The sequence below is a fragment of the Janthinobacterium sp. C22 genome (assembly GCF_057919405.1).
The window spans coordinates 3,440,718-3,553,173 of the sequence record NZ_CP193659.1; the positions used below are offsets into that span (position 1 = coordinate 3,440,718).

Genomic DNA, 112,456 nt, shown 5'->3' on the forward strand with positions numbered 1-112,456 from the left:
AGCCTCGCCGTCGAGCACTTCGGCCAGACGATAGCTGTCGAGTTCTGCGGCGACGTCAAGATAGTGCACACCTTGGCGAATACAGGCTTGCATCAGAACATTGGCAGTCCTTGCGAACGGACCTGCGCAATTGAGGAGGACACCGACATCGCCGAGTGATGATTCAACCAGTGCGGTGTCTTCGAGTGCGAAAACGCGGTACTCCAGGCCGAGCATCGCGGACATTGAAACGAGCGTCGCCTCATTACGTCCAGCAAGGATAAGCGGCGTTTCTGCCGCTACGGCGTACTGCGCCGCCATGCGGCCGGTGTAGCCGGTCGCGCCATAAATCATTAATTTCTTCATATCAGTGCTGCCATTCCTTGTAGACGAATTCCAGGCTATAGCCATCCGGGTCGCGCACCTGCGCGGCGTAATAGCGTGGGTCATAGTGCAACTGCGGTCCGGGCGGATGGATTTCGGTGGCGCCGGCGGCCATCGCCGCGGAAAAGGCCGCGTCGACCATGCGCTGGCTATCGGCGACGAAGCCCACATGGGCGGCGCGGCCGTCCACCGTACCTTCGCGCAGCCAGAAGAACACGCGGCCGTTGGCGCCGAAACCCTTCAGGTCCGGGTGACCTGCCGGGCCTTGGCGGCCGTTGTAGTCAAGTGCATGGGCAATGCCCAGCGGCGCCAGTGCTTTTTCGTAAAAGGCAATCGAGCAAGCGATATCGCTGACGCAGATAAAAACGTGATCGAGCATGATGCGTTCTCCTTGATTCAGATGATGTAGCCACCCGCGACTTCGATGTTCTGAGCATTGATCCAGAGGTTCTCATGGGACAGCAAGCTGGCGATAACACCGCCGACTTCTTCCGGCTCACCGACCCGGCCGAGCGCCGTTTGGTCCGCCAGCATAGCCTCGAATTCCGGTGTCAGTCCACCGCCCAGCTCAGTACGGATCGCACCCGGCGCGATCGAGTTGGCCCGAATGCGGCGCGCGCCAAATTCCTTGGCCATGTAGCGCGTAAGTACCTCCAGACCACCCTTGAAAGCGGCATACGGCGCCACGCCAGCCGTAGCTACCCGGCTCGTTGCGCTGGTGATGTTGACCAGGTGGCCGCCGTCCTCGATGAGCGGCAGCAGCGCCTGAGTCAGGAAAAACGGCCCCTTGAGGTGGATGTTGAACAGACCGTCGAACTGCGCCTCGGTGACCTCAGCGATCGGCGCATACAGCCCGTGGCCGGCGTTGTTGACAAGGAAGTCGAAGCTGTTTCGGCCCCAGACGGCGGCCAGCTGGCCAGACAACGCCTGGCGGAAATCGGCGAACGATGGGCTGTTGCCAACGTCCAGCTTCAGCGCAACCGCCTTTCCGCCCATCCCGGTAATGGCTTGCACGACCGCTTCCGCTTTTTCCGGATTGCTGTTGTAAGTGACGACCACGCCCATGCCGCGCTTGGCGCATTCCAGTGCAGTGCTGGCGCCGATACCACGGCTGCTGCCTGTCACGATGACAATCTTCATTCGATTCCTCCAGTAGATTAGTGAGATCCATGGTAAGACTGCCGCCAGCAACGGACTCACCCGATCCTCCTCAATACTTGCCTATTTCTGCTTTCCCATTGCATCCGGGGATGGCCCCTGTTAGGGTTTCAACATGGAACAGCAAATGCAAGAATTGAGAGCGCTGGCCGCAGGGGCCGAGAATCGCCGCACCGAAACCGGCATCCCACGTGTCGCCATGGTGCAGGGCGAGATTCCGGAGCATCTGCTTGCTGCCGTCTACGATCCAATGGTCAACTTGATACTGACGGGATCGAAAACGATGACGATTGGCGACCGTACTTTTCATTATGATCCGGCCACCTACTTTGTGATGTCAGTGGATCTCCCTGCAGTGGGTGCTGTACATCCTGCCGCGACAGGCGAACCGTATCTGGCTGTTAGCTTGACGCTTGATCCCGCTATCGTCGCTGCGCTTATCCGTGACTTGCCGGTGCGGGTATGTAGTACGCTGTTTGGTTCAGGATTCTCGGTTGCGCCGGTCAATGGTGAGCTGCTCGACGCGTGGATCCGTATGCTGCGACTAATGGAACGGCCGGACGAGATAGCAGTGCTCGCTCCTGCTTATGAGCGTGAGATATTGTTTCGTGTGCTTCAGGGGCCTCTTGGTTGGATGCTACGAGACATTGCATCGCCTGACACGGCACTTTCACGTATTAGTGTGGCAATCAACTGGATACGTCGTAACTTTACCGAACAGATAAAGGTGGAGGCACTCGCTGAGATGGCGGCGTTCAGCGTTTCTGCATTCCATCGCCATTTTAAAGCGGTGACGGCATTGAGCCCCTTACAATATCAAAAACGTCTACGTTTGTTACATGCGCGCTCACAACTCATCTCCGGACAAGGCAGCGCAACTTCGATTGCGTTCAGTGTTGGCTACGAGAGCCCTAATCAGTTCAGCCGGGAATATGCTCGCTTGTTCGGCCTGCCACCTTCTAGAGATCTTGTGAAAGCCACCCGAGAACTGCGGGGGAATAGTAATCGCGCCGACAACCCTGGATGTCTGGCAGGCTTGGTCTTGGTCTTGGTCTATCAGCTGGTGATTTAAAATTGCTCTCACCAGGCGGTTAGTCGGTCACCAGCCATTTGAAGGTCGGATCAATACGCTGCTGGGCTTACGCTTTTGCTTAAGCGGCCATGGCAAGCTTCTGTTTTGGCGTGACACCGTCTGGTGCCATGTCGCGCCGGCCATGAGCGCAACTCCACCGCGAATGCCCAAAGTCCCCCTCTGGCCGCGCGCACGAAGCAGATGACGGGCTAGTTTATCGTAGCCAACCGTGCTGCTATAGCGCGCAAAAGCAAGCGCTCTGCTGCTGCCTCGTTCGGATAAACCATCCTGCGCCGGCAGTTATGGCTAGGGAAGGCCAGCTTTTGCTAGCGCGCGGTTGAAGTCTCTGCAGGGCAGGGGAAATAGACAGGCCAGACCCGATCTAGTCGGGGGGACGGGGCGGCGAAGAAGAAAATGGCGGGACAGGAGCAAGCCGGGGCCACCGGCACGCTCAAGACGCTGGAGCATCTTTACAAGAGCAAGCACGGCGCCAAGCGGGCGGCGAATCTGGCGTGGGAGCACATCAAGGAAGTGCGCGAGATCATTCGGGAGAACAGCGAAGAAGCAGGGAAGACGGTGGAAACGGCTTCCAAAGCGTAGACCTGATGAATTACAGGAGGATCACCGTTGACAGGGGATTTGTGTAGTAGTCAGACGCTCACCAACACTCCTATCCAGTATCCTCACTACTGCTGAACAGTCACCTAGTTTAGGAGTAATCCTATTTGCCGGATGAGAGTCCCGCCATACGATTAGATCGTGGATGAAATATTTCTATTCAGTAGATTTTATTAAATTTCTTATTGAGGAAATTATGATTCAACTTGGTGATTTTGAAATTGACGCTGTATCCGGCGGCATGGGCGGCAGGGCTCCAGACCGTTCGAAAGTTGTAACGGATCCGCGACATGACGCGATCATGGGCGGAATGATCGGTGGCGGGATCGCAGGTTCGCGCGGCGGAGCATTTGGCATAGTATTTGGTGCAATTGGCGGTGCAATTGCCGGTGCGATAGCAACTCCTCGCCCACCCGTTATGCAAAAATAATATGAATTACTTAAAGTCACTTTCCTTTGGTACTGCTGGCGGCATGGTTGCATGGGCAATGACCTCTCCGCCAAACTTTAATGGCTTAAATTTTTTGTCAACTTTAATATTTTTTAATATTATTGCATTCGCAACTTCTTTTAATTCAACACGACGAAAAAATGCCAATTTGAAATAGGTTTAGTGAAAGTACAGCCCGTACACGAATGCCGTTCACCTAAAAATGAACGGCATTTATCAGGCGAAGTTTCCAGTGTTAAGTAAGCGCAGATTAATTCGGATTCCTTCCTGAAACCACGCGTAAGTATTTGATTTTTAAAGAGGTAAATTCCGAGAAGTTGGATTAATCAGTGCTTCCCTAGCGAGGTCAATCCGTGTCTGGGCTTACTATCCGAAAAAACTATTTTGCGTGATCAATCCAACGCTACTGCATCAAGCCGCAGCCCGCCCATGCACGCGCTGTTCCGCCAGCAATCCATTGAGCATCTAGGCAACAAGCAGTACGGTACGGTATTGCTGGTGCGGCCCGTCAGCCGCCGGTTCCTGACCTGGCTGTTCCTGGGTATCGCGCTGGCCATCGTCGCCTTCTTCATCTTCTTCAGCACCACGCGCAAGGCGCAATCACAGGGCGTACTGTTGCCGACCAGCGGCGTGATCCGCATCATGCCGGGCCAGGCGGGCGTCATCGCCGGGGTGCGCGTCAAGGAAGGGCGGCCGTGCGCGCCGTCGGTACCGCGCCAGCGTGCCGTTCGCCGGGCGCGTTCCATGGTAGCCTTGTGCCCTGCGGCCATAGTCTGTTGGCTGCCGGAGATGTGCCATGCCACTGCGTCAAGAGGAAGCGACCGGTTGGACCAGCGCCGAGGCGGCGTCGCGCCTCGCCGCCGATGGCCCGAACGAATTGCCCGCTGCGCTGCCGCTGGGCCGCTGGCGTTTGCTGGCCGAGATCGTCGGCGAGCCGATGCTGCTCTTGCTGGTCGCGTGCGGCATGGTGTATCTGCTGCTGGGCGACCGCCAGGAGGCGCTCATGCTGCTGGCCTTCGTGCTGCTCGTCATCGGCATCAGCTATGTCCAGCGCGCGCGCACGGAGCGCTCGCTGGCGGCCTTGCGGGACTTGTCCAGTCCGCGCGCGCTGGTCATCCGCGACGGCCGCCAGGCGCGCATCGCCGGCCGCGAATTGGTGCGCGGCGACCTGGTCCTGCTGGCCGAAGGCGACAGGGTGCCGGCCGACGTGACCTTGCTCACAGCTTCCAACCTGATGGTCGACGAATCGATGCTGACGGGCGAAGCGGCGCCGGTCATGAAGCAGCCGGCGCCACGCAACCACCCCGGTCCGGGGCCCGACGGCTGCGTGTACGCGGGCACGCTGATCACGCAGGGCACGGCCAGCGGCACCGTGAGCGCCACCGGCACGCACAGCGCGCTGGGGCGCATCGGCGCCTCGCTGGCCACGCTGGGGGAGAACTGACGCCAGTGCAGCAGGAAACGCGTCGCGTCGTGCGTTCGGTGGCCATCGGCGCGCTGGGCCTGGCGGCGGCGCTGGGCGTGGCCTACTGGTGGCTGCGCGGCGACGCCCTGCGCGGCCTGCTGGCCGGGTTGACCCTGGCCATGGCGCTGCTGCCGGAGGAACTGCCGGTGATCCTGACCCTGTTCCTGGGACTGGGGGCCTGGCGGCTGGCGCGCGCGCACGTGCTGGCGCGCAGCATCCCGGCCATCGAACTGCTGGGCGCCACGACGGTGTTGTGCGTCGACAAGACAGGAACCCTGACCTGCAACCGCATGCAGCTGTGCCAGCTGTGGTCGGCGCAGGCGCGCCATGCGTGCGGCCCGGCGCCTGAACCAGCCTTGCCCGAAGAGTTGCACCGGCTGCTCGAATATGCGCTGCTGGCCAGCCACCGCCAGGCTTTCGATCCCATGGAAGCGGCCATCGGCGCGGCTGGCGCGCGCTTGCTGGCCGGCACCGAACACCTGCATGGCGACTGGACCCTGGTCGACGACTATCCCCTATCGCGGCGCATGCTGGCCATGTCGCGCGTGTGGCGCTCGCCGGGGCGGCAAGATTACGTGATTGCCGCGAAGGGCGCCCCGGAAGCCATCATGGACCTGTGCCACCTGGACACTGCGCAGTGTGCGGCCATCGCGGCGCAGGTAGCCGTCATGGCCGGTCTAGGCCTGCGCGTGATCGGCGTGGCGGGTGCCGCCTTCGCCGCGCCGCCGCTGCCATCGGACCAGCACGACTTTGATTTCGCTTTCCTTGGCCTGCTGGCGCTGGAAGATCCCGTGCGTCCCGAAGTGCCGGCGGCGGTGGCGCAATGCCGCGACGCCGGCATGCGCGTGGTGATGATTACGGGCGACCATCCCGCCACCGCCTTGTCGGTGGCGCGCCAGGCCGGCATTGCCACGGACGGGGAAGCGCTGACGGGCGGCGAGCTCGACGCCCTGGATGACGCCGCGTTGCGGTTGCGCCTGGCGCAGGTGCGGGTATGCTGCCGCATCGCGCCGCAGCAGAAGCTGCGCCTGGTGCAAGCCTTGCGCGCGCGCGGTGACATCGTCGCCATGACGGGCGACGGGGTCAACGATGCGCCCGCGCTCAAGGCCGCGCATATCGGCGTGGCGATGGGCGCGCGCGGCACCGACGTGGCGCGCGAGGCCGCCGCGCTGGTCTTGCTGCAGGACGATTTTGCATCGCTGCTGACGGCCGTGCGCCATGGCCGGCGCCTGTTCGCGAATCTACGCAAGGCCATCGTCTTCATCGTCGCCATCCACGTACCCATCGCGGGGCTGTCGATACTGCCTGTGCTGCTGGGCTGGCCCTTGCTGCTGCTGCCCGTGCATATACTTTTTCTGCAATTGATCATCGACCCTGCTTGTTCCATCGTCTTCGAGGCCGAGCCCATCGACGACGACGCCATGCGCCGGCCGCCACGGCAACCGGGCCAGCCGCTGTTTTGCCGCGACATCCTGCTGCGCGGTGTGCTGCAGGGCGCCGGCTTGCTGGCCATGCTGCTGTGCCTGGGCGCATACATGCGGGTATCGGGCCAGTCCGACGATGCGGGGCGCGCCGCCGTCTTCCTTGCCCTGGCGCTGTCGAATCTGGCGCTGATCCACGTCAACCGTGGCGCCGCGCCCCTGTGCCGGGCGCCAGGCGCAGCCGCGAATCCTTATTTTGCCTGGATCAGCGGCGCCTGCGTGCTGCTGTTGCTGCTGGTGCTGGGCGTGTCGCCACTGCGGCAGCTGTTCGCCTTTGCCGTGCCGGACATGGCGGCGCTGGCGCTCTGTTGCCTGGTGCCCCTGCTGGCGCTGGCATGGTGCCAGCTGCTCAAACGCCATATGCCACCTTCCTCCGGTGCGGCCGCATGATGACGCGGCGCCGCTGCCAGGCCAGCGCCGCCAAGTCCAGGCGCGATGCGCGCTATCGTTGCGGGCTCGTCCACTTGCGGTATCGGCACGGGAATCGGCTCCAGCGCGACGGGAATCCGGTTGCCGGCCGCATCGCCCAGCAGCATGTCGTCGGCGAACAGGAAGGTATGGGCCGGCACAGCAGCACCTGGAACGCCAGCGTGGCGAGCCGGAACACCTCGTCCAGATGCAGCAGGCCCGGCGCGGTCTGGCAGCCGCCGCGCGGCAGCGGGGGCTGGTCCGCTGATGGCGGGTGCCGCCACCAGATTGCCCAGCATGCCGATCCCGCTTGCCGTCCATGTGCCAGCTGCGTTCCGGCCAGCCGCACTTGATGCGTATCAAGCTCACTCGGTGCAGGAGTGTATAGACTTGATCGCATCCGTTGTGGCACGACGCCATCGGACATGTGACCGGCGGCATGTTCCGGCGGCATCACCCGGCGTCCTGCATGACGAGCCTATTCCCATGCCCATGCCCACACCTATTTCCCTGCCTTTTTCTCTTGCCGGCAAGCGCGGCCTGATCGTCGGGGTCGCCAATGAGCGCAGTATCGCCGCCGGCTGTGCGCGTGTCATGGCGGTGTCGGGCGCGCGTCTGGTGCTCAGCTGCCTCGACGACAGGGCCTTGCCCTACGCGGCACCGGTGGCCGAGGCGCTGTGCGTGCCTATGCTGATGTGCGATGTGGAACAGCCCGGTGCGCTTGAACACCTGGTGCAGGCAGCGGCGGCCGCGCATGGCGGCCTCGATTTCGCCGTTCACTCCATTGCCTGGGCGCCTCTGACTGATTTGCAAGGGCGTGTGCTGGACAGTACCAGCGCCGGCTTTCTGCGTGCGATGGATATTTCCTGCCATTCATTTGCGCGCCTCGCCCGGCTCTGTGTACCGCATATGGGACCGCATGGCAGCCTGATAACGATGAGCTACCTGGGGGCTGATGAAGCCGTGGCACACTACGGCATCATGGGGCCGGTCAAGGCGGCGCTGGAATCCCTGGTCCGCTACCTTGCCGCCGAACTTGGTCCGCAGGGCGTGCGCGTGCATGCCGTCTCGCCGGGGCCGGTTCCAACCCGTGCGGCCTCCGGGCTGCCCGAGTTCGAAGCACTGATGGCACGCGCATGCGCGAGCGCCCCGTTGCGGCGCCTGGTCACGCCGGAGGAAATCGGCCAACTGGCCGCGTTTCTTGCGAGCGATGCGGCCAGCGGCATGACGGGGCAGACTCTGTATGTCGATGGCGGTTACCACGTCGTCAACTGAACCACCATCGGTCCGCGCACCTGGGCCGGCGCCCCGGGCCAATGCCAGGCGCCGGCTCTCACGCAGGGGAATGTCATGGATAAGCCGATCGACAACAGCTTGCCCGAGATAGAAAACTACACCTACGACGAGTTGGAAATCGGGCAGAGCGCGCGCCAGAGCCGTACGCTGAGTGCCGGCGACATTGCCGCTTTCGCCGCCGTCTCGGGCGACGTCAATCCGGCGCATCTCGACCCGGCTTACGCCGAACACACGTTGTTCCACGGCGTGATCGCCCATGGCATGTGGAGCGCGGCGCTCATTTCGACGCTGCTAGGCACGTGTCTGCCAGGCGCTGGCACAATTTATATCGGGCAGACACTGTACTTTCTGAAACCCGTGCGCATCGGCGACACCTTGCGCATCACGGCGACGGTGTCAAGCAAGGAGGCGGCGACAAAACGCGTGACGCTGGACTGCGAAATCAAGAACCAGAACGGGGTTCTGGTGTTGTCGGGCGTGGCGACCGTGATCGCGCCCAGCGAGAAGGTGCGCCGGCCGCGTGCGCCGCGGCCGGTGCTGCTGCTGGTCGATCCCGGCGCCCGCTTCGCCAGCCTGCTGGCGCACGTGGCGCTGCTGGCGCCGCTGCGCTGCGCCGTGGTGCATCCGTGTGATGCGGAATCGTTGCGTGGCGCGCTGCATGCCGCCGCGCATGGATTGATGCTGCCGGTGCTGATTGCGCCGACGGCGAAGTTGCGGGCCCTCGCTGCCAGCCTCGATCTTGACCTTGGGCAAGCCGAGCTGCGCGAGGCCGCGCACAGCCACGACGCCGCCGCCATCGGCGCCGCCATGGCGAGTGCCGGCAGCGTCGATATGTTGATGATGGGCAGCCTGCACGCGGATGAAATGATGGCGGCCATACTGGCGCAGCCGGCGCTGCGCACCGGGCGGCGCCTGTCGCACGTCTACCGGATGGAAGTGCCGCTGTATGAAAAAGTGCTGCTGATTTCCGATGCCGCGCTGAATATCGCGCCATCGTTGCCAGACAAGGCCGATATCGTGCAGAACGCGATCGGCGTGGCGCATGCCCTCGGTATCGGGCAGCCGAAGGTGGCTATCCTGGCGGCCGTTGAAACGGTCAGCGCCAGGATGCCTGCCACGGTCGATGCGGCCGCGTTGTGCAAGATGGCTGCCCGCGGGCAGATCACTGGCGCGGTGCTGGACGGCCCCCTTGCTTTCGATATTGCCATTTCTCCACTTGCCGCGCGCATCCAGGGCATCGTCTCGCCGGTGGCTGGCCATGCGGATATCCTGATCGTGCCGGACCTTGAAGCAGGCAACATGCTTGCCAGACAACTTGAGTACCTGGCCAGCGCCGCAAGCTGCGGCGTGGTCCTGGGCGCCACGGTGCCCATTGCCATGGGCAGTCGGGCAGATGATGCTGCCAGCCGTATGGCCTCGTGCGCGCTGGCGCTGCTGATGGCACACCACGGCCGGCAGGTGCGGGCCTAGACGCCTGGATGTCCTCAAGGCGAAAATATTCGCCTTCCTTCTCTTCCAGCGCCGCACGATCCCCGGTCATGTCATATGTCGGCTTCCTTGCAGGCTGAAGACAGCAGCGGGTCGCGCGACCTGTGCCCGATGTATGGCAGCAAGCTGATGAATCCAAGCACTGCCAGCGCGACGCCGACCCACAGCGGGGAGCGCAGGCCGTAGCCGGCAGCAATGCCGAGGCCGCCGAGCCACGAGCCGGCACCCAGGCCGATGTTGATGACGGAGGTATGGACGGTGTTGACCAGCGGCCCGGGGTGGGCGGTTTTCATCACGCGGGCGATGATGGCGGGATTCATCGACATGCCCACCAGGCCTGTGACGACCAGCAAGGCGACGCTGATGGTTTTGTCGTGCGCAAAGACGGCGAACAGCGCCAGGCTGATGCTCAGGATGACCATGCCCCAGGCCATGATGGGGGTGGTGTAGCGGTCCGCATAACGGCCGACCACGCCATTGCCCACCACGTTGGCGACGCCGTAGACGCCCAACAGCCAGGGTATCGAGGACGTTGGAAAGCCCGTCACCTCGGTCAGGATGGCCGCGAAATAGCTGAACGCCGCGAAAATCGCACCGATGATGAGGCCGCTGCTGGCATACGCTGCCCACAGGTGGCGGTTGCGGAATTCCCCAGTTCCTCGCCGAGGCTGACGACTTCGGACGGCTTGGCGCGCGGCACCAGCATGGTGATCAGCAGCAGGCACAAGAGCGCCAGCAGCACCACCAGCCAGAAGCTGGCGCGCCATCCCAGGTGCTGGTCGATGAGCGTGGCGACCGGCACGCCGATCACCGAAGCGAGCATGAGGCCGCCGATCACGACGGCGGCGGCCCGTCCGCGCGCGTCGGGAGCGACGATTTCTGCGCAGATCGCCAGAGACAGGCCAAAGCAGGTGGCGGCCGCCACGCCCGTGACCACCCGCGCGATGGCCAGGATGTCATAGCTGGTGGCCGACGCGGCGACGGATTGGGCAACGATATAAAAGCCCAGCAGCCACAGCAGTCCCTGCTTGTTCGGTACGCGCAGCTTGAGCAGGGCGATGGTGCTCAGCGGCCCGCCGATGACCATGCCCATGGCGTAGAGCGAGATCAGGTAGCCGATCCGCGTGACCGGCTCGTCCATGGCCTGGGCCAGCGACGGCATCATGCCCGCCACCATGAATTCGGATGTGGTTAACGAAAAGATCGTCAACCCCAGAATGTAAACAACCAGCGGCATAACAATATCCTTCGAGATTAATAACGAAAACACGGGCCAGGCGTGGCGCGCGCCAGAGCCGCATGCGGCCCTGGCGCGCGCCACATCCTGGTCAGGTGTTGCAAGACGTAAAGACGCTGTCCGGAATGTCGCCGACAAACAGGTTGGGAAAGTCGCGTACAGAAAGGTGCTGCGCGTCGTTGCCGGTGACCATGCGCAACAGGCGGTTGCCGCCGGCCTCCAGGTAAAAGACCGAGGGCGGCTTGCCCGCCCGCTCGACTAACCAGGCGTCCGCCTCCTGGCCCAGCACGGAGTGGCGGCCGTCGTGACGCGCGCCGCCGTCCAGCAGCACCGCCTGCGGCAGGAACAGGGCGTGGAACGGCGTCACCTCGTCGGCCAGCGCCGTGCCCTGCAGCTGTTCGCCAGTGGCCTGCGCCTGCCTCGCGTAGGCCACTTTCTGCTTGCGGCTTTGTTCGCGCCTGGCATCGCCGATTTCCGACATCCACAGCAGGTGTCCATGTTCCTTTTCCGGCCAGGGATTGAACAGGCCATCGATGCGGCAGATGTTGCGCGCATAGTCGAACCAGCAATAGCCGGACGTGACCTGGTCGTCCTCCTGCATTGGTGTCCAGTAGGAAATATAGGCGCTGCTCCATTGCATCGGCAGCAGCGGCGGGGCGACGTGTGCTGGCATGGCGGCTCCCTAGCGGCCCAGCGCGTAGCCAAGGCTGGCCATCAGCGCTTCCTGCAGCGACGGCAAGTCCTTGCGGCGCGCGTCGAAGCTGGCGGTCAGCTCTTCATTGCTCAGTCCGATACGCTCGCCCACGCTTTCAAACCACAGGCGGCTGCTGTTGGCGTGGTCCTTGAACAATTGCATCAGGGGCACGGCGCGGGCATTGAAGCTGTCCAGGGCGGCGGCCGCGCCGGCTTCGGTATTGAGGATCTTGACCAGCAGCAGGGCAGCCACCACCGCCATGGTGGTGCCATGGCCGATGGAAAAATGCCCCGATTGCAGCGCATCGCCGAGCAGGACGAACTTGCCGTCGCAGGCCCGGTCGTGGCTGAGGGTCATGAAGTTGCGCCAGCCCTGGCCCGGTTGGCTGAGGAGGCCGTGCTCACCGAGTTCGGCTTTGAACGTCCTGGCGATATACGCGGCGGCGTCGCGCTCGGAAAGCGCCTCCAGCCCCGCCTTGGCGTACGTCTCCTCGCTGCATTCGACGATGAAGGTGCTCATCGTGTCGGAGTATTTATAGGCATGGCCGATGAAAATCCCTTGGTCATTGCTGCGGAACACCAGGTTCATCTGGTCGAACAGCTGGGTGGTGCCGTACCAGATGTATTTGTTGCGCCCGAAGTCGATGTGCGGCGCCAGCGCGGGCGGCAAGTCCAGCGCCTTGTAATTGACGCCATTCGACACCACTACCAGGTCGTACTCGGCTTCCAGCTGCGCCTTGTCCGCCGGCGGCGTTTCATAGCGGATGGCGATGCCGGCCGCCACGCACTTGGCGCGCAGGGCCTGCACCAGGGCCTGGCGTCCGACGCCGCACAGGGTGACGCCGGTGCTCATCAGGTTGGGCTGGTCGTGATGCACGAGCTTGAATTCTTCCAGGAACTGCGGATTGAGCCGTTCCGGCTGATCCAGATAGGAGAGCGGGTTGGCGGGATGGCGCGGCGGCCGTCCCGGCAGCACCACGCCCCAGCCCAGCACTTCTTCCGGGGTATTTTTTTCCGTAACGCTGATCTTCCAGCCGGGTTGAGCCTGTTTCATCTGACTGGCAAAGATCAGTCCTGCGGGTCCTGCGCCGATGACGAGAATGTTCATTAGTTTACCCTTCCAAGTTTGTACCAAACGTTTTGTTTCTTCTGGATTTGCTGCAGTTCATCGTAGGGAACCGATGTGAAGTACAGTTTCTCCGCCATGTCGGGCGGATAAACACGGGGAATTTCTTGTGCATGTAGCGCGTGTAGCGCGTCTGCAGGAAGAAAATCAGATTCGGATTGCTCAGCGCTTCATAGTTGGCGATCGCCATGTCCTGCATGGCGTCCGCCTGCACCTTGCGCTGCTGCGTGAATTCGGACAGGGCGGGGCCCAGGGCATTGCCGTGCTTTTCCAGCAGGGAAACGAAGACGTGGACGTCTTCCAGCGCCATGTTCATGCCTTGTCCGAGGAAGGGGGCGGTGGCATGCGCCGCATCGCCGATCAGCAGGATATTCGCCTTGTAATGGAAGGTGCTGGAGCGGACATTGATGAGGTCGTTGCTGGGCAGCGCCATGAACTGGTCCAGCATCTCCTGGCGGCGGTCCGGCGGCAGGGTGCCGAAGTAGCGGCTGAAGAAATCGGCCATGGCTTCGCGGTTCAGCGTGCCCAGGCTGGGCGTGCCGGTGTAGGGCAGGCACAGGGCGAAGCTGATGCTGCCGTCCGGAATGGTGGCCGCGCGGCCGGCAAACAGTCCCTTGGAATCCATGCCGAAGAAGTACAGCAGATCCTTCCTGAAACCCAGGTCCGCCGCGTTCGGCAACACCAGCGTCTTGTAGCCATGGCGGAAGTAACTCTGCCTGAACTCGAAGCGGCGCACGCCGCTTTGCATGGCGCGCCGCACGGCCGAGTGGGCGCCGTCGGCGCCAATGATCAGGTCGCCATACAACTGCTGCACGGCGCCGTCCGGGCCCTGGATCTGCACGATCTTTCTTTCCAGGTCGACATCCAGGCATTTATGCTCAAAGTAATACTTCACCTCGTGCTTGACGGCATGCCGGTTCAGCAGGCGCTGGAAGGCCGTGCGGTCCAGCGACAGGGGAAACAGCCCTTCGAGCGGGGTCAGTTCGCGTATCCGGTGCCGGCCGCCCACGCTGAATGCCATGCCGACGATGGGTTCGCCGCACTGGTCGAGCTCCTGTTTGCTGATGCCGGCACCGAGGACGGCCTTGATGCCGCGCACCGTCATGCTCACGCCGATGGCGCGCGAGTTGACCGGGTCGGCGTTTGCTGCATTCTCCAGCAGCGGATCGCCGCGTTTTTCGATGACGTGGACATCGTGTCCCCGTTGCGCCAGATAAATGGCGCTGAGGCTACCTGCCAAGCCTCCGCCGACGATAATGATTTTATGCATTTCAGGCCTCTCTTGACATCTTTCCCCGAGATAAATCGGTAAGTTGCTGATTAAAAAACTCCAACATTTCGATCGGCGCCATGCCGATGACATCGCTCTCAAGGCCGCGCGCGTACTGCGCCAGCGCCAGGCATTTCTGCGCCAGCATGTCGCAGCCCTGGCTGTAGTCGCTGCTGACCCGGCTGCCGACGGGCTCGGGCACGGGCGGTCCCGCATGGCGGCCGGGCACGCCGGACGGCATGTTCATCAGGGCGGCCGACAGGGGGCGCAACAGGCCGGTCATGATGTCGATCGAGGCGTTCATCAGGCGCGAACGGCGCAGGCTGCCCAGCGGCTGCTGCGCGAAATGGTGCGCCATCAGCAGGAAGGTCAGTTCGTAGCAGCCCTGATACAGGCGCATCAGTCCGCGCGCCTGCTGGTCGGTCACCACGCTGCAGTCCGCGCGCGCTTCGAGCACGGGATTCTTCAGCGCCGGCAGGGCCGGCTCGAACGGCTTGTCGCAGGCTGAAAACCTGCCGGCGACGGCACGCAGGCGCTGGAAGTGCGAGGAAGCGAAATGCGGCGAATCGACGGCCACGCCTTCCCCCTGCTCGGTGACGAAGTCGATGGCGAACAGCGCGCTGTCGCGGTCGGACACTTCCAGCTGGTAGCCGGGATAGGCGCGGTTGGTCAGTTCTTTGAGGAACAGGTGGTGTTCGCCGCCGCGCTTGCCGCCGCCGCTCTCGAACAGGCCGGGCAGGTCGGCCAGGGCCTGGCGGATCGCGATATAGAAGGTGGCAATCGATTTGCCCGGCGTGGGAATATAGTCGGGCCATTCGAAACGCACGAAGCGGGCCAGCACGTGTTCGGAAAAAGGCTCGAATGCGAATTCCGTGTCCAGACCGAAGCGCTGGCGCGCCTGCTGGCCCAGCACCGGGGTGCCGCCATAAAACGGTTCGCCCAGCGCCATCAGCACATTGTTGACTAATAAGTAGTGAATCATTTCTTCATGGGCGATCTCCAGCAACATGCCGCGCGTACCGCTGTTGCGGCGCCGGTCCTCGCCGCCGCAGGCCAGTTGCAGCTCGGCCGGCAGCCAGCGGCCGGCCCGCACCAGCGCCGCCCCCTGCGCATAATTGGGAATCGAATACGCGGCGTACAGGTATTGCAGCATGAGCGACAATTCCAGGTCGATGGCCTTCTTCAGTTCCTCGATCAGCTCCGCCTTGCAGCCGATGACAGGCGGCGCCGCCGGTTCCGGCACTGCGGCCCTGGCCTTTGCCTCGACCTGCGTCAGGTATTTCAGGAACAGGCGCGACTTTGGCAGCGACAGTTCGCGGGTGCTGGGCATGTAGTAGCTCTTGTCGCGGTTCCGCGGATCGCACATCTGCCACATCAGGCGCGAATACGTTTCGCACTTGCACTGGTCCGCCAGGCTGAAGACCTTGTCCGACATGAAGGGATACACGAGCTCGTAGTAGCTCATCACATGCCGGTAGAGGAAGGCGTAGTCGACCTGTTCGGCGGGTACCTCGTCGAGGTCCCAGTCGTCGGGCAGCACACGCACGCCGAGGTACTGTGCCTCCTTGCCGGTGCCCAGCACGATCCTGGTCGCGCCCGGCTGGCGGCCCGTCAGGGTCAGCGCCGTGTAGCCGGTCCCAAGCGGCGAGGGCTGCCGTTCCACATCCAGCAGCGCGCCGTCCTCGGCCCGCGCCGGCAGGGACGCAGGCGCCGCCAGCTCGCCGCGGAAGCGGCTTTGCACGGTGATGCCATGCGGAAATGTTTCATGCTTTTTCCCGTTCGGTGCTTCCAGGTACAGCTGGTTGCTGTCCGATTGCAGTACCCAGTCGGCTTCTTCCCACTGCGCCTGCGCGCTGCCCAGGCTGAGCGAACCGGAGGCGGGGGCTGTTGCAGCGGCACGTCGAAGACGCCGTGATGGCGCCAGTGGTCGCGGTACAGCTGCTCGGGAATCCGGGCCAGCAAGGTGCCGGCGCCGTCATGCAGCAGCAGGTCGCCCAGCGCCTGCTTGCCGCCCAGGGCATGCGTCGGATGCTGTTCGGAAACAGCATCCGTGCCGCGCGTGGTAAAAGGAATGGCGCTCGGCATGTTGAACGCGACGCGGTCCGCGTGCACTTTCACCAGCACCGGCCCCAGGCTGCCTTGGCGCGGCTGCAGCAGGCGGCCGGCCGGATAGGTGGCCAGCTCGTCGCGCCGCCACAGGCCGATGCTGCCGGCCAGGTCGTAGAACACGGGCGAGTCGGGTTTTTGCGGCGTCGACATATTGAACAGGCAATACTGGACCGTCAGGCCCAGCACCTCGTCGTCGGCCAATGCTTGCTGCAAGGCATGCATGCTGGGCGGCAGCGCGAGGTCCGCGTTGAACAGGAAATGCGGGTCTTGCTTGGACACGGAAAACTGGAACAGCCTGGAGCGGCCGAATTCCTCGTCCAGGAAATGCCCGCTGCGTTCCGTGATATGGCCGCTGCCGAGCCAGCGCACCGAGTGCGCCTGCGCGATGTCGGCAGTGAACAAGGTGGGCGTGTTGGGCGTGGCTTGCTTGTCGCTCAAGGTGAACTGGCCGGCGTAGATCAGCGTCGTGTCCGGCTGGGCCGGGTTGTTGTCGACCCACCTGGCGCGGTTGAACGTGGTGCGCAGGTACTCGTTGTAGTGGCCCCACAGGGCCAGCTTGGCGCCCACCAGCGCATCCTGCGTATCGACCTCGCCATCGCGCAGCTGGACGCCCGTGATCCGCGCGTTTTCCCACGAAAAATGATTGTTGCCGCAAAAATTGTAGCCTGCCGCCTGGCTGAAGATGCCGTCCGGATCGGGCTTGCCCGCCGCATTGAAGCGGGGGCAAGCTGTTTCAGGTGCGTATGGAATTCGGCCGGCGGCCGGCTCAGATCGACAGCGTCGCCCGCCATCGATACCGTATTCGTGGCGATATCGATGTTGCCGTGCGTATTGCGATTCCCCGTCGGCACATTGGCGCGGGCAAAACCCCGAAAATGCAGGCGGGGGAAGTCAAGTAGGCTCATGCGCGCTCGGTCGAGGAAGTGATGAATGTATCGTTGGCGGCATCCTCCAGTTGCTCCAGCCGTTGCAGCAACAGGCCGCTGGCTTGCTTGGCGCTGATCAGGCTGCCTTCCATCCAGCCGCAATGCGCGGTATAGGCATCCGAGCAGGAAATGATGCCGTCCCGGTGCAGCAGGACGGCCGGGTGCTCGGCTTCCGGCTCCACGCAAAACTCGACGCCATGCGGCCAGAACTTGTGGAAGTGCGCCTTGATCTGCGGCAGCGGCTGGCCATCGAGCGGCAGAACTTCTTCCAGATGGCTGCGGACACGCTCCAGGTACACGTCTTCACCGAGCTCCAGGCTGTCCCGCCAGTAGGTGGCGCTTTTGCTGTCGGTATAGAACAGCACATACTTGTCGCTCTTGAAGTAGATCTTGCGCAGGGGATTTGCCGCCATCAGCACCTTGTCGGTCAGCCCGAGCGCGTCCCACCAGGCCGTGTCGAACGTGAAGAAACCCTTGAACAGGGGCAGCGAGTCGTACTGGAACGGACTCCAGGCGTGCGGGAAATCCAGGTTCAGGCGCGGCATGGCGGACGGCGGGATGGCCATCACCAGATGGCGCGTGCGGTGCATCTGCGTGTCGCCCTGGTGGCTGAAGGCGAGCACGTGGTCGGCGCCGGATTTTTCTACGGACAGCAAACGGTGTTCGAGCCGGAATTCCACCCCGGCGGCCTGGGCCTGGTGCTGCAACTGGCACAGCAGCGCGTGGTAGCCGTCGATGGCATAGCGCCACTGGTTGGCGGCGTTTTCCGTAAAGTGCTGCGTTTCCGGGTGCTTCTTGATGATGTCGTAGGCCATGGCCGCCGACACCATCGGCAGCAGCAAGGCGTCATAGCCGGTCGCCTTGATGATGTGGGTGGCCTTGGCGGTGCCCAGATAGTGGCTGACGAACTCGAGGAAGGAGTCGTTCGGATGCTCTTTCAGCATCGGGCTCAGGCCATCGAGCGTTGCCTTCAGCTCGTCCAGCACGCTATCGTGGGAGATGACTTCGGTGAACGGGTAGAGCGCATGCGGCAATCCGCTGCCCTGCATGAGTTGCTGGAAATGCGGATGCAGCTGCGGCGAGTAGCGGGCGGCGCCGAGCTCGGCGATTTCCTCGCCGTCTATTTTCCGTGACTGGATGCGGCCGCCCACCGTGGCGTTCAGGTCGAATACCCGGATGCGCAGCTTCCTTTTGGCGGCGGCGTCGATCAGGCGGTTGGCGCAAGTCAAGCCTCCTATGCCGGCGCCTACGATGCAAATGTCAGAATACGTGCTCATACGAAATTCCTTTTTAACGTTCATTAATCGAAAAGCTGCAAAATCGTTAGCAAAAGTGTCCCCAGCACGTGTAGGCAAGGGAGGGGGCGCTGCGTGTTACCGCACTTGGCAAGCGTTATCGGCTGGGGAATGAAGAGCCTGGCGAGAACTGGCGTTGTGTCTGGAATGGTCGATTCTTGGCAGCAGAGTTTCTGTCTCAGATCAAAGATGGCACCGACAATAGCCCGGGTATCGGGCTGTCAGTTTGATAAATATCAATGTAGTTGTCGTTTGTGCGGCGCCGTTTTGGGGCGTGGCGACGCCCGCGAACGGGCTGCGCCAGCGGGGCGGCAGTGATGACGCGGAATTAATGTTGCAAAAAGACAAATTGCGCGCGCCAGGCTCTCAATGCGCAGCATTGCCATGGCATTTGCCGCATATCGTGCCGCCAGGCGCGCGCCGCTTTGCGGGCTTCTGGGTTTTCCTGTTCAGCAACGCGCTGCGGGTCTGCCGGGGCTGGCAAGACGGGGCCTGGGCCTTGATCGTGCTGAACCTTTGCCTGGCCCTGACGAACGTGCGCGGCATCGTCAAGAACGAGCGGCTGTGACGTCGCTTCCACTTGAATATTGTCAATATTGAACGTTTCTGCAGGGCGGCATACATGCCGTGCCGCCGCCTTGCGTCCATTTCACGGCGGAAAATGGCCATCCGGGCCTGGCAGTTCCAGATATTTGCTGTCTTATATAAGATTCGTCGCCATCGGATACACAAACAGCGGCTGGACAGTCTAAAATACGTGGTGGGCAAGCACGGCGTCACCGCCGGCACACTAGCCGTCCAAAGCAAGGCTAACCGTCCTGTGTTTGGAATGAAGAAAGTTAACCACCAGGCATCACCGCATACAAGGGAATGAACATGGCAACACAAAAATCCAAAATCATCTACACGCTGACTGACGAGGCGCCGCTGCTCGCGACGTATTCCCTGCTGCCGATTATCAAAAAATTCACCGCGCCGGCCGGCGTGGACGTCGTCTCCAGCGATATTTCGGTGGCGGCACGTGTACTGGCTGAATTTCCCGAATTCCTGACGGACGCGCAAAAAGTCCCGAATACCCTGGCTGAACTGGGCAAATTGACCCAGAGTCCAGACACCAACATCATCAAGCTGCCGAACATCAGCGCCTCGCAAGGCCAGCTCATCGCTTGCGTGCGCGAACTGCAAGGCCGTGGCTACAAGTTGCCGGACTATCCGGAAGATGCGAAGACGGAAGAAGAAAAAGCCTTGAAGGCCCGCTACGGCAAGTGCATCGGCAGCTCGGTCAATCCGGTCCTGCGTGAAGGCAATTCCGACCGCCGCGCACCGAAGGCCGTCAAAGAGTACGCACGCAAGCACCCGCATTCGATGGGCGAGTGGAGCCAGTCGTCGCAAACCCACGTCTCGCACATGCACCATGGCGACTTCTACCACGGCGAAAAATCGCTGACCCTGGAAAAAGCGCGCGATGTCAAGATGGAGCTGGTCACGGCCTCGGGCAAGACCATCGTGCTGAAACCGAAGGTTTCCCTGCAAGCGGGCGAAATCATCGACAGCATGTTCATGAGCAAGAAAGCGCTGCTGGAGTTCTACGAGAAGGAAATCGACGACGCCTTCAAGACGGGCGTGATGTTCTCGCTGCACGTCAAGGCCACCATGATGAAAGTGTCGCACCCGATCGTCTTCGGCCACTGCGTGCGCATTTTCTACAAGGACGCGTTCGCCAAGCATGCGGAACTGTTCGACAAGCTGGGCGTGAATGTCAACAATGGCATGAGCAACCTGTACGACAAGATCGAAACCCTGCCGGCGTCGCAAAAAGATGAAGTGCTGAAAGACTTGCACGCCTGCCACGCGAATCGTCCGGAACTGGCCATGGTCGATTCGGCCAAGGGCATCACCAACTTCCATTCGCCGAACGACATCATCGTCGACGCGTCGATGCCCGCCATGATCCGTATCGGCGGCAAGATGTGGGGCGCCGATGGCCGTCCGAAAGACGTCAAGGCAGTCATGCCGGAATCGACTTTCGCGCGCATCTACCAGGAAATGATCGGCTTCTGCAAATGGCATGGCAACTTCGATCCGAAGACCATGGGCACCGTGCCGAACGTGGGCCTGATGGCGCAGCAAGCGGAAGAATACGGTTCGCACGACAAGACGTTTGAAGTGCCGGAAGGCGGCATCGCCAACATCACCGACCTGGAAACGGGCGAAGTGCTGCTGACGCAAACGGTGGAAGAGGGCGATATCTGGCGCATGTGCCAGGTCAAGGACGCACCGATCCGCGACTGGGTCAAGCTGGCCGTCACGCGCGCGCGCAACTCGGGCATGCCTGCCGTGTTCTGGCTCGATTCCTACCGTCCGCACGAGAACGAAGTCATCAAGAAGGTACAGGTGTATCTGAAGGATCATGACACCAGCGGCCTGGACATCCAGATCATGTCGCAGACGCGCGCCATGCGCTACACCCTGGAGCGCGCCTTCCGCGGCCTGGACACCATTTCCGTGACCGGCAACATCCTGCGCGACTACCTGACCGATCTGTTCCCGATCCTGGAACTGGGCACCTCCGCCAAGATGCTGTCGATCGTGCCGCTGATGGCCGGTGGCGGCATGTACGAAACGGGCGCCGGCGGTTCGGCACCGAAACACGTCAAGCAGCTGGTGGAAGAAAACCATCTGCGCTGGGATTCGCTGGGCGAGTTCCTGGCGCTGGCCGTGTCGCTGGAAGACATGGGCATCAAGACGGGCAACGCGAAGGCCAAGATTCTCGCGAAAACCCTCGATGAAGCCACCGGCAAGCTGCTGGACAACAACAAGTCGCCATCGCCACGCACCGGCGAGCTGGACAATCGCGGCAGCCATTTCTACCTGGCCATGTACTGGGCGCAAGCCCTGGCGGCGCAGAAGGACGATGCGGAACTGGCAGCGCATTTTGCGCCAGTGGCCAAGGCCCTGGCCGACAACGAAGAGAAGATCGTTGCCGAGCTGAAAGAAGTGCAGGGCAAGGAAACGGATATCGGCGGCTACTACCTGCCCGATCCGGCGAAGACGGAAGCGGTCATGCGTCCGAGCGCCAGCCTGAATGCAGTACTCGACAGCATCTGATGCCGTCGTGACAGGCAGTAAGTCCTTGACTGCCTGACAAAAAAACGCCGCCGGAAGCGATTCCGGCGGCGTTTTTCATTTCCCCTGCATCTTACTGATTACTGATAGTGCTTATAGACCGCGGTGCTGCCATTGTTTTTGACCAGCAAGACATCGTACGCATCCTTGCGCGGTCCTTCCATGCCTGGCGAGCCCATCGGCATTGCCGGCACGGCCAGGCCCTTCGCCTTGGGTTTCTCGCGCAGCAGCTGCTTGATCTCGCTGGCCGGCACATGGCCTTCGATGGCGTAGCCGTTGACGAGGCCCGTGTGGCAGGAGCCGAGCGCGTCGGGAATGCCGGCCAGCTTGCGGTATTGCGCCGGCATCTCGACGTTTTTCGCGCGCACCGTGAAACCGTTCGCTTCCAGGTGCTTGATCCATGCGGAACAGCAGCCGCACGAGGCGCTCTTGTAGACTTCAATGACGGGCAGGGCCGCCATGGCGAACGTGGGCAAGCCCAGCATGGCGGCGAAGGCGCCGCGCAGTATGTAATGTTTGATCATGTGCTGCTTTCAGACGAATAAAGTCAATCGTGGCCACCTCGGTGGCTTGTTTGGGACGAGCTTGGAATCTATGCGGAAAGCGGCCGCGGGGGCCGGCGCGGGCCGTCGGGAATGAATCCCGTCAGCAAGGCGGCTGTCGCGGTGGTGACGCGTTGCGCGCCGGCGCAGGCGGCGGCAGGCAGGGCGAGGCAGGGCGGCATCAGCGCGCCCAGGCAAAAGCTGGCACAGGCGCCGCACGCGGGGTGCTTGGCAGGAGCCTGGCTTCCCTCCTGCGTGCCGGCGCTGTCCGTGATGGTGGATGACTGCGCGGCGTGATGCTGGCAAGCTGCCGCCATCGCGGCGGCAGGCGGGGCGAACGGCGCGCACAGCCGCATGGCGCCCGCGGCGGCGGCCTGCAGCGGCAGCGCCGCGATCAGCAGCAGGATCAGCCATGTTTTGAAGAGTCTTAGCATCGCCGGAAAGTATAGCATGGGGGAGCGTCGCCAGGAGCCGGCGCCCCTTAGCGCGAGGCGGCGGCAAGCACCTTCGATGCGTACATGGCCCGGTCCGCATGGCGCAGCAGCAGCTGCATGGTATCGCCGTCTTCCGGATAGTGGGCCACGCCGATGCTGACGGTGATCCGCAATTGCTGCCCGTTGCCCAGGTACAGCGGCGCGGCCAGGGCCGCATGGATCTTTTGCTCGATCTGGCTGACGTCCGCCGGCGTGGCATTGCTTTCCAGAAGCACGACGAACTCATCGCCGCCCATCCTGGCCAAGGTGTCGGTTTCGCGCATGCAATCGCGCAGGCGGCTCGCCACCGTTTGCAGCAGCAGGTCGCCGCAGGCATGGCCGTGGTCATCGTTGACGCGCTTGAAGTTGTTCAAGTCCAGGAACAGCAGCGAGAGCCGGCCTTCCTGGCGGTGTGCGCGCGCGAACGCCGTATGCAGGCGGTCGTGGAACAGGCGGCGGTTCGGCAAACGGGTCAGCTCGTCGTGCATGGCCATGAACTGCATTTGCGTCTGCAACTGCCGGCGCTCGACGGCGGTGGCGAGTTGTTTGGCAATAAATTGCAGCAAATCCTGGTCTTGCGCCGTGCCGATGACGGCATCCTGCTCACCTTGCAGGGCCAGCGCGCCGATACTGCCCATGGAGGAGTACAAGGGGACGGCCAGCCAGCACGACGACAGGGCGCCGGCCGCCATCTGCAGCGCCGCCGGCAGACCGGCCAGCTGTCCCGCCTGCAGCAGCAGGGGCGGCCGCTGCGCAGGACCTCGTCGCACAGCAGGCTGGCCAGCGGCGACGTCGGCTGCGGCGCGCCGTCGTCGGCATGGCAGGTGATGGGCGCCTGGGCGCCATGTTCGTCCTGCAGCAGCAGGGTCAGGCTACGCGCCGGCAAGTGTTCGCCGATGATGTGCTGGATACGGTGCAGCAAGGCGGGCAAGTCCTGCGTCGCCTGCATGGCTTCGGAAATGGCGTACAGCGCAGCCTGTTTTGCCTGCGCCTGTTTCAGCAAGGTGACGTCGCGCGCCACCGCCACGCGCAGCTGGTCGGCGGCGGACCAGCGGGCCGACCACATGATGTGGGCCAGGCTGCCATCCTTGCGCAGGTAGCGGTTTTCAAAGTGCGTCTGCGCATGGCCGTCCATGATGGCGCGCGCGGCGGCCAGGGTACGGGCGCGGTCGGCGGGGGCGACCATGTCGAGCATGAGCTTGCCGATCATTTCCTGCTGCGTGTAGCCGAAGATGCGCTCGCAAGCCGCGCTGACGAAGACGAAGCGTCCCTCCACATCGACCATGCACACGGCGTCGAGCAACAAGTCGGTAAAGCTGGCCAGCGGGGCGTGCAGAATCTTGTGTTCCATGAAGGCATTCTAATGGACATTCCCGGCAGCGATTCAACTTGTTGAGTCAGGCAAGGCGGGCGGCATGAAAATGTTTCATTTACCCGACGCTCATGCTTTTCTGTTTCTTGCCGTTAATGCAGTATTGCCATGCAGTACTTGCCACCACGCCAGATAACGTGACGCAAGGTTTGCCTGGCGCCAGGTGATTGCAAAAAAACTAACCATATCGATATTTTATGATGCCTATTCCCGCCACTTGCAAGGTTACAGCGCCATGACCTCCATTTCTCCACTTTCAAGCTGGAATAGCGCCCCGCCGCGGGCCTCCGCCGCCACCTCGAACCGCGCGGATGCGGCGCCGTCGTCCGCATCCGCGCCGTCCACCATCGTCGCTCTCAGCCCGGAGAGCGTGAAAGGCAGCGGCGCCGCGGGCGCGCTCGTGAAGCCGCCGCTGGTGTGGGAAAGCGCGACGCGCGACAAGGTGAGCGAGGCGATGACGAAGAGTTTCTCGTCATATACGTTTGGCGGCCGCTTCAGCGGCCTGGGCGCGGCCATGCTGGGACAGGTCAAGCTGGGAAACTACAATTTCTCGCAGGCGATGCGGCAGCCGCCGCCGAGCACCACGCCGAATGTCTATGCGGCGTCCGGCATCGCGCCGGGCAGCCTGCATGGCAATGGCGAAGACAGGGTTGCCCTCAGCATCACCACCAGGAGCGGCGTGGAAGTCAAGCTGTCGCTCGACAGCCAGGGCGACGGCCTGGCCGTGAACATGACGGCCAGCGGCGACCTCAGCGACGCTGAAGCCAGCGCCCTGGGCGACCTGGCGAAAGGTTTTCAGGCGGCCATCGACGGCCTGGGACAGAGCACGCCGAAAATCAAGCTGGAAGGCTTGATGCAGTTCGACCAGCAGGTGCTGGCGTCGGTGAAGCTGCATGCGGAAGTCAAGGTGCGCGGCGAGATGGAAAGCGTGCAGACCCTGGATTTCCAGGCCGATGGCGCGCAGCGCCAGGTCAGCTTCAGCGGCGAGGCCGGCAGCCTGGACTTGAAGGTCGACGCCAGCCAACTCAATACCCTGGGCAGCAAGGAGCGGCAAGCCAAGGCGCTGGACAGCTACATGAAGCAGTTCGACCAGGCGGCGTCGCGCGGCCATGGCGACGCGGGCCTGGTGGCCATGCTCAAGGATAGCTTTACGGCCTTGCACAGCAATGCCGCCGCGCCGCAAGCGGCCACGGACACGCCCGCGGCGGGCAAGTGGCGCCTGGCGGCCGAGGACAAGTCCATCCTGACGGGGTTGGCCGATTTCAGCGCCTCCGTGTCGCAGGCCGTGAAATTCAGCAATCCCATGCGCAGTTCGGAAAAGGATGGCTTCCATTACGAAGTGTCGCAAAAGACGGAGCAGGCCGGCCCCAGCCAGGACGAGCGTTCAATCAGGCAGCGGCAGCAATCGAAGCTCAGCGCCAGCTTCCATCAGTCGCTGGTCGCCGGCGTGCCGCTGCGCCTGACGGACAATACGGAATCGCAGAACTATACTTATCACCAGATCGAGGATACGGCCAGCAGCGATGCGCAGGTGGCTTACAAGGATGGCAAGATGGTGAAGGCGAGCTTGCGGCAGGAGGACAATCAGTCCGAGCATGTCATGAAGTATTTCCTGGGCAAGTTGGAGTCGGACAAGACCACGCCGGGCAATTTTTCCGTGCTGCGCGACTTGCTGCCCGCGCTGGGACCGTACCGGACCGACGAGCTGGGCATGACGCCCGAGAAAAAGGCGGAGCAGCGCCAGCAGGCGATGCAGGCCTTGAGCGACGACGTGCTGCTGCAATCGTATGCGGGCCAGACCATCAGCCTGTGGCAAGCCGACGTGCTGCCGGAAGAGGGCGGGGCCGCCACCGCGTAGACACGGCCGCGCCGAATGCAAAAAGCCCGTCTGCGAAGACGGGTTTTTTGTTTGCTTGTCGCTTGATCTGGCGCAAACAGCCTATGCTTTGGCCTTGTTTTGCTTGATCCAGTAGCCGACGCCCAGTGCGGCCAGCCACACGGGAATCAGGTAGACGGAGATGCGCAGGCCCGGCGTCAGGTACATGATCACCAGGATGCCTGCCAGGAACACCAGGCACAGGTAGTTGGTGAACGGGTAGCCCAGGCTCTGGAACGAGGTCGTCTTGCCCTCGGCTTTCTTCTGCGCGCGGAAGCGCAGGTGGATCCAGCTGATCATGGCCCAGTTGATGATCAGCGCCGAGACCACCAGGCCCATCAGCACTTCGAACGCTTCGCCCGGCATGAAGTAATTGACCACCACGCAGGCGCCCGTGGCCAGCGCGGACACGCCCAGCGCCACCAGCGGCACGCCGCGGCGGTTCAGGTGCAGCAGCGCGCGCGGCGCATTGCCCTGCTTGGCCAGGCCGAACAGCATGCGCGTGTTGCAGTACACGCCGCTGTTGTAGACGGACAGGGCGGCTGTCAGCACCACCACGTTCAGGGCCGTGGCCACCAGGTTGCTGTCGAGCGCATGGAAGATCAGCACGAACGGGCTGCCGCCGGTGACGACGTTTTGCCACGGGTACAGCGACAGCAGGATGCCGAGCGCGCCGATGTAAAAGATCAGGATGCGGTAGATGGCCTGGTTGGTGGCGCGCGGTATCGTCGTGCTCGGATCATCCGCCTCGGCCGCCGTGATGCCCACCAGTTCCAGGCCGCCGAACGAGAACATGATGACGGCCATGGCCATCACCAGCCCCTGCCAGCCATTCGGGAAGAAGCCGCCGTGCTGCCACAGGTTGGCGATGGAGGCTTGTGGTCCCGCGTCGCCGGAAGCGAGCAGATACGCGCCGAAGACGATCATGCCGATGATGGCGACCACCTTGATGATGGCGAACCAGAATTCCATTTCGCCAAACGCCTTGACATTCAGCAAACTGATGGCGTTGATGGCGCAAAAGAAGATCAGCGCCGAGACCCAGGTGGGCACGCCCGGCCACCAGTACTGCACGTAGATGCCGACGGCCGTCAGCTCGGCCATGCTGACGAGCACATACAGCACCCAGTAATTCCAGCCCGACAGGAAGCCGGGCAGGTGGCCGCAGTATTTGTCGGCGAAATAGCTGAAGGAGCCGGCGACGGGTTCGTCGACCACCATCTCGCCCAGCTGGCGCATGATCAAAAAGGCGATGACGCCGGCGATGCCATAGCCGAGCAGCACGGAAGGGCCGGCCATCTTGATGGTTTGCGCGATGCCCAGAAACAGGCCGGTGCCGATGGCGCCGCCCAGGGCGATGAGCTGGATGTGGCGGCTTTTCAGGCCGCGCTTGAGCTCTTGTGGTTCGGTGTTCCCGACTGCCGTCATATGTTTTATCCTGTTTTTACGGGGCTGAGGTCGCTGATTCTAAAGCATGCACGGGCAAAGCAGGAGCGAAATGCATGTTGCACTGCGGAGGCGCAAGAAAAGCCCCGCATCTTCGCCGAACGGCGCGCAAAACGGCGGCGCCCGGGCGTCCCCTTTACGCGGCGGCCGCGACGATGGCCGGTTCGTACACGGCCAGGAACTCGGGCGGCAGGCGGCGCGCGCGGCCGCTGCTCAATTCGATGCAGATCAAATCCCAGCGTGCGCGCACGACGGTGGCGCCGTCGCTGTCGCGCACCAGCTGGAAGCGCCGTTCCATGCTGGAGCGCCCGTCGCTGGCGCACAGCCAGGTGGCCAGGGTCAGCGCTTCGCCGGCCCGCGTCGGCAGCAGGTAGTCGTATTCGCCGCGGCGTATCGCCATGGCCCGGTCCAGGCGCCGGTAATCGTCCAGGTCCAGCCCCAGGGTGGCCGAGTGGTGCCAGGCGATATGCTCGCACCAGCGCACGTAGACGGCGTTGTTGGTGTGCTGCAGTCCGTCGATGTCGGCCGCTTCCGGCGTGACGGGCAGGGTGTGGGCGTGCGGATAATCCCAGTTCAAGTGCGCTCCTTTCGATACGGTGGCGGCTGATTGTACGGTCTTGCGCGGCTTCCTGTCTGCGGCGCACGCCTGGAAAAACACTGTTTTTCGTGTTGATGTATGATGCATCATAATTTGACACAGTTGAAAAACACCTATGAACCATTCCCTGGACAGCCTGTTGCACGTCAACCTGGGCAAGTCCGTGTATGCGATGCTGCGCGAGGCGCTGGCGGCCGGGCGTTACCAGCCGAACGACCGGCTGCGCATCCGCGAGCTGGCGCTGCAGCTCGGTACCAGCGTCACGCCCGTGCGCGACGCCATGCTGCAGCTGGTGCAGGAAGAGGCGCTGGTGCTGCGCTCGCCGCGCGACTTCCGCGTGCCCGTGCTCAGCGTGGCGCGCTACCTGGAAATCCGCGCGCTGCGCCTGGAACTGGAAGGGCTGGGCGCGTTCGAGGCGGCGCAGCGCATCGACGCGGCCAGCCTGGCCGACCTGGAACGCCTGCTGCAGGCGAACGAAGAGGCGATTGCGCGGCACGACCTGCCGGCGGCCCTGCAATGCAACCAGGCGTTTCACCTGGGCCTGGCGCAGGCGGCCGGCATGCCGACGTTAAAACGCTTCGTCGACCACCTGTGGATGCAGACGGCGCCCCTGATCGCCGCCGGCTACGCCAGCTTTTCACCCGACATGCGGGTCGGCCACCACCACGCCATCATGGCCGCGCTGCGCCAGCGCGACGGGGCGGCCGCGCGGCGCGCCATGGAACAGGACATTCTCGACGGCGGCACGCAGATGCTGGCGTATGTGATGCGCCAGGAGCGCATGCATGCCGGCGCAACAGAACAAGGAAAAGTACAGAACGAGGAAGCACATGACGCAGAACACGCATAATACTGAGCAGAAAACCGCCATCGTCACGGGCGCCAGCCGCGGCATCGGCCACGCCGTGGCCGAGCGCTTCCGCAGCCTGGGCTGGCGCGTGATCACCGTCTCGCGCAGCCCGATACCGGGCGGCTGTCCGCGCAGCCAGGAGCACAACACGCATGTGTGCATGGATCTGTCGGACCTGAGCCAGATCGGGCAGATGGTCGACACCCTGCGCCCCATGCTGGGCGACTCGAAATTGCACGCCCTGGTGAACAACGCGGGCGTGTCGCCGAAGGGGCCGGGCGGCTCGCGCGTCAATTCGCTGACCACCGACATGCAGACCTGGCAGGAAATGTACAACACGAATTTCTTTGCGCCGCTGGCGCTCACGCGCGGCTTTGCGCAGGAACTGTCGAACGCGCACGGCGCCGTCGTGAACCTGTGCTCGATCGCCGGCTACCGCGTGCACCCGTTTGCAGGTTCCGCCTACGCCAGCTCGAAGGCGGCGCTGGCCTCGCTGACGCGCGAGATGGCCAACGACATGGCGCCGCTGAACGTGCGCGTGAATGCGATTGCGCCGGGCGAAATCGATACGGCGATCCTGTCGCCCGGCACTTCGCACATCGTCGACACGCAAATCCCCTTGCGCCGCCTGGGCACGACGGCCGAAGTGGCGGATCTGGTGGAGTTCCTGTGCAGCGAGCGCGCCTCGTACATCACGGGCGCCGAAATTCCCATCGACGGCGGCCAGCGCATCTGATCTACATCAATACACTACACTGGGAGACATCAACATGACCCAACATATCGGCATCGTCGGCTGTTCCGCCGAAGGCGCGGCCCTGTGCTACCGCACCATCTGCGAAGAGGGCGCGCATGCGCTGGGAGCGTATGAACACCCGGAAGTGACGCTGCATACGCCGCCGCTGGCGCGCTATGTGGAATGCCTGAACGGGGGCGACCTGGCCGGCGTGGCCGAACTGATGCTGGCGTCGGCGCACAAGCTGGCGGCGGCCGGCGCCGATTTCCTGATCTGCCCCGACAACACCATCCACCAGGCATTCGAGCTGGTGGCGCCCCGTTCGCCGCTGCCCTGGCTGCATATCGCCGACGTCGTGGCCAGCGAGGCGGGGGCGCGCGGCTACCAGCGCGTGGGCTTGACGGGCACGCGCTGGCTGGTCGACAGCGCCGTGTATCCGGACCGGCTGGCCGCGCGCGGCATCGCCTGCGTGCGGCCCGGCGAGGACGAGCGCAGCGAAATCAACCGCATCATCATGGAGGAACTGGTGCCTGGCGTGGTCAAGCCAGGCAGCGTGGCGCGCTTCCAGGCCATTATCGCCGGCTTGCGCGGGCAGGGCTGCGATGCCGTCATCCTCGGCTGCACGGAAATCCCGCTGATCATTAGCGACGCCAATTCGCCGCTGCCGACCTTGGACTCCACGCGCTTGCTGGCGCGCGCCGCCTTGCGCCGGGCGCTGGACGCCTGACTATGTATTGAGCTGCGCGTCCAGCTGCGCCTGCAGGGCCGCCACCACCAGCGCGTGGTCGTCCGCCTGCGCCAGGCCGGACACGGTGACCGTGCCGACCAGTCCCACGCCGCGTATCAGCAGGGGAAACGCGCCGCCGTGGCCCGCGTACTCGATATCGTCGAGGTATTTCACGTCTTCGAAGGTGCTGCCGCGGCTTTTATACGAAATGCCCATGTAATAGGAACTGCGGCAAAAGCGCTGCACCGTGTTGTTCTTGCGGCGTATCCAGTCCGCCTGGTCCGCCGTGGCGCCCGTCATGGCGTGGTGGAACAGGACCTGGCCGTTGCGCGTGATGTCGACGGTGACGGCCTTGCCCCGCTTGCGCACTTCTTCGACGATCCACAGGCCCACGGCCAGCGCGGCGTCGTTGTCGAAGCGTTCGAATTGCAGGGATTCTTCCTGCTGCGCCAGGGTGTGCAGCAAATCGGCGTAATGATCCATCGTGGAGGAGGGCGGTAGTGGCTGGAAGCGCTACTGTAACGCACCACGGGCGGTTTTTGTGTGGCGCGGCTAAAATAGCCGGCATGAACCTGTCCCTGTTTGCCGATGAAGAGCAGGCCCCGGCCGGCCCGGCGCCGCTGGTGCCCGGCTCGCGCGCGTCGGTCCTGCTGCGCGGTTTTTCGCTGCCGTATCTGCCCGAGCTGATGCCGGCGCTGGACGCCATCGTGCTGGCGGCGCCCCTGCGCCACATGGCCACGCCGGGCGGCTTGCGCATGTCCGTTGCCATGAGCAACTGCGGCCCCCTGGGCTGGGTCACGGATGGGCGCGGCTACCGCTATGCGCGCCTCGATCCGGCCAGCGGTTTGCCCTGGCCGCCGATGCCGCCCGTGTTCCTGCGCCTGGCGCGGGAGGCGGCGCTGGCGGCCGGCTATCCGGGCTTTGTTCCCGACGCCTGCCTGATCAACCGCTATGCGCCCGGCGCGCGCATGGCCCTGCACCAGGACCGCGACGAATGCGATTTCAGCGCGCCCATCGTTTCCGTCTCGCTGGGTTTGCCCGCCACCTTTTTGTTCGGCGGCGCCGAGCGCAGCGACAAGGCGGCGCGCATCGCGCTGCTGCACGGCGACGTGGTGGCGTGGGGCGGCGCCGACCGCCTGCGCTTCCACGGCGTGGCGCCCCTGAAGGAGGGCGAACACGCGCTGCTGGGCGCGCAACGCATCAATTTGACGTTTCGCAAGGCTGCCTGAGCTGGCGCCACGGCGTGGCCGGCTTGAGGATGTAGTGCGCATGCACATGGCGCCACGGAATGGCCAGGTAGACCAGCACCACGAACGCGCATTCAAACGCGGTTGCCGCGGTGGCGTGATCGATCTGGCCGTTCAGCCATTGCGGCAGCGGCACGAGCAGCAGCCAGATGGTCTTCCACAGCGCCTCCCACAGCAGCAGGGGCAGCATCTGCAGCGGATAGCGCAAGCCCAGCAGACATAGCAGCGAAAACGCGGCCAGCATGCAGTTGACGGTGCCCCGCGCCAGTTCCCACGGCGCGTGCGGCGTGACGATGCCGGGCCACAGCACGCTGCCCAGTCCCAGGACAACCAGCAGATACATGGCGCGCAGCGCATACAGACGGGCGGTCGATACGGTATTCATGGTGCGATCTCCTGGTCGTGGTGGGCGATGAAACGGTTTACTCGACTTCTTTGAGTATCGTCTCCAGTCTGCCCAGGCGCGCCTGGATCTGCGCCACGGAAGCGTTCAGCGCGGCCAGCGAAACTGCCGTTTCCGCCTGCGTGGCGGCCATGGACCTGGCCAGTTCCTGGTAGGCGCCGTCCTGCGCCAGCCGGGCGCGCGCCTGCACGATGCCGGACGTATATTTGAGGGCGAAGATGATGACGGCGGCCGTGCAGGGGAAGAAGAAGGCGGCGAAAAAGATATTTTCAGACATGATGACCTCTACAGTTCAGGATTGATCCGGGTTGGGGGTGAGCGTGGACGCCGCCGCGGCGATGCTGGCCGGCGTCAGCAGCAATTCAAATGGACTGGCTTCAAAGTAATTGAGGGCCTTGCCGTCATGCGACAGTTCCAGCTGGCTGGTGACGAGGCCCGCGTGTTCCAGCTTTTGCAGGTGCAAATGCAGCAGAGGCCGGCTGATGCCCAGGTCGCGCGCCAGCTGGCTGATGTAGTTGCGCCCGCCGCTGGCCAGCGCCGCGATGATGCGCAGCCGGTGCGGATTGTCGAGCGCCGCCAGCATCGCCAGCAAGCGGTCGCCGGTGGGGTTGGGAGTATTTGTATCTGTCATGTGTCAACATTATCTGACATGTGTTAGCGAGTCAAGTTAAATTATTGCGTCGCTTTAATGCAAGATACTTGCAAATGCGGCGCTTTTTCTCCATGATATGCAACTTGTTTGCATATGGAGCCTTGGCCATGAAGCGCGATTCTCTTTCCACACCCCTGCCCGATGTGGCGGCCGGTCCCCATCTGGGTCACCCCTTGCCATTGGAATGGGTCGGCATGCAGGGCATCGCCTTGCCGCTGTGGCTGGAAGAGGGCGGGCAGGCGCAGCAAGTGCATGCGTGGGCCGACGTGCAAGTCGATCTGCCCGATCCGGCAGTCAAGGGCATCCACATGTCGCGCCTGTATCTGCTGCTCGATGCCTTTGCCGCCGCGCAGCCGCTCGATGCGGGCGCGCTGGCCGCCGTGCTGCGGCGCATGGTCGGCAGTCACGCCGATTGCGGCAGCACGCAGGCGCGCATCGCGCTGGCGTTTCCCCTGCTGCGGCGCCAGCCGGCGCTGCTGACGGCGGGGCTGTCGGGCTGGAAATCGTATCCCGTGCGCCTGCAAGCCAGTGTTGCTCCGCAGGGCTTTGCCCTGTCCCTGACGGTGGAGATCGGCTATTCGTCGACTTGTCCGTGTTCGGCGGCGCTGGCGCGGCAATTGCTGGCCGACGCCTTCGCGGCGCAGTTCGGCGCGGGCGGCATCGACGGCGCGGCCGCCCGCGACTGGCTGCGGGAACACGCGAGCCTGGCCACGCCGCACAGCCAGCGCAGCATGGCCACGGTCACCGTGCAGGTGGCGCAGGACGCCGAACTGGACCTGTTTCCCCTGATCGACCGGGTGGAAGCGGCGCTGGCGACGCCCTTGCAGACGGCCGTGAAACGGGCCGACGAGCAGGCGTTTGCACGCTTGAATGGTGCTAACCTGATGTATGTGGAAGACGCGGCCCGCCGCGTGCAGGCGGCGCTGGCGTCGCATTATGCGCAGGCGCGTGTTACCGTACGGCATATGGAAAGCCTGCATCCGCACGATGCCGTGGCGCAGGCGGGCCAGCTTGCCTGAGCTTTTCACTCAACCACCGTGGAGGAAGACCGCATGCCGGAGAACATCACGCAGGAGCCGGGCGAAGACAGCCTGGAAGAGGAACTGGAGCGCGAGCGGCGCGAGCATGCGCTGATCGACGAGGAAAAGCTGGGCATGGACGAGCTGGAAGAGGAACATTTGAAGCGGGAACGCCAGCCGGGCGCGCCGGCGGGGCGCTAATGCGCATGCGCTGCATCAGCGCTGGCATCGCGCCGCGCCGCCCGGTACAATTTCGCTTTGTCATTCTCCCTCAGCCCCGGAGGCCCATGAAATACCGTGCATTCTTCCAGTTCATCCTCGGCCTGACAGGCGCCGTCCTGGCCGCCTCGCAAGCCCACGCCGCCACCATCTGCACCGCCATGGCCGACGCCAAAACGGGTGCCGTCCTGCTGCAGGAGGGTAATTGTATCGACCGCGTCACCCCCGCCTCCACGTTCAAGATCGCGCTCAGCCTGATGGGCTATGACGCCGGTTTCCTCAAGGACGAGCACAAGCCCAGCTTGCCATTCCGCCAGGGCTATGTGGACTGGGGCGGCGAAGCGTGGCGCCAGGATACGGACCCGTCGCGCTGGATGCAGTATTCCGTCGTCTGGTATTCGCAGCAGATCACGCAGGCGCTGGGCGCCGAGCGTTTCCAGAAATATGCCAAGGCTTTGCGCTATGGCAATGCGGACGTCTCGGGCGACCCCGGCAAGGACAATAGCCTGGAACGCTCGTGGATCAGCTCTTCGCTGAAGATCTCGCCTTTGGAACAGCTGGGCTTCCTGCGCAAGCTGGTCAACGATCAATTGCCCGTCACGAAACAGGCGATGGAACAGACGCGGCGTCTGACGCGCCTGGCCGATGTGGACGGCTGGCAAGTGCATGGCAAGACGGGCGCCGCTTTCCCGCGCAAGGCGGACGGCAGCTTTGACGAAGCGCATGGCTACGGCTGGTTCGTGGGCTGGGCCAGCAAGGGCGGGCGCAGCATCGTCTTCGCGCGCCTGGTGCAGGACGAGCAGAAGGGGCAGCAGTCCGCGGGCTTGCGCACGCGCGAGGCCATGCTGAAGGAATTGCCGGCCCTGCTGGAGCAGGCGCAGAAGTGACGGCCAGCATCGTCGCCGCCACTTTCATCGCGACCGAGGGCGAGTACCTGGAAGCCGTCATCGAGGTGGGCGGCCAGCGCCTGCACGTGATGGACGAGTTCGGTGGCGGGCAACTGGCCGCCGGCACGCAAGTCCAGCTCGAACTGTGGCCCATGGCCAGCGAGATCGACGACTGGGACGCGATTTTCAGCGCCAATCCCGGCCGGGAAAAACGCCTGCTGCGCCTCGATGGCTGGCGCTACCTGGCGCTCGGCGTCGTCACCCAGGTCGGCCCCGTCGTCTGCGATTGCGGCCTGCTGCAACTGGAAAACCCGTTTACGACGCATGACGGGCGCTGCGTGGGCGCGTATGTCGGCGTCACCCTGGCGCGCCTCGATGCTTGCCTGGCGTAAATTCCGGCCCGCTTTGTTGCCCGCCCTATATACTTGCTGAAACGGATAATCCGGCATCAGACAAGGTTACAAGCATGGCATCAGGCATGGAGCAGTTTCAGGAAAAAGCACGGCAGGCGTTCATGCGGGCGCGCGCACAGACGGTGCGCGTGGCGGGAGTGGCATGGGTCAAGGCGGTGGCGCTGTACCGGCGCGGCCATGCGCACCTGATGACCTTGCCGCCCGTGCGGCGCGCGCTGGTGCTGGCCTTGTGGTCGTTCCTGGCCCTGCTGGCGCTGACGATCGCCTACATGCTGCTGCTGATCCCCCTGACGCCGAGCATCCACGACTTGCGCCAGGCGCGCGCGGCCGCGCCCAGCACCATGGTCAGCGCCGATGGCAAGGAACTGGCCCGCTTCGACCAGGGCTTGCAGGAACGGGTCACGTTAAAGCAGATTTCGCCGAACGTGATCAGCGCGCTGATCTCCACGGAAGACCACCGTTTCTACGCACACCACGGCATCGACTTCACCCGCACGGCCGGCGCCATCCTGCATACGGCAGGGGGCAACCCCCAGGGCGGTTCCACCATCACGCAGCAGCTGGCGCGCAATATGTTCCCCGAGGAAATTGGCCGCTCGCGCAACCTGAACCGCAAGCTGAAGGAATTGATCACGGCCCTGAAGATCGAGGCGACCTACAGCAAGACGGAAATCCTCGAAGCCTACCTGAACACGGTGCCCTTTCTGTACAACACCTACGGCATCGAAATGGCGGCCCGCACGTATTTCGACAAGCCCGCTGCGCGCCTCGATATCCTGGAAAGCGCCACCCTGGTCGGCATGCTGAAGGGCACGAATTACTACAATCCCGTCGGCAATCCCGAACGTTCCCTGCAGCGGCGCAATGTGGTCCTGGGCCAGATGCGCAAGCATGAGGTCATCGACGAGGCGCGCTACAAGCAGTTGATCAAGCGACCCCTGCGCCTGCATTTCGAGCGCCAGAGCGAGCGGGCGCAGTCGGACAGCCATTTCACGGCCTATGTGCGCAAGTGGCTGATCAACTGGGCCGACGAGAACGACTACAACCTGGAACTGGACGCCCTGGTGGTGCACACCACGCTGGACTACGACTTGCAGCAGGCGGCCGAGCGCGCCGTCGAGCGCCAGGCGAATGCCTTGCAGGCGATTGCCGACGTGGAATGGAGCCGCGCGGGCGTGCCGTCCTCCACCTCGACGGGCATGTACGCGGGCATGCAGGGCGGCAGCGTGCCGTTCGATTATTTCTGGAAATCGCATCCGGCCCTGCTCGACGCCTTCGTGCGCGAGTCCGCCGACTACCGCAAGCTGACGGCGGCCGGCGGCACGCCGGACGAGGCGCTGGCGCAACTGAAGGGCGACCGCGCCTTCATGGCGGCCCTGCGCAAGACGAAGACGCGGCTGGAAGCGGGCTTTGCGGCCATGGACCCGGCCACGGGCGCCGTGCGCGCCTGGGTGGGCAGCCGCGACTTTGCGCGTGAACAGTTCGACCACGTGTCGCAGGCGGCGCGCCAGCCCGGTTCCACCTTCAAGCCCATCGTGTATGGCGCCGCGCTGGAAAAGGGCCTCAGCCCGGAACACGTCTACCGCGATGAAGTCATGGATATCAAGGCGGCAGACGGCACGAAATGGCGCCCGACGGACATGAGCGGCACGACGGGGCGCGACATGACCATGCGCGACGGCCTCGTGTACTCGAAAAACACCATCACGGCGCAGGTGATGCAGGACGTGGGCTTGCCGCCGATCATCAAGCTGGCGCGCGCGCTCGGTATCCGCGACAGCAAGCTGGAAAAAGTGCCGTCCTTGGCGCTGGGTACCAGTCCCGTCACCTTATTGGAAATGGTCAACGCCTACGCCAGCATCGCGGCCCAGGGCGAGGCCCGTTTGCCCTTCGTCGTCACGCACATCACCGACCGCGAAGGCAAGGTCATCGCCCGTTTCGGTGAAGACAAGCCCAAGCGCGCCATGCAGGCGGCATCGGCCGCCACCCTGACGGACATGCTGCGCGGCGTGATCGACCGCGGCACGGGTACGGCCATCCGCAGCCGCTTCGGCATCCGCTCCGACGTGGCCGGCAAGAGCGGCACGACGCAAAACAATGCGGACGGCTGGTTCATCCTGATGCACCCGGAACTCGTCGGCGGCGCCTGGGTGGGTTTCAACGATGCGCGCGTCACCATGCGCAGCAATTACTGGGGCCAGGGCGGCCACAACGCCGTGCTGGTGGTGGGCGACTTCTTCAAGACGGCGCTCGACACGGGAAAACTGTCGCGCGACGCCATCTTCCCCGGCGGCAAGCCGCCACCGCCGCTGCGCCATGTGGAGGCGGTCGAGGAACCGCAGGACGAACCGGTGGAAGAGCCGGGCGATCTGCTGCAGGAAGGCGCGCCGCCGGCCCGCTGGCCGTGCCGGCGGAAGAGGGCGGGCAGGAAGCGCATGGCAAGGCCGTGCCGGAGCCCGTTCCGGCCCCGTTGCCGCAGCCCGCGCCTGTTCCGCAAGGCTAAGCGGCCGTCTACAGGACGACGATTGTGACCATCGCATTCAGACATGGCGCCACGCTTGGCGACATCGGCTACGAGGTGCTGCTGCATTCGCTGCTGTCCACCGTGGCCGTGCGCCTGGAAGGGGGCGAGTGGGGTTCGCGCTTTCCCTGCATCATGCTCAAGTTGTGCCGGGGGCGGCTGGACGCCGCCGATGCCGCTGCGGCCTGCGCCGAATGGCGTGACCTGCAGGCCGGCCTGGCAGCCTTGCCGCCAGGGCAGGCGGTGTGGGATTTCAATGATCTTGCCAGCCGGCCGCCGTGGGGCGAGGCCGCCGGCCCGCGGGTTACTTCCATGGCGGACTACCACGTGACGACCGCCGGCCTGCTCCTGCTCGACGTCATGGGCGATCGCCTTGCCGCCTTGAGCGCCTCGGGCGGCACGCTGGAGATCATTCCTTTCGACGGGCTGGCGCCGTTTTACTATGTCAACTGACGGATTTCTGCTACGGCAATGGGTGAAACATGCGGGTATTGAAAAGAAGCACGAAAGTATCATTTTCGATGAGTCTTTTTCTTGCTCTCTATCTTCTCGCTTGTTGCTGTGATTCTCATGCGCAAGAACTGATAGCAGTCGGCTCGAAAACGGGCCATATTGCGCTAAGTCAAGTAGTCAAAAGCGCATCTTTGGTGGCGAAGGTGACGGTCGTGTCCGTGACGGCAGTGCCGCGGGAGGAGGCGGATGATGGGAAACCCTGTGGATTTGTTTACCGGGCAAAAGTCGTGCAAGCATTGAAGGGCGGCAAGGATGTTGATGTGCAGTTTTTCATGCCTCTGGGAATTTATCCTCTCCATCCAGGTCTCAAATACCTGGTGTTCCTGGAGCATAGAAGCGAGCAGGATGTGAAAGACCTCTTTCTTTCCTTGAACGCTGCGTTGACTGATGCGGAAAGCGACAGCTTGAAGTGTAAATTTCAAAAGGGATATTACGTTCCAATTCAGGCGGACCCCCTGCCATTTGATGCCGATGCCGGGAGACAATTTGGTGGTGAGTGGCTGGGCCTTGCAAGGGGCGGGGTGCCATCGAGCCTCCTTCTTTGCGCAGTCCAGGGATTCAGTACCAGTAGCAGTGAGGTGGATAGCCAGCATCATAGAAGAAAAAATCCGGCGGCGCCGTGGTCAGCTGGGTTGAAATGGCCCGGCTGATAAAAAAGTCCCAGGGCGCATTCAGCTTTTTGAACCGGTGGCTCGATGCGTGCGACCAGTAAGCAATACTGGCGCATCCGCGGTGCCGTTACGGCAGTCTGCTCAGGCATAGCCAGACGCCGGCTCCTGCCTGTGTTTTACGGCGTATTGCGCCGCAAGCCCGCTTCCCGCACGAACACTTGCAGCGCGGGCATGGTCTGCTGGTGCAGCGCTTCCAGTTCCGTGCGCAACGTGGGTGTGATGGTCAGGCTGCCGTCCGCCTGGTGGTGCAGGGGCAGGCCCAGCGCTTGCGCCATTTCCACGGGGTAATTCGTAAAATTGCCGTAGGGCCGCTTGCCGTCGACGGACGGGGTAGGCCAATAACCCTCGGCCAGGTAATCCCCGGGCGCGCCCATGCCCAGCATCTCCAGCGATAGCCACGACTGCTGGCGCAGCAGTTGCAGGTGGCGCGTGGTAAACGTGAACGACGCCTTGCCGTTGGCATAGCTGCCCGGTTTCAGATTCGCCATTTGCACGAAATGCGGCAGCAGCTGCGCCGCTTCCATCAGCCGCTGCGCGGCCAGCGCCGCATCCTGGCTGGCAATGGCCTGCATGGCCAGTTCCAGGGTGTCGCCCTTGCCCAGCGGGTAGGCCGGATTGAGCATGGGGGCGCCGTTTTCCACGGGCGACCAGCCGATGCTGAAACGTCGTAGCAACGCCAGATGGTGCACATTGAGCACGGTGGGCAGCGGTGCGTCGAGGGTGGCCAGGATGCGCTGGCGCACGGCGCGGGGCAGGCCGCTGTCGGCCGCGCGCGCCAGCACGGGCGAGCACAGCAGGGCGCCGGCGAGGCGCAGCAGCTGGCGCCGCAGGGGCTGGAGCAGGCGCTCCATCACGGTGCCGTCAAGTCCTGGCGCTGGAATTCGATGCGGTTTTCCTGGTAGGTCCACTTGGTGTAGGGTCCGAACACGCGCCGGTTTTCCTTGCTGTCGGCATTCGACTGTTCGCGCTTCATGCGCCGCACGAGGGCGCTATCGACCAGCGGCTCGGTCGTCGTGCCGAACACTTCATGGCGCACGCTTTGCTTGGCGTCGGCGCCGCGCGAAATGATGGTGAGCTTGCGCGTGGCGGGATCGAAGTACAGGCGCATGGCGAACGTGTTCATGTCCTGCAGGTACAGGCCATCGTCGCGCCACTGGGCATAGAAATAGTCGCCGCAGACGGCCTTCGGCTCGCGTTTCCACTCGCAGGCGAGCAGGATCAGCAAGTGATGGTCGTCGAGTTGTTTGATTGAAACACGGGCCTTGGAATAGCCCCAGTTGCTGGGCGGCACGGTCTTCGACGAGAGCAGGTTGTATTCGCCCACGAGATTGGGCATGGGCGCTTGCGCCAAGGCGCTGCTGCACAGGATCAAGGCGGCTGCGGCCGCTGCGCCGCGTAGTGTGGAAAGTGGTGTCATGATGGCCATAAAGAAAAGTTGCCATATTATAGATGGCAACTTGCCAAGATGGCCGCGCGCTTGCGCAGCGCGCCGTTTGTTACTTCAGCTTGCTCAATTCCGCCACGTCGATCTTGACGACCTTGTCGCCCACGGCGTCCACCAGGGTCTTGAAGTGGGGCGTCGCTTCATGCGCCGTGTGGGCTGCCTTGTCCGTCCATTCTTCCAGCATGATGAAGCGCGTGGGAATCTTGTTGTCGAGGTGCAGTTCATAGCGCAGGCAGTCGCTTTCCGCGCGGCTGGGCGGCACGACGGCTTCCAGGGCGGCGCGCACGGCGTCGATATGTTGGGCTTGGGCATCGATGGTGGCGACGACGGTCAGGGTCATGGTGTTCCTTGTAAAGTGGTGGGGCGGATGCAGCTTAGCGCAGTTTGCCCTTTCTTGTCCGCCATGCCCAGCCTGGCTGCGCTGAAACAGTTTCCGCCGCCGCCAGATAATCAAGCTGAACCTACGCCGCCTGCAGCGCGCCGATCTGCTCGAAAGCCGCCGTCAAGGCCTGCGCCCTGGCGGCGTCGCTGACCTTGACGCCTTCGGCGCGCACGATCTCGAGTTGCGTGATGCCGAGGAAGCCGAGGAAGGCGCGCAGATGGCTTTCCTGGTGTTCCAGGGCGGCCATCGGCGTGTCGGCGCCATAGTAGCCGCCGCGCGTCGAGGCGATGATCACGCGCTTGGCTCCCAGCAAGCCTTCCGGGCCATTGGCGCCGTACTGGAAGGTCTTGCCGGGCACGGCCAGCGCGTCGAGCCACGATTTGAGCTGGCTGGGGATGGCGAAGTTGTACATGGGCGCGCCGATGACGATGACGTCGGCGGCCAGCACTTGCTCCAGCGCGGCGGCAAGGATTTCTCCTCGGCGGCGCCGGGGGCGGCCGTAAATTGCGGCAAGGGCTGGGCGGCCAGGTCGCGGTAGCGGACGGTGGCGCCGGGCGCGGCCGCTTGCAGGCGGGCCACGATGGCGGCGCTCAGTTGGCGGCTGACGGAATGCTCGCCAAGGACGCTGGAATCGATATGCAGGATGTTCATATAGGCCTTCTTGGATGGTATGATCGGGTGGTATGTTTTTGTAACCGGGTTAAATATAGTGACTATCAAATGAACGCACAAGAAGGCACTTTTTCCACACTGGGGCACACGGATGTGACCATGGACGCCGTGGCCGCGCGCGGGGCCGAGCTGGAAAAGCGCATGCGCGACCACGGCGGCCATGCGGGCGTGGCGGGCTCGTGCCGCCCGATCACGGACATCCTGACCCGCGTGGGCGACAAATGGAGCGTGATGGTGGTGATGTTGCTGGGCAATGGCACCAAGCGCTTCAACGAGATGCGCCGCCTGATCGGCGGCATCTCGCAGCGCATGCTGACCTTGACCCTGCGCGGCCTGGAGCGCGACGGTCTCGTCACGCGCACCGTGTTTCCCACCGTGCCGCCGCGCGTCGACTATGCGCTGACGGACCTCGGGCGTTCGCTATTGATCCCCATCAGCGCGCTGGGCGCCTGGGCCTACGGCCACCGCGACGCCATCGATGCGGCGCGGCTGGCGTTCGATGCCAGGGCCGATGCGGGCGCGGCGCCAGGCAGCTAGCTTAGTTCGATCACGGCCAGCATGTCATTGCCATCCGCGTCCATGCCTTTTTCCACGAAACCCATGCTGGCATAGAACTGTTTCGCGTTGGCATTACCGGGCTTGTAGCAGATTTCGATGCTGCGCGCATCCGGGCGGGCGCGGATTTCCGCCAGCGCCAGGGCGAGGGCGGCGCGGCCATGGCCCTGCCCCTGGCGCCGGTGGTCGATCATGAAGCGCCAGATCTGGTAGTGCCCGGGCGGGTCGTCGGCGTCGGGCGAGACGAACATCAGAAAGCCGATCACCTCCTCGTCGCCATACACGGCGCGCGTATGCAGGATGCCGGGATTGAAACTCGCTTGCGCGATGGAATAGTCGTTGCTGGCCAGATAGTCGCGTTGCTGCGGCAACAGGGGCAGTTCGCTGATAAGGTCGAAATTGTCGACGGTGACGGGGCGCAGGCTGATAAGCATAGTGGACGGCAATGAAAGGCAAGGCCTGGCAGTATGGGGAAAAATTACTCAATTGGCAATACTGTTCCACCACCCGCATCAAACGGCGGTGGAACACCGAGGGCACGGCGGCCGTGGCTCGGGCCGCCCTCACATTTACCTGGCGGCGACCGCCGCGGCCCCGGCCTGCGGCGCCTGCCAGCCGCCGCCCAGCGCCCGGTAGGCGGCGACTGCCGCGCGCGCTGACGCCGTTTGCGCCTGTGCGCGCGCGTCCCTTGCACGCAGCAGCCTTGTATCGGCCTGCAGTACATCAAGCCGGCTGGCAGCGCCTTTCTCGTAGGCTGCCAGCGAAGCGGCGCGGGCGCGCTCAAGCGCCTCTACGCCATGCGCCAGTAAAGTGGCCTGTTCTTCATGGCGCAGCAGGGCCGAGCAGGCGTTTTCCACGTCTTCGGCAGCATGCAGCGCGGCCAGCCGGTAGGCCGCCAGCAGTTCGGCTTCCTGGCCACGCGAAGCCTCGATCTGCGCATCGATGCGGCCGAAATCGAACAGGCGCCAGCGCAGGCCCAGCATGCCGGCGGCCTGGCCGGAGCCGCTGCCGAACAGGGTACCGCCGGCCGTGGCGCTGCCAAACAAGGCGCCAAAATTGAATTTTGGGTAGTACTCGGCAACGGCCGCGCCGGTGCGCGCGCTCGCCGCGGCCAGGCGCCGCTCGGCCACGATCAGGTCGGGCCGGCGCCGCAGCAGGTCGCCCGGCGAGCCGCCGGCCCTGATGCGTGGCGCGACCGCGATGATGCCGCTGGCGGGCAGTTCCTGGCCATGGGTGCCGGGCGCCGCGCCCAGCATCACGTCGAGCGCATGCAGCGCCACCTCGCGCGCCGTGACCAGGCCGGGCACGACGGCGCGCGCCTGCGCCAGCGATGCTTCGGCCTGCCGCAGCGCCGGCTCGTTCGCCAATCCCTTGTCATATAACAGGGTGGCGAGTTCCAGCAGCGCCGCGTCGGTGTCGACCTGCAGGCGCGCCAGGTCGAGCCGCGCCTGCAGGCCCTGGATGGACAAGTAGAGGTCCGCCGTTTGCGCCGCCACGGCCAGCCGCGTTGCGGCCCATCCAGCCTCGCTGGCTTCGTAATCGGCGCGCGCCGCTTCACGTTCGCGGCGCAGGCCGCCGAACAGGTCGAGTTCCCACGACGCTTGCAGGTTCAATTCGCGCGCGCTGCCGGCGCGCTCATAGCCTGGCGTGGCGTTCAGGACCTGGCCCAGCGGCGTTTGCACCGACTGGTAGGCGCGCGCCGCCTGGCCGCCAATGCTGGCCGACGGCAGCAGCGCGGCGTCGGCCGCACCGGTGGCGGCGCGCGCCTGCCTGACCCTGGCCTGCGCCTGTTTCAGGTCGAGGTTTTGCGCCAGCGCCACCGTTACCAGATGGGTCAGGCGCGGATCGCCGAAGGCCGTCCACCACTGCAGCAGTTCGGCAGCGTCAGCATCCTGGCGCGCGCCGAGCGCCGCCTGGTGCAGATACTGCGCCGCTTGCGGCAGTTCGGGCCGGCGGTAGTCCAGGCCAGCAGTGCAGCCGGTGGCGGCCAGGCCGGCGGCGATCAGCAGAAAGGGGAGGCGCAGGCGTGGCAGTGGCATGGTGGTCTTCCAGTTCAAAAGAGAATAATGAGTGACTATAATACATATTGGTCACTTATTGTGCATTCCGTCGCGGCGCGTTAAGCTGTCGCCATGAATTCCACCACACCCGACATACCAAGCCCTGCGCGCGGCCCGGCCGGCCACGACGTGCGCGACCAGATCGTTGCCGCCGCCACCGATTACTTCAGCCGCTACGGCTATGAAAAGACGACTGTCTCCGACCTGGCCAGGGCGATCGGCTTTTCCAAGGCCTATATCTATAAATTCTTCGAATCCAAGCAAGCCATCGGCGAGCATATCTGCGCCAGCTGCCTGCGCCAGATTGAAACCGAGGTGAAAGACGCAGTGGCGGCGGCCGGCCAGCCGCCTGAGCAGCTGCGGCGAATGTTCCGGACCAGCGTCGCGGCCAGCTTGCGGCTGTTTTTCCAGGACCGCAAGCTGTACGACATCGCCGCCTCGGCCGCCACCGGGCGCTGGCCTGCCGTGCAGGCCTACGAGCTGGCGATGGGCGCCTTGCTGCAGGATATCTTGCAGCAGGGGCGCAAGACGGGCGATTTCGAGCGCAAGACGCCGCTCGACGAGACGGCCAGCGCGATCTACCTGGTGATGCGTCCCTACGTCAATCCCTTGCTGCTGCAACACAGCGTCGACAGCAGCGAAACGGCGGTGCTGCAACTGTCCAGCCTGGTGTTGCGCAGCTTGTCGCCATAGCTTTGCATTAATTTGTGACTGTTGACTTATTTGGTCACTGGTACCAGAATGAGAATCCTGATCACTCATTCATGGGATTCTTATGCGCTGGCGCCGCCTCGCTTCATCTGTAGTCATCTCCACTTTGCCCCTGGCCATGAGTGCCTGCGCCGACAAGGCGCAGGCCGATCCGCGCACCGCCGTGCCGCTGGTGCGCGCCATCCCGGTGCAGGGGGCCGAAGCGGGCACGCGCAGCTTCACGGGCGTGGTCGCGCCGCGCGTGCAAAGCGACCTCGGTTTTCGCGTGGCCGGCAAGGTGCGCGAACGGCTGGTCGACGCCGGCCAGGCCGTGCGCCGTGGCCAGCCATTGATGCGCCTCGACGCCGACGACCTGCAACTGCTGGCGCAGGCGCGGCAGGAGTCCGTCACGGCCGACCGCGCCCGCGCGCGCCAGGCGGCGGACGAGGAAGCGCGCTACCGTGACTTGCGCGGCACCGGCGCCATCTCGGCATCCAATTACGACCAGGTGAAGGCGGCGGCTGACGCGGCCGGCGCCCAATTGAAAGCGTCCGAAGCCCTGGCCGGGGTGGCGCGCAATGCGCTGCAGTACGCGCTGCTGCTGGCCGACGCAGACGGCGTCGTGATGGACACCCTGGCCGAACCGGGCCAGGTGGTCGCGGCCGGGCAGGTGGTGGTGCGCCTGGCCCATGACGGCCGGCGCGAAGCGGCGATCCAGCTGCCGGAAACCGTGCGTCCCGCGCTCGGCTCCACGGGCCAGGCCATCCTGTTCGGCAGGCCGGGCGCCAGCGTGCCGGCCACCTTGCGCCAGCTGGCGCAGACGGCGGACCGGCAAACGCGTACCTTCGAGGCGCGCTATGTGCTCGACGCGGCGCTCTCAAACGCGCCGCTGGGCGCCACCGTCACCCTGCGCCTGCCCGGCGCGCTTGCCGCCAGCGGCACCGTGCAAGTGCCGCTGGCGGCCCTGCACGATGCGGGCAAGGGGCCGGGCGTGTGGGTGATCGCCGGTGCGCCGGCGCAAGTGGCCTGGCGGCCCGTGAAGGTGCAGGGGCTGCACGACGACGGCGCCGACGTCAGCGGTCTGAAGGCGGGTGAACGCATCGTCGCGCTGGGCGCCCATCTGCTGCACCAGGGAGAGCGGGTCAGGGTCGAACCGGCACCAGCGGCCGCCGGCACGGGAGCGCATCCATGAGCGCGGCGGGCTTCAACCTGTCGGCGCTGGCCGTGCGCGAGCGTTCCGTCACCCTGTTCCTGATCTGTCTCATTTCGCTGGCCGGCCTGCTGTCGTTCTTCAAGCTGGGGCGCGCCGAAGACCCGGCCTTCACGGTCAAGGTGATGACCATCGTCACCGCCTGGCCTGGCGCCAGCGCGCGCGAAATGCAGGATCAGGTGGCCGACAAGATCGAAAAGCGCCTGCAGGAGCTGCGCTGGTACGAGCGCGCCGAGACCTATACCACGCCCGGCCTGGCGTTGACCACCCTGACCCTGCTCGACAGCACGCCGCCCGACCAGGTGCAGGCCGAGTTCTACCAGGCGCGCAAGAAGGCCGGCGACGAGGCGGCCAATCTGCCGGCCGGCGTGATCGGTCCCATGATCAATGACGAATACGCCGACGTCACCTTTGCCCTGTATGCGCTGAAAGCCAAAGGCGAGCCGCAGCGCCTGCTGGTGCGCGAGGCGGAAACCTTGCGCCAGCGGCTGCTGCACGTGCCGGGCGTCAAAAAGGTCAATATCATCGGCGAGCAGGCCGAACGCATCTACGTGGAGTTGTCGCAGGAACGTCTGGCTACCCTGGGCGTGCGGGCGCAGGACGTGTTCGCGGCGCTGCACGGCCAGAATGTCCTCACGCCGGCCGGCTCGGTCGAAACGCGCGGGCCGCAGGTGTCCATCCGACTCGACGGTGCGCTCGACGCGCTGCAAAAGATCCGCGATACGCCTGTGGTGGCGCAGGGGCGCACCTTGCTCCTGTCCGATATCGCCACCGTACGCCGTGGCCAGGTAGACCCGGCCAGCTTCATGGTGCGCAACGGCGGCGAGCCGGCGCTGCTGCTGGGCGTGGTCATGCGCGACGGCTGGAACGGGCTGGACCTGGGCAAGGCGCTGGACGGGGAGGTGACGGCCATCGGTGCCGCCATGCCGCTGGGCATGAGCCTGGCCAAGGTCACCGACCAGTCCGTCAATATCAGCGCGGCCGTCGACGAATTCATGCTCAAGTTTCTCGCCGCGCTGCTGGTGGTGATGCTGGTGTGCTTTATCAGCATGGGCTGGCGCGTCGGCATCGTGGTGGCCGCCGCCGTGCCGCTGACCCTGGCCGTGGTATTCATCGTGATGGCGGCGACGGGCAAGAACTTCGACCGCATCACCCTCGGCTCCCTGATCCTGGGCCTCGGCCTGCTGGTGGACGACGCCATCATCGCCATCGAAATGATGGTCGTGAAAATGGAGGAGGGCTACAGCCGTATCGCCGCCTCCGCCTATGCCTGGAGCCATACGGCCGCGCCCATGCTGGCCGGCACCCTGGTGACGGCCGTCGGCTTCATGCCCAACGGCTTTGCCCGCTCCAGCGCCGGCGAATACACGAGCAATATGTTCTGGATCGTCGGCATCGCGCTGATCGCGTCGTGGGTGGTGGCGGTGGTGTTTACGCCCTACCTGGGCGTCCAGCTGCTGCCCGAGCTGAAAAAGGTCGCCGGCGGCCATGACGCGCTGTACGGCACGCCGCGCTACCACCGCTTTCGCCGCCTGCTGGGGCGCGTGATCGCCCGCAAATGGCTGGTGTTCTGCACCGTGATCGGCCTGTTCGTGCTGGCCGTGCTGGGCATGGCAGTCGTCAAGAAGCAGTTCTTCCCGATCTCGGACCGCCCTGAAGTGCTGATCGAGGTGCAGCTGCCCTACGGCAGCGCGATTGGACAGACCAGCGGCGCGGCGGCGAAAGTGGAAGCCTGGCTGGCGCGCCAGCCCGAAGCGAAGATCGTCACGGCCTATGTGGGCCAGGGCGCGCCGCGCTTTTATCTGGCGATGGGGCCGGAATTGCCCGATCCTTCGTTTGCCAAGATCGTCGTGCGCACCGACAGCCAGCAGGCGCGCGACAGCCTCAAGCGGCGCTTGCGCGCGGCCGTTGCCGCCGGCCTGGCGCCGGAGGCGCGCGTGCGCGTCACGCAACTGGTGTTCGGCCCGTATTCGCCGTTTCCCGTCGCCTACCGGGTCAGCGGCCCCGATCCCGAGGTGCTGCGCGGCATCGCCGGCGAGGTGCGGCGCGTGATGCAGGCCAGTCCGATGATGCGTACCGTCAATACCGACTGGGGCACGCGCACGCCCACCCTGCATTTCAGCCTGCAGCAGGAGCGCTTGCAGGGGATGGGCCTGACGTCGGCCGCCGTGGCGCAGCAGCTGCAGTTCCTGCTCAGCGGCGTGCCCGTCACCGCCGTGCGCGAAGATATCCGCACGGTGCAGGTAGTGGCGCGCGCGGCTGGCGACGTGCGGCTGGACCCGGCGCGCATCGCCGACCTGACGCTGGCCGGCGCGAACGGCGAACGCATCGCGCTGTCGCAGGTGGGCAGCGTCGAGGTGCGCTGGGAAGAACCCGTGATGCGCCGGCGCGACCGCCAGCCGACGATCACCGTGCGCGGCGACATCGCCGACGGCATGCAGCCGCCCGACGTGTCGGGCGCCATCACGGCGCAGCTGCGGCCCATCATCGACAGGCTGCCGGCCGGCTACCGCATCGAGCAGGCCGGCTCCATCGAGGAATCGGCCAAGGCAACGCAAGCCATGCTGCCATTGTTCCCCATCATGCTGGCATTGACCCTGCTGATGATCATCCTGCAGGTGCGCTCGATCTCGGCGATGGTGATGGTGTTCCTGACCAGCCCGTTGGGCCTGATCGGCGTGGTGCCCACCTTGCTGCTGTTCCAGCAGCCGTTCGGCATCAATGCGCTGGTCGGCCTGATCGCGCTGTCGGGCATTCTGATGCGCAATACCCTGATCCTGATCGGCCAGATCCACCAGAACGAGGCGGCCGGCCTGGCGCCGTTCGACGCCGTGGTCGAAGCGACCGTGCAGCGCGCGCGTCCCGTGATCCTCACGGCGCTGGCGGCCATCCTGGCCTTTATTCCGCTGACCCATTCGGTCTTCTGGGGCACCTTGGCCTATACCCTGATCGGCGGCACGTTTGCCGGCACGGTGCTGACCTTGGTGTTCCTGCCTGCCATGTATGCGATCTGGTTCAGAATACGGCCGCAGGCAAGGGTGGTGAAGATTGAAAACAGCGGGCCGGAGACGCGGGCCTGAGAAAATGCCGATGGCGGCGTTGCGGCTTCCTTGCCGTACTTGCGTACTGTCTGCGTCGCCGCGCCTTGCCCTCGGCATTTTTCAGGTCCGCTTGGCCCGGGGAGCCTGTCTTTCTGACTTGGGCCGTTTCGTGGTTTGGCGGTTTGCTTGTTACTTGTTACTTGTCTCTTTCTCTAGGCGCCGGCGGCATCCTGCCGGTAGCGCGCCGGCGGCAGCGCGAACTGGGTCTTGAAGAAGCGGGTGAACGCGCTTTGCGAGGAAAAGCCCAGGCGCTCGCCGATTTCCACCACGCTCAGGCTCGTTTCGCGCAGCAGGCGGCGCGATTCGCGGCTCTTCGCGCGCAGTTCCAGCGCGCGGAACGAGGTCTGCTCCTGCTGCAGCTGGCGCTGCAAGGTCCAGCGGTTCATCGCCAGGCCGTCGCACAGGGCCGGCAGCAGCGCGCCGCCGTCGGCATCCCCGGCGCCTTGCCGGCCCAGCAAATCGATGATGGCCTGCTCCACGCGGGCCGAAAACAGCTGCGCCCCCTGCAGCTGCTGCAACTGTCCCTGCGCGTGCCGCAGCGCGTGCGGCGCCAGCATGGCGTTGAACTGGGTGAAGGGACGGTCCAGCGCCGGCGCGTCGAAGGTCAGGGTATTGCGCGCCTGGCCGAAGGTGACGGCGGCGCCGAAGCACTCGGCAATGGCCGGCGCGAACCACGGCGCCTTGCCCTGGAAACCGGCATGGAAGGCGGTGGCCGCGCCATCGTCATAGGCGCGCGCCACCAGCGACAGCATGCGGAAATTGGCCAACGCCTGCATGGCGCCGCCCGCCGGGCAGAACTCGGACAGGTATTCGATCTCGATGCGCGTGCCGTTTTCGCTCATCAGCATGAAGTCGAATTCGCCGATCAGGCCCCGCAAGTGCAGCAGCTCGTGCAGCGCGCTGCGCAGGGTGGGGCGGTTGAAGCAGACGTGGGCGATGCCCGAGTAATGCGCGAACCAGTGCGTCACGTCGAGGTCGAGTATGGCCCGGTGCTGCGGCAGCTGCTGGGCGTAGGCCGTCATGCGGCGGTGCCGCTCGGCGTTGATGCGCCCGCCCGGCTCGTCCAGCTGCGCCGGCGTGATGCCCGTCTGGCGGAAAAAGTCGGCGGGGTCGTGGCCGTCGGCCTGCATGGCGCGCGCGCATTGCTGCGCGATGCGGTTCGAAACCGTGCGCGTGTCGGGTTTGTGCAAGGCTGTCTCCTGCTTATCTTGCTTGTTGTAGTAATTTTTCACAAATATTAGCACTTTGTAGGAGATTGTTGGTTGTTGTGCCATCTAACCAAAAATTGTTCTCGCGGGTATAAAACGCGTGCTGCGCGGTCAAGAAACTCACGCATTCTCACGCTATATTGTTTTCGGCCGGTCTTGCTGCCGCGCCTTGATACCTACAAAAACAGTCTTGGAGATAATGATGAATTGCACTTTGAAACCGATGGCCCGCGTGGTCGCCGGCTGCGTCGCCACGCTTGCCCTGGCCGCCTGCGGCAACAGCGATACCGGCAGCGAGGGATACACGCAGCCCGTGTTCGGCGCCACCAGCTACACCCAGTTGAATGTCGACGGCTATACCTTCAAGGACATGAACCGCAACGGCAAGATCGACCCGTACGAAGACTGGCGCCTGCCGGCCGAGGCGCGCGCCGACGACCTGCTGTCGCGCATGAGCCTCGATGAAAAGGCGGGCCTGATGATGCACGGCACGGCGCCCACCGTATCCGACCCTTCCGGCATCGGCCTGGGTGGCGCATATGACCTGGCGGCCTTGCAAGACCTGATCGTCAAGCAATACGTCAACACCTTCATTACCCGCATGGCGGGCGACACGGCCAATATGGCGGCCCAGTACAACAAGGTGCAGGCCTTGAGCGAAACGTCGCGCCACGGCATTCCCGTCTCCATCAGCACGGACCCGCGCCACCATTTCCAGTACACGGTGGGCGCCAGCGCCGGTACCAAGGGTTTCTCGCAGTGGCCGGAAACCCTGGGCCTGGCCGCCATCGGCGACGATGCGCTGGTGCGCCGCTTCGGCGACATCGCGCGCCAGGAATACCTGGCCGTCGGCATCACGCAGGCGCTGTCGCCGCAGGCGGACCTGGCCACCGAGCCGCGCTGGTCGCGCATCAACGGCACTTTCGGCGAAGACGCGGACCTGGCCAAGCGCATGGTGCAGCACTATATCGAAGGTTTCCAGGACGGCAATACGGGCTTGCATGACGGCAGCGTCGTGGCCGTCGTCAAGCACTGGGTCGGCTACGGCGCCACGAAGGAGGGCTTCGACGGCCACAATTACTATGGCCGCTACATGACCTACCCGGGCAACAATTTTGCCTACCACGTCAAGCCGTTCGAAGGGGCGTTCACGGCCAAGGCGGCTTCCGTCATGCCGACCTACGCTCTGCCGGACGGCAATATCACCATCGACGGCATCACCCTGGAGCAAGTGGCGGCCGGCTTCAGCAAGACCATGCTGACGGATCTGCTGCGCGGCAAATACGGCTTCGAGGGAGTGATCCTGTCCGACTGGGGCATCACGTCGGACTGCGACGCCAATTGCCGCAACGGCACGGCGCCTGGCGTGGCGCCTTCCTTCATCGGTTTCGGCACCCCGTGGGGCATGGAAGACGCCACCAAGGCCGAGCGTTACGTGAAGGCCGTGACGGCGGGGATGGACCAGTTTGGGGGCGTGACGGAAGCGCCGTATCTGACGCAAGCCGTGCAGCGGGGCCAGTTGACGGAGGCGCGCATCAACGCCTCGGCGCGGCGCATCCTGATCCAGAAATTCAAGCAGGGCCTGTTCGAGCATCCGTTCGTCGATGCGGCCAAGGCGGCCAGCACGGTGGGCAAGGCGGAATTCGTCGAGGCGGGCCTGGAGGCCCAGCGCCGCTCGCTGGTCCTGTTGGAAAACAAGGACAAGGTTCTGCCGCTGGCCGCCACCGTCAAGAAGGTCTACCTGTACGGCATCGATGCGGCCGTGGCGAAACAGTATGGCTACACGGTGGTCGCCACGCCGCAGGAAGCGGACGTGGCCCTGCTGCGCGTGGCCGCACCGTATGAAACCCTGCACCCGAACTACATCTTCGGCAGCATGCAGCACGAGGGCCGCCTCGATTACGTCGATGGCAATGCCGACTACGAGGCGATCAAGAACGCGGCGAAATACGCGCCGAAGACGGTGGTCACCGTGTACCTGGACCGTCCGGCCATCCTCGGCAACGTGCAGGACAAGGCCAGCGCCATCCTCGCCAACTTCGGCGTCAGCGACGGCGCGCTGTTCGATGTCCTGACGGGCAAGGCCAAGCCGCAAGGCAAGCTGCCGTTCGAGCTGCCGTCGTCGATGGCCGAAGTGCAGGTGCAGAAATCGGACGTGCCGTATGACACGGCCCATCCGCTGTACAAGTTCGGTTACGGCCTGGCTTACTAACAACGCCTAACAAAACCGTAGCGAGCGGAAGTGAGTTGCGGTCGAGAAGCGCAACTGTACGAAGGTACAGTGAGCATCGGAGGCCGTAAATCACGACGCGCAGTAGGTTTTGATAGGTGTTCAGCGCAGGGTAATCCAGCTGCGCTCTTGCACGGAGCGCAGCGCGGCATCGATCAGCCGGTCCACCTCGTAGCCGTCGCGGAAGGTGGGCCAGACCGGCTGGCCGCTGGCGATGGCCTGCAGAAAATCGCGCGCTTCGATGACGATCTGCTCGTTGTACCCCGTGCCGTGCCCCGCGCCCTGGCTGAACGCCAGGTAGTCGGGGTGGGCTGGCCCCATCAGCAGGCGCTGGAAACCCTGGCGCTGCGCCGGGCGGCCGGCATCGTACAGCCACAGCGCATTCTGGTCTTCCTGGTCGAAGGCGATCGCGCCTTTGGTCCCCGTGATGCGGTAGGTGTAACCCATCTTGCGCCCGGCCGCCACGCGGCTGAAGGTGAGGGCGCCGAGCGCGCCGCTGGCAAAGCGCAGCATCACATTCCCCTGGTCGTCGTTTTCCACCGCTTCCATGCCGTGCGGGCCTTGCCGCTGCGCGTGCACGGTGTTCATGTCGGCCACCAGCGCGTCGACGGGACCGCCCAGGCGCAGGGCCAGGTTGAGCAGGTGCGAGCCCACGTCGGCCAGCGCACCGGCGCGCGTCGCCGTCGCCTCGCGCGTGCGCCACGAAGCGCGCGCGCGCGGGTCGTGCAGGTAGTCTTCCACGTGTTCGGCGGCGACATGGATGATTTCGCCGATTTCACCCGATGCGATGATCTGCCGCGCCAGCTGGCTGGCGGGCGTGCGGATGTAGTTATAGCCGACCATGTTGGCCACGCCCGCGCTTTCCGCCGCCTGCGCCAGCATCAGGGATTCGGCGGCCGTCATGCCCAGCGGCTTTTCGCAGAATACGGGTTTGCCCAGGGCCAGCGCCGCCAGCACGATGTCCTTGTGCGTGGCCGGCGGCGTGGCGACGATGACGGCGTCGATGGCGGGATCGTTGATCAGCGCGCGCCAGTCGCCCGTGGAACGCTGCCAGCCCAGCTCCTGCGCGCTGCGGGCGGCGCCTTCTTCGCTGCTGGTGGCGATGCAGGCGCACACGGGGTTCAGCGCCGTGTGAAAAATGCTGCGCACGGCCTTGTAGGCGATGGTGTGGGCCTTGCCCATGTAGCCGGCGCCGATCAGGCCGATGTGGATGTCTTGCATACGGAGTCTCCGAGTGTATCGCGGTAAGGGGTCAGGCTTGCTGGCGCCAGGCGTGGCTGTCCAGCGCGTCGAGGAAGCGGGCAGCGGGCCAGTCCTGCGCCAGCGCTGCGTGCATGATCTGCTGCTGCGTGGGCGGCGCCATCCCGGCGATGGGCTGGTCGCGGTCGAGGTTGCTGGGGAAGGCATAGCCTTCGGCGCAGGCAGCCACCGCGTGGCGCACGCCAGCATCATCCAGGGCGCCCCGGGCACGCAGCGCCTGCAGGGCCGGATACAGCGCGGCGCTCATGGCGCGGCGGTCCAGCGCTTCCATGGCGCGCCCGAACGGCGACGACACTTGCAGCAGGTTGGCCATGCGGCGGATGTCGGGCGAGCGGTTATGCCCGGCCGCATGGAACAGGGCGGGGTTGAAGAACACGGCATCGCCTTTGGACAGGGGCAGCTGCACGCAATGCCGGGCGAAATAGTCGCGGAACGGCCGCTGCTGCCAGGCGAGAAAACCGGCGCGGTAGCGCTGCGACCCGGGCAGGTACAGGGTGGGACCGGAGGCCAGCGGCATGTCGCAATGGGCGACGGCGCCCTGCAGTGTCAGCAGGGTGGACATCTGGTGCACGGGCGCGGGATAGGCGGCGCAGCTGGCCGCGCTCTGGAAGCCCAGGTGGTAGTCGCGGTGCGGCGCCTGGGCCGCTCCGCCCGGGTTGACGACGTTCACTTGCGCCGTCATCTGGTAGGCGGGACCGAGCCAGGCCTCGGCTATCCACGCGAAGACGGGGTTGGCGTAATAGCGCGCGAACGCTTCCGGCGCGCGCAGACACAGCTTTTGCTGGGCATTCCAGATGCGGTCATTCGCACCGGCCTTGGCAAAATGGTCGCCAGCCGCCTGGCCGCTCGCGTGCTGTTCGGCGATCAGCGCCTGAAACACGCGGTTCACCTGTTCCAGGCATTCCATGTCGGCGACGGCGCGTTGCAGCACGATGACGCCGGGACCGTCCATCAGCGCCTGGCCCCATTCGGCCTGCAGCGCGCGCAACGCCACCGGCTTGCCGGCCAGCGCGCGCACCCGGTCGCAGTCGTAGACGAGAATGTTTTCTTCCACCGCGGCGGCGTGGGGATAGTCGGCCGGCGCCGTGCGTTGGCTGACGGTGGCGATGAAGTCTTGCAGATCGCAGTTTTCTGATGCCAGCCAGAAGGGGCTGGGCGGCGCTGCGCCGGCGTCTGTGGTGGGCATGCGGTGTCTCCGTTGTTTAAGTTGTAGAATCAGTATAGGGATGAAAATCCGCATTTTTCATCAAGAAATCCATCAAAAAACCATCAATCTGGATTGGATATCGCATGACGCATCCTTTTCCCGTCAAGGTCGTGGCGCTGCAGGCCGGCGTCAGCGTGGCCACGGTCGACCGCGTGATCAAGCAGCGTGGGGGCGTCCACGCCAATACCGTGTGCCGCGTGATGCAGGCGCTCGACGAACTGGCGCGGCAAAGCACGCAGGTGGGCCTGGCCGGCAGAAAATTCATGCTCGACGTGCTGATGGTGGCGCCGCGCCGCTTCACGGACGCCGTGCGCGCCGCGCTGGAGGCGGAGCTGCCGTCCTTGCATCCGGCTGTGCTGCGTTCGCGCTTTCACCTGCATGAAACCCTGGACGTGGACGGCATCGTCGAACTGCTCGAACGCATCCGCAAGAACGGCAGCCACGGCGTGCTGCTGAAAGCGCCGGACTTGCCGCCGGTGGCCGAGGCGGTGGACCGGCTGGCGGCGGCCGGCATTCCCGTCGTGACCCTGGTGACGGACTTGCCAGGCTCCGCGCGCCGCGGCTACGTGGGCATGGATAACCGCGCGGCGGGGGAGACGGCCGCCTGCCTGGTCGGCCAATGGCTGGGCAGCCGGAAAAAGCAGCAGGTGCTGGTGACCCTGAGCAGCAACCGCTTTCATGGCGAGGAAGAGCGCGAGATCGGCTTTCGCCGCGCGCTGCGCGAACGGCACCGCCACTTGTCCATCGTCGAAGTGAGCGAGGGCCACGGCATCGACGGCGCCACGGGGGCGCTGGTGCGTCAAGCCCTGGCAGATCATCCGGCCATCGCCGCCGTGTATTCCATCGGCGGCGGCAATGCCGCCATCGTGCAGGCGTTCGCCCAGGCGGGCCGGCGCTGCCAGGTCTTCATTGGCCACGACCTCGATGCGGACAATGTGGCGCTGCTCAAGTCGGGCGCCATCCAGGCCGTGCTGCACCACGACCTGGGGCAGGACATGCGCCGTGCGTGCCAGGAAATCCTGCGGGCACAGGGCGCGCTGCCGGCCCTGGCGCAATCGCCGTCACTGTCCGCCATCCAGATCGTCACGCCGTGGAACCTGCCCGCCCTGAACGGCTGAATTGACAGGCATGCGAGGCTGGCCGATACTCGCCGCTTCGCTCATCGTTCACCTCAGGAAGGAATCCCCCGATGTCCGTCACTCCGCAATTGTGCAAGACCGTGCTGGTAGCCGCACTCTCCATCGCGTTTACCATGCCCGCCATGGCCGCCGTCCCTGCAACTGCCGGCGCTTCATCGGCCTGGGTTGAAGCCAGCAACCGCAACGCGGCCATCGTGCTGGCGGCGCAGGCGCAGTTCTCGCCCGAAGACGCTTCCGACAGGGGCCTGGCCCAGTACGACGGCCTGGCCGCCGACCTGGGGCCGGACATCACCGGGCGCCAGGTGGCGGCCAGGCGGAAGGCGCGCGCGCAATTGCAGCAAAAGCTGGAACTGGAACGCGACGAACGCATACGCCAGGACCTGGAAATCCTGATCGGCGCCGTCGACCAGGAAATTGCCGGCACCGAGCTGGAAGCCAGGTACGCCTTGCCGTGGATCGACGTGCCGCAGATGGTCTTTGGCAGCATGCAAAGCCTGCTGCAGGAACAGCGTCCGGCCGCGCGCCGTGCCAAGGCGCTGGAGCGCCTGCAGCGCTATGTAGGCCAGTTTCCGGGCAGCACGCCGATCACGCAGCAGGCGAAGGCGCGCTTCACGGAAAAGATCGGCACGCCCGGCCTGGCCGGTCCCGTGCGCCTGCAGGTGGAGCAGTCGCTGGAAAACGTGCCGACGTATATCGCCGGCATCCGCAAGCTGTTCGCCGACATGAAGATCGCAGGCGCCGAACCCGCGCTGGCCGCCATGGAGCAGCAGCTGAACGAATATGCGGCGTGGGAAAAGCAGGTGGTGCTGCCCCTGTCGCGCACGGATTTCCGCATGGCGCCCGAGCTGTACGCGTTTCGCCTGAAACAGGTAGGCATCGACATCGAGCCGCGCGCGCTGGTCGAGCGGGCGCAGGTGGCCTACCTGGAAACGCGCGCCGCCATGCAGGCGCTGGCGCCCGTGGTGGCAGCCAGGCTGGCCTTGAAGGGCGTCGACGGCACGGACTACCGCCAGGTGATGCGCGCGCTGAAGAGCGATTCCATCCCGAACGCGCAGCTCGAAGCGCACTACAAGGGCGTCAATACCCAGCTGGAAGAACGCATCCGCGCGCAGCGCGTCGTCGACGTGCCGCAGCGCGCCATGACCATGCGCCTGGCATCGGATGCCGAATCGGCGGCCCAGCCGGCGCCGCATATGCGTCCGCCTCCGCTGATCGGCAATACGGGAGAGCACGGCCAGTTCGTCCTGCCCGTCAGTAATCCGGCCGCCAGCGGCAAGGGCGAGGCGTATGACGATTTCAACTTCGCGGGCGCGGCCTGGACCCTGAGCGCGCACGAGGGCCGCCCCGGCCACGAACTGCAGTTCAGCGCCATGGTGGAGCGGGGCGTGTCGCAGGCGCGCAGCCTGTATGCGTTCAACAGCGTCAACGTGGAAGGCTGGGCGCTGTACGCGGAAGCGGAGATGATCCCGTACGAGCCGGCCGAGGGCCAGTTCATCGCGCTGCAGTTCCGCATGCTGCGCGCGGCGCGCGCCATGCTCGACCCGATGCTGAACCTGGGACAAGTCACGCGCGAAGAGGCGGGCCGCATCCTGACGGATGAAGTGATGCTGTCGAAACCGATGGCGCGCCAGGAGCTGGACCGCTACACCTTCAACATGCCGGGCCAGGCGGGCAGCTATTTCTACGGCTATACGCGCATCCTGCAGCTGCGCGCGGAAACGGAGCTGGCGCTGGGAGACCGATTCGACCGCCTGGCCTTCAACAACTTCCTGCTGGGACAGGGCTTGCTGCCGCCGGACTTGCTGGCCAAGGCCGTGCGCGAACACTTCATCCCCGGGCAGAGAAAAGCCAGGGGCTGACGGCGGGCGACTCCGCGCCGCATACCCTATACTGGCGTCCTCGAGTGATGACGCGGGTGTGGCTGCATGTGGCGTGGGATCGTATCTGGTTTGCTGGCCGGCGCCTTCTGGGGCGCCGTTTTCATTGTGCCCGTCTTGCTGCCGGATTTTTCTCCGGCCGAGCTGATGGTGGGCCGCTACATTTGCTATGGCGCGCTGGCGGCCGGCCTGATGCTGCCGCGCCTCCTGCCCCTGCTGCGCCGGCTGCGGCGCGGCGACTGGCTGGCCATGCTGCGCCAGGCGCTGGCGGGCAACGTCGTGTATTACCTGCTGCTGGCGTATGGCGTCAAACTGGCCGGCGTGGCGCCCACCTCGCTGATCATTGGTTTGTTGCCCCTGAGCGTGACGCTGTTCGGCCACAAGGACCACGGCGCGCCGCCCTTGCGCCGCCTGGCCCTGCCGCTGCTGGTGGTGGCCGCGGGCATCGCCTGCATCAATGTCGATATCTTCAGCCATGCAGGCGGCGCGGGCGCGGACGGCGCAAGCCTGGCGCACAAGCTGGCCGGCGTGCTGTGCGCCATCGGCGCGCTCGCGTGCTGGACCTGGTATGCGCTCGACAATGCCCGCTTCCTCAAGCGGCATGCGCATGTCAGCGCCGCGGAGTGGGCCATGCTGTATGGCCTGGCCAGCGGCGTCATCGCGCTGATCGTGGGCGCCGTGATGCTGGCGCTGCAGCCGGCGGGCGGCGTCGATGGCAGTCCTGCGCGCGACTGGCCCCGCTTCTGGTTTGTGTGCCTGCTGCTGGCGCTGGGCGCTTCCGTGATCGGCAACTACCTGTGGAACCTGGCGTCGCGCCGGGTGCCCGTCACCTTGTCGGGCCAGCTGATCCTGTCGGAGACCCTGTTCGCGCTGCTGTACGGCTTCGTCTACGCGCAGCGCATGCCGCGCCCGCTGGAGTGGAGCGCGATGGTCTTGCTGACAGCGGGCGTGCTGTGGTCCGTGCAGCGGCATGCGCACGAGGAGGCAGAGGGGCGGGGAGACGGGCGGGGAGACGGGCGGGGAGATGGGCGTGGGGCAGGGCGGACGTAGCGAAAAATACATCGTTGCCAGTCCGCCGTTGGCCCTGGGCCGGCCGTATAATGACGCTCATTTGCCGGCCACCCAGGGAGTTCCGCTTGCAGCTACCGATCCGTTATCCGAACATGCCGCAACTGCTGCTGAAGGCGCGCGACAGCCTGCTCCAGCATTTTCGCCCCATCCTCAATCACTTCGGCGTGACGGAGCAGCAGTGGCGCATCATGCGCGCGCTGAACGAAAGCCCCACCCTGGAACCGCGCGAACTGTGCGAGATCTGCCAGATTTCCAGTCCCAGCATGAGCGGCATCCTGGCGCGCATGGAAGAGATCGGCCTGATCGGACGCAGCAAGTTCGAAGGCGACCAGCGCCGCCGCAAGGTGCACCTGTCGGAAGCGGGCGCCAGCCTGCTGCTGCAGATGGGCAAGCTGATCGACCTGCAATATGCCCACCTGGAAGAAGCGTACGGCAAGCAGGTGTTCGAAGACATGCGCCGCGCGCTGGAAGCCTTCATTGCCCTCGAAACCCTGCCGGTGGCGCCCGCCATCCTGCGCTGAACCCCAAACTTCTCCTTGCCTGAGCATCCATCGGGCGCGTGTTTTTCGACACGCGCCGCCGCTGCTTTTGCCATGCCCGTTCCACGCATTGCCGCATCCTGCCGGGCTTGTGCCCGCGCCGCTGTCAGTTTTGCTATAAGACTACGCCTTACAGTCAATCACTTACATGTTAGTAAATAGGCGTATAATTTGCCTCACTTGATCCAAATCAAGAAGAACAGCGGATGCCCTTCTCAATGGAGGGGCTGCAGCGCGGCGCCACGCCCGTATTTCGCCAGATAAAACAGGAAAGTCAGGAAAAAAATGAACACACCATGCATGCGCGCCGCGGCGCTGGCCGTCTCCACGCTCATCGGCGCAAACGTTTGCGCCCAAAGCAATGTCACCATCTACGGCGTGGTCGACGCGGCCACCGCGTACGCGAGCAACCAGGGCGGCAAGTCGAACACCTACATGCGCAGCGGTAACTTGTCCGCCAGCAAAATCGGTTTCCAGGGCGTGGAAGACCTGGGCGGCGACCTGAAGGCGCTGTTTCTGCTGGAAAACGGCTTTGAAAGCGATACGGGCGCGCAAAGTTCGGCCAGCGCCCTGTTCAACCGCCAGGCTTACGTGGGCTTGCAATCACACGCCTACGGCAGCCTGACGGCCGGGCGCCAGTACACGCCGTACTACCTGCTCGTGGGTTCGCTGGCCTCGAGCAACGTCTTGACGGGCGCCACCGGCGCACACCCGGGCGATATCGACGGCCTCGATACGACCGTGCGCATCAGCAATTCCCTGACCTACAGCATGCCCGCGTGGCGCGGCCTGCAAGCGAGCGCGCAATACGGCTTCGGCGAAGCGGCCGACGGCAATGCCGCGGGCAGCAGCTTCAGCGCCGCCGTCAAGTACAGCACCTCGCCGGCGGAATTCGCGCTCGGCTACCTGAAACTGAAGAATGGCCAAAACGGTACTGGCTGGAGCGACAAGGCTTCGGCCAGCTTCGGCATCTCGGCCATCAACCAGGGCTACGCCTCGGCCGACAGCATCGAATTCATCGCCGCCAGCGCCCGCTACACCATGGGCAAGTGGATGGTGGGCGCCAACGCCAGCAACGTGCAATACCAGGCGGGCAGCCATTCCACGTTCCGCGACACGGCCATCTTCAACACGGCCGGCCTGATCGCCAGCTACCAGTGGACGCCGCAGTGGTTCCTGAGCGCCGGCTACAGCGACACCTACGCCAGCCGCGCCAACGGCATGTCGGACCGCGCGCGCTACCGCCAGCTGTCGTTCGAACAGAATTATGCGCTGTCCAAGCGCACGGCGATCTACCTGATCGAAGCGCGCCAGCTGGCGCGCGGCCAGACCCTGGGCCAGAACGGCGCCATCGTCGACGCCGTCGCCTCGGTCGGCGATTCGCAAAACGGCACGCCGTCGTCGAACGGCGGCCAGACGGTGGTGATGGTCGGTCTCAAGCATTCTTTCTGAACGGTTGCTGAACTCACGGGAGCTTCAATTGGACGCTACACACAACAAGGAGGGCCGCGGCCCCTGAATCCCGGCCGCCGCATGGTGCTGGCCGGCTTGCTGTCGGCTTCGGCCGCGGCGCTGATTCCCTGGGCGCTGGCCGAACCGGTCGCCAGTGCGGAGCAGGGCGCCTTCCTGGGCGTGTCGGCCATGCTGGTCGGGCGCCAGGTGCTCGACCCCGTGCTGGCCCGGCGCCTGTATGACGCGCTGGTGGCGCAGGACGCCGCCTTCCCCGCGAATGTGCGCGCGCTGCTGGCCCTGATCAATGCGCAGGGCTTGCAGGCGGCCGGCCTGCAGGAAGCGCTCGATGCGCTGGCTCCCGCTCAGTCGCCGCTGGCGGCCCTGCCGCGCCAGATCGCCAGCGCCTGGTACCTGGGCATCGTCGGCACGGGCGAGGCGGCCGTCTGCGTCGCCTACGAGCAGGCGTTGAACGCGGCCGTCGTGGCCGACGTCCTCAAGCCTCCCACGTATTCCTACGGCGCCTACGGCAGCTGGGCCAGAAAACCAATTTAAGGAGCCATCATGGCTGAAGCACTCTCCGCCGATTACCTCGTCATCGGCTCCGGCATCATCGGCTCTTTGGCCGCGCGCAAGCTGGCGCTGGCGGGCGCCTCGGTGCTGATCCTGGAAGCGGGTCCGCGCGTCTCGCGCGGCGAAATCGTCGCCCGTTTCCGCAACACGACGCGCCGCAGCGACTGGATGTCGCCGTATCCGTCCGTGGCCACGGCGCCGCACCCGATCTACCAGCCGAAGGATAACGGCTACCTGGTGCAGGCGGGGCCGTATCCGTATCCGGCCGAATACATCCGCCAGTTTGGCGGCACCTCGTGGCATTGGGCCGCGCAGGCGTGGCGCAACGTGCCGAACGATTTCCGCATCCACACCTTGTATGGCGTGGGCGTCGACTGGCCCATCAGCTATGAAGACCTGGAGCCGTTCTACCAGGAAGCGGAAGAGATCATGGGCGTCTCGGGTGCGGAGAACACGGGTTCGCCGCGCAGGGAGCCATTCCCGATGGACTCCGTGACGGAGCCGTACGCCATGCGCCGCATCCGCGAGCGCCTCGACCCGTCATTCAAGGTGGTCGGCAATACGGTGGCGCGCAACAGCGTCAGCTACGATGGCCGTCCGGCCTGCTGCGGCAACAACAGCTGCCAGCCGATCTGCCCCATCGACGCGCAATACCACGGCGGCATCGCCGCGCAGCAGGCGGAAGACGCGGGCGTCAGGATCGTCTGCAACGCCAATGTCTACAAGCTGGAACACGACGTGCAGGGCCGCATCACGGCCGCCCTGTACTACGACGTGGATAAAAAAGTCACCGGGTCACGGCCAGGACCTTCATTCTGGCCGCCAACGGCATCGAAAGCCCCCGTTTGCTGCTCGTTTCCGCCACGGACAAGTACCCGAACGGCCTGGCCAACAGCAGCGACATGGTGGGCCGCAACCTGATGGACCACCCGAGCACCTCGATCACCTTCGACGCCGATGAAGACCTGTGGCTGGGCCGGGGTCCGCAAAGTCCCAATTCCATCAACACCATGCGCGACGGCGACTTCCGCAGCGAACACTCGCCATACCGCCTGGATTTCACGAACATCTCGCGCGTCGATGGCGCGACCAGGGAGTTGATCGGCAAGGGCGTGTTTGGCGCCGAATTCGAACAGCAGCTGCGTTTCCGCTCGGCGCGCGAAATGAGCCTGAAAAACGTGCTGGAAGTGCTGCCGAACCCGGAAAACCGCATTGCCCTCAGCAGCGAGAAGGATGCCATGGGCATCCCCAAGCCGCAGGCGCATTATGCGATCGACGAGTACACGAAACGGGGCCACGAGCGCTCGAAGCAGGATTTCGAGCAGATCGCCAGGCTGATGGGCGGCACCAATCTGCGCCACAGCAAGGAAGGCGTGTTCGCCAACAACCAGCACATCTGCGGCACCCTGTCGATGGGTTCCGATCCGGCCAAGGCCGTGTGCGACCAGTGGGGCCGCACTTTTGATCACGCCAACCTGTTCCTGTGCAGCACCGGCGTGCTGCCCACGTCCGGCACCTGCAATTCGACGGAAAACGGCCTGGCCGTGGCGCTGCGCACCGTCAAGCATATCCTCGACGAACAGCAGGGAGGAACGGCATGATGGCGACCTTCAGAATGGCGGCCGGCGCCGCCTTGCTGGCACTGGCCTTGCCCGTGCTGGCGGCGAACGCCCTGGCGCCGACGTGCAGGCCATCGAACGTGGCCGCTACCTGGCGACGGCGGGCGACTGCATCGCTTGCCACAGCGTCCCTGGCGGCAAGCCGATGGCGGGCGGCCTGTCCCTGGCCACGCCGCTGGGGGCCATTGTCGCCACCAACATCACGCCGTCGACAACGCACGGCATCGGCAACTACACGCTCAGGCAGTTTTCCGACGCCATGCGCCATGGCGTGCGGGCCGACGGCGCGCACCTGTACCCGGCCATGCCCTACACGGCCTACGCCAAGGTGACGGATGACGACACGGCCGCCCTGTACGCCTACTTCATGCATGGCGTGGCGGCGGTGGACACGGCGCCGGCAAAGCAGACGGACTTGCCGTTCCCGTTCAACATCCGCCTGGCGATGGCGGGCTGGAATTGGCTCTTCCTCGACAAGAAGCCGTTCGTGGCCGATGCGGCCAAGAGCATGGAGTGGAACCGCGGCGCCTACCTGGCGCAAGGGCTGGCCCACTGCAGCACCTGCCACACGCCGCGCAACGCGCTGATGGCCGAGCAGCTGTCGAAACAGCTGGGCGGCTTTGATCTGGGTACCTGGTTTGCGCCGAACATCACCTCGGACGCCAACAGCGGCATCGGCAGCTGGAGCCAGCAAGACCTGGTCGATTACCTGCGCACGGGCCGCGCCGCGCACCGGGGGCAGGCTGCCGGACCGATGGCCGAAGCCATCGACCATAGCCTGAGGCACCTGAGCGACGCGGATTTGGACGCCATCGCGCACTACATCAAGAGCGTGCCCGCCATCCGCGACAAGGCGGATACGAAACCGGTGACGCAATGGGGCCAGGCGGGCGATGAGCTCAATGCGATCCGCGGCGTGCCGCTGCCGCAAAACCTGAACAGGATGTCGGGCGCGCAGCTGTACGATGCGCAGTGCGCCAGCTGCCACCAGGCCAGGGGCGAGGGCAGTTTCGACGGCAGCCTGCCGCCGCTGTTCCACAACTCGGTGACGGGCCGCAGCAACAGCAACAACCTGGTGATGGCGATCCTCGATGGGGTGGAGCGGCAGGATGGCAAGGGTAATCATACTGCGGGACACCTGATGCCCGCCTTCCGCCAGACCCTGTCGGACGAGCAGATCGTCACCCTCGGCAATTACGTGCAGAAGATGTACGGCAATCCTGACGTCAAGGTGACGGCGCAGCAGGTGACGACCCTGCGCAACGGCGGCGCACCGTCGAACCTGATCGGCCTGGCCCGCGCCGGCATCATCGTCGGCGTGCTGGTGCTGCTGGCCTTGCTGCTGTGGTGGCGGGGACGGCGTCGCAAGGCGGCGTAAGCGTCCAACCGCAGCAAGGCCGGGGCCAGACTGGAAAGTCTGGCCCTTTTTTTGCCCCTCAATTGCAACTCGTTTGCATATGCGGAAATTATGTACTATCATGAGTTACATGAGACGCGACAGCAAACTATCATCGATCCTCCATGTGCTGCTGCACATGGCCCACGCGGGACGCCCGATGACGTCCGGGGAACTCGCCGGCTGCCTGGACACCAACCCCGTGCTGGTGCGGCGCGTGATGGCCGGCTTGCGCGAACGCGGCTACGTGGCCTCGGTCAAGGGCCATGGCGGCGGCTGGCGCATCGTCTGCGATCTGCACCGCGTGACCCTGCAAGACATCTACGTGGCCGTCGGTTCGCCCACCATCTTCGCCATGGGCAACCGCGTCGACCAACCGGGCTGCCTGGTGGAGCAGGTGGTCAACCAGTCGCTGGCCGGCGCCTTCGATGAAGCCGAGGCGCTGCTGATCCGGCGCTTCGGCGCCGTCACCCTGGCCGACCTGGCCGACCGTTTCAGCCAAGAATACGCCATACATCGAGGAGCACTGCATGCCCATTCCTGAATCGCCCGGCGCCGCATTCGACGCCATCATCGTCGGCGGCAGTTACGCCGGCCTGTCCGCCGCCACGCAACTGGCGCGCGCCCGCCGCCGCGTGCTGGTGATCGACGGCGGCCAGCGCCGCAACCGCTACGCCAGCCATTCCCACGGTTTCCTGACCCAGGACGGCAGCGGGACGGCCGCCATCGCCGCCGAGGGCAAGGCGCAGCTGCTGGCGTATGCCACCGTCACCTGGCTGGACGGCACGGCCGTGCAGGCGGCAGCCAGCCCCGATGGCGATGGCTTCGACGCGACCCTGGCGGACGGCAGCGTTGTTCACGGCCGCCGCCTGGTGCTGGCCACCGGCGTGATCGATGAACTGCCGCCCGTCGATGGCTTGTCCCAGCGCTGGGGCGGAAGCGTCTTTCACTGCCCCTATTGCCACGGCTATGAACTGCAGCAGGGCGCCATCGGCGTGCTGGCCACCGGTCCCCTGTCGATGCACCATGCGCTGATGCTGCCCGACTGGGGCACGGTCACCTTCTTCCTGAATGGCGCGTTCGAGCCCGATGCGGCGCAGCTGGCGCAACTGGATGCGCGCGGCGTGACGGTGCTGCGCACGCCCGTGGCGCGGATCGACGGCGTGGCCGACGTGATCATGGCCGACGGCAGCCGCCATGCGATGGCCGGCCTGTTCGTGGTCACCCGCACCCGCCTGGCCAGCGCCCTGGCTGTGGAGCTGGGCTGCGCGCTGGAAGAGGGTGCCATGGGCCCGTTCGTGCGCACCGACGAGCAAAAAGCCAGCAGCGTGCCCGGCGTCTTTTGCTGCGGCGACGCGGGACGGATGGCCGGCAGCGTGGCGTTCGCGGTGGCCGACGGCGCCATGGCGGGCGTGGCGGCGCACCGCTCGCTGATGTTCGGGCTGGATCAGGCGGCAAAACCGCCGTCGATCTTCAGTCCCGCGCCCGTGACGAACGCCGCTTCGTCGCTGGCCAGGTAAGCCACCATGCCGGCGATTTCATCGGCCGTGCCGTGGCGGGGCAGTGCCATCAGGCCGTGCATCAGGTCGGCGAAGTCGCCCGTGGGCGGGTTCATGTCGGTGGCGACGGGGCCAGGTTCCACGTTGTTGATGGTGATGCCGCGCGGGCCCAGATCGCGCGACAGGCCTTGCGTCAGGCCGCTCAGCGCCGATTTGCTCATCGCGTAGGCGGCCGCGCCGCCGAACGGCATGCGGTGCGCATTCGTGCTGCCGATGTTGATGATGCGCCCGCCCGTTGGCATGTGCGCCACGGCCGCCTTGATGGCCACGAACACGGCGCGCACGTTGACGGCAATCGTCTTGTCGAAGTCCGCCAGCGAAAAATCATCGATGGCGCCGGGCAGGAACACGCCCGCGTTGTTGACGAGGATATCGACACGGCCAAACTGCGCCGCCACCTTGGCGATGGCCGCCGTCAGGGCCGCGGCGTCGGCCGCATCGGCCTGCACGCCCAGCGCCTTGCCGCCGGCCGCTTCCACCTTGGCCGCCAGCGCCTGCGCTTCGGCGGCCGAACTTTGATAGGTGAAGACGACATTGGCGCCCTGGCTGGCCAGGCGGCGCACGATGGCCGCGCCGATGCCGCGCGAGCCGCCCGTCACAAAGGCGATCTTGTTCTGCAGTGACTGGGTATGGTTGCTTTGGGTTTGCATGATGGGCTTTCTGTGTGAGGAGTCGAGGAATTCAGTATCTATGTTTCATTCCTGCCGCGCTAGCCATGAATCGCTACAATCACTTTCAACCAAAGCGATCAAATGAGCGGGTAGAATAGGCGCATGGACGCCCTCAATCATTTGCAATCGTTTGTGCTGTCCGCCGAACTGGGCAGCTTTTCGGCGGCCGCGCGCCGCCTGGGGCTGACGCCGGCGGCCGTCAGCAAGAACGTGGCGCGGCTGGAAGCGAGCCTGGGATTGCGGCTGTTCCAGCGCAGCACGCGCCGCCTGACCCTGACGGAAGGGGGCGAGCGCTTCCTGCAGCAGATAGCCGGCGCCCTGTCCACCTTGCGCGAGGCGATCGCCGGCGTGGCGGAAGAGGGCGGCCAGCCGGCCGGTATACTGAAAATCAGCATGGCGCCGTCGTTCGGGCGCAGCTACGTGGTGCCCTTGCTGGGCGAGTTCATCGCGCGCTATCCGGGCGTCATCCCCGACTGCCATTTCGACAACCGGCAAGTGGACTTGATCGGCGAGGGCTTTGATGTGGCCATCGGCGGCGGCATCGAGCTGACGCCCGGCGTGGTGGCCCGTGAACTGGGCCACGCCCTCGTCGTCGCCACGGCGTCGCCCGCCTTCATGCGAGGGAAACGCATGCCCGCCCATCCTTCGGACCTGGCGCAACTCGACGGCGTGGCGCGCCGCTCGGCCGGCAGCGGCAGATTGCGCAGCTGGATACTGCGCGACGGCTCGGGCGGCGAAGGCGTGGCCGAATGCCGGCCGCGCGCCATCTTCGACGACCCGGACGCGATGGCGCAGGCAGCCATCATGGGCGTCGGCGTGGCGCTGCTGCCCATGCCGCACGCGCTGCCCCACTTGCGCAGCGGCGCGTTGATCCGCCTGCTGCCCGGCTGGCATGCCGATTCCGGCCCCCTGTCCGTGTACTATGCGAGCAAGAAGCTGCTGCCCGCAAAGACGCGCGTCTTCGTCGATTTCTTGCTGGAGCAGTTCCGCCAGCGCGATTTCGCCGCGCAGATGCGGCCCGATTAAACAAAGAAAAATTCTCATGCCTGATAACTACAGTCTGTTTTACACCTTTGACGGCGATCAGCCGGCCCGCTTCCAGGAAGCGCGCGTATTCGGCTCGACCGTCTGGACGGCCAGCGGCGCGGCCATGACCTGGGGCGCGGAGACGCGCACGCACTACGCCAGCGAAGCCGAGGCGCATGCCGCGTACGCCGCTCGGTGCCAGGCAGCGCTGGCCGATGGCTACGCGCTGGCGCGCACGAGCCTCATCGATCCGGCCGTATTCGATTTCGCGCAGCTGCAAACCCTGGTGGCGCACGCCGCGCGCCTGGCTGTCGATGCCGTGCGCCGTGCGCATCCCGAGCAGCACATCGACGCCTTCGCGCTGGTGAGCGACGACAGCGCCATGACCATCGGCCCCATGGCGAACAGCCGCGAAGCGCTGGCCGCCTCGGAATACGGCGAAGAGATGCTGTGGAACCCGGCCGAATGGGCGTTTGAGGAAGGCGGCGCGTATTTCGACAGCGCCTACCGCTTGCTGCTGCAGGCGCACCGCGACTTGCCGTTCGACGTCGCATTCGCCACCTTCCGCAGCGGCGTGTTCGATGCCTGCATCGCGGCGCTGGCGCAGCTCGACGCCGAAGGCTGTTTCGGCACGGGCGCGCAGCGCGATCAAGCCGTGCTGCTGTTCGAGGTCAGCGACAGCGAGCCGGTGGAAGGCGCGCTGGCGAGTTTGAATCCGCCGGTGGTGGTGGCGCGTTACGAGGCGTGGATGGCCAGCTGGGCCGATTAGCGGCTAGGCCGCCACCAGCCTGAGTCTTGTAATCTCCGCCGGCGCGCCGATGCGCTTGGGCGGCCCCCAGTAGCCCGTGCCGCGGCTGACGTAAATCCACAGGCGGCCGCGCCGGTGCAGGCCCGCCACGTAAGGCTGCTGCAGCGGCACGAACAGATTCCATGGCCAGAACTGGCCCCCGTGCGTGTGGCCCGACAATTGCAGGTCGTAGCCGGCCGCTTCCGCCTCGGGCGCGCTGCGCGGCTGGTGCGCCAGCAGGATGCGGGGGATATCGGCCGGCGCGCCGGCGATGGCGCCCTGCGGGTCGCTGCGTTGATCCGGATCGAAGGCGGCCGCATTGAAGTCGGTGACGCCGGCCAGCGCCAGGCGCGCGCCGTCGTGTTCGAGCACCGCATGTTCGTTCATCAGCACGCGCAAGCCCAGGCGGCGGAATTCCGCCACCCACGGCGCGGCGCCCGAATAGTATTCGTGGTTGCCCGTGACGAGGAAGACGCCGTGGCGCGCGCGCAGCCCGCCCAGCGGCGCCGTATGGCTGCCCAGTTGCGCCACCGTGCCGTCGACCACGTCGCCCGTGATGGCGATGAGGTCCGCCTGCAGGCCGTTGGCGCGCGCGACGATGGCGTCCACGTAGGCGCGCTTGATGGTGGCACCCACGTGGATGTCGCTCAATTGCACGATGCTGTAACCCTGCAGGGCGGCCGGCAGGCCGGTAATCGGCACCGTCACTTCGCGCACGCGCGCCACACGGCGGGCGTTGACGAAGCCAAGGACGGTGGCCAGCAGCGCCAGGGCGAGCGCCGCCACGGCCGAGGCCTGCGCATGCGGGCGGGCGGCGGGAACCAGCATCAGCAGTTCGCGCAGCACGGTGAGCACGAACAGCGAGGAAAAAAGCCCATGCACAGCGAGCCGGCCCAGCTCAAACGGTCGGCCAGGCGCGCATCGTTGGTGACGGCGCGGGCGAAGATGGTCATCGGCATGAGCATGGTCGACGCCAGCAGGAGCAGCCCGCCCAGCAGCCAGCCGGCCAGGCCGACGGGCAGCGCTGGCAGCAGCAGCCAGCCCAGCAGGGCATGCAGGGCGCCCAGTATCATGGTGATGCGCAGCAGCGGCGTGCGGGTTTTCATGTGATGGTTCCAATGGTGGGGTGCCCGGCGCGGCGGATGCGATGCGGCGCCATCGCCGGCCGCCGATTATAGCCGACGCCTCGGCAACAGGCAGCCGGCCACCCCGCTCATGGCGTGATATGCAGCCCCAGCATGGCCAGCTTGCCGAAATCGACAGGCTTGGCGAAGTGCTCGTTGAACCCGGCCTGCAGGGCCGCCTGGCGGTCGTGTTCCTGGCCATAGCCGGTCAGCGCCACGAGCTGGAATTGCTGCGGTATCGGCAGCTGACGCAGTTTGCCGGCCACGTCGTAGCCGCTCATGTCGGGCAGGCCGATGTCGAGAAAGACGATGTCGGGCTTGAATTCCAGCGTGCGCTCGGTCGCTTGCGCGCCCGTGTAGGCCGTGCGCACCGTGTGGCCGTACATTTCCAGCAGCTCGGCCAGGGTGTCGGCCGCATCGCAGTTGTCGTCGACGACGAGGATGCGCTGGCTGCCGCCGCTGGCCGCCTCGGGTGCCGGCGCGGCGGCCGGCACTGGCACGTTGGCGTCGAGGGGCAGGATCACTTCGAAGGTGCTGCCCAGCCCCACGCCGGGGCTGTGCACGCTGACCTGGCCGCCGTGCAAGGTCACCAGGGTGCGCACCAGCGACAGGCCGATGCCCAGGCCATCCTGGACCCGGTCGGGCGAATGGCCGCTCTGCTCGAACAGGCCGAAGATGCTGTCGATGCTGGCGGCGGCGATGCCGATGCCGTTGTCGCTCAGGCGGATGCGGACATTGTCGCCTTCGCGCGCGGCGGAAATCGCGATGCGTCCGCCCGGCGCCGTGAACTTGGCCGCGTTGAGCAGCAGGTTGGCGACGATCTGCGACAGGCGCACGGCGTCGCCGCAGACCCACAGTTCTTCCTTGGGCAGATGCACGTCGAGCGCATGGCCGCGCGCCTCGATGCTGTGCGAACTCGTTTCCAGCGCGCTGCGGATGACGCTGGGCAGGCTCACGCTTTCCCACTGCAGCGAGATCTTGCCCTGCGAAATGCGCGACACGTCGAGCAGGTCGTCCACCAGGCGCACCAGGTGGTCCGTGTGGCGGCCGATGGTGCGGCGCGCATTGTCCTGCACGGCCGGCACGACGGGATCGAGCTTGCACAACAGGGCCAGCGCCGTGCGGATGGGGCCCAGCGGATTGCGCAATTCGTGGGCCAGGGTGGCCAGGAATTCATCCTTGCGGCGGTCCACGTCGCGCAGCGCGCGCTCGACCCGGCCCAGGCGCAGCAGCGCCTTGACGTTGGCGATCAGTTCATCGGCCTCGATCGGCTCGACCAGGTAATTGTCGGCGCCGCCATCGAGTGCGCGGATCTTGTCGGCCGTGCCGATGCACGATGCCGACGTCTGCAGCACCAGAATGGTGTTCGTCTCGGCGCCGCCCTTCAGTTGGCGGCACACTTCCAGGCCGTTGATGTCGGGCAGCTTGACGTCGAGCAGGATCAGGTTCGGGCGGTCCTGGCGGGCGCGCAGCAGCGCGTCGCCGCCGTTCGAGGCTTCGATGACCTTGAAGCCGGCGCGTTTGAGGATGCGCGACTTGGCGTAGCGTGCGCCATCGCTGTCATCGACGTTCAGGATCAGAGCATCGCTGTTGTTATCCGGTAGCATGCGCATTGTCCCAGGTGGTTGTGCCTTGCGGCGGAACCGGCTCTTGCCGGTGGTGTTGGTTGCCGATCAGCGCGCGCAGGGTCGCCAGCAATTGCTGGCGCGACAGCGGCTTGACGTAATAGGCGTCGGCGCCCAGGGCCAGGCCCTTGCGCACGTCGTCGATCTCGGTGGCGACGATGACGGGCACCTGGCGCCGCAGCGGGTCGTTTTTCAGCTCGGCCAGCCAGTGCCAGGCCGTTCGCCGTGCAGCAGGATGTCGAGGATGACGGCGGCGGGGCGCTGCTGTTCCCAGCGTTCCTGCGCCTCGCGCACGCTGCGCGCGGGGACGACGCGAAATTCGCTGCCGGCCAAGAATTTTTCATACAGCAGGCGCACGGGCGGATTGTCTTCCACCACCAGCACGCCGATGCGCTGGTCGTTGCCATTGTCGTTGGCGGGCGCGCTCGGCGGCAGGCTGCCCTCGGGCGCATGGTAGCTGGCGGGCAGGACGACGGAAAACAGCGAACCGTGGCCTGGCGTGCTTTCCACGGACACCGTGCCATTGAGCAGGGTGGCCAGGTTGCGGCACAGGGGCAGGCCCAGGCCCGTGCCCTTGACCTTGCGCTGCATGTGGTTTTCCACCTGGCTGAATTCCTCGAAGATCAGCTGCACGTCTTCGGCATCGATGCCCAGGCCCGTGTCGGAGACGGAAAAGCGGATGGCGTCCTGCTCCGGCAAGGGCGTGGCGCTGACGACGATGGCGCCCGCTTCCGTGAACTTGAGGGCGTTGGAGATGAAGTTGCGCAGGATTTGCGACAGCTTGCCTTCATCCGTATGGATCTGCAGCGCCGGATCGGGGTCGATGAAGGTGAGCGTGAGCGTATCGGACACCAGCAGCGGGCGCAGCATGCCGCGCAGGGCGCTGAACAGGTCGGCCACCTGGAAGCTGTTGGCGTGCACGTCGACCTTGCCCGCCTCGATCTTGGCCAGGTCCAGCAGATCGTTCACCAGGTCGCTCAGGCTGACGGCGCTTTGCAGGATGAACAGCACCTGCTTTTCCTGTTCCTCCGACAGTTCGCCGTCGATGCGGTCGAGCAGCAGCTTGGACAGGGCGCGGATGGAGCTGAGCGGCGTGCGGAATTCATGGCTCATGTTCGACAGGAAGCGCGACTTCATCTGGTCGGCGCGGCGCAGGTGGTCGGCTTTTTCATCGAGTTCCGCGAACAGCGCCACCACGCCCCGGTTGGTGTCTTCCAGTTCGCGCGTCAGCTGCAGCAGGTCTTCCTGGCGCGTCTTCAGTTCGGCCAGGGTGCTCATGAGTTCGCGGTTCTGCTGCTGCACTTCGGCCAGCGTGATATCCGATGGCAGCGCCTGCAGGCTGCCGGACAGCGTGCCGATGCTTTGCCCGTCGAGCAGGGGCGCGTCGCGCGGGAACAGCTTGTGCAGCGTGATCTGCGTGCCGTCGCCGGGCGCGCTGTGGATATGGCAGCGGTCCATCAGGCGCTGCGCGCCCAGGATGCCCAGGCCCATGCCCGTGGGCGAGCGGTAGGTGCCGGCCAGTATCCGGTCGAGCTGCGCGATGCCGGGGCCCTGGTCCTCAATGCGGATGCTGAGCACCTGCGGCGCCGTCTGGCCATCGATGGCGAAATGCACCTTGCCGCTGCCCGCGTAGTTGTAGACGTTGCGCGCCAGCTCAGACACGGCCGTGGCGATGCGCACCTGGTCCTGCACGCCGAAGCCGCACAGGGCGGCGATCTGCCGCGCGCGCTGGCGCGCCCCCACCACATCGAGTTCGCTGCCGATATGGGCCGTCAATATGCGTTGTGTCATGCCGCACCTGTCCCTTCTGCCGTTACAGCTTGATGTTCCTCATGTTCGCGCAGCACCACCACCGTGACGTCGTCGCGCCCGCGCGAAAAATCGCGGTACAGCACGGCGGCGATGAGGCTGGGGTGACATTGCGCCAGGCCAGGATACTGTTCCAGGTCCCAGCGCGTGTGCAGGCCGTCCGAGTGCATGATCAGGGTCGTGCCCAGCTGCCACGGATAGCAGAATTCCTGCACCTTGCGCAGATTGCTGCCGACGATGCCGTTATGCGACAGCAGATGCCGGCGCTGCTGCGCGTCGAAGGCGCAGGCGGCGATGTTGCCCACGCCGGCATAGCGCAGTTCGCGGCGCGCGCTGTCGATGTGCGCCACCGCCAGCGCCGCGCCGCGCGTGGTGCGCAGCGCGCCGTGGGCCAGTTCGATGAAGGGGGCGGGCAGGGGCGGCAAACCGGGCGTGTCGTGTTCCAGCAGGGCGCTGGCGCGTTCCGACGCGCGCGCCGCCAGCGGGCCGTGGCCCAGGCCATCGGCCACCATCAGGCTCAGTTCATGGCCTTCGCACACGACGTTCCAGGCGTCGCCGCACACCTGTTCCGAGGCCAGCGGCAGGCACACGGCGCCGATGCGCCAGTTCGGGTGGGCGGGAATGGCGCTGCTGGCGTGCTGGCCCCAGACCACCACCATCAGCACCGTGCCCTTGCCGGGCGCCGTGTACAGGTCGAATTCCTGGCCCAGGCGGCGTATCGCGCCCAGTCCCACGCCGTAGGTGCCCGTGGTGGAATGGCCGTCCTGCATGTGCTGGCGCACGTTGGACATGCCGGGACCGTTGTCGATGGCCAGCACCTCGATGCCGCTGGTGCCGCCGCGCAGCACCTTGCGCAGCAGGATCTCACCGCGCTGCGCATGCTTGACGATGTTGGTGGCTGCTTCGCTGATGATGATGGCCAGCTGGCCCGTGCGCACGTCGTCGAAGCCGATGCGGCGCGCCAGTTCGTTGCCGGCGCGGCGGGCCGCGGCGATCTCGCTCGGTTCGCCGATGGGAAAACTTCTTTGCCTGAGAATGTCAGGCTGTGGTTCCTGGTGGTTCAAAACAGCTTCCATTTCGCGATGGTGACGGTGGTGCCCGCACCGGGCGCCGTGTCGATGTGAAATGCGTCGGCCAGGCGCTTGGCGCCGCCCAGCCCCAGTCCCAGCCCGCCGCCGCTGGTGTAGCCATCGGTCAGCGCCAGGGGTATATCGTCGATGCCCGGTCCCGCGTCGACAAAGCGCAGTTCCAGTCCCTGGCGCGCGCCATCGCAGACGCGCGCGATGCGCGCTTCGCCGCCGCCGCCGTAGCGCAGGGTGTTGCGCGCCAGTTCGCTGGCCGCCGTGATGATCTTGGTCTGTTCGATCAGGCCAAAACCCATGGCGACCATGCTGTCGCGCACCTGCTTGCGCAAGCGCACGACGTCTTCGTCGCTGTGCAGGGGCAGGATCTGCTGCACACCGGCCTGCGCCCGCTCCTGTGCCTGCGCGCCTAGCACGGCACCCCCGTCATGCGCCGCTCCGTTCCAGCAGCTTGATGCCCCGCTCCACGTTGAGCGCCGTGCTTACGCCTTCCAGGGTCAGCCCCAGTTCCACCAATGTGATGGCGACGGCCGGCTGCATGCCGACGACGACGGTGCGGGCGTCGAGGATTTTCGCCATCGCCGCCGTGTTGCTGATCATGCGGCCGATGAAGGAGTCGACGATGTCGAGCGCGGAAATGTCGATCAGCACGCCCGTGGCGCGGTCCGTCACGATGCGGGAGGTCAGGTCGTCCTGCAGGGTCATCGCCAGGCGGTCATGCATGTCCACCTGGATCGTCACCAGCAGCAGCCGGCCCATGCGTAAAATGGGGATTCTTTCCATAGGCGCCTCAGTGTTGTTGCTGCTGGTAGGTGATGCTGGAACCCGTGCGCTTCAGGGCCACGACGAAGGCGTCGGCCAGGGTGGCCTTGGTCATCACGTCTTCCAGGTTGACGCCCAGGTGCACGATGGTTTGCGCGATCTGCGGGCGGATGCCGCTGATGATGCAGTCGGCGCCCATCAGGCGCGCGGCGGCGATGGTCTTCAGCAGGTGCTGCGCCACCAGCGTGTCGACGGTGGGCACACCCGTGATGTCGATGATGGCGATCAGGGCGCCCGTGTCGACGATCTTTTGGAGCAGGCTTTCCATCACCACTTGCGTGCGGGCGCTGTCGAGGGTGCCGATCAGGGGCAGGGCCAGCACGTTTTGCCACAGCTGCACCACGGGCGTGGACAGTTCCAGCAATTCCTGCTGCTGGCGCAAGATCACCTGTTCGCGCGCCTTCTGGTAGATGGCGATGGTCAGCAGGCCCAGCTCGTCGAACAATTTGCTGGTGCTGACGATGGCGTCGCCCAGTTGCTCCGGCTGCGCCGTGATTGCCTTGCGCAGGTAGGCGAACAGCGGTTCCTTGAGGGCGAACATGAAGCTGGCCGTGTCGATCGGCGAATAGCCCTGGCGCACGCGCGACTGCGATATTTCGGCGAGCAGCTGGCGCGTGTCGTCCCAGGCGCCGCCTTCGATGTCGAACGAGTCGCCGCTTTCCAGCGCGCCCGCCAGCAGCGGCAAAAATTGCGATGCCTGCTGGCGCAGCTCGTTTTCGGCGATCTTGTCGCGCCGCACCAGGCGGGCGATCAGGCCGGCCATCCAGCCGTCCAGCAGTTCCGTGTGGTGCTCGTTGATGATGCCGGCCAGTTGCTGCGCCTGGCCCATGCCCGTCTTGATGTTCATACTGATCCTTCGCTGGAGTGGAGGGTGCGGCACGGCCGCAAACGGGCCCGCGCTGAGATGAATAAATTATAGGCAGACATGGCCGTGGCTTGTGTTCTGTGCCGCACATAGTGGCGCATGTCGATGCACATTCCTGCCGGAAACATTGACGTCTTCACCTGGACCATTAAAGATGTATATGGTTTGCATGTTTAAGCGGATTCCGCTACACTGGCAGCACTCAACAAGAGAATCACGCCATGAATATCGACAAATTCAAACAGCAGCACCTGGCCATCCTGGCCGCCATCGATGACTTGCGCCGGCTGGCGCGCGGCGGTGTCGCCGCGCAGGCGCAGGCCATCGCCGAACAGATCGTCGCCATGAGCGGCTTGATCAAGCTGCACCTGGCCGTCGAGCAGCGCTACCTGTATCCGGCCGCGCAGGCGTCCGGCGTGGCCAGGGTGGCCCAGCTGGGCCGCCAGTACGAACACGAGATGCACGGCATCGCCGGCGCCTACCTCGATTTCGCCGGCCGCTGGAATACGCCCGTGCGCCTGGCCGCCGAGCCGGAAGCCTTCCGCAGCGAAGCCAATACCGTGCTGCACGCGCTGTTCCAGCGCATGCGCCGCGAAGACCACGAGTTATACCCGGCCGTTGAAACACTGGCCTGAAACCGCTTACTAATAGATACAGGAGTTTTACATGCTGACCCCAGAACAACGCGCCATCATCACGGCCACCGTCCCCATCCTCGAGCAGGGCGGCGAAGCGCTGACGCGCCATTTCTACAAGAATCTGTTCCGCGACCATCCCGAGGTGCTGCCGTACTTTAACCAGGCGCACCAGCACAGCGGCGACCAGCAGCGCGCGCTGGCCAATGGCGTGCTGATGTACGCCAAGCATATCGACCAGCTGGAAGCGCTGGGCGACCTGGTGGCCACCATCGTCAACAAGCACGTGGCCCTGCAGATCCGCGCCGAGCACTATCCACTGGTGGGCGCCAGCCTGCTGCAGGCGATCCGCGAAGTCCTGGGCGAAGAGGTCGCCAGCGACGCCGTCATCGGCGCCTGGGGCGCGGCCTACGGCCAGCTGGCCGACATCCTGGCCGGCGAGGAAGGGCGCATCTACAAGGCGCAGGCCGCCGCACCGGGCGGCTGGAGCGGCGCGCGCGACTTCACCGTGCGCGGCAAGACGGTGGAAAGCGGCGAGATCACGTCCTTCCTGCTGGCGCCCGCCGACGGCCAGCCCGTGCTCGACTTTGCGCCAGGCCAGTACATCGGCGTGCTGGTCACGGTCGACGGCGTGCCCATGCGCCGCCAGTACTCCTTGTCGGCCGCCAGCAATGGCCAGACCTACCGCATCAGCGTCAAGCGGGAAGAGGGCGGCAAGGTGTCGAATTTCTTCCATGACCACGTGCAGGCGGGCGACACGGTGCAGCTGACGCCGCCCTCGGGCGACTTCGTGCTGACCGAGAGCGACAAGCCGCTGGTGCTGATCAGCGGCGGCGTGGGCATCACGCCGACCCTGGCCATGCTGACGGCGGCCCTGCGCGGCAAGCGTCCCGTGCATTTCATCCACGCGGCGCGCCACCACGGCGTGCATGCGTTCCGCGCGCAGATCGACGCACTGGCCGCGCGGCACCCGCAGCTGCAGCGCTATTACTGCTACGCGGAACATGCAGGTGAGCAAGACGCCCCGGACGCCGTCGGCTTGCTGGATAAAGAGCGGCTCGGTCACTGGCTGCCTGAATCGCGCGACGTCGATGCCTATTTCCTGGGGCCGCAGCCGTTCATGCGGGCCGTCAAGCGATACCTGCGCGAACTGGGCGTGCCGGAACGGCAGACGCACCATGAATTCTTCGGACCGGCTGCCGCGCTGAACTGACCTTGTCGGCCTGGTGTTGCTCCGGCGAGAAAAAACGCCGCCGTAAGGGGCGGGTAAGCCTCGCACCGTATCGTGAATGCAAGCTCGACAATAAAAGAGCAGGTTTTTACATATAACGGAGGCAACACATGCATGACGATCTGGTGCAACAAATCAAGCGCGATCCCAGCTACCATCAGCTGGTCAAGGTGCGCTCGCGCTTCGGCTGGGCTCTGACGGGCCTGATGATGCTGGTGTATTACGGCTACATCCTGCTCATCGCCTTCGACAAGGAATTTCTTGCCGCCAAAACGGGCGCGGGCGTGATGACATGGGGCATGCCGATCGGCCTGTTCGTCATCGTGTTTACCGTGGTCATCACGGGTATCTACGTGCGCCGCGCCAACAAGCAATTCGACGACCTGACCAGCGCGATCCAGGCACGGGTGCAGGCATGAGCGCCGCCAAGCATGCGCTGCGCGGCGTGGCCAGCCTGAGCGCGCTGGCCTTGCTGGGTGCCAGCAATGCCGCGTTCGCGGCCGGCGCCGACCTGGGCCAGGCGGTCAAGCAGCCCACCAACTGGACGGCCATCATCATGTTCGCCGTCTTCGTCATCTTCACCCTGTTCGTCACCAAGTGGGCGGCCAAGAAGACCAAGTCGGCCTCCGATTTCTACACGGCCGGCGGCGGCATCACGGGCTTCCAGAATGGCCTGGCCATCGCGGGCGACTATATGTCGGCCGCATCGTTTCTTGGCATTTCCGCCGCCGTCTTTTTGAACGGTTATGACGGCCTGATCTACGCCATCGGCTTTCTCGTCGGCTGGCCCGTCATCACCTTTTTGATGGCCGAGCGCCTGCGCAACCTGGGCCGCTACACCTTTGCCGACGTGGCCGCCTACCGCTTCAAGCAGGCGCCGATCCGCATTTTCTCGGCCTCCGGTACTCTCGTCGTCGTGGCCTTTTACCTGATCGCGCAGATGGTGGGCGCGGGCCAGCTGATCAAGCTGCTGTTCGGCCTCGAATACTGGATCGCCGTCGTCCTGGTCGGCACCCTGATGATGATCTACGTGCTGTTCGGCGGCATGACGGCCACCACCTGGGTGCAGATCATCAAGGCAGTGATGCTGCTGGGCGGCGCCACCTTCATGGCCGTGGCCGTGCTGGCGCAGTTCAACTTCAGCCCGGAAGCGCTGTTCGCCAAGTCGGTGGACGTGCATGCCACCAAGGAAGCCATCATGGGCCCCGGTTCCTTCATCAAGGACCCGATCTCGGCCATCTCGTTCGGCATGGCGCTGATGTTCGGCACGGCCGGCCTGCCGCACATCCTGATGCGTTTCTTCACGGTGCCGAGCGCCAAGGAAGCGCGCAAATCCGTGTTCTGGGCCACCACCTGGATCGCCTATTTCTACATTCTGACCTTCATCATCGGCTTTGGCGCCATCGTGCTGGTGAGCACCAATCCCGAGTTCAAGGACGCTGCCGGTAAATTGTTAGGCGGTAACAACATGGCGGCCGTGCACCTGGCCAAGGCCGTGGGCGGCAACGTCTTCCTCGGCTTCATGTCGGCGGTCGCGTTCGCCACCATCCTGGCCGTCGTGGCCGGTTTGACCCTGTCGGGCGCGTCGGCCGTGTCGCACGACCTGTATGCCACCGTCATCAAGAAGGGCAAGGCCACGGGCGCCAACGAGTTGAAGGTGTCGCGCGTGACGACCATCGTGCTGGGCATCATCGCCGTGGTGCTGGGTATTGCGTTCGAGAAGCAGAATATCGCCTTCATGGTCTCGCTGGCCTTCGCCATTGCCGCCTCGGCCAACTTCCCCGTGCTGTTCATGTCGGTGCTGTGGAAAGACTGCACCACGCGGGGCGCCACCATCGGCGGTTTCCTGGGCTTGACCACGGCCGTGGCGCTGACGGTGGTGTCGAAGTCCGTGTGGGTCGACGTGCTCGGTCATGGCGAAGCGTTGTTCCCGTACGCTTCGCCGGCGCTGTTCTCGATGACGGCGGGCTTCGTCGGCATCTGGCTGTTCTCGGTGCTCGACAAGAGCCCGCGCGCGCGCATCGACCGTGCAGGCTATGAAGCGCAGCAAATGCGTTCGGAAACGGGCATCGGCGCGGCAGGCGCCAGCGCGCATTGATGTTTTGGTAGTTGCTGCAGCAAACAATGCCCGGTTCGCCGGGCATTGTTGTTTGTGGCACGCTTACTTTGCCACGCGCAGGGGAATCACGCCGGCCGCCAGCGCGGGTGCGCCCGGCGCCGCTTCGAGTATCGATGCCAGGGTCACCGTGTCGAGCACGGCCAGGAAGGCGGCCGTGGCCTGGCCCAGCTTGGCTTTCAGCAGGCAATCGGGCGTCAGCGGGCAGGTATTGTTTTCCTTGTTGAAGCACTCGGCCATGAAGAAATCGCTTTCCGTCTCGCGTACCACCGTGCCGATATTGATCTCGGCCGGGTCGCGCGCCAGGCGCAGGCCGCCGTTGCGTCCACGCACGGTTTCCACGATGCCCGACAGGCCCAACTGGTGCACCACCTTCATCAGGTGGTTTTTCGAAATCGCATGCAGGTCGGCGATGTCCTGGATGGTGACGAGGCGGTCGCGGTGCACGCCCAGGTACATCAGGGTGCGCAGGGTGTAGTCGGTATAGGCAGTCAGTCGCATGGGCATCGTTCATAAGATGTGGATTACATCCTTGTTTCATCCGCAGCATACAGGAGAGCGCGGGCCCTGTGTGTTGCGCCGTCACTTTTCAGCCTCGAAAGACAAAAGTTGATTGCCTTTCGCTTAAATGCGTAGTAAATTTTCATATTGTTGCCATGGCAAACAGCTCGCAAGCCCCTGCCGAGCCCTTTGGGCATGGATTTTATTGATGAAAATCAAGAGGATGGTGAAGCAATAAGGTAAATTTACTACAAAAATCGGATGATGGGCGTTTCCCGGGCCGGGGAGCGCGTACTACGCAATCTGTGCGGTGCCGCCGTGGCCGCCCCAGGAAATGAATACCATGCAAATGAATGAAGTGAAAGACGAGCTGCTGAGCAGCGATATCCGCCAGCTGGGCCGTCTGCTGGGCGACGCCATCCGCAACCATCTGGGCGACCCCGCCTTCGAGCGCATCGAACATGTGCGCCAGTTGGCCATCCGTTTCCGCCGCGACAATGATGAAGCAGCGCGCGCGCAGCTGTCCGATGCGCTGCAAGCGCTGTCGCAGGAAGAAACCACGCAATTGACGCGCGCTTTCAGCTATTTCTCGCTGCTGGCCAACATTGCGGAAGATCAACACCACATCCGCCGCACGCGCGCCCACTTGATCGCCGGTTCGCCGCCGCGCCAGGGCAGTCTCAGCCATGCCGTCGGCAATGTGTTTGACGCGGGCAAGGCCGATGCGCTGGAAACTTTCTTTGAAGATGCGTTTGTCAGCCCCGTGTTCACGGCCCATCCGACGGAAGTGCAGCGCAAGAGCATCCAGAATTGCCAGATGGCCATCGCGCGCCTGTTGAGCGAGCGCGACCGCGTGCAAATGACGCCGGAAGAGGCGGAGCAGAACGAAGAAGCGCTGGGACGAGGCATCGTGACCCTGTGGCAAACGCGTTTGTTGCGTACGAGCAAGCTGTCCGTCATGGATGAAGTGGCCAATGGCCTGTCGTTCTACGACCACACGATCTTGCGCGAACTGCCGAAATTGTATTCCTCGCTGGAAACGATGCTGGCCCAGCGCGATGCCCGCTGGGAAGATGCGGAATTGCCCAATTTTATGAAGGTCGGCAGCTGGATAGGCGGCGACCGCGACGGTAATCCCTTCGTCACGGCCGACATCCTGCGCAGCACCCTGCAGACGCAGGCGGACAAGGTGCTCGATTTTTACCTCGGCGAATTGCGCAAGCTCGCTTCTCAACTGTCGCTGGCGCAAATCCTGAACGCCTGCAGCGAGCCGCTGCGCGCGCTGGCCGAACGCTCGGCCGATGCCTCGCCGCACCGGGTCGATGAACCGTACCGCCGCGCCCTGCATGGTATCCATGCGCGCCTCGATGCGACGCGCGTGGTGCTCTCTGGCAAGGGCAAGCAGGTGGACGGCGTGCAGCCTTACGCTGCGGCCGCCGAGCTGCTGGCCGACTTGGACGTGGTCCAGCATTCACTCGTCAGCAATGGCTTGCGCGCACTGGCGCGGGGCCGGCTGCGCCAGCTGCGCCGCGCCGTCAAGGTCTTCGGCTTTTCGCTGGCGCCGCTGGACTTGCGCCAGAATTCCGACGTGCACGAGCGCGTCGTGGGCGAACTGTTCGCGGGCGCCCAGCCGGGCCTGGTCTACCTGGACCTCGATGAAGAGCAGCGCATCAGCTTGCTGCTGGCCGAGCTGGAATCGCCGCGCCTGCTGGCGTCGCCGTATGCACAGTACTCGGAAGAAACGACGTCCGAACTCGACATCTTCCGCGCCGTGCGCGCAGCCCACGTCAAATACGGCAAGGAATCGGTGCCGAACTGCATCATCTCCAAGGCGGCCAGCGTGTCGGACTTGCTGGAAGTGGCCTTGTTGCTGAAGGAAGTGGGTCTGCTGCGCCAGGACCGCCGCGAAGTGGACGTCAATATCATTCCCCTGTTCGAAACGATCGACGATTTGCGCGCCGGCCCCGCCATCATGGCGCGCGCCTTCGGCTTGCCGTTCTACCGGGGCTTGCTGGCGTCGCGCGCGGACCAGCAGGAAGTCATGCTCGGCTATTCCGACAGCAACAAGGACGGCGGCTTCTTGACCTCCGGCTGGGAACTTTACAAGGCCGAGATCGAGCTGGTGACGGTCTTCAAGCAATATCAGATCAAGCTGCGCCTGTTCCACGGCCGCGGCGGTTCCGTCGGCCGCGGCGGCGGACCCAGCTACGAAGCCATCCTGGCCCAGCCGGCCGGCGCCGTGCAGGGCCAGATCCGGCTGACGGAGCAGGGCGAAGTCATCACGGCCAAGTATGCGAACCCGGAAGTAGGGCGCCGCAACCTGGAAGTGCTGGTGGCCGCCACCATCCAGTCGACCCTGCTGCCGCAGGCGCAGCTGCAGCCGAAGGCTTCGGCCGGCGCGGGCCATTTGGCCGCCATGGAAGAACTGTCCGGCACGGCTTTGAACGCTTACCGCGACCTCGTCTACGGCACGGACGGCTTCGAACAGTACTTTTGGGAATCGACGGTGATCGCGGAAATTGCCGCACTGAATATCGGCAGCCGTCCCGCCTCGCGCAAGAAATCCACGTCCATCGAGGATTTGCGCGCGATTCCCTGGGTCTTGAGCTGGGCCCAATGCCGTTTGATGCTGCCGGGCTGGTTCGGTTTCGGTTCCGCCGTGCAAGCCTACCTGGCCGCCCATCCCGCGGACGGCGCGGACGTGCTGCGCGGCATGTACACGGATTGGCCCTTCTTCACGTCCTTGCTGTCGAACATGGATATGGTGCTGGCCAAGAGCGACATCGCCATCGCCGGCAAGTATGCGGAACTCGTCAAGGACAAGGCCTTGCGCGACGCCATCTTTACGCGTATCCGCGCCGAATACGCAGCCACCTTGGCCGCCTTGAAGCTGATCACGGGCCAGGAAGAGTTGCAGCAAGCCAATCCGCTGATGCAGCGCTCGATACGCAACCGTTTCCCGTATATCGACCCGCTCAACCACGTGCAGGTGGAACTGCTGAAACGTTTTCGTGAAGGTAAACAGGATGCGGCGGCCCGCACGGGGATCCATTTGTCGATCAATGGGATTGCGGCGGGGTTGCGGAATAGTGGTTAATTCTTTTTAACCCAATGGCAAATGCTGGGGTCGGACCTTAAGGTCCGACCCCGGTTTTGGCACCTGGGTTAGTTTTAAGCAAAACAACAAGGAGACAGCATGACCATCAAAGTTGCCATCAATGGCTATGGCCGCATCGGCCGCAACGTCTTGCGCGCGTTTTATGAAGGCGGCAAGCAGCAGGATATCGAGATCGTCGCCATCAACGACCTGGGCGACGCCAAGTCGAATGCGCATCTGACGCGCTACGACACGGTGCATGGCAAGTTTCCCGGCGTCGTCACCATCGATGGCGAGAACATGCTCGTCAACGGCGACCGCATCCGCGTCTTCGCGCAGCGCGATCCGGCCTTGATTCCGTGGGGAGAGTTGGGTGTTGACGTGGTGCTCGAATGCACGGGTTTCTTCACCACCAAGGAAAAAGCCTCGGCCCATTTAAAGGGCGGGGCGAAGAAAGTCATCATTTCCGCGCCGGGCGGCAAGGACGTGGACGCCACCATCGTGTTCGGCGTCAACCAGCACGTGCTGAAAGCCACGGACACGGTCATCTCGAATGCCTCGTGCACGACGAATTGCCTCGCGCCTCTGGTGAAACCGCTCAACGACGCCATCGGCATCGAATCGGGCCTGATGACCACCGTGCATGCCTACACCAACGACCAGGTCTTGTCCGACGTGATGCATGAAGACTTGCGCCGCGCCCGCTCGGCCACGCATTCGATGATCCCCACCAAGACGGGTGCGGCCGCCGCTGTCGGCCTGGTCTTGCCGGAACTGAATGGCAAGCTCGATGGTTTCGCCGTGCGCGTGCCGACGATCAACGTGTCGCTGGTCGACCTGTCCTTCATCGCCAAGCGTGATACCAGCGTCGAGGAAGTCAATGCCTTGCTGAAAACGGCGTCGGAAGGCGCGCTGAAAGGCATTCTCACATACCAGACGGAACCGCTCGTTTCCATCGATTTCAACCACAACCCGGCCTCGTCGAACTTCGATGCGACCCTGACCAAGGTCTCGGGCCGCCTCGTGAAAGTGTCGTCGTGGTACGACAACGAGTGGGGCTTCTCGAACCGCATGCTCGACACCACGGTCGCCCTGATGGCGGCCAAGTAAGAAAGAACCAGCGCTGATCCAGCGCACCAGGACGGCCGGCCCACAAGGCCGGCCCTTGCAGCAGCACGAACCTTATAGAAAGCAGCACACCATGACCATGCAAGTACAGCAACGCGCCACCAAGATCGTTTCCACCATCGGCCCCGCTTCGAACGATATCGATACCCTGGTCCGCATGTTCAAGGCCGGCGTCGATGTCGTGCGCCTGAACTTCTCGCATGGCAAGGCGCAAGACCATATCGACCGCGCCCGCATGGTGCGCGAAGCGGCAGCCCTGTGCGGCCGCGAAGTGGCCATCATGGCCGACTTGCAAGGCCCGAAAATCCGCGTTGGCAAGTTTGAAGAAGGCAAGATTTTCCTGGAAAACGGCGCCAAGTTCATCCTCGACGCGAAATGGGGCGAAAACGGCGAGCTGGGCAATATCGAGCGCTGCGGCCTCGACTACAAGGAATTGCCGCGCGACTTGCGCGCTGCCGACGTGCTGCTGCTCAACGACGGCCTCATCGTCTTGACGGTGGACAAGGTCGTCGGCAGCGAAATCCACACGACGGTGAAAATCGGCGGCGAATTGTCGAACAACAAGGGCATCAACCGCCAGGGCGGCGGCTTGTCCGCGCCAGCCCTGACGGCGAAAGACATGGAAGACGTGAAAACGGCGATGAGCTTCCAGGCCGATTACGTGGCCGTCTCGTTCCCGAAAAACGCCACGGACATGGTCATGGCGCGCCAGCTGGCCAATATCGCCGGCGAAGCGTGGGACCACAAGCCGATGATGATCGCCAAGATCGAACGGGCGGAAGCCATTCCTGCGCTACAGGAAATCCTCGACGCTTCCGACGGCATCATGGTGGCCCGTGGCGATTTGGCGGTCGAGGTGGGCAATGCGGCCGTGCCGGCCTTGCAAAAGCGCATGATCAAGATGGCGCGCGCGTCGAACAAGCTGGCGATCACGGCCACGCAGATGATGGAGTCGATGATCGTCAATGCCGTGCCGACCCGCGCGGAAGTGTCCGACGTGGCCAATGCCGTGCTCGACGGCACGGACGCCGTCATGACGTCGGCGGAAACGGCCTCGGGCCGCTACCCGATCGAAACGGTGGAAGCCATGGCCGCCATCTGCCTGGACGCGGAAAAGTGGGATACCTGCAAGCTGGATGCCGATTTCCTCAACGCCACGTTCTCGCGCATCGACCAGTCGATCGCCTACGGCGCGCTGTTTACAGCCCACCACCTGCGCGTGAAAGCCATTGCCACGCTGACGGAATCGGGTTCCACGGCCCTGTGGATGAGCCGTTGCAACATCGACATCCCCATCGTCGCCCTGACCCCGAGCGTGGGCACGCGCCGCAAGCTGGCCCTGTACCGCAACGTCAGCACCCTGGAACTGACGTCCGGCACCGACCGCGACAAGGTCTTGCAGCAAGCGGAAGACTTGTTGCTGGAACATAAAGTCGTGGCCAAGGGCGACACCGTCGTGCTGACCTGGGGCGAGCCGATGGGCAAGGTCGGTGGCACGAACGCGTTGAAGATCATGAAGATCGGTCAGCATTGATCTTGGTATCGTTGGAAACGGCGTAAGCCGGCTTGGCAGTCTTAAGAATGCCTGAAAGATCCGTCCACACCGGCCAACCGCGGGGCAGATGCGCAATCTGCCGTTGCGGCGCCCACATTTCCGTGTCAGCATAGCTTTCCTGCCTTCCAAGGCGTGTCCGGAGTGCATGATGACTACCTGCCTGCCGGCCCTGATCTGGTCGCGGTCGGCCTTCGCTTGTCTCTTCATTGCCAAATGCCGCAGCTTGAAAACCACTGCCGTCAGGGCCATCCTGGTGGTGTTTCTGGGGCCGCTGGCCATTCCCTTCGTGCTGACCGTAAAGCCCGGGAAACCCGCGCCGGCGTAAGCCGTCGGCCGTCCTTGGACTGCCGGCATGCCGCATTGCATGACGGATGCGCGACAGCCGCGCTGCACAGCCTAAAACAACAGTTTCCAGGCGCGGGCAGGCGCTGGCGTTGACGCCGGGCGGCACTGTTTGCGATAATGAGAATTATTATCAATTGGCCGCGCCTTGCCTTGCGCGCATCGGAGCCCCCTAGTGAACATTGCGCAGTCCAGCGAGTCGATAGCAGGCATCTACAGCAGCCACCACGGCTGGCTGATGCGCTGGCTGCGCGCCAAGCTGCAGTGCGCCGACCATGCGGCCGACCTGGCGCAGGATACCTTCGTGCGCCTGCTGACGGCGCCGCCCGAGGGCCGGCACAGCTTGCGCGAACCGCGTGCCTATCTCACCACCGTGGCGCAGCGCCTGCTGATCGACCATTACCGGCGCCTGTCGCTGGAGCAGGCGTGGCTGGAAACGCTGGCGCAGCAGCCCGATCTGCTGATGCAGTCGCCGGAAGAGCGTTTGCTGGTACTGGAGGCCTTGCAGCGCATCGATGCCATGCTCGACGGCTTGCCGCCGCTGGTGCGCAACGCCTTCCTGCTGGCGCATGTCGATGGCCTCGCTTACGGGGAAATCGCCCGGCGCCTGGCCGTGAGCGAGCGCAGCATCAAGCGCTACATGGTGCAGGCGTTCGAGCGCTGCATCCTCTTGATCCTGTGAACGCCAGCACGGCTGCCATCGACCCGCGCGCCGCCCGCGCGGCGGCGCAATGGCTGGTGCGCCTGCACGGGGGCCTTTGAACCTTGACGAACAGCAAGCCTTCCAGGCCTGGCGCGCCGGAGATCCCGCGCATGAGGCGGCGTGGAAACGGGCCGAGCTCGTGTGCGGCACCCTGGCCAGCGTGCCGCCGGCGCTGCGCCAGACGGCGGATGCGTCGCCGCAGTCGCCGCACAAGCGTGCCGTGCTCTACGGCCTGGCGGGGCTGATCGCGGCCGGGCCGGCGCTGTGGCTGGCCAGCGAATCGGCGCCCTGGCAGGCGTGGCGCGCGGCCATCCGCACGGCCAGGGGGAAATCCGCCACATGACATTACCCGATGGCACGCAACTGGTGCTCAATACGGACACGGCCATCGACCTGCGCTTTGACGGGGCGGCGCGGCTGGTGGCCTTGCATGCCGGGGAAATCCACGTTGCCACGGCGCACGACCAGGCCGTGCCGGCGCGCCCGTTTCTCGTGCGCAGCAGCAATGGGGTCGTGCGCGCGCTCGGTACGCACTTCAGCGTGCGCCAGGGGGCAGCGTGCTGGCACCGCGCACGCGGGTGAGGGTCAGCGAGGGCGCCGTCGAGATACGGCCAAGGGAAGCTACCGATGCCGTGCGCAGGGTCGATGCGGGCCGGCAGGGCAGTTTCGATGACGTGGCCATTTCCGCCTTGACGCCGCTGGCGCCGCATGCTGACGCCTGGCTGCGGGGCGTGCTGATCGCCGAGCGCATGCCGCTGGGCGAGGTGCTGGAACAGGTGGCGCGCTACCGCTACGGCGTGCTGCGCTGCGATCCGGCGCTCGCCGCCATGCCCGTGGACGGCATCTTCCAGTTGCACGACCCGGACAACATCCTGCTCTTGCTGCAACGGGCCTTGCCGATCCGGCTGGCGCGCCGCACGCGCTACTGGATCAGTGTCGAGGCGGCTTGAGCGTGTCGGCTTACGCCCTGTGGGCTAAGCCGACCTACGACTCGAAGATACTGTTATCCCCGGCAAGCGCCGCCATGTGCATTTCCCCTGTCCCTTTTTCGGATTGCTTCGTCATACAAGGTAGAGAACGAACAATCCGAACCATCGAAAGGGTTTACATGGCTTTGCAGCACCGTAGCTTGACAGCAGCGCGCATGACGCTCCATCCCACCACCGGCGCCGTGCGCGCCGCGCTGGTCCTGCTCCTCGCCGTGGGCGCGGCCAGCGCCACTTTGCCGCACATGGCGCTGGCGGCCGAGTCCAGCCCGGCCGCCAGCCTGCGCGACTACAGCATTCCCGCCGGCAGCCTGCGCGATGCGCTGGCCTCGTTTTCCATCGCCGCCGGCATCAACCTGTCCACGCAGGGCGTGGCGCTCGACGGCTTGGCGACGCCGGGCTTGCGGGGCCGTTATGGCGTCGCGGCCGGCTTGCAAACGTTGCTGCAAGGCAGCGGACTGGACGTGGTGGACGGCGGCAGCGGCAATTACCTGTTACGCAAGATCAATACCAGCACGGCCGAGAGCGGTCTGGCCAGCATGCCGGCCGTCGTCGTCAGCGCCGAGGCGGACCGCGCCACGGAAGGCACGGGCCTCTATACGTCGCGCGCCATGTCGACGGCCACGGGGCTGAACCTGTCGCAGCGCCACACGCCGCAAACGGTCAGCGTGATTGCGCGCCAGCAGATGGAAGATTTCGATTTGACCACCTTGCAGGATGTCGCGCGCGCCACGCCTGGCTTGTATGGCAAGACGCAGGGCGTGTCCGACCAGGAAACCACGTATTTTGCGCGCGGTTTTGCTTTGAGCCACGTCAATGTCGATGGCTTGCCGCTGGATGTCACGGGGTTTAATGAGCGTAATGTTTCCGCCGACATGCTGATGTACGACCGGGTGGAAGTGGTGCGCGGCGCCACGGGTTTGATGGAAGGGGCGGGCGCGCCGTCGGGCAGCATCAACATGATACGCAAGCGCCCCACGGCCACGCCCTTGCTGAACGCGTCCGTGCACGTGGGCAGCTGGAAGGACAAGCAACTGACGGTGGACGCCAGCAATGCCCTGAACGCCTCGGGCAGCGTGCGCGGCAGGGTGGCGGCCAGCTGGCGCGACAGCGACAGTTTCGTCGACGTGGTCAACAACAGCAATGGCACCGTGTATGCGATCGTCGAAGCGGACCTGACGCCGTCCACCACGGCCGGCATCGGTTTCTCGCGCCAGCACAGCCGCACCGATGGCGTGTTTGTCGGCTTGCCGACGTTTGCCGACGGCCGCCACATGGACTTGCCCCGCTCGACCTTCCTGAATAATGCCGATTCGTTCCAGAAACGCGACAACAACGTCGTCTTCGCCGACCTGGAAACCAGGCTGGAGAAGGGCTGGCGCAGCCGCTTTGCCATCACGCGCATCGATGCCTCTTCCAGCACGCGCAATACCACCAATAGCCGCATCGATGGCGAGATCTATCGCTTCAGCCAGTCGGAAACGGGCTGGAAGTACAACACGGATCAGGTGGTGGCCGACTGGCGCCTGAGCGGCCCCGTCACCTGGTTCGGCCGCCAGCACGACGTCATCGTCGGCGCCAGCTACCGCCACGACGATTCGGACGCGGGCCAGAGCTGGGAAGGGGCGGCCGCGCGCGTGATCGACATCCGCCACTGGAATCCCCATGCCTACCGCATGAACGGCGCGCCGTTCGAGCCGTACAACTGGGGCCGCAAGACGGACGAGAAGGGTATTTATGCGGCCGGCAACTTCAGCCTGGCCGATCCGCTGCGCCTGGTGCTGGGCGGTCGCTTCGGCTGGTATGCGCAGGACGTCACGGGCTGGTATTCGATCAACCCAGTCTGGCGCCGCGATCTGACGGAAAGCGCGAAATTTACGCCGTACGCGGGTCTCGTCTATGATGTGGATCAACATCACTCCCTGTACGCAAGCGGCACGCAGATATTCCAGCCGCAAAGCGTGCTCGACGTGGGCGGCAATACCTTGCCGCCGCTGAGCGGCACCAATCTGGAAGCGGGCGTCAAGGGCGAGTATTTCGGCGGCAGGCTCAACGCCAGCGGCGCCCTGTTCCGCATCAAGCAAAACAACCGCGCCATGGCCGATGAAGTCAATTGCCCGACGGGCGGCGCCATCTACTGCGCCCGCGCGGCCGGGCAGGTGCGGAGCGAAGGCGTCGATCTGCAACTCTCTGGCTCGCCTTTGCCGGGCTGGCAGATCGCGGGCGGCTATACCTATGTGCTGGCCAAGTACACGAAAGACAGCGTGGCGGCGAATATCGGCCAGCGCATCGCCACGGATGAACCGAAGCAATTGTTCAAGCTGTACACGACTGTGCAGCTGAGCGGCAGCCTGGCGCGGTGGAACCTGGGCGCCTCCGTATCCGCGCAGGACAAGATCTACCGCCGCGACACGGGCTACCTGACGCAGCAGGGCGGCTACGCCATCGTCGGCCTGACGGCCGGCTACCGCCTGAGCGAGCAGCTGCAGCTTCGCGTCAGCGTCGACAACGTGCTCGACCGCCGCTACTACCAGGGCCTCGGTTATGCGTGGTCGGGCGGGCTGGAGCGCTACGGCGCGCCGCGCAGCGTGCTGCTGTCCCTGAACTACAAGCTGTAGCCGTGGCGCCAGCGGAGCGCGCCCGGCCGGGCGCCTCTGCTACACTGCCGCCGTCCTCATTTTCTACTGATCCCATGACCGCCACACACGTCCTCACGCCCCTGAAAAGCGCTTTCCAGCAATCGCGCGCCGAAAACAACATCGAGCTGATCCTGCCCGAACTGCTGGCCGCGCAATTGCACGTCGTTATCGGCGGGCAGAGCGAGCAGATCGACCTGTTCCTCGTGCCGTCGCCGAATCCCGAGCGCCAGTGCGTGACGGTGGCGGAAGACCCTGCCTTCCTGGCCGGCATCAATTTTCCGAAGATTCCCGTCACGGGCGCGCAATTGATCGCGTCGATTCCCGCCGAGGTCGAGATCGTCATCCTGCATGGCGATGGCGCCAACTACCTGACGCGCGAACAGCTGGCGTGGTTCCGCGGCATGCTGGCGCCGACCGCTTGAGCGGGGAGCTGGGACCCAGGCTGAAGCCGGCGCGCGCGGAATGGATATGCTTTACGGCGGCCGACGATGCCGCGGCCCAGGCGGCGCTGATGGCGGACATGCGTCCCGTGCTGTCGCGCAGCGTGCTGCTGGCCGGCTGCGCGCTGATCCTCGCCTTTGTCGGGCAAGCCGTCTGGCGCGACGTGCCGTACGCGGGCGAGGCAGTGTTGTTCGGTCCGCTGGCTCTGGCCGCCTGGATCGCGGGCCTGGTGCTGTTTCCCGGACGCGCTTTGCTCTTTCATGTGGAACTTGGCGATGCGGGCCTGTTGCTGCGGCGCCACGCGCGGTGCCTGCCCGGCTGGGATAAAAGCGTGCAGCTGGAGTTGGCGCAGCTGCAGCGGCTGGACGTGGTCACGTATGCGGGCGCATTGCAGGTCTATCGGACCCCGGCACCGCTGGCGCGCGTGGAGCTGCTGCTCTACACGACTCTCGCGGACTGTCCGCTGATCCGCGTGGTGGGCCTGAACTTGCCCGTGCCGCAGCGCTGGACGCTGTGCCAGATCAGGGAGGAACTGAGCCGCCGCTGTAGACTGGCCGGTATCCCTGTCCGCGAGACGGCTGGGCCGATCAGCCAGGAATCCGCGGCCATCCGCGCGCGCTGGCCGCAGGGGTAGGCGCAGACGGGCCAGTGTCGCATCGCCGCCGCAATAACTATCATTTTTGATAACTGTATTGCTGAAGTCCTATGAATATTTTCGCAAAGCAACTATACTCATGGCTCTTTAAAAAATCATCGTCACGCTGGCGGCCAGCCATCCGCGCCAGAGTTCGTACGCATTCCGCTTTTTCCCTCTGTAAAAAGCACCTTTCCCCGCGCGGCAGGCGCGGGCGTGATGACCGAGCCTTGCCCTGGTCGACTGCTACCGTTGTCATTTTCGCTGTGTTTCCGCTTTACTAAAAGGCCGGGCGCCGGCGCGCGGTGCGCCGTCATGTTTTGCGACGTCACGTTTCACTCTATTGAGTTCACGACAGTATGCTGAGTTCCATCTTTGCCGTATCGAACGATACATTGCCGTATATCTACGGCACGCACAATGCCTGGCTGGTGCTGTTTTCCATCGGCATCGCCATCTTTGCCTCGTTCATGGCCCTGCAGATCGCCGGCATGGCGCGCAGCAGCGAGCGGGGATTCCAGCGCCAGACGGCCATCATCACGGGCGCCATCGCGCTCGGCGGCGGCATCTGGTCGATGCATTTCATCGGCATGCTGGCTTTCGACATCTGCACGCGCGTCTCCTTCGAGCCCGGCCTGACCCTGCTGTCCATGCTGCCCGGCGTGGCCGCGTCGTGGGTGGCGCTGCATTTGCTGGCGCGTCCGAGCATCGACTGGCGCCAGCTGGTGGTGGGCGGCGTGCTCGTCGGCGTGGGCATCGGTTCCATGCATTACAGCGGCATGGCCGCCATGCAAACCTCGCTGACCCTGCACTACGAGCCGTGGCTGTTCGCCCTGTCGCTGCTGGTGGCCGTCGTCATGGCCATGCTGGCGCTGTGGATACGCTTCGGCCTGAGCGCCATGCGTTTGCGCCTCAGTCCCCTGGCGTCCTTGCTGGTCAGCAGTGTGGTGATGGGCCTGGCTATTTCCGGCATGCATTACACGGGCATGCTGGCCGCGCGCTTTTCCGGCACCCCCACGGCCGGCGAGAACACGATCACCGTGCAAGCCTCGTTCGTGGCCCTGGCCGTGGCCCTGATCACCATCACCCTGACCGTCTTCGTGGCGGCCGCGAACGGCTTGCTGCGCTACCGCCAGCTGCTGCGCCACGCCAGCGTCAGCGAATCGCGCCTGCGCGCCATCGTCGACACGGCCGCCGACGGCCTGATCACCATCGATGGCCAGGGCAAGGTGCGCTCCTTCAATCCCGCCGCGGAAAGCCTGTTCGGCTGGCGCGAAGCGGACATCGTGGGACGCGACGCCAGCGTGCTGCTGCAGCCGGGCGACGCGGCCGAATACGAGGGCTATCTGCGCGACTACCTGGAAACGGGTGCCTCGCGCATCCTCGACAGCGGACGCGAGCTCGATGGCTGCCACAAGGACGGCGCAGTGCTGCCCATGCGCGTGGCGATCGGCAAGATCGACACGCCGGGCCAGCCCCTGTTTGTCGCGTTTGTCACGGACATGCGCTCTTCGCGCAGCATGGAGCAGGCGCTCAAGGACAGCGAGCGCCAGTACCGCACCCTGATCCGCAATATCCCCGGCGTGTCCTTCCACTGCAGCTTCGCGCCCGAATGGAAGATGATCTTCATCAGCGACGCCGTCTTCAACCTGACGGGCTGGATGCCGCAGGATTTCATCGAAGGGCGGGTCAGGCTGTTCGACCTCGTGCATCCTGACGACCGCCAGCGCGTCAACGACACCTGCGTGCAGGCGGCCGGGGAACGGCGCGATTTCGAGAACGTCTATCGCATGATTCACCGCGACGGGCGCGAGCGCTGGGTGCGTGAAAGCAGCGGCCCCGTGCTCGACAACGACGGCGTGGTGCGCTGGATCGACGGCGTCATCCTCGACATCACGGAAAGCGAATTGCGCAACGCCGAATACGAGGGCAAGGTGACGGCCATCTCGCGCGCGACGGCGGTCGCGGAGTTCGACCTGCAGGGGCGCATCCTGGCGGCCAACCAGAATTTCCTCGACCTGGTCGGCTACCGGCTCGACGACGTGCTGGGTCTGCACCACAGCATCTTCTGCGAACCCGCCCACGTGACTTCGCCCGACTACATCGCATTCTGGCAGCACCTGGCGGGCGGCGAATTTAATACGGGCGAATACAAGCGCATCGGCAAGGATGGCCGGGAAGTGTGGATACAGGCCTCGTACAACCCGATCTTCAACACGGACGGCAAGCCGTTCAAGGTGGTCAAGCTGGCCACCGACGTGAGCGAACGGCGCGCCATGCAGGAAAACCTGCGCGCGGCGAAAGACCGCGCCGAGCTGGCCGCCGAATCGAAGACCAGCTTCCTGGCCAACATGAGCCATGAAATCCGTACGCCGATGAACGCCATCATCGGCTTTACGGAAGTGCTGCTGGGGACCGCGCTGGACAGCCTGCAGCGCCGTCACCTGGGCACGGTGCGCCAGTCGGCCCGTTCCCTGCTCGAGCTGCTCAACGACATCCTCGACACGGCCAAGCTGGAAAAAGGCGCCACTGAGCTGGAACTGGTGGACTTCTCGCTGCCCGACCTGGTCGACCACGTGGCCGCGTCCCTGCGCATCACGGCGCACGCGCGCGACCTGGTGCTGCACGTCGACGTCGATCCCGGCATGGGGCAGTTCTTCCTGGGCGACGCGCGCCGGGTGCAGCAGGTGCTGACGAATCTGATCGGCAACGCCGTCAAGTTCACGGAAGTGGGCCATGTGCGCGTGGCCGTCGGCATGCGGGGAGAGCAGGTGCATATCGCCGTGCACGACACGGGCATCGGCATTCCCGCCGACCGCCTGGACAAGATCTTCGCGCCATTCACGCAAGCCGATTCCTCGATGAGCCGCCGCTTTGGCGGCACGGGCCTGGGCACGACGATTTCGCTGCAGCTGGTCGAGCTGATGAAAGGCACCATTACGGTGGAAAGCACCCTGGGCGTGGGCAGCGTGTTCCACGTGCTGCTGCCGCTGGCGCCGGGCAAGGCCGTGTCGCGCCGCAGCGAGCAGCCCGTGGTGGCCTTGCCGCCGCTGCGCATCCTGGCCGCCGACGACGTGCCGCAGAACGTGGAGCTGCTGCTGATCAGCCTGGGCGCGGCCGGCCACCAGGTGATCGCCGCCAGCGACGGCGAGAGCGCCGTGCGCGAGTTCAGCAAGGGCAGCTTCGACATCGTCCTGATGGACGTGCAGATGCCGCGCATGGATGGCCTGGAAGCGACGCGCCTGATCCGCGTGCACGAGCGCGAGCAGGGCTTGAAGGCGACGCCCATCATCGCCCTGACGGCCAGCGTGCTGGAACAGGACCGCCGCGCCGCGCAGACGGCCGGCATGAACGGCTTCGCCTCGAAACCGCTGGAAATGCACAAGCTGACGGCGGAAATCGCCCGCCTGCTCGATATCGCCGTGGCCATGCCGCCGCCGGCGGCCGGCGCGGCGGCGCGTGCGGCCGCCGGCCAGGTCGACTGGCAGCGCGGCATCGCCCTGTGGGGCGGCCGCGAAGCCCTGCAGCGGGCGATCGGCCGCTTCGTGCAGGCCAATGGCGACTGCGCCGCCATGCTGGCGGCGGAACTGGAGCGCGGCGGCGGCAGCGTGGCCGGCCACCTGCTGCACCGTATCAAGGGCGCGGCGGGCAACCTGTGCCTGGTGCAGGTCGAAAGCCTGCTGGGCCGCATCGAGCAAGCGATCGCGCGCCAGCTGCCGGCTACCGAATTGCTGGTGCAGCTGGCCGCCGCCTTCATGGCGCTGGCCGGCGAACTGGAAGAGGTAAATATGCCGGCCGTGGCCGTGGAAGCGCCGGCCGCCAGTGCGCCCCTCGATGCATCCGCCGCTGGCGTCTTGCTGCGGCAAGCCATCGCCAGCCTGGAGGGAGGGCAGCTGGACGACGCCCTGATGGCGCAGATCGCCGCCATGCTGGCGCCGCACGGCCAGCAGCCGCGCCTGCAGGCGCTGGCTGGCGCCATCGACGACTTTGAATTTGCGCGTGCCGTGGGCGTGCTGCGCCAGCTGCTGGCGTGGCTCGAGGCTCCTGCGCCTGCCGACCTTTCCTGATACTGGACTGACGATGACCTTACAAGAAGACAAACCGATCCTGCTGCTGGTCGACGACGAAGCGACGAATCTGCAGGTGCTGCGCCAGATTCTGCAGGACGATTACCGCCTGCTGTACGCCAAGGATGGCGAGAAGGCGCTGGAACTGGCGCAGAACAACCCCGTCGAACTGATCCTGCTCGACATCATGATGCCGGCCATGACGGGCTATGAAGTGTGCCGCCAGCTGAAAGCCATGCCGGTCACTGCGTCCATTCCCGTCATTTTCGTCACCGCCCTGTGCGACGTGAAGGACGAGGCGGACGGTTTTGACGCGGGCGCCGTCGACTACATCACCAAGCCCGTCAGCCCGCCCATCGTGCGCGCCCGCGTGCGCACGCACCTGTCGCTGGTCGACGCCGAGGAATTGCGCCGTTCGCGCCTGCAGGTGATCCAGACCCTGGGCCAGGCGGCCGAATACAAGGATAACGAGACGGGCATGCACGTCATCCGCATGAGCTATTACGCGCGCCAGCTGGCGCTGGCGGCCGGCTACAGCGCGGCCAGGGCGGAAGATTTATTGAATGCCGCCCCCATGCACGACGTGGGCAAGATCGGCATCCCCGACGCCATCCTGCAAAAGCCGGGCAAGCTCGATGCGGACGAATGGCAAGTCATGCGCAGCCACGCGGAAATCGGCGCGGCCATCATCGGCGAGCACGCGGGCGGCCTGTTGAAAATGGCGCGCACCATCGCCCTGACGCACCATGAAAAATGGGATGGCAGCGGCTATCCGCACGGCTTGCAAGGCGAGGAAATCCCCCACGAAGGCCGCATCGTCGCCATCGCCGACGTGTTCGACGCGCTCACCAGCGAGCGCCCCTACAAGCCCGCCTGGACGGTGTCGGACGCGATCGCCACCATGCAGCGCGACAGCGGCACGCATTTCGATCCGGACCTGCTGGCGCTGTTCATCGAACACTTGCCGGCCATGCTGGAGATCAAGGACAAGTGGCGCGAGCCGGCGTAGGGAGCATCAGCTCAGGGCGGATCCACGCGCAGGCGGTCGGCCAGCAAGCGCGCATATGCTTCAGTGCTGCCGAATTGCACATGGGCGCACGCCATGCTTGTCCCCAATGTTGTCATATGGCGAGAGGATATTGCATAGGCAAGTTTGCCGGGCTGCCGGCGCGATGGATACACGAAGCCATGAATCGCGCCTGCCTCCTGTGCAATGATCTGATCCAGCTGCCAGCCCAGCCATTGGCACCAGCCGTGATCGGGGCTGTGCAATTGATCGTAAATGCCCAGCCTGCTGGCGGCCAGCCCGGTCAGATCGAGCAATTGCAGCGGGGCGCTGAATGACAAGGTTGCAATCAGCGCTTGTTGCGCGTTGTGATCTATGTAAAAGGTGCCCGGGCGCGTGACGTCGTTACGGCAAAGCTGGGCTTCCCAGGTCGCCGTGTAGGCATCGTCCGCAAGATACGCCCAGTGATAGGGGAAGCCGGCCGCATCTGCCAGTTCGGCGGGCGGGCCGAAGCGGTAGGTGCGCTGGACTTTCAATGGCCAGATCGATGCCGTGTTCCACGCCGCGCGCACCAGGGCCTGGCCTGCTGGATGGGTGATGATATGACTCAATAATTCAGCGCGCAGCAATGCCAGCGCCGGCAGGCGCGTGATCATTTCTGGCGGGACAAGCGTATCTTTCAGTTGTAGCGTCATGCGGGGCTAGCCTACGATATCGGCCATGCCCCTATGCTGCCACTTCGCCGCCGCCAGCACCTTGCGCAATCTCTCGCTGGCTGGCAGATACAGCAGCGCCTGCTGACTGGGATGCACTTCGGCCCGCGTTTCGAACGATTTGCCTGCAAGCAGCTCTGCCGGCGACAGTTCGTTGAGTTCGTCTGCGCTGCTGACCCAGAAGGCATGAATGTCACTGCCGGGCTGGCCGGCGAGAATGGCGAGCACGGGCGCGATCAGTTCCGGCACGGGCTGGACAAATTGCCACACCGGAAACTCCTTGCCGATACTGCGTCCCTTGGGCGTCACGCAATAAAACCGCTGGTTTTCCACCGCGCGATACAGCGACGCTTGCGACAGTTCCACCCATCCTTGCCCAATGACATCGGATACCTTGAGTTTTGACACCGGAAGTTGCCGCGGTATCGATGGCGGGGCGGCGCGCAGAGAGGCGCGCGCCGCATCGAGCGCGCGCGTGGCCAGGTCGATCAGGCGCTCGCGCCCGGGACCTTGCGCCAATAGGTCGAGCTGTGCGTTCACCAATTGCGAGAATTGTTCCACTACCCGCAGGTCGTTGTCGGTCCATTCCCGGCGCTCGGGCGCCAGAGTGTCGTGATGCAGATGCGCTGTCATGTTCGCTCCTCAGGTATATGCGCCAGGCGTCTTACACACAAGATTATCATGTTTCGCAACTTTATCAAGCGAAAAGCGCATTTTTCCGGCATCGGACAGCGAGATATATGCGGCCGATCAGGGCAAGTTGTCCGGCAGCCGCAAGATCCGCCGTATCTCCAGGATCGCCTGCGGGCTTTCCTGCACGCTGTGCCACGAGGGGATGACTTTTTCCGACAGGGCGCCGTCGAGGTGGGCGCTGGCATACGGCACCACGCCATCGCTCGATTCCGCCAGGGGCAGGTCCGGCGTGTCGTTGCCCATGATGGAGTAGTAGCGCACGTTCGGGCTGATGGGCAGGTCGGCCACCAGGCGCACGAACGGGTCCTTGTCGCTGAGGTTATCGATGCTGTTGGGGATGCGCAGCGGTTCGCTGCTGCCCGTGTCGAGCTGCGCCAGGCTGCCGGCCGCGTCGGACAGCTGGTCGAGCATGGTGATGGGCAAGGTGACGAGGTTGGCGATCCAGCGCGCCACCTTGTGGTTGGCGAACGAGGTGCCGCGGTGCGGCGCGGCGATGAAGATGGCGCGGTTCACCTGCGGCATGGCCGTGAAATTGAGGTAGGGCGCCAGGCCCGCGCGCACTTTTTCCGCCTTCTTGCCCTTCAAATTGTATTCTTCCGTGATGGCGTCGAGCAGGGTGTTGCTGGCGTCGGACACCATCAGGCGCGCCAGCACGCCGCCCATGCTGTGGCCGATCAAGACCATGTCGTTTGCCGCGTCGGCCTTGCCCGCCGGGTCGAACTGCGCCAGGGTGGCGGCCAGCGCCTTGCGGATGGCGGCGTTGTTGGCGGCCAGCGGCGCGTTGCTCGGGTAGTACACCTGCCAGATCTGGTAGCGGCGGCGCAGCTGTTCGTCGCCCATCAGTTCATTCGCCACGTTGATCCACGCTTCCGGGCTGCTGGCCAGGCCGTGCAGCATGACGATGGTGCGCTTGTTCGGGTCGTAGGGCTGCATCAGGTGCACCTGCGGGCGCGAAATGCCGTCGGCGCGGCCGAACAGGGTGCGCAGCGCCTGCACGCCGAAGCCGGAGCGGGCCAGCCACAGGCCATAGCCGGCCGTGAAATTGGCGGCCACGGGCAATTCCTGGCCCGCCAGCCGTGTCGATTCGCTGCGCGTCGGATCGACCAGCATCACCAGCAGCTGCTGCGTGGCCAATACCTCCTGCAGGCTGTTGCCGTCGAAGCGGATCAGCGCCGTGACGACGGGGAAGCGCGTCTCCTGGTACGGCACATAGTCGCCTTTCGACGCCGGGGGCTTGGGCATGACGGCCACCAGGTCGGCGCCGAAGCCGTCGCGCCGGTACACATTGCGCAGGCCGGAGAACGTCAGCGAGGTGGCCGGCAGCAGTTCTTCGGGCAGGGTGCCGTCCTCGGGCAGGCGCAGGGCCGACAATTCGCTGTCGATCTGCCAGCCGGCGACGCGGATCACATGGCCGTCAGGGCGGTATTCGCCGCGGTGGCGGAACAGGTTGCCGACGGCTTTTTGCACGGCGTAGTTGTAGTAGTCGCGGATCTGCGTCTGGCGTTCCTCGAACGCGCGCTGGCCCGGCGTGCGCGTCGTGTAGAACAGGTAGGCGTAGGCATAGCGGGCCGATTCCAGCCACGCGGCCAGGCGCTCGGCGCTGGGGTGGCCGCCCTGTTTTTCTTCGGCCAGGGCGCTTTCCAGCCACAATTCGGAGAGCGTCGCCAGGCGCTGCTCGTCGCTGAGCAACTCGGAGCGGGCCAGGTCGGCGCGGCAGCTGCCCGTATTGGCTTCGCAGGCGGCGATGTCGCTGCCGATGATGCGCAGCACCTCGCTGGCCGAGGCGCTGAGTTTGCCCGTGGTGAGGATGTCGCCGCGCCGCTGCTGCAGGTAGTCGGCCGGAGAAATGGCGCTGACGGTGACGGCGGCGCAGCCGCTCAGCAGCGCCGCCGCGCACAGGAGGGCGCCCAGGCGCAAGCGCCGCATCAGCGTGGCCGGCATCTCAGAACGAGTAGACCAGGGTCAGCGAGGTCTGCGTATCCGTGTTCTTTTTGTCATCGGGCACGCGCGTATCGTTGCGGGCGCTGAATGCGGCCTTCATCTGCATGGTGCCGTTGATTTTCGTGCTGAGGGCCGTTTCGGCGATCGAGTGGGTGTTCGAGGTGCCCCGTTCCACGCTGACCGTCTGGGTGAACATGGCCGACTGGCTGATCTTCCACTTCATGGCGGCCGCGCCGCGCACCGTCAGGCCGTGTTCCGATTCTCCCGCATCGTTGGTGCCGCTGAAGTAGCCTGGACCGACTTCCACGTCGACGCTCTTGTCGCTCGACTGGTACCAGCGCGAGCCATGACCGACGGCCAGGGTCGAGTACTTGGTGTAGGCGCCGAACTTGTCGTTCACATGCGAGGCCAGCACGAACAGTTTTTCATGGTCGGCCATCAGCTTGTAGGCGGCCTTGGCGGAGGCGGAAAAGCGCTCGGCGGAACGCTCGCGCACCTTCTTGCCGTCGTCGTCGGTGGTTTCGTCTTCCTTGAAGTAGCCGCTGAAGATGTACTGGTTGCTCCAGTCATCGAGTTCCTGGCGCGCGTCGATCTTGCCCGTGACGGAGGTGCCGACCGTATTGCCCGAAGTGGTGATGGCGCCCAGTTCGGCGGACGTGCTCCAGCTGCCGATGGGGATTTCATCGAACAACATGCTTTGTTTGGTGTCTGCGGCGGCGGCGCTGCCGCAGCTGATGGCCATGGCCAGCGCCAGTGCGAGAGAGTGGGTCGATTTCATGGCTGTAGTGGTCTGTGGCGCGCGCCAGGCGCGCCTGATGTTCGTTAGTGGCAGTGGTGGCGATGCTGGCCGCGGCAAGCCGGGAAGCGCCGATAAAACATGCGCGCGCGGGCGCGGCCAAACATTGTCGAGGCTGTATTGTACCCGACCCCGTCAACGTTCGCCGCACGCCCTGGCGCGCACGAATGCGGCTATATGGATGGCCCGCGCCTGCGCGCCGGGGCTGGCAAGTGGCGCGCGCCTGGCGTATGCTGCGCGTATTTGCTGCCTGATCTTTACAAGGAATTCCCCGTGCGCTGCCTGGTCATCGAAGACGAAGCCGAAACTTCCCGTTATATCTGTGCCGGCCTGCGCGAGGCGGGCCACGACGTCACCGTCTGCGACAATGGCATCGACGGCATGCGCCTGGCCTGCGGCGAAGACTGGGATGCGCTGGTGCTCGACCGCCTGCTGCCCGGCGAAATCGACGGCCTGGCCATCGTCGCGCGCCTGCGCGGCATGGGCCGCAACACGCCCGTGCTGGTGCTGTCTGCCCTGTCGAGCGTCGACGAACGCGTGCGCGGCCTGCGCAGCGGCGGCGACGACTATCTGTCGAAACCGTTCGCCATCGCCGAACTGCTGGCGCGCATCGAGGCGCTGCTGCGCCGCGCCGCGCCCGTGCCCGAATCGACGCAGCTGCAGGTGGCCGACCTGGTGCTCGACATGCGCACCATGCGCGTAACGCGCGCCAACCGGCAAATCGCCCTGCAGCCGCGCGAATTTCGCCTGCTGGAATACCTGATGCGCCACCAGGGCCAGTCCGTCACGCGCGCCATGCTGCTCGAAGCCGTGTGGGACTACCATTTCGATCCGCAGACCAACGTCATCGACGTGCAGGTGAGCCGCTTGCGCACCAAGGTGGACAAGGAATTTTCGCCGCCGCTGATCCACACGGTGCGCGGCGTCGGCTACACCCTGGGCGTGCTCGACAGTGCGTAAGCTGCACCGCTCGATCGCGGCCCGGCTGGCGCTCGGCTATGGCGTGCTGGTGGTCGTGTCGATCAGCATCGTCTGCGCCGTCTTCTATTTCGGCACCATCGGCGTGCTGGACCGCAGCGTGGACCGCAAGCTTACCCTGCTCTCGGAGCGCCTCGCCGCGCTGTACCAGCAGGGCGGCAGCAGCCGCACGACGGCGGAAATCGCCCATCTGCTGACCGACCGCACCGACAGCGACACGGAGATCTTCTTGCTGGTCGATGCCGATGGCCGCCGCGTGGCGGGCAACCTGTCGTCCTGGCCCGACCTGGGCAGCCCCGTGGGCCGCCTGCTGCACCGCGACGTCACGCGCGAAGGCCGCCGGGTGCCCGCGCGCATGCTGATCCGCGACCTGGCGGGCGGCGCGCGCCTGTTCGTCGGGCGCGACATGGAAGAGGGCAAGTCGATCCGCACCCTGGTGCTGCGCTCGCTGGCCTATGGCGGCGGGGTGGCCATCGTGCTGGTGGCGGCGGGCGCCTGGCTGTTCAGGCGCCAGCTCGAGGCGCGCATCGGGCAGATCCGCCGCACGGCGGGCGAGATCGAGGCGGGTGACCTGAGCCGGCGCATTCCCGTCGCCAGCGAGGATGAATTCGGCTTGCTGAGCCGCGACATCAACCGCATGCTCGACCGCATCGAACACCTGATGGAGGGCGTGCGCCACGTGTCGAACGCCATCGCGCACGACCTGCGCACGCCGCTGGGCCGCATCCGCAACAAGCTCGATGGCGCCTTGCGCCAGCAGCCGGGCGTGGCCGGCTACGAGAGTGCGGCGCAGGCGGCCATCGACGATATCGACGACCTGACCCGCGTGTTCGACAAGCTGCTGCAGATCGCGGCGGCCGAATCGGGCATGCGTCCCGAGAATTTCGATGACATCGACCTGCATCAGATCGGCGCCGACATCGTGGAAATGTATGAGGCGACGGCCGACGAGCAGGGCGTGCTGCTGGTGCAGATGTATGGCGAGGGCGTGCCGGCGCGGGGCGACCGCAACTTGCTGGGCAGCGCCCTGGCCAGCCTGGTCGACAACGCCATCAAATATGCGGGGCAGGGCGCCACGGTGGAAGTGTCGGCCGGCAGCGATGCGCAGGGCAGCTGGCTGGCCGTGCGCGACAACGGCCCCGGCGTGCCAACGGAAGAACTGCCGAAGCTGACGCAGCGCTTCTACCGGCTCGACAAGAGCCGCCATTTGCCCGGCAATGGCCTGGGATTGTCCATCGTGGCGGCCATCGCGGCCCTGCACGGCGGCAGCCTGGAAATCGAGGGTGCGGCGCCGGGCTTGCGCCTGCGTTTGCGGCTGCCGCGCTAGCACGGCCAGACGGCACATTACCAACTTGTAACCCCCTTCGTTCTCACCTCCCCTATCATCCGCTCTACCCGCAACAGACGGCTGCCAGCGCGCAGCCGCCCGTTGCGGGCTGCCAGCGCGCAGCCGCCCGTTGCGGGCTGCCTGCGGCCGTCGCCGCGTCCCGTTGATCCAGACCCGTCGTAGAGCCGTTCGCATGCATACTTTTACCGCCACCGGCGACAACGCCGCGCCGCAGCCGCCGGCCCTGCGCCAGCATGGCCACCTGCTCAAGGCCGCGCTGGGCGCCATCGTCTTTCCCCTGCAGCGCGCGCGCTGGCTAGCCTTTGTCGCCGGCACGCCTGGCCTGGCGGCGCTGGCGCACGCCCATCCCAGCCTGCTGTACAAGATTTACCGCCCCTACGCCAGCCGCCGCATCGGCTGCGCGGCAAGGGTGGATCTGCTGCGCGGGCATTACCGCTTCCTGTGGCAGGCGGGCGCGCGGCCGCTGGTGGAGTACGCGGCGCGCCGCGCGCTGGTGCTGGCCGCCATCGAAGGCAAGGATGGCGCCACCTACCGCCTGCAGCTGACGGCCATCCACGACAGCCACCGCGAGGGAGACCTGTGCCTGCGCCTGACGCGCGACGGCGTGTCGCTGTACCTGGCCAGTTTCCTGTTCCGTCCCCAGCCCGGCGGCGCCGTCATCCAGCTGGGCGCCTTGCAGGGCTTGCGCTCGCAGGCGGGGGCGCAGGCGGTGAAGGACGCCACGCGGGCGCTGCACGGCTGCCGGCCGAAAAACCTGATGGTGGCCGCCTTGCGCGACCTCGGCGATTTTTTCGGTTGCGGCCACCTGGACCTGGTCAGCAACGCCAACCGCATCGCGCTGAACTGGCGCCGGCGCCGCCACATCTCGTGCGATTACGACCTGGCGTGGCGCGAGCTGCATGCGCTGCCCGCCGCCGACGGCAATTACCGCCTGCCATGCGGCCCTTGCCGGATGCCGGACCTGGAGCTGGTGCCGTCGAAAAGGCGGGCGGACGCGCGCCGCCGCGGCGCCATGCTGGTGCAACTGGCGGCGGACATGCGCTGGCAGATGGCGGCCCTGTTGCAGCCGCAATGAAGGCGCAGGCCGGTCTTTTTTGACCTGCGCGGCTTTTTTGCCGGCCGGCCCGGCGCAAGCGGCGCGATCGGCGTATACTTATCGGCGTTGTTAACCTGAAGCCAGTCACCCCATGCCAGCACAATTCCCCACTTCGCGCATGCGCCGCCTGCGCGCGACCCCGCAACTGCGCGAGCTGTTCCGCGAAACCGAGATCAATCCGCAGGACCTGGTCCTGCCGATCTTCGTCGACGAAGGCAGCAGCGATTTCATCGACATCAAGTCCATGCCCGGCGTGCGCCGCATTCCGGAAGCGAAGCTGGCGCAGGAAGTCGAGCGCTACGCGCGCGCCGGCCTGCGCTCCGTCATGACCTTCGGCATTTCGCACCACAAGGACAGCCACGGCACGGACACCCTGAACCCGGACGGCCTGGTGGCGCGCATGTCGCGCATCATCAAGGACGCCGTGCCGGAAATGGTGGTCATGTCCGACACCTGCTTCTGCGAATACACGGACCACGGCCATTGCGGCATCCTGCATGGCGACACGGTCGACAATGACAGCACGGTGCTGAACCTGGGCAAGCAAGCCGTCATCGCGGCCCAGGCGGGCGCCGACATCATCGCCCCATCGGCCGCCATGGATGGCCAGGTGGCGGCGATCCGCAGCGCGCTCGACGCAGCCGGTTTCCACGATACGCCCGTGATGGCGTATTCGACCAAGTTCGCCTCCGGCCTGTACGGCCCGTTCCGCGACGCGGCCGGCAGCACCCTGAAGGGCGACCGCAAGACCTACCAGATGGACCCGATGAACCGCCGCGAAGCGGTGCGCGAGTCCTTGATCGACGAAGCCGAAGGCGCCGACGCGCTGATGGTGAAACCGGCCGGGGCCTACCTGGACATCATCCGCGACCTGCGCGAAGCGACGCGCCTGCCGATCGGCGCCTACCAGGTCAGCGGCGAATACGCGATGATCAAGTTCGCCGCCCAGGCGGGCGCCATCGACGAGCGCCGCGTGGTGCAGGAAACCCTGGGCGCCATCAAGCGCGCGGGCGCGGACATGATCTTTACGTATTTTGCGATGGATGTGCTGAATAATCCGTATTGAGCATTCCCGGCGTTTTTCTCACCCCGAAAGCAAATTCCGGGGTCAGACCCGGCGGGACTCGGCGTCCCCGTCTGACCCCAGCATTTACGCTGCAGGGGTTCTCTCTGCATTCCCCACGCCCATGCCCCTGAAAATCTCCCGTATCCTGCACGCCGGCTATGTCTTCGAATGCGAAGGCACGGCCATCGCCTTCGACCCCATCGTCGAAAACCCGTTCAGCCGCAACTGCCACGCGTTTCCGTCCGTGCGCTTCGACCTCGACGCCGTGCGCCGGCTACGCTGGGATGCCGTCTTCATTTCGCACTTCCACGACGACCACTGCTCGCTCGACAGCCTCGATGCGCTGGACCGCGCCACGCCCATCTATCTGTACTGCGTCTTCGACGAACTGTTCGCGATGCTGCGCGCGCTCGGCTTTACGCAGGTGCAGCGCCTGCACGTCGACGTGCCCGTGCGCGTGGGCGCCATCGAGGTGATCCCGCGCCGGGCGCTCGATGACGATGTCGATTCGCTGTTCCAGGTGCGTGCGGCGGGGCTGAACGTATTGAACGTCGTCGACTCGTGGATCGGCCCCGAGACGCTGGCGCAGCTGGCCGCGTTCGCGCCCTGGGACATGGTCTTGTGGCCGTTCCAGACCATGCGCGAGATCGCCGTCATCGCGCCGTCGCTGGCAGCGCGCGGCCCGGTCGAGCTTCCCGACGACTGGGTGCCCCAGCTGCGCGCGCTGGCGCCCCGTTACCTCGTGCCCAGTTCCTGCCAGTTCGTGCAGGAAGACTGGTCCTGGTACAACCACGCGATGTTCCCGATCACTTACCGCCGCTTTGCCGATGAAATCGGCGCCGCGCTGCCGGACGCGCACATCTTCCGCCTTGACCCGTCGACGGCCGTGCTGCTCGACGTGCACGGAATGAGCAGCGCTGACCCCTTGCCCTGGGTGCTCCCCGTGGGGCCGCAGGACGTGGATTTCGACTATCGCCCCGACGCGCCGCCGCCCGCCACGGCCGACATCGCCCGCCGTTTCCCGCCCTTGAGTGCCCATGATGCGGCGCTGGTGCTCGATTTTTGCCGGAACGGTTTGCTTGAACGCTACCGCGACATGGAACTGCCCGAGGACAGCTACTTCCAGCAACCGCGCTTGTGGCGGTTGTCGCTGTACGGCCATGACGGCGCGGCCACGGTCCTGCATTACCGCACGCACGGCGACCTGATCGACCTGGTGCCCGAGACGAACGAAGCGCCCGGCTGGACCACGGAGCTGCCCTTGGTGAAATGCCATGCGGCGCTGGTGCTGGGCGAATCGCTGACGTCGATGTACATGCGCATCAACGACGGCCCGTTCGATTCCGGGGCGCGGGCTGGACTGGCGGAAGCGGACATCGTCGACGACCCCATGATCCGCTGCCTGTTCAATGACGCCATCGGTGCCTACCAGGCGGCGCAGCTCAAACGCCTGCTGGCCCGCTGAAGAAAGTCGCGCGACAGAGTAAGATAGCTGCTTCTGACTAGAACGGGAAAGACACCATGGCACAAGACAATGCACAAGGCAATGAAACCGCGATCCTGGCCGGCGGCTGCTTCTGGGGCGTGCAGGATTTGCTGCGCCGCTATCCGGGCGTGATCGCCACGCGCGTGGGCTACAGCGGCGGCGACGTGGCCAACGCCACCTACCGCAACCACGGCACGCATGCGGAAGCGATCGAAATCATCTTCGACCCGAGCACCATCAGCTACCGCAAGATCCTGGAATTCTTCTTCCAGATCCACGATCCCAGTACGCCGGACCGCCAGGGCAACGACCGCGGCACGAGTTACCGTTCGGCCATCTTCTACACGAACGACGAGCAAAAGCGCGTGGCCGAGGACACCATCCGCGACGTCGACGCGTCCGGCCTGTGGCCCGGCAAGGTGGTGACGGAAGTGGCACCGGCCGGCCCGTTCTGGGAAGCGGAACCCGAGCACCAGGATTATCTGCAGCGCTTGCCGCACGGCTATACCTGCCATTACATCCGGCCGGACTGGGTCTTGCCGCAGCGCGCGCAGTAGAGGACACGGGCATGCGTTACTGGCGCGTCGAGCGGCGGCAGGCGGAAGGGCAGCTGGACTTCGGGCACGCCCTGGAGCTGATGGCGGCCATCGGCCATGCCGACGTGAACGCCGTCGCCGGGGCCATCCTGAAGACGGTCAGCACGGTCGCGCCCATTGCCCAGTGCACGATCTTTGCCTATGAATTCGGCAACCGGCCCCGCACGGTGGCCGTGGCCGACCGGCGCGGCGGGCGTTTCCTGCAAGATATTGCTGACAGTTATGCGCGCCACTATTACGCGCTCGACGGCAACCAGCGCGTGATCGCGCCCGCGCCCGGGCGGAAAATCGATCCCGCCATCGTGCTGCACCAGCAAGCCAGCGACGAGATCGACCATCCCGGCTACCGCGCCACCTGCTATCAAAAACCGAATGTATCGGACCGGCTGTCGCTGCTGGTGCAGCCGGCCGGCGATATCTGGCTGTCCGTCAATTTCTACCGCGACAGCAGCCAGGGCCAGTTCCAGCCTGGCGAAATCGCCGCCATCGAAACCCTGTCGCCGCTGTTCGCTCATGCGGCCAAGCACCACTACAGCTTGAACGGCCAGCCCGCGCAAGGCGTCGCGCCCATGATGCTGGCCAGGTTGCGCCAGCATTGTCCCGCCCTGAGCAAGCGCGAACTGGACGTGCTGCGCTGCGTGCTCGAAGGCTTCACGGCCGTGGAAATCGCCGAGACCATGGGCGTGCAGCCTTCGAGCGTCATCACCTATCAGAAGCGCGCGTACAAACGCCTGGGCATTTCCAGCCAGCGCCAGTTGTTTGCCCTGTGCATGGCGCCAGCGCCTGTCTAGTCCCTTGGACGTAGGGATGGCTCCGCCTTTTTGACTGTGTTCGCCGCGAAATGTCCCCAAAATGGGGACAGGGTTCGCGGCGCGCGTCTGCATACTGTGTTGCAAGCCGGGATCACCCGGCCGCTCTCACCCCATAAAACCAACAAGGGGAGGGCGACACCTTATGGAGACAAGCATGGCCCCCGCCACACAAGCCACCACTGCGCCCGTCCTCGACGCGGCCACCGACCAAATGGAACAGCAGGTGATGCGCAAGGTATCGCGCCATCTGCTGGGCTTTCTGTTCCTGCTGTTCGTGTTTTCCTTTCTTGACCGCATCAACATCGGCTTTGCCGGCCTGACCATGATGCAGGACCTGGGCTTGTCCGGCACCCAGTTCGGCTTTGCCACCACCCTGTTCTACATCGCCTACATCGCCTGCAGTATCCCCAGCAACATCGTGCTGGCCCGCATCGGCGCCCGGCGCTGGATCGGCTCGATGATGATCGCCTGGGGCCTGGCCTCGACGGCGACCCTGTTCGCCAGCGGCCCGGCCAGCCTGTACGCGCTGCGCTTTTTAGTCGGTGTGACGGAGGCGGGCTTTCTGCCCGGCATGCTGCTGTACCTGACGTACTGGTTTCCCAGCGCCTACCGGGCGCGTGCCAATGCCCTGTTCATGATCGCCATGCCCGTCACGGCCGCCATCGGTTCGGCCCTGTCGGGCCTGATCCTGGGGCTGGACGGACACTGGGGCTTGAAGGGCTGGCAATGGCTGTTCTTGCTCGAAGGCATGCCTTCCGTGCTGCTGGGGCTGGCCGTCTACGGCTACCTCGACGACGCGCCCAACAAGGCGAACTGGCTGACCAGGCTGGAACAGCAGGTGTTGGCGCGCACGCTGGCGGCCGAGCACAAGCCTGATGCGCCCCGGCAAAAAGTCTCCGTGCTGGCGGAAATGCTGTCGCCCACCGTGCTGAAATTCGGCGTCGCCTATTTTTGCCTGGTGAATACCCTGGCCATGGTGGCCGTGTGGACGCCGCTGATCGTGAAAAGTTTTAATAGCAACGCCAGCAACACGCAGATCGGTTTATTGGCCGCCATCCCGCAAGTCTGCACCGTGATTGGCATGATTCTGTGGGGCCGCCGCTCGGACCGGCTGCAGGAACGCCGCTGGCACATCGTCTGGCCCATGCTGCTGTCGGCCGCCGGCTGGCTGTTCACCGCGTATGCGGGCAACCCTGTGGTGCAACTGCTGGGCGTGTGCATGGCTTCGACGGGCGCGTATACGGCCATGTCCGTCTTCTGGACCACGCCGGACCGGGCCCTGAGCCTGGGCGCGCGCGCCATCGGCATCGCCGTCATCAATGCCACGGGCAATATCGGCTCGGCCCTGAATCCCGTCGTCGTGGGCTGGCTGAAGGATTTCACGCACAGCTTTGCCACGGGCTTGCTGTATGCCAGCGTGCTGCTGGTGGCGGGCGCGGCCATCGTGCTGACCCTGCCCATCGCGCGCGGCGGCAAAACACATTCTTGAGAGGACACCATCATGCGCGACACGTTTCACCCTTATCCCCATGTGCCGAAAGTGTATCCGCCCGGCAAGGCTGCGGGCGCCGGCACGCAGCACGTGCCGGTCCTGATCGTCGGCGGCGGGCCCGTAGGCCTGGCCACGGCCCTGGGCCTGGCGCGCCACGGCGTGCGTTCGGTGCTGATCGAGGCGGACGACGGCGTCTGCACGGGCAGCCGCGCCATCTGCATTTCGCGGCGCAGCCTGGAAATCATCGACCGCCTGGGCGCGCTCGACGGTTTTATCAGTAAAGGCTTGCCGTGGGCGGGCGGACGCAGTTTTTACCGCGACGAGGAAGTGCTGCACTTTACGATGCCGCAAGATGCGAACCAGAAATTGCCGCCGATGGTGAATCTGGCGCAATACCATATCGAGCAATTCCTGCTCGACGCGGCCGAGCGCCGGCCCGAGCTGATCGATATCCGCTGGCAGACGCGCGTCACCGGCGTGGACAAGCGAGCCGATGGCGCCACCGTCACGCTGGCCACGCCCGACGAAACGTACCAGATCGACACGGACTGGCTGGTGGCTGCCGATGGCGGGCGCAGCGTGGTGCGCGAGGCGCTGGGCCTCAAATTGCAGGGCACCAGCTACGAAGGGCGCTACGTCATCGTCGATATCCACCTGAAGAGCGACCGTCCGACGGAGCGTCTCGCCTATTTCGATCCGCCGTCGAACCCCGGTTCGACCGTGCTGGTGCATAAGCAGCCCGACGACATCTGGCGCATCGACTACCAGTTGCGCGACGACGAGGATGCGCAGGCGGCCGTGCTGCTGGAAAACGTGGCGCCCCGCGTCGACAGCCTGCTGGCCATGATGGGAGAGACGGCACCGTGGCATCCCGTATGGATCACCATCTATAAAGCCAACGCCTTGACCCTGGACAAATACCGGCACGGTCCCGTGCTGTTCGCGGGCGACGCGGCCCACCTGGTGCCCATCTTCGGCGTGCGCGGAGCCAATTCCGGCATCGACGACGCGGACAACCTGGCCTGGAAGCTGGCGTACGTCGTCAAGGGCCAGGCGCCGCATGCCTTGCTTGACAGCTATTCGGACGAACGCGTGTATGCGGCCCATGAAAACCTGCGTCACGGTACGAAAAGCACGGAATTCATGGCGCCGCCCACGTTTGCCTTCGAACTGATGCGCACGGCCGTGCTGGGCCTGGCAGACAAGCATGCGCACGTGCGCTCGCTGATCAACCCGCGCCAGACCAGCGCCATCGCGTATGCGCAGTCGGCCTTGAATACGCCGGATTGCGACACGTTCGCTGCCGGTCCCGCGCCCGGCACGGTCCTGCCCGAGTGTCCGCTGGCGCTGCCGCACAACGGCGGCCAAAAAGCGGGGTATATTACCGATCTGGTGCAGCGCGCCGATGGCCATTTCACGGGCCTGTATTTCAGCGAGGATGGCACGGTGCCCGCGGAACTGCTGGCGCTGGGCGATAGCTTGCCGTTGGCGACGGTGGCGATTGCCCGCAGCGGGGCGCAAGGGGGCGCCTGGGACCACACGGCACAGGTATGCTCGCTGTTCGACGCGCAGCCAGGCACGTTTTATCTGGTGCGTCCGGATGGGCACGTGCTGGGGCGCTGGCGGCAAGTGCAGGCGGGGCAGGTGGCGGCAGCGCTGGCGGCGGCCGGCATCGGCCAATCAAAGTAACAAGGAGACAACATGACCGACATCGAACTCGACAATCTTTACACCGAGCTGTGCCACACCATGGGCGGCCTGGGCGAACAGCGCTCGCCGCTGTTCCTGGCCCGCTTCGCCTTGCTGGCCATGGGCGCCATCGGCCAGGCCGACGTGGTGCAGGGCTTGCTGCGCGACGCGGCCGACGGCCTGGCGGTGCGTGCATGATAGGCGCCGGCTACCAAAGCGGCTTCGGCAACGAATTTGCCACGGAAGCCATCGCCGGCGCCTTGCCGCAGGGGCAGAATTCGCCGCAGCGGGCGCCCCTGGGCCTGTATGCGGAACAATTGTCTGGCACGGCCTTCACGGCGCCGCGCGCGCAGAACCGGCGCTCGTGGCTGTACCGCATCCGTCCCGCCAGCCAGCATCCGCCATTTACCCTGCTGGCGAACACGCGCATCGTCAGCGATTTTCACGCCATGCCGCCCACGCCTCCGAACCAGCTGCGCTGGGACCCCTTGCCGCTGCCCGACGGCGCCACGCCGGTCGACTTCATCGACGGCTGGCAAACGATGGCGGGAAACGGCAGCGCCGAAGCGATGAGCGGCTGCGCCATCCACGTGTATGCGGCCAACCGCTCGATGCAGCGCTTCTTTTACTCGGCCGACGGCGAATTGCTGGTCGTGCCGCAGGAAGGGCGGCTGGCGATCGCCACGGAACTGGGCCTGATCGAGCTGGAACCGCAGGAAATCGCCGTCATTCCCCGCGGCGTGCGCTTTCGCGTGACCCTGCCGGATGGCAGGGCGCGCGGCTATGTGTGCGAAAACTTCGGCACGGCTTTCCGTTTGCCGGACATGGGGCCCATCGGCTCGAACGGCCTGGCCAACAGCCGCGATTTCC

107 protein-coding genes and 4 pseudogenes (2 of these 111 only partly in view) are annotated in these 112,456 nt (G+C 65.1%); 66 read left to right on the forward strand and 45 right to left on the reverse strand.

Features of this window, described 5'->3' with window-relative positions:
• The 3 genes in view from ACRHIG_RS16035 to ACRHIG_RS16045 are tightly spaced (at most 17 nt apart) and all read right to left on the reverse strand, a layout consistent with a single transcriptional unit that may run on beyond the window.
• Positions 1–345: the beginning of a saccharopine dehydrogenase family protein gene (locus ACRHIG_RS16035; RefSeq protein ID WP_489627051.1), read on the reverse strand. The gene continues 639 nt to the left of window position 1, outside the view; only the first 345 of its 984 coding nucleotides appear in the window; it begins with the start codon at positions 343–345; the stop codon falls past the left edge of the window.
• Between the two features lies 1 nt (position 346).
• Complete coding sequence (locus ACRHIG_RS16040; protein WP_489627052.1) at positions 347–742, reverse strand: VOC family protein; 396 nt, start codon at positions 740–742, stop codon at positions 347–349.
• A gap of 17 nt (positions 743–759) precedes the next feature.
• Positions 760–1,503, reverse strand: a complete 744-nt coding sequence (locus ACRHIG_RS16045) for an SDR family NAD(P)-dependent oxidoreductase (protein WP_489627053.1) — start codon at positions 1,501–1,503, stop codon at positions 760–762.
• 133 nt (positions 1,504–1,636) lie between these two features.
• On the opposite strand from ACRHIG_RS16045, the gene ACRHIG_RS16050 reads away from it, so the two are divergent.
• From ACRHIG_RS16050 to ACRHIG_RS16060, 3 genes are all read left to right on the forward strand, one after another.
• On the forward strand, positions 1,637–2,593 hold the full coding sequence (locus tag ACRHIG_RS16050; RefSeq protein ID WP_489627054.1) for an AraC family transcriptional regulator: 957 nt from the start codon (positions 1,637–1,639) through the stop codon (positions 2,591–2,593).
• A gap of 414 nt (positions 2,594–3,007) precedes the next feature.
• Positions 3,008–3,193, forward strand: coding sequence for a hypothetical protein (locus ACRHIG_RS16055; protein WP_489627055.1), 186 nt, complete (start codon positions 3,008–3,010; stop codon positions 3,191–3,193).
• Positions 3,194–3,356: 163 nt separating this feature from the next.
• Positions 3,357–3,641 carry a hypothetical protein gene (locus ACRHIG_RS16060; protein ID WP_489627056.1) on the forward strand — a complete coding sequence of 95 codons (285 nt, stop codon included), beginning with the start codon at positions 3,357–3,359 and terminating at the stop codon, positions 3,639–3,641.
• A gap of 6 nt (positions 3,642–3,647) precedes the next feature.
• On the opposite strand, the gene ACRHIG_RS16065 is transcribed toward ACRHIG_RS16060, so the two are convergent.
• Positions 3,648–3,809 carry a hypothetical protein gene (locus ACRHIG_RS16065; RefSeq protein WP_489627057.1) on the reverse strand — a complete coding sequence of 54 codons (162 nt, stop codon included), beginning with the start codon at positions 3,807–3,809 and terminating at the stop codon, positions 3,648–3,650.
• A gap of 245 nt (positions 3,810–4,054) precedes the next feature.
• A complete protein-coding gene (locus ACRHIG_RS16070; RefSeq protein ID WP_489627058.1) occupies positions 4,055–4,408 on the reverse strand; it encodes a hypothetical protein in 354 nt (117 codons plus the stop codon).
• Between the two features lie 50 nt (positions 4,409–4,458).
• On the opposite strand from ACRHIG_RS16070, the gene ACRHIG_RS16075 reads away from it, so the two are divergent.
• The 4 genes from ACRHIG_RS16075 to ACRHIG_RS16090 all read left to right on the forward strand — a co-directional run bounded on the left by ACRHIG_RS16075 (position 4,459) and on the right by ACRHIG_RS16090 (position 9,782).
• Positions 4,459–5,106, forward strand: coding sequence for an HAD-IC family P-type ATPase (locus ACRHIG_RS16075; RefSeq protein ID WP_489627059.1), 648 nt, complete (start codon positions 4,459–4,461; stop codon positions 5,104–5,106).
• A 5-nt stretch (positions 5,107–5,111) separates the two neighbouring features.
• Positions 5,112–6,998 carry a cation-translocating P-type ATPase gene (locus ACRHIG_RS16080; RefSeq protein WP_489627060.1) on the forward strand — a complete coding sequence of 629 codons (1,887 nt, stop codon included), beginning with the start codon at positions 5,112–5,114 and terminating at the stop codon, positions 6,996–6,998.
• A gap of 510 nt (positions 6,999–7,508) precedes the next feature.
• A complete protein-coding gene (gene fabI, locus ACRHIG_RS16085) occupies positions 7,509–8,291 on the forward strand; it encodes an enoyl-ACP reductase FabI (RefSeq protein WP_489630813.1) in 783 nt (260 codons plus the stop codon).
• Positions 8,292–8,366: 75 nt separating this feature from the next.
• The gene (locus ACRHIG_RS16090; protein ID WP_489627061.1) at positions 8,367–9,782 is read left to right on the forward strand and encodes a bifunctional enoyl-CoA hydratase/phosphate acetyltransferase; all 1,416 of its coding nucleotides are present in this window, start codon (positions 8,367–8,369) and stop codon (positions 9,780–9,782) included.
• Positions 9,783–9,853: 71 nt separating this feature from the next.
• Here ACRHIG_RS16090 and ACRHIG_RS16095 read toward each other — a convergent pair.
• The 7 genes and pseudogenes from ACRHIG_RS16095 to vioA form a co-directional block, all read right to left on the reverse strand.
• Positions 9,854–11,037 (reverse strand): annotated as a pseudogene (locus ACRHIG_RS16095) (MFS transporter).
• A gap of 91 nt (positions 11,038–11,128) precedes the next feature.
• Positions 11,129–11,710: a violacein biosynthesis enzyme VioE gene (gene vioE / locus ACRHIG_RS16100; protein ID WP_489627062.1), complete on the reverse strand. Its 582-nt coding sequence runs from the start codon at positions 11,708–11,710 to the stop codon at positions 11,129–11,131.
• 9 nt (positions 11,711–11,719) lie between these two features.
• Complete coding sequence (gene vioD, locus ACRHIG_RS16105; RefSeq protein ID WP_475417854.1) at positions 11,720–12,838, reverse strand: flavin-dependent violacein biosynthesis monooxygenase VioD; 1,119 nt, start codon at positions 12,836–12,838, stop codon at positions 11,720–11,722.
• Positions 12,839–12,842: 4 nt separating this feature from the next.
• Entirely contained in the window at positions 12,843–14,126 is a 1,284-nt protein-coding gene (locus ACRHIG_RS16110) for an FAD-dependent oxidoreductase (protein ID WP_489627063.1), read from the reverse strand.
• Position 14,127: 1 nt separating this feature from the next.
• Positions 14,128–15,591: a ferritin-like domain-containing protein gene (locus ACRHIG_RS16115; protein WP_489630814.1), complete on the reverse strand. Its 1,464-nt coding sequence runs from the start codon at positions 15,589–15,591 to the stop codon at positions 14,128–14,130.
• Positions 15,592–15,743: 152 nt separating this feature from the next.
• On the reverse strand, positions 15,744–16,802 hold the full coding sequence (locus ACRHIG_RS16120; protein ID WP_489627064.1) for a hypothetical protein: 1,059 nt from the start codon (positions 16,800–16,802) through the stop codon (positions 15,744–15,746).
• A gap of 334 nt (positions 16,803–17,136) precedes the next feature.
• Positions 17,137–18,438, reverse strand: coding sequence for a flavin-dependent violacein biosynthesis tryptophan-2 monooxygenase VioA (gene vioA / locus ACRHIG_RS16125; RefSeq protein ID WP_489627065.1), 1,302 nt, complete (start codon positions 18,436–18,438; stop codon positions 17,137–17,139).
• A gap of 397 nt (positions 18,439–18,835) precedes the next feature.
• Here vioA and ACRHIG_RS16130 point away from each other — a divergent pair, with 397 nt between their 5' ends.
• Both ACRHIG_RS16130 and ACRHIG_RS16135 read left to right on the forward strand, forming a co-directional pair.
• On the forward strand, positions 18,836–19,024 hold the full coding sequence (locus ACRHIG_RS16130) for a hypothetical protein (protein WP_489627066.1): 189 nt from the start codon (positions 18,836–18,838) through the stop codon (positions 19,022–19,024).
• Positions 19,025–19,332: 308 nt separating this feature from the next.
• The gene (locus ACRHIG_RS16135) at positions 19,333–21,564 is read left to right on the forward strand and encodes an NADP-dependent isocitrate dehydrogenase (protein WP_489627067.1); all 2,232 of its coding nucleotides are present in this window, start codon (positions 19,333–19,335) and stop codon (positions 21,562–21,564) included.
• 98 nt (positions 21,565–21,662) lie between these two features.
• On the opposite strand, the gene ACRHIG_RS16140 is transcribed toward ACRHIG_RS16135, so the two are convergent.
• The 4 genes from ACRHIG_RS16140 to ACRHIG_RS16155 form a co-directional block, all read right to left on the reverse strand.
• On the reverse strand, positions 21,663–22,106 hold the full coding sequence (locus tag ACRHIG_RS16140) for a DUF411 domain-containing protein (protein ID WP_489627068.1): 444 nt from the start codon (positions 22,104–22,106) through the stop codon (positions 21,663–21,665).
• A 68-nt stretch (positions 22,107–22,174) separates the two neighbouring features.
• Complete coding sequence (locus tag ACRHIG_RS16145) at positions 22,175–22,558, reverse strand: hypothetical protein (RefSeq protein ID WP_489627069.1); 384 nt, start codon at positions 22,556–22,558, stop codon at positions 22,175–22,177.
• Positions 22,559–22,605: 47 nt separating this feature from the next.
• Positions 22,606–23,091, reverse strand: coding sequence for a diguanylate cyclase domain-containing protein (locus tag ACRHIG_RS16150; protein WP_489627070.1), 486 nt, complete (start codon positions 23,089–23,091; stop codon positions 22,606–22,608).
• Positions 23,070–23,948, reverse strand: coding sequence for a PAS domain S-box protein (locus ACRHIG_RS16155; RefSeq protein WP_489627071.1), 879 nt, complete (start codon positions 23,946–23,948; stop codon positions 23,070–23,072). Before ACRHIG_RS16155 ends, ACRHIG_RS16150 begins: the two co-directional genes overlap by 22 nt.
• Positions 23,949–24,204: 256 nt before the next feature.
• Here ACRHIG_RS16155 and ACRHIG_RS16160 point away from each other — a divergent pair, with 256 nt between their 5' ends.
• Positions 24,205–25,827 carry a hypothetical protein gene (locus tag ACRHIG_RS16160; RefSeq protein WP_489627072.1) on the forward strand — a complete coding sequence of 541 codons (1,623 nt, stop codon included), beginning with the start codon at positions 24,205–24,207 and terminating at the stop codon, positions 25,825–25,827.
• Between the two features lie 81 nt (positions 25,828–25,908).
• Here ACRHIG_RS16160 and ACRHIG_RS16165 read toward each other — a convergent pair whose 3' ends face one another.
• Positions 25,909–27,273 carry an amino acid permease gene (locus ACRHIG_RS16165; RefSeq protein WP_475414907.1) on the reverse strand — a complete coding sequence of 455 codons (1,365 nt, stop codon included), beginning with the start codon at positions 27,271–27,273 and terminating at the stop codon, positions 25,909–25,911.
• A gap of 154 nt (positions 27,274–27,427) precedes the next feature.
• Complete coding sequence (locus ACRHIG_RS16170; protein ID WP_489627073.1) at positions 27,428–27,868, reverse strand: acyl-CoA thioesterase; 441 nt, start codon at positions 27,866–27,868, stop codon at positions 27,428–27,430.
• A 136-nt stretch (positions 27,869–28,004) separates the two neighbouring features.
• Between ACRHIG_RS16170 and ACRHIG_RS16175 the strand changes: the two genes are divergently transcribed.
• From ACRHIG_RS16175 to ACRHIG_RS16185, 3 genes are read left to right on the forward strand one after another with little or no spacing between them, the layout of a single operon-like run.
• Positions 28,005–28,739 carry a GntR family transcriptional regulator gene (locus ACRHIG_RS16175; protein ID WP_489627074.1) on the forward strand — a complete coding sequence of 245 codons (735 nt, stop codon included), beginning with the start codon at positions 28,005–28,007 and terminating at the stop codon, positions 28,737–28,739.
• Positions 28,720–29,475 (forward strand): SDR family NAD(P)-dependent oxidoreductase, encoded by a 756-nt coding sequence (locus tag ACRHIG_RS16180; protein ID WP_475414910.1) that lies wholly within the window; start codon positions 28,720–28,722, stop codon positions 29,473–29,475. The genes ACRHIG_RS16175 and ACRHIG_RS16180 overlap by 20 nt, the downstream gene beginning before the upstream one ends.
• Positions 29,476–29,509: 34 nt before the next feature.
• On the forward strand, positions 29,510–30,202 hold the full coding sequence (locus tag ACRHIG_RS16185) for an aspartate/glutamate racemase family protein (RefSeq protein ID WP_489627075.1): 693 nt from the start codon (positions 29,510–29,512) through the stop codon (positions 30,200–30,202).
• Here ACRHIG_RS16185 and ACRHIG_RS16190 read toward each other — a convergent pair whose 3' ends face one another.
• On the reverse strand, positions 30,203–30,685 hold the full coding sequence (locus tag ACRHIG_RS16190) for a heme-degrading domain-containing protein (RefSeq protein WP_489627076.1): 483 nt from the start codon (positions 30,683–30,685) through the stop codon (positions 30,203–30,205).
• A gap of 83 nt (positions 30,686–30,768) precedes the next feature.
• Between ACRHIG_RS16190 and alkB the strand changes: the two genes are divergently transcribed.
• Positions 30,769–31,431: a DNA oxidative demethylase AlkB gene (gene alkB / locus ACRHIG_RS16195; protein WP_489627077.1), complete on the forward strand. Its 663-nt coding sequence runs from the start codon at positions 30,769–30,771 to the stop codon at positions 31,429–31,431.
• Here the strand turns inward: alkB and ACRHIG_RS16200 are convergent.
• From ACRHIG_RS16200 to ACRHIG_RS16210, 3 genes are read right to left on the reverse strand one after another with little or no spacing between them, the layout of a single operon-like run.
• Complete coding sequence (locus tag ACRHIG_RS16200; RefSeq protein WP_489627078.1) at positions 31,403–31,834, reverse strand: hypothetical protein; 432 nt, start codon at positions 31,832–31,834, stop codon at positions 31,403–31,405. The genes alkB and ACRHIG_RS16200 overlap by 29 nt on opposite strands.
• A 37-nt stretch (positions 31,835–31,871) precedes the next feature.
• On the reverse strand, positions 31,872–32,129 hold the full coding sequence (locus ACRHIG_RS16205; RefSeq protein ID WP_475414915.1) for a hypothetical protein: 258 nt from the start codon (positions 32,127–32,129) through the stop codon (positions 31,872–31,874).
• Between the two features lie 15 nt (positions 32,130–32,144).
• Positions 32,145–32,483: an ArsR/SmtB family transcription factor gene (locus ACRHIG_RS16210; protein ID WP_489627079.1), complete on the reverse strand. Its 339-nt coding sequence runs from the start codon at positions 32,481–32,483 to the stop codon at positions 32,145–32,147.
• A 128-nt stretch (positions 32,484–32,611) separates the two neighbouring features.
• On the opposite strand from ACRHIG_RS16210, the gene folE2 reads away from it, so the two are divergent.
• The 7 genes from folE2 (at position 32,612) to ACRHIG_RS16245 (ending at position 38,726) form a co-directional block, all read left to right on the forward strand.
• The gene (folE2, locus tag ACRHIG_RS16215; RefSeq protein WP_489627080.1) at positions 32,612–33,523 is read left to right on the forward strand and encodes a GTP cyclohydrolase FolE2; all 912 of its coding nucleotides are present in this window, start codon (positions 32,612–32,614) and stop codon (positions 33,521–33,523) included.
• Positions 33,524–33,556: 33 nt separating this feature from the next.
• Positions 33,557–33,724, forward strand: coding sequence for a hypothetical protein (locus ACRHIG_RS16220; RefSeq protein WP_175445233.1), 168 nt, complete (start codon positions 33,557–33,559; stop codon positions 33,722–33,724).
• An 86-nt stretch (positions 33,725–33,810) separates the two neighbouring features.
• Entirely contained in the window at positions 33,811–34,629 is an 819-nt protein-coding gene (gene blaOXA / locus ACRHIG_RS16225; RefSeq protein ID WP_489627081.1) for a class D beta-lactamase, read from the forward strand.
• Positions 34,626–35,021: a hypothetical protein gene (locus tag ACRHIG_RS16230; RefSeq protein ID WP_489627082.1), complete on the forward strand. Its 396-nt coding sequence runs from the start codon at positions 34,626–34,628 to the stop codon at positions 35,019–35,021. The genes blaOXA and ACRHIG_RS16230 overlap by 4 nt, the downstream gene beginning before the upstream one ends.
• Before the next feature lie 74 nt (positions 35,022–35,095).
• Entirely contained in the window at positions 35,096–37,573 is a 2,478-nt protein-coding gene (locus tag ACRHIG_RS16235) for a penicillin-binding protein 1A (protein WP_489627083.1), read from the forward strand.
• On the forward strand, positions 37,570–38,016 hold the full coding sequence (locus ACRHIG_RS16240; RefSeq protein WP_489627084.1) for an Imm70 family immunity protein: 447 nt from the start codon (positions 37,570–37,572) through the stop codon (positions 38,014–38,016). The genes ACRHIG_RS16235 and ACRHIG_RS16240 overlap by 4 nt, the downstream gene beginning before the upstream one ends.
• A 29-nt stretch (positions 38,017–38,045) precedes the next feature.
• Entirely contained in the window at positions 38,046–38,726 is a 681-nt protein-coding gene (locus tag ACRHIG_RS16245) for a hypothetical protein (RefSeq protein WP_489627085.1), read from the forward strand.
• A gap of 137 nt (positions 38,727–38,863) precedes the next feature.
• Here ACRHIG_RS16245 and ACRHIG_RS16250 read toward each other — a convergent pair whose 3' ends face one another.
• From ACRHIG_RS16250 to ACRHIG_RS16265, 4 genes and pseudogenes are all read right to left on the reverse strand, one after another.
• Positions 38,864–39,598 (reverse strand): hypothetical protein, encoded by a 735-nt coding sequence (locus tag ACRHIG_RS16250; protein WP_489627086.1) that lies wholly within the window; start codon positions 39,596–39,598, stop codon positions 38,864–38,866.
• A complete protein-coding gene (locus tag ACRHIG_RS16255) occupies positions 39,598–40,164 on the reverse strand; it encodes a hypothetical protein (protein WP_489627087.1) in 567 nt (188 codons plus the stop codon). Before ACRHIG_RS16255 ends, ACRHIG_RS16250 begins: the two co-directional genes overlap by 1 nt.
• A gap of 79 nt (positions 40,165–40,243) precedes the next feature.
• Complete coding sequence (locus ACRHIG_RS16260; protein ID WP_489627088.1) at positions 40,244–40,531, reverse strand: putative quinol monooxygenase; 288 nt, start codon at positions 40,529–40,531, stop codon at positions 40,244–40,246.
• 121 nt (positions 40,532–40,652) lie between these two features.
• A pseudogene (locus tag ACRHIG_RS16265) lies at positions 40,653–41,224 on the reverse strand (FMN-dependent NADH-azoreductase).
• A gap of 162 nt (positions 41,225–41,386) precedes the next feature.
• Between ACRHIG_RS16265 and ACRHIG_RS16270 the strand changes: the two are divergent.
• Complete coding sequence (locus ACRHIG_RS16270) at positions 41,387–41,782, forward strand: winged helix-turn-helix transcriptional regulator (RefSeq protein WP_489630815.1); 396 nt, start codon at positions 41,387–41,389, stop codon at positions 41,780–41,782.
• On the opposite strand, the gene ACRHIG_RS16275 is transcribed toward ACRHIG_RS16270, so the two are convergent.
• Both ACRHIG_RS16275 and ACRHIG_RS16280 read right to left on the reverse strand, forming a co-directional pair.
• Positions 41,779–42,234, reverse strand: coding sequence for a GNAT family N-acetyltransferase (locus ACRHIG_RS16275; RefSeq protein ID WP_489627089.1), 456 nt, complete (start codon positions 42,232–42,234; stop codon positions 41,779–41,781). The genes ACRHIG_RS16270 and ACRHIG_RS16275 overlap by 4 nt on opposite strands.
• A gap of 135 nt (positions 42,235–42,369) precedes the next feature.
• Positions 42,370–43,839, reverse strand: coding sequence for an efflux transporter outer membrane subunit (locus ACRHIG_RS16280; protein ID WP_489627090.1), 1,470 nt, complete (start codon positions 43,837–43,839; stop codon positions 42,370–42,372).
• 93 nt (positions 43,840–43,932) lie between these two features.
• On the opposite strand from ACRHIG_RS16280, the gene ACRHIG_RS16285 reads away from it, so the two are divergent.
• From ACRHIG_RS16285 to ACRHIG_RS16295, 3 genes are all read left to right on the forward strand, one after another.
• Complete coding sequence (locus tag ACRHIG_RS16285; protein WP_489627091.1) at positions 43,933–44,553, forward strand: TetR/AcrR family transcriptional regulator; 621 nt, start codon at positions 43,933–43,935, stop codon at positions 44,551–44,553.
• An 82-nt stretch (positions 44,554–44,635) separates the two neighbouring features.
• Entirely contained in the window at positions 44,636–45,742 is a 1,107-nt protein-coding gene (locus ACRHIG_RS16290) for an efflux RND transporter periplasmic adaptor subunit (RefSeq protein ID WP_489627092.1), read from the forward strand.
• Positions 45,739–48,840, forward strand: coding sequence for an efflux RND transporter permease subunit (locus tag ACRHIG_RS16295; RefSeq protein ID WP_489627093.1), 3,102 nt, complete (start codon positions 45,739–45,741; stop codon positions 48,838–48,840). The genes ACRHIG_RS16290 and ACRHIG_RS16295 overlap by 4 nt, the downstream gene beginning before the upstream one ends.
• A 173-nt stretch (positions 48,841–49,013) precedes the next feature.
• On the opposite strand, the gene ACRHIG_RS16300 is transcribed toward ACRHIG_RS16295, so the two are convergent.
• Positions 49,014–50,051, reverse strand: coding sequence for a helix-turn-helix transcriptional regulator (locus tag ACRHIG_RS16300; RefSeq protein WP_489627094.1), 1,038 nt, complete (start codon positions 50,049–50,051; stop codon positions 49,014–49,016).
• A 220-nt stretch (positions 50,052–50,271) separates the two neighbouring features.
• On the opposite strand from ACRHIG_RS16300, the gene ACRHIG_RS16305 reads away from it, so the two are divergent.
• Positions 50,272–52,281 (forward strand): glycoside hydrolase family 3 protein, encoded by a 2,010-nt coding sequence (locus ACRHIG_RS16305; protein WP_489627095.1) that lies wholly within the window; start codon positions 50,272–50,274, stop codon positions 52,279–52,281.
• 120 nt (positions 52,282–52,401) lie between these two features.
• On the opposite strand, the gene ACRHIG_RS16310 is transcribed toward ACRHIG_RS16305, so the two are convergent.
• Complete coding sequence (locus tag ACRHIG_RS16310) at positions 52,402–53,520, reverse strand: Gfo/Idh/MocA family protein (protein ID WP_489627096.1); 1,119 nt, start codon at positions 53,518–53,520, stop codon at positions 52,402–52,404.
• A 31-nt stretch (positions 53,521–53,551) separates the two neighbouring features.
• Entirely contained in the window at positions 53,552–54,745 is a 1,194-nt protein-coding gene (locus ACRHIG_RS16315; RefSeq protein ID WP_489627097.1) for a phytanoyl-CoA dioxygenase family protein, read from the reverse strand.
• Positions 54,746–54,849: 104 nt separating this feature from the next.
• Between ACRHIG_RS16315 and ACRHIG_RS16320 the strand changes: the two genes are divergently transcribed.
• The 10 genes and pseudogenes from ACRHIG_RS16320 to ACRHIG_RS16365 all read left to right on the forward strand — a co-directional run bounded on the left by ACRHIG_RS16320 (position 54,850) and on the right by ACRHIG_RS16365 (position 65,949).
• Positions 54,850–55,884, forward strand: coding sequence for a LacI family DNA-binding transcriptional regulator (locus ACRHIG_RS16320; protein WP_489627098.1), 1,035 nt, complete (start codon positions 54,850–54,852; stop codon positions 55,882–55,884).
• 71 nt (positions 55,885–55,955) lie between these two features.
• The gene (locus ACRHIG_RS16325) at positions 55,956–57,764 is read left to right on the forward strand and encodes a DUF885 domain-containing protein (RefSeq protein ID WP_489627099.1); all 1,809 of its coding nucleotides are present in this window, start codon (positions 55,956–55,958) and stop codon (positions 57,762–57,764) included.
• A gap of 66 nt (positions 57,765–57,830) precedes the next feature.
• On the forward strand, positions 57,831–58,832 hold the full coding sequence (locus tag ACRHIG_RS16330) for a DMT family transporter (RefSeq protein ID WP_489627100.1): 1,002 nt from the start codon (positions 57,831–57,833) through the stop codon (positions 58,830–58,832).
• A gap of 86 nt (positions 58,833–58,918) precedes the next feature.
• Positions 58,919–59,374, forward strand: coding sequence for a homoprotocatechuate degradation operon regulator HpaR (gene hpaR, locus ACRHIG_RS16335; RefSeq protein ID WP_227741981.1), 456 nt, complete (start codon positions 58,919–58,921; stop codon positions 59,372–59,374).
• 303 nt (positions 59,375–59,677) lie between these two features.
• Positions 59,678–60,844 carry a porin gene (locus ACRHIG_RS16340; RefSeq protein ID WP_489627101.1) on the forward strand — a complete coding sequence of 389 codons (1,167 nt, stop codon included), beginning with the start codon at positions 59,678–59,680 and terminating at the stop codon, positions 60,842–60,844.
• An 81-nt stretch (positions 60,845–60,925) separates the two neighbouring features.
• Positions 60,926–61,396 (forward strand): sugar dehydrogenase complex small subunit, encoded by a 471-nt coding sequence (locus ACRHIG_RS16345; protein ID WP_219136944.1) that lies wholly within the window; start codon positions 60,926–60,928, stop codon positions 61,394–61,396.
• Between the two features lie 9 nt (positions 61,397–61,405).
• A pseudogene (locus ACRHIG_RS16350) lies at positions 61,406–63,015 on the forward strand (GMC family oxidoreductase).
• Positions 63,016–63,097: 82 nt separating this feature from the next.
• Positions 63,098–64,411 carry a c-type cytochrome gene (locus tag ACRHIG_RS16355; protein WP_489627102.1) on the forward strand — a complete coding sequence of 438 codons (1,314 nt, stop codon included), beginning with the start codon at positions 63,098–63,100 and terminating at the stop codon, positions 64,409–64,411.
• A 109-nt stretch (positions 64,412–64,520) separates the two neighbouring features.
• Positions 64,521–64,973 (forward strand): RrF2 family transcriptional regulator, encoded by a 453-nt coding sequence (locus ACRHIG_RS16360; RefSeq protein ID WP_489630816.1) that lies wholly within the window; start codon positions 64,521–64,523, stop codon positions 64,971–64,973.
• Entirely contained in the window at positions 64,960–65,949 is a 990-nt protein-coding gene (locus ACRHIG_RS16365) for an NAD(P)/FAD-dependent oxidoreductase (RefSeq protein WP_489627103.1), read from the forward strand. Before ACRHIG_RS16360 ends, ACRHIG_RS16365 begins: the two co-directional genes overlap by 14 nt.
• On the opposite strand, the gene ACRHIG_RS16370 is transcribed toward ACRHIG_RS16365, so the two are convergent.
• Positions 65,877–66,638: an SDR family oxidoreductase gene (locus tag ACRHIG_RS16370; RefSeq protein WP_489627104.1), complete on the reverse strand. Its 762-nt coding sequence runs from the start codon at positions 66,636–66,638 to the stop codon at positions 65,877–65,879. The two genes, ACRHIG_RS16365 and ACRHIG_RS16370, sit on opposite strands and share 73 nt — an antisense overlap.
• Before the next feature lie 123 nt (positions 66,639–66,761).
• Between ACRHIG_RS16370 and ACRHIG_RS16375 the strand changes: the two genes are divergently transcribed.
• Entirely contained in the window at positions 66,762–67,685 is a 924-nt protein-coding gene (locus ACRHIG_RS16375) for a LysR family transcriptional regulator (protein ID WP_489627105.1), read from the forward strand.
• Between the two features lie 16 nt (positions 67,686–67,701).
• Positions 67,702–68,454 (forward strand): DUF4303 domain-containing protein, encoded by a 753-nt coding sequence (locus ACRHIG_RS16380; protein WP_489627106.1) that lies wholly within the window; start codon positions 67,702–67,704, stop codon positions 68,452–68,454.
• Between the two features lie 3 nt (positions 68,455–68,457).
• On the opposite strand, the pseudogene ACRHIG_RS16385 reads toward ACRHIG_RS16380, so the two are convergent.
• The 8 genes and pseudogenes from ACRHIG_RS16385 to ACRHIG_RS16420 all read right to left on the reverse strand — a co-directional run bounded on the left by ACRHIG_RS16385 (position 68,458) and on the right by ACRHIG_RS16420 (position 75,781).
• A pseudogene (locus ACRHIG_RS16385) lies at positions 68,458–69,578 on the reverse strand (metallophosphoesterase).
• Positions 69,579–69,685: 107 nt separating this feature from the next.
• A complete protein-coding gene (locus ACRHIG_RS16390) occupies positions 69,686–71,203 on the reverse strand; it encodes an ATP-binding response regulator (RefSeq protein WP_489627107.1) in 1,518 nt (505 codons plus the stop codon).
• On the reverse strand, positions 71,190–71,390 hold the full coding sequence (locus ACRHIG_RS16395) for a hypothetical protein (protein WP_489627108.1): 201 nt from the start codon (positions 71,388–71,390) through the stop codon (positions 71,190–71,192). Before ACRHIG_RS16395 ends, ACRHIG_RS16390 begins: the two co-directional genes overlap by 14 nt.
• A 23-nt stretch (positions 71,391–71,413) precedes the next feature.
• On the reverse strand, positions 71,414–73,012 hold the full coding sequence (locus ACRHIG_RS16400) for an ATP-binding protein (RefSeq protein WP_489627109.1): 1,599 nt from the start codon (positions 73,010–73,012) through the stop codon (positions 71,414–71,416).
• Positions 73,009–74,106, reverse strand: coding sequence for an ATP-binding SpoIIE family protein phosphatase (locus ACRHIG_RS16405; RefSeq protein ID WP_489627110.1), 1,098 nt, complete (start codon positions 74,104–74,106; stop codon positions 73,009–73,011). Before ACRHIG_RS16405 ends, ACRHIG_RS16400 begins: the two co-directional genes overlap by 4 nt.
• Positions 74,091–74,528 carry an ATP-binding protein gene (locus tag ACRHIG_RS16410; protein ID WP_305059390.1) on the reverse strand — a complete coding sequence of 146 codons (438 nt, stop codon included), beginning with the start codon at positions 74,526–74,528 and terminating at the stop codon, positions 74,091–74,093. Before ACRHIG_RS16410 ends, ACRHIG_RS16405 begins: the two co-directional genes overlap by 16 nt.
• Positions 74,529–74,538: 10 nt before the next feature.
• Positions 74,539–74,895, reverse strand: coding sequence for an STAS domain-containing protein (locus ACRHIG_RS16415; protein ID WP_489627111.1), 357 nt, complete (start codon positions 74,893–74,895; stop codon positions 74,539–74,541).
• A gap of 7 nt (positions 74,896–74,902) precedes the next feature.
• A complete protein-coding gene (locus tag ACRHIG_RS16420; protein ID WP_475414954.1) occupies positions 74,903–75,781 on the reverse strand; it encodes an STAS domain-containing protein in 879 nt (292 codons plus the stop codon).
• A gap of 239 nt (positions 75,782–76,020) precedes the next feature.
• On the opposite strand from ACRHIG_RS16420, the gene ACRHIG_RS16425 reads away from it, so the two are divergent.
• The 4 genes from ACRHIG_RS16425 to ACRHIG_RS16440 all read left to right on the forward strand — a co-directional run bounded on the left by ACRHIG_RS16425 (position 76,021) and on the right by ACRHIG_RS16440 (position 79,763).
• The gene (locus ACRHIG_RS16425; RefSeq protein WP_489627112.1) at positions 76,021–76,434 is read left to right on the forward strand and encodes a hemerythrin domain-containing protein; all 414 of its coding nucleotides are present in this window, start codon (positions 76,021–76,023) and stop codon (positions 76,432–76,434) included.
• Between the two features lie 31 nt (positions 76,435–76,465).
• On the forward strand, positions 76,466–77,647 hold the full coding sequence (gene hmpA / locus ACRHIG_RS16430; protein WP_489627113.1) for an NO-inducible flavohemoprotein: 1,182 nt from the start codon (positions 76,466–76,468) through the stop codon (positions 77,645–77,647).
• Between the two features lie 128 nt (positions 77,648–77,775).
• A complete protein-coding gene (locus ACRHIG_RS16435; RefSeq protein WP_086139238.1) occupies positions 77,776–78,084 on the forward strand; it encodes a DUF485 domain-containing protein in 309 nt (102 codons plus the stop codon).
• Positions 78,081–79,763: a cation acetate symporter gene (locus ACRHIG_RS16440; RefSeq protein ID WP_475414957.1), complete on the forward strand. Its 1,683-nt coding sequence runs from the start codon at positions 78,081–78,083 to the stop codon at positions 79,761–79,763. The genes ACRHIG_RS16435 and ACRHIG_RS16440 overlap by 4 nt, the downstream gene beginning before the upstream one ends.
• A 63-nt stretch (positions 79,764–79,826) precedes the next feature.
• On the opposite strand, the gene ACRHIG_RS16445 is transcribed toward ACRHIG_RS16440, so the two are convergent.
• A complete protein-coding gene (locus tag ACRHIG_RS16445) occupies positions 79,827–80,282 on the reverse strand; it encodes an RrF2 family transcriptional regulator (protein WP_475414958.1) in 456 nt (151 codons plus the stop codon).
• 343 nt (positions 80,283–80,625) lie between these two features.
• Here ACRHIG_RS16445 and ppc point away from each other — a divergent pair, with 343 nt between their 5' ends.
• The 13 genes from ppc to ACRHIG_RS16510 all read left to right on the forward strand — a co-directional run bounded on the left by ppc (position 80,626) and on the right by ACRHIG_RS16510 (position 96,883).
• The gene (gene ppc, locus ACRHIG_RS16450) at positions 80,626–83,379 is read left to right on the forward strand and encodes a phosphoenolpyruvate carboxylase (protein WP_489627115.1); all 2,754 of its coding nucleotides are present in this window, start codon (positions 80,626–80,628) and stop codon (positions 83,377–83,379) included.
• Positions 83,380–83,478: 99 nt separating this feature from the next.
• The gene (gene gap / locus ACRHIG_RS16455; protein WP_475414960.1) at positions 83,479–84,489 is read left to right on the forward strand and encodes a type I glyceraldehyde-3-phosphate dehydrogenase; all 1,011 of its coding nucleotides are present in this window, start codon (positions 83,479–83,481) and stop codon (positions 84,487–84,489) included.
• Between the two features lie 91 nt (positions 84,490–84,580).
• The gene (pyk, locus tag ACRHIG_RS16460) at positions 84,581–86,041 is read left to right on the forward strand and encodes a pyruvate kinase (RefSeq protein ID WP_215404338.1); all 1,461 of its coding nucleotides are present in this window, start codon (positions 84,581–84,583) and stop codon (positions 86,039–86,041) included.
• Positions 86,042–86,210: 169 nt separating this feature from the next.
• On the forward strand, positions 86,211–86,387 hold the full coding sequence (locus ACRHIG_RS16465; RefSeq protein ID WP_489627116.1) for a hypothetical protein: 177 nt from the start codon (positions 86,211–86,213) through the stop codon (positions 86,385–86,387).
• Between the two features lie 192 nt (positions 86,388–86,579).
• Positions 86,580–87,086, forward strand: a complete 507-nt coding sequence (locus ACRHIG_RS16470) for a sigma-70 family RNA polymerase sigma factor (protein WP_489627117.1) — start codon at positions 86,580–86,582, stop codon at positions 87,084–87,086.
• Between the two features lie 76 nt (positions 87,087–87,162).
• The gene (locus ACRHIG_RS16475; RefSeq protein WP_489627118.1) at positions 87,163–87,450 is read left to right on the forward strand and encodes a DUF4880 domain-containing protein; all 288 of its coding nucleotides are present in this window, start codon (positions 87,163–87,165) and stop codon (positions 87,448–87,450) included.
• Entirely contained in the window at positions 87,447–87,689 is a 243-nt protein-coding gene (locus ACRHIG_RS16480) for a FecR domain-containing protein (RefSeq protein WP_489627119.1), read from the forward strand. The genes ACRHIG_RS16475 and ACRHIG_RS16480 overlap by 4 nt, the downstream gene beginning before the upstream one ends.
• Positions 87,665–88,057: a FecR family protein gene (locus tag ACRHIG_RS16485; protein ID WP_489627120.1), complete on the forward strand. Its 393-nt coding sequence runs from the start codon at positions 87,665–87,667 to the stop codon at positions 88,055–88,057. The genes ACRHIG_RS16480 and ACRHIG_RS16485 overlap by 25 nt, the downstream gene beginning before the upstream one ends.
• A 194-nt stretch (positions 88,058–88,251) precedes the next feature.
• Positions 88,252–90,711 (forward strand): TonB-dependent siderophore receptor, encoded by a 2,460-nt coding sequence (locus ACRHIG_RS16490; protein ID WP_489627121.1) that lies wholly within the window; start codon positions 88,252–88,254, stop codon positions 90,709–90,711.
• A gap of 74 nt (positions 90,712–90,785) precedes the next feature.
• Positions 90,786–91,154 carry a hypothetical protein gene (locus ACRHIG_RS16495; protein ID WP_489627122.1) on the forward strand — a complete coding sequence of 123 codons (369 nt, stop codon included), beginning with the start codon at positions 90,786–90,788 and terminating at the stop codon, positions 91,152–91,154.
• On the forward strand, positions 91,151–91,807 hold the full coding sequence (locus ACRHIG_RS16500) for a hypothetical protein (RefSeq protein WP_489627123.1): 657 nt from the start codon (positions 91,151–91,153) through the stop codon (positions 91,805–91,807). The genes ACRHIG_RS16495 and ACRHIG_RS16500 overlap by 4 nt, the downstream gene beginning before the upstream one ends.
• A gap of 359 nt (positions 91,808–92,166) precedes the next feature.
• Positions 92,167–95,874, forward strand: a complete 3,708-nt coding sequence (locus ACRHIG_RS16505) for a PAS domain S-box protein (protein WP_489627124.1) — start codon at positions 92,167–92,169, stop codon at positions 95,872–95,874.
• 13 nt (positions 95,875–95,887) lie between these two features.
• Complete coding sequence (locus tag ACRHIG_RS16510; protein WP_489627125.1) at positions 95,888–96,883, forward strand: response regulator; 996 nt, start codon at positions 95,888–95,890, stop codon at positions 96,881–96,883.
• 11 nt (positions 96,884–96,894) lie between these two features.
• On the opposite strand, the gene ACRHIG_RS16515 is transcribed toward ACRHIG_RS16510, so the two are convergent.
• From ACRHIG_RS16515 to ACRHIG_RS16530, 4 genes are all read right to left on the reverse strand, one after another.
• Entirely contained in the window at positions 96,895–97,575 is a 681-nt protein-coding gene (locus ACRHIG_RS16515) for an RES family NAD+ phosphorylase (RefSeq protein ID WP_489627126.1), read from the reverse strand.
• A gap of 6 nt (positions 97,576–97,581) precedes the next feature.
• A complete protein-coding gene (locus ACRHIG_RS16520; protein WP_489627127.1) occupies positions 97,582–98,226 on the reverse strand; it encodes a hypothetical protein in 645 nt (214 codons plus the stop codon).
• A gap of 117 nt (positions 98,227–98,343) precedes the next feature.
• A complete protein-coding gene (locus ACRHIG_RS16525; RefSeq protein ID WP_489627128.1) occupies positions 98,344–100,227 on the reverse strand; it encodes an esterase/lipase family protein in 1,884 nt (627 codons plus the stop codon).
• A gap of 1 nt (position 100,228) precedes the next feature.
• On the reverse strand, positions 100,229–101,005 hold the full coding sequence (locus tag ACRHIG_RS16530) for a DUF481 domain-containing protein (RefSeq protein ID WP_475414972.1): 777 nt from the start codon (positions 101,003–101,005) through the stop codon (positions 100,229–100,231).
• A 291-nt stretch (positions 101,006–101,296) separates the two neighbouring features.
• Here ACRHIG_RS16530 and ACRHIG_RS16535 point away from each other — a divergent pair, with 291 nt between their 5' ends.
• The 11 genes from ACRHIG_RS16535 to hmgA all read left to right on the forward strand — a co-directional run.
• A complete protein-coding gene (locus tag ACRHIG_RS16535; protein WP_489630817.1) occupies positions 101,297–101,983 on the forward strand; it encodes a winged helix-turn-helix domain-containing protein in 687 nt (228 codons plus the stop codon).
• Positions 101,976–103,328 carry a sensor histidine kinase gene (locus ACRHIG_RS16540; RefSeq protein ID WP_489627129.1) on the forward strand — a complete coding sequence of 451 codons (1,353 nt, stop codon included), beginning with the start codon at positions 101,976–101,978 and terminating at the stop codon, positions 103,326–103,328. The genes ACRHIG_RS16535 and ACRHIG_RS16540 overlap by 8 nt, the downstream gene beginning before the upstream one ends.
• Positions 103,329–103,521: 193 nt before the next feature.
• Positions 103,522–104,424, forward strand: a complete 903-nt coding sequence (locus ACRHIG_RS16545; protein ID WP_489627130.1) for a DUF535 family protein — start codon at positions 103,522–103,524, stop codon at positions 104,422–104,424.
• A gap of 112 nt (positions 104,425–104,536) precedes the next feature.
• Positions 104,537–105,511 (forward strand): porphobilinogen synthase, encoded by a 975-nt coding sequence (hemB, locus tag ACRHIG_RS16550; protein WP_489627131.1) that lies wholly within the window; start codon positions 104,537–104,539, stop codon positions 105,509–105,511.
• 121 nt (positions 105,512–105,632) lie between these two features.
• On the forward strand, positions 105,633–106,976 hold the full coding sequence (locus tag ACRHIG_RS16555; protein ID WP_489627132.1) for an MBL fold metallo-hydrolase: 1,344 nt from the start codon (positions 105,633–105,635) through the stop codon (positions 106,974–106,976).
• 56 nt (positions 106,977–107,032) lie between these two features.
• Positions 107,033–107,554, forward strand: coding sequence for a peptide-methionine (S)-S-oxide reductase MsrA (gene msrA / locus ACRHIG_RS16560; RefSeq protein WP_489627133.1), 522 nt, complete (start codon positions 107,033–107,035; stop codon positions 107,552–107,554).
• Between the two features lie 11 nt (positions 107,555–107,565).
• Entirely contained in the window at positions 107,566–108,384 is an 819-nt protein-coding gene (locus ACRHIG_RS16565) for a helix-turn-helix domain-containing protein (RefSeq protein ID WP_489627134.1), read from the forward strand.
• A gap of 175 nt (positions 108,385–108,559) precedes the next feature.
• Positions 108,560–109,894 (forward strand): MFS transporter, encoded by a 1,335-nt coding sequence (locus ACRHIG_RS16570; protein WP_489627135.1) that lies wholly within the window; start codon positions 108,560–108,562, stop codon positions 109,892–109,894.
• Positions 109,895–109,906: 12 nt separating this feature from the next.
• Positions 109,907–111,586, forward strand: a complete 1,680-nt coding sequence (locus tag ACRHIG_RS16575) for an FAD-dependent oxidoreductase (protein ID WP_489627136.1) — start codon at positions 109,907–109,909, stop codon at positions 111,584–111,586.
• 12 nt (positions 111,587–111,598) lie between these two features.
• Entirely contained in the window at positions 111,599–111,784 is a 186-nt protein-coding gene (locus ACRHIG_RS16580) for a hypothetical protein (RefSeq protein ID WP_230502921.1), read from the forward strand.
• Positions 111,781–112,456, forward strand: partial view of a homogentisate 1,2-dioxygenase gene (gene hmgA / locus ACRHIG_RS16585; RefSeq protein WP_489627137.1) — the 5' portion only. Its footprint extends 629 nt past the window's final position; the window shows 676 of its 1,305 coding nt (coding positions 1–676); it begins with the start codon at positions 111,781–111,783; its stop codon lies off the right edge, out of view. Before ACRHIG_RS16580 ends, hmgA begins: the two co-directional genes overlap by 4 nt.

Excerpts from the sequence above, each read along its gene's own strand:
- ACRHIG_RS16345 (WP_219136944.1), top strand. The coding sequence starts at position 60,926 with ATGGTGCTGGCCGGCTTGCTGTCGGCTTCGGCCGCGGCGCTGATTCCC.
- ACRHIG_RS16515 (WP_489627126.1), bottom strand. The coding sequence starts at position 97,575 with ATGACGCTACAACTGAAAGATACGCTTGTCCCGCCAGAAATGATCACG.
- ACRHIG_RS16150 (WP_489627070.1), bottom strand. The coding sequence starts at position 23,091 with ATGGCCATGCACGACGAGCTGACCCGTTTGCCGAACCGCCGCCTGTTC.
- ACRHIG_RS16280 (WP_489627090.1), bottom strand. The coding sequence starts at position 43,839 with ATGCCACTGCCACGCCTGCGCCTCCCCTTTCTGCTGATCGCCGCCGGC.
- pyk (WP_215404338.1), top strand. The coding sequence starts at position 84,581 with ATGACCATGCAAGTACAGCAACGCGCCACCAAGATCGTTTCCACCATC.
- ACRHIG_RS16375 (WP_489627105.1), top strand. The coding sequence starts at position 66,762 with ATGGACGCCCTCAATCATTTGCAATCGTTTGTGCTGTCCGCCGAACTG.
- ACRHIG_RS16390 (WP_489627107.1), bottom strand. The coding sequence starts at position 71,203 with ATGCTACCGGATAACAACAGCGATGCTCTGATCCTGAACGTCGATGAC.
- hmpA (WP_489627113.1), top strand. The coding sequence starts at position 76,466 with ATGCTGACCCCAGAACAACGCGCCATCATCACGGCCACCGTCCCCATC.
- ACRHIG_RS16235 (WP_489627083.1), top strand. The coding sequence starts at position 35,096 with ATGGCATCAGGCATGGAGCAGTTTCAGGAAAAAGCACGGCAGGCGTTC.
- hemB (WP_489627131.1), top strand. The coding sequence starts at position 104,537 with ATGCCAGCACAATTCCCCACTTCGCGCATGCGCCGCCTGCGCGCGACC.
- ACRHIG_RS16090 (WP_489627061.1), top strand. The coding sequence starts at position 8,367 with ATGGATAAGCCGATCGACAACAGCTTGCCCGAGATAGAAAACTACACC.
- ACRHIG_RS16285 (WP_489627091.1), top strand. The coding sequence starts at position 43,933 with ATGAATTCCACCACACCCGACATACCAAGCCCTGCGCGCGGCCCGGCC.
- ACRHIG_RS16075 (WP_489627059.1), top strand. The coding sequence starts at position 4,459 with ATGCCACTGCGTCAAGAGGAAGCGACCGGTTGGACCAGCGCCGAGGCG.
- fabI (WP_489630813.1), top strand. The coding sequence starts at position 7,509 with ATGCCCACACCTATTTCCCTGCCTTTTTCTCTTGCCGGCAAGCGCGGC.
- ACRHIG_RS16360 (WP_489630816.1), top strand. The coding sequence starts at position 64,521 with ATGAGACGCGACAGCAAACTATCATCGATCCTCCATGTGCTGCTGCAC.
- ACRHIG_RS16295 (WP_489627093.1), top strand. The coding sequence starts at position 45,739 with ATGAGCGCGGCGGGCTTCAACCTGTCGGCGCTGGCCGTGCGCGAGCGT.
- ACRHIG_RS16200 (WP_489627078.1), bottom strand. The coding sequence starts at position 31,834 with ATGAATACCGTATCGACCGCCCGTCTGTATGCGCTGCGCGCCATGTAT.
- ACRHIG_RS16180 (WP_475414910.1), top strand. The coding sequence starts at position 28,720 with ATGACGCAGAACACGCATAATACTGAGCAGAAAACCGCCATCGTCACG.
- ACRHIG_RS16165 (WP_475414907.1), bottom strand. The coding sequence starts at position 27,273 with ATGACGGCAGTCGGGAACACCGAACCACAAGAGCTCAAGCGCGGCCTG.
- ACRHIG_RS16205 (WP_475414915.1), bottom strand. The coding sequence starts at position 32,129 with ATGTCTGAAAATATCTTTTTCGCCGCCTTCTTCTTCCCCTGCACGGCC.
- ACRHIG_RS16110 (WP_489627063.1), bottom strand. The coding sequence starts at position 14,126 with ATGCATAAAATCATTATCGTCGGCGGAGGCTTGGCAGGTAGCCTCAGC.
- ACRHIG_RS16045 (WP_489627053.1), bottom strand. The coding sequence starts at position 1,503 with ATGAAGATTGTCATCGTGACAGGCAGCAGCCGTGGTATCGGCGCCAGC.
- ACRHIG_RS16380 (WP_489627106.1), top strand. The coding sequence starts at position 67,702 with ATGCCTGATAACTACAGTCTGTTTTACACCTTTGACGGCGATCAGCCG.
- ACRHIG_RS16580 (WP_230502921.1), top strand. The coding sequence starts at position 111,599 with ATGACCGACATCGAACTCGACAATCTTTACACCGAGCTGTGCCACACC.
- ACRHIG_RS16330 (WP_489627100.1), top strand. The coding sequence starts at position 57,831 with ATGTGGCGTGGGATCGTATCTGGTTTGCTGGCCGGCGCCTTCTGGGGC.
- ACRHIG_RS16310 (WP_489627096.1), bottom strand. The coding sequence starts at position 53,520 with ATGCAAGACATCCACATCGGCCTGATCGGCGCCGGCTACATGGGCAAG.
- ACRHIG_RS16480 (WP_489627119.1), top strand. The coding sequence starts at position 87,447 with ATGACATTACCCGATGGCACGCAACTGGTGCTCAATACGGACACGGCC.
- ACRHIG_RS16440 (WP_475414957.1), top strand. The coding sequence starts at position 78,081 with ATGAGCGCCGCCAAGCATGCGCTGCGCGGCGTGGCCAGCCTGAGCGCG.
- ACRHIG_RS16250 (WP_489627086.1), bottom strand. The coding sequence starts at position 39,598 with ATGGAGCGCCTGCTCCAGCCCCTGCGGCGCCAGCTGCTGCGCCTCGCC.
- ACRHIG_RS16575 (WP_489627136.1), top strand. The coding sequence starts at position 109,907 with ATGCGCGACACGTTTCACCCTTATCCCCATGTGCCGAAAGTGTATCCG.
- ACRHIG_RS16565 (WP_489627134.1), top strand. The coding sequence starts at position 107,566 with ATGCGTTACTGGCGCGTCGAGCGGCGGCAGGCGGAAGGGCAGCTGGAC.
- ACRHIG_RS16510 (WP_489627125.1), top strand. The coding sequence starts at position 95,888 with ATGACCTTACAAGAAGACAAACCGATCCTGCTGCTGGTCGACGACGAA.
- ACRHIG_RS16245 (WP_489627085.1), top strand. The coding sequence starts at position 38,046 with ATGCGGGTATTGAAAAGAAGCACGAAAGTATCATTTTCGATGAGTCTT.
- ACRHIG_RS16415 (WP_489627111.1), bottom strand. The coding sequence starts at position 74,895 with ATGGAAAGAATCCCCATTTTACGCATGGGCCGGCTGCTGCTGGTGACG.
- ACRHIG_RS16320 (WP_489627098.1), top strand. The coding sequence starts at position 54,850 with ATGACGCATCCTTTTCCCGTCAAGGTCGTGGCGCTGCAGGCCGGCGTC.
- ACRHIG_RS16175 (WP_489627074.1), top strand. The coding sequence starts at position 28,005 with ATGAACCATTCCCTGGACAGCCTGTTGCACGTCAACCTGGGCAAGTCC.
- ACRHIG_RS16305 (WP_489627095.1), top strand. The coding sequence starts at position 50,272 with ATGAATTGCACTTTGAAACCGATGGCCCGCGTGGTCGCCGGCTGCGTC.
- ACRHIG_RS16445 (WP_475414958.1), bottom strand. The coding sequence starts at position 80,282 with ATGCGACTGACTGCCTATACCGACTACACCCTGCGCACCCTGATGTAC.
- ACRHIG_RS16495 (WP_489627122.1), top strand. The coding sequence starts at position 90,786 with ATGACCGCCACACACGTCCTCACGCCCCTGAAAAGCGCTTTCCAGCAA.
- ACRHIG_RS16255 (WP_489627087.1), bottom strand. The coding sequence starts at position 40,164 with ATGACACCACTTTCCACACTACGCGGCGCAGCGGCCGCAGCCGCCTTG.
- ACRHIG_RS16185 (WP_489627075.1), top strand. The coding sequence starts at position 29,510 with ATGACCCAACATATCGGCATCGTCGGCTGTTCCGCCGAAGGCGCGGCC.
- ACRHIG_RS16115 (WP_489630814.1), bottom strand. The coding sequence starts at position 15,591 with ATGAGCTACTACGAGCTCGTGTATCCCTTCATGTCGGACAAGGTCTTC.
- ACRHIG_RS16505 (WP_489627124.1), top strand. The coding sequence starts at position 92,167 with ATGCTGAGTTCCATCTTTGCCGTATCGAACGATACATTGCCGTATATC.
- ACRHIG_RS16190 (WP_489627076.1), bottom strand. The coding sequence starts at position 30,685 with ATGGATCATTACGCCGATTTGCTGCACACCCTGGCGCAGCAGGAAGAA.
- alkB (WP_489627077.1), top strand. The coding sequence starts at position 30,769 with ATGAACCTGTCCCTGTTTGCCGATGAAGAGCAGGCCCCGGCCGGCCCG.
- ACRHIG_RS16140 (WP_489627068.1), bottom strand. The coding sequence starts at position 22,106 with ATGATCAAACATTACATACTGCGCGGCGCCTTCGCCGCCATGCTGGGC.
- ACRHIG_RS16210 (WP_489627079.1), bottom strand. The coding sequence starts at position 32,483 with ATGACAGATACAAATACTCCCAACCCCACCGGCGACCGCTTGCTGGCG.
- ACRHIG_RS16490 (WP_489627121.1), top strand. The coding sequence starts at position 88,252 with ATGACGCTCCATCCCACCACCGGCGCCGTGCGCGCCGCGCTGGTCCTG.
- ACRHIG_RS16145 (WP_489627069.1), bottom strand. The coding sequence starts at position 22,558 with ATGCTAAGACTCTTCAAAACATGGCTGATCCTGCTGCTGATCGCGGCG.
- ACRHIG_RS16040 (WP_489627052.1), bottom strand. The coding sequence starts at position 742 with ATGCTCGATCACGTTTTTATCTGCGTCAGCGATATCGCTTGCTCGATT.
- ACRHIG_RS16070 (WP_489627058.1), bottom strand. The coding sequence starts at position 4,408 with ATGGAACGCGCCCGGCGAACGGCACGCTGGCGCGGTACCGACGGCGCG.
- ACRHIG_RS16555 (WP_489627132.1), top strand. The coding sequence starts at position 105,633 with ATGCCCCTGAAAATCTCCCGTATCCTGCACGCCGGCTATGTCTTCGAA.
- ACRHIG_RS16365 (WP_489627103.1), top strand. The coding sequence starts at position 64,960 with ATGCCCATTCCTGAATCGCCCGGCGCCGCATTCGACGCCATCATCGTC.
- ACRHIG_RS16315 (WP_489627097.1), bottom strand. The coding sequence starts at position 54,745 with ATGCCCACCACAGACGCCGGCGCAGCGCCGCCCAGCCCCTTCTGGCTG.
- ACRHIG_RS16465 (WP_489627116.1), top strand. The coding sequence starts at position 86,211 with ATGACTACCTGCCTGCCGGCCCTGATCTGGTCGCGGTCGGCCTTCGCT.
- ACRHIG_RS16340 (WP_489627101.1), top strand. The coding sequence starts at position 59,678 with ATGAACACACCATGCATGCGCGCCGCGGCGCTGGCCGTCTCCACGCTC.
- ACRHIG_RS16270 (WP_489630815.1), top strand. The coding sequence starts at position 41,387 with ATGCGCGACCACGGCGGCCATGCGGGCGTGGCGGGCTCGTGCCGCCCG.
- msrA (WP_489627133.1), top strand. The coding sequence starts at position 107,033 with ATGGCACAAGACAATGCACAAGGCAATGAAACCGCGATCCTGGCCGGC.
- ACRHIG_RS16370 (WP_489627104.1), bottom strand. The coding sequence starts at position 66,638 with ATGCAAACCCAAAGCAACCATACCCAGTCACTGCAGAACAAGATCGCC.
- folE2 (WP_489627080.1), top strand. The coding sequence starts at position 32,612 with ATGAAGCGCGATTCTCTTTCCACACCCCTGCCCGATGTGGCGGCCGGT.
- ACRHIG_RS16050 (WP_489627054.1), top strand. The coding sequence starts at position 1,637 with ATGGAACAGCAAATGCAAGAATTGAGAGCGCTGGCCGCAGGGGCCGAG.
- blaOXA (WP_489627081.1), top strand. The coding sequence starts at position 33,811 with ATGAAATACCGTGCATTCTTCCAGTTCATCCTCGGCCTGACAGGCGCC.
- ACRHIG_RS16435 (WP_086139238.1), top strand. The coding sequence starts at position 77,776 with ATGCATGACGATCTGGTGCAACAAATCAAGCGCGATCCCAGCTACCAT.
- ACRHIG_RS16400 (WP_489627109.1), bottom strand. The coding sequence starts at position 73,012 with ATGACACAACGCATATTGACGGCCCATATCGGCAGCGAACTCGATGTG.
- vioA (WP_489627065.1), bottom strand. The coding sequence starts at position 18,438 with ATGAGCACGTATTCTGACATTTGCATCGTAGGCGCCGGCATAGGAGGC.
- ACRHIG_RS16275 (WP_489627089.1), bottom strand. The coding sequence starts at position 42,234 with ATGCTTATCAGCCTGCGCCCCGTCACCGTCGACAATTTCGACCTTATC.
- ACRHIG_RS16220 (WP_175445233.1), top strand. The coding sequence starts at position 33,557 with ATGCCGGAGAACATCACGCAGGAGCCGGGCGAAGACAGCCTGGAAGAG.
- vioE (WP_489627062.1), bottom strand. The coding sequence starts at position 11,710 with ATGCCAGCACACGTCGCCCCGCCGCTGCTGCCGATGCAATGGAGCAGC.
- ACRHIG_RS16060 (WP_489627056.1), top strand. The coding sequence starts at position 3,357 with ATGAAATATTTCTATTCAGTAGATTTTATTAAATTTCTTATTGAGGAA.
- ppc (WP_489627115.1), top strand. The coding sequence starts at position 80,626 with ATGCAAATGAATGAAGTGAAAGACGAGCTGCTGAGCAGCGATATCCGC.
- ACRHIG_RS16420 (WP_475414954.1), bottom strand. The coding sequence starts at position 75,781 with ATGAACATCAAGACGGGCATGGGCCAGGCGCAGCAACTGGCCGGCATC.
- ACRHIG_RS16325 (WP_489627099.1), top strand. The coding sequence starts at position 55,956 with ATGTCCGTCACTCCGCAATTGTGCAAGACCGTGCTGGTAGCCGCACTC.
- ACRHIG_RS16530 (WP_475414972.1), bottom strand. The coding sequence starts at position 101,005 with ATGAAATCGACCCACTCTCTCGCACTGGCGCTGGCCATGGCCATCAGC.
- ACRHIG_RS16520 (WP_489627127.1), bottom strand. The coding sequence starts at position 98,226 with ATGACAGCGCATCTGCATCACGACACTCTGGCGCCCGAGCGCCGGGAA.
- vioD (WP_475417854.1), bottom strand. The coding sequence starts at position 12,838 with ATGAACATTCTCGTCATCGGCGCAGGACCCGCAGGACTGATCTTTGCC.
- ACRHIG_RS16405 (WP_489627110.1), bottom strand. The coding sequence starts at position 74,106 with ATGGAAGCTGTTTTGAACCACCAGGAACCACAGCCTGACATTCTCAGG.
- ACRHIG_RS16525 (WP_489627128.1), bottom strand. The coding sequence starts at position 100,227 with ATGCCGGCCACGCTGATGCGGCGCTTGCGCCTGGGCGCCCTCCTGTGC.
- gap (WP_475414960.1), top strand. The coding sequence starts at position 83,479 with ATGACCATCAAAGTTGCCATCAATGGCTATGGCCGCATCGGCCGCAAC.
- ACRHIG_RS16260 (WP_489627088.1), bottom strand. The coding sequence starts at position 40,531 with ATGACCCTGACCGTCGTCGCCACCATCGATGCCCAAGCCCAACATATC.
- ACRHIG_RS16160 (WP_489627072.1), top strand. The coding sequence starts at position 24,205 with ATGACCTCCATTTCTCCACTTTCAAGCTGGAATAGCGCCCCGCCGCGG.
- ACRHIG_RS16545 (WP_489627130.1), top strand. The coding sequence starts at position 103,522 with ATGCATACTTTTACCGCCACCGGCGACAACGCCGCGCCGCAGCCGCCG.
- ACRHIG_RS16155 (WP_489627071.1), bottom strand. The coding sequence starts at position 23,948 with ATGGAACACAAGATTCTGCACGCCCCGCTGGCCAGCTTTACCGACTTG.
- ACRHIG_RS16290 (WP_489627092.1), top strand. The coding sequence starts at position 44,636 with ATGCGCTGGCGCCGCCTCGCTTCATCTGTAGTCATCTCCACTTTGCCC.
- ACRHIG_RS16055 (WP_489627055.1), top strand. The coding sequence starts at position 3,008 with ATGGCGGGACAGGAGCAAGCCGGGGCCACCGGCACGCTCAAGACGCTG.
- ACRHIG_RS16135 (WP_489627067.1), top strand. The coding sequence starts at position 19,333 with ATGGCAACACAAAAATCCAAAATCATCTACACGCTGACTGACGAGGCG.
- ACRHIG_RS16425 (WP_489627112.1), top strand. The coding sequence starts at position 76,021 with ATGAATATCGACAAATTCAAACAGCAGCACCTGGCCATCCTGGCCGCC.
- ACRHIG_RS16570 (WP_489627135.1), top strand. The coding sequence starts at position 108,560 with ATGGCCCCCGCCACACAAGCCACCACTGCGCCCGTCCTCGACGCGGCC.